The sequence below is a fragment of the Lysinibacillus sp. Bpr_S20 genome (assembly GCF_023337835.1).
Lineage (GTDB): Bacteria > Bacillota > Bacilli > Bacillales_A > Planococcaceae > Lysinibacillus.
Map to the genome: position 1 here is coordinate 1 of NZ_JALNLQ010000008.1, position 115,343 is coordinate 115,343.

Genomic DNA, 115,343 nt, shown 5'->3' on the forward strand with positions numbered 1-115,343 from the left:
CAGGATCAAACTCTCCATAAAAAGAAATTTGATTAGCTCAAATTGTTTTGCTGGCATCATGTTTGATGTCCAAAATTTTGTTTTGTTCACTAACTCAAGGTTAGCTACTAAAAACTTTATTGATTACGTTTTGCTTGTTCAGTTTTCAAGGTTCATTACTTTGTTTTAAGTGTCACCTCTTGGCGACTCATTAATAATATCAAGAATACGAAACTATGTCAACACTTTCTCAAAAAAAATCGATAGTTTTTATAAACTTATTATTCTCCTCCTCATCCATCATATTTAGAGGATTTAGTTAAGTAGTTTTTGTACCTAGCTTATTACATCAATCATTGGACTCTTTGCTAATGCCTTGATTTTGTAACTTAAATTTTTTTCAATTAAAAAAGGCAACTACCAATGTTAATGGGTTGCCTTTTAACTATTATAAATTTGTTATAATACGTGAAATATAGAAGGTACGATTTTTACCTAAATCAAATATCTCCCCTGAGTGGCTTAATTTGATAAGTGGTCGAGTTGGTGCAAACTTATTTACAAACATCACTTCGCCTTGTTCCAGATTAGATAGTTCAACAATTGTCCCTATAGGAAGATCGGCAACAATATCTATCAGAGCACGAACTACTTTAATATCAAACTTACCAAATTCAGATTCATTAATCATCTCTATAACCTTAAAGGAAGATTGTTTTGCTCTATACACTCGCTCACATGTCATAGCATGGAATACATCTGCAACAGCGATAATTTGTGCGAAAGTGGAAATATTCGCTATTCCTTCCCCTTTCGGATAACCACTACCATTTAAACGTTCATGATGCTGGAAAATAGCCTCTTTCATTGTATCCTTTAATATAGTTAAGTCTTTAACCATATTATAGCTATAAATTGGATGCTTATAAATTTCATCAAACTCTAGCTCTGTTAAGGTTGTTTTTTTATCGCGGATACGTGGATGAATTTTCGCCATCCCACAATCAGCTAATAATCCTCCAATTGCAATTTGAATTGTAATTCCTTTGTCATAACCTAATTTTTGTGCAATCACGGAAGAAATCAATGCTGTTGCTACGCAATGATGGTACAAATAGTCTTTAGGATTTGAATACTCATTTAAATCAAAAATTATTGTACGATCTTCTAAAACCATTTCTACTAATGGCAAAATAATTTTACGTGCTTTCGTAATATCTACCTTTGCACCAGCTTCCCAATTTTTAAATTCCTTTTTGAATTGTTCAATAGAATGATCATACATTCTTTTAAAGGTTGGGACAGCCTCTATTGGAACAACTACTCCTGTTTCTTTTATCTCTGGTTGAGCCTCTGTATCATCTTTATAAATTGGGGCTCTCGAAATATTAAAAGCAAAAAAAACTTGTAAGTGCTCATGGGAAATTACCGTATTTTTCAAAATGATTGGATATTGTGTATTAGCAAAAATATCTTCAGAAATTACTTTACCAACGCGTAACTCTGAAATTGGGACATGTATAGTTTCCACGCAATTAACTCCTCTTCACTATTTCACTTGCTAAAATATAAGGCTTAAGTTTATTTTAGCATGGAATTCAAAATAATTACTTATTTTTCATGATTTATGCTAAAAAACCGATGAACGGCAAACTAGCTGTCGTCATCGGTTTTTTATTATTCTTCTACTTGATCATTTTCTTCGTTAGATTCTTCATTAGATTCTTCTTCTTTTTCAACCTTCGCTACAGTTGCAACAAGCTCTTCATCGCCTAAACGAATTAAACGAACTCCCTGTGTACTACGGCCAATTAACGAGATATCATTGACATCCATACGGATTAGCATGCCGTTAATTGTAATAAGCATTAAATCTTCAGAACCATCTACAGTTTTTACAGCTACCATTGGACCGTTTTTATCAGTAATTTGAATTGTTTTTAATCCTACACCACCACGGCTCTGCAAACGATATTCTTCTTCAGAAGTACGTTTACCATAACCTTTTGCTGTAACAACTAAAATTTCCTGTCCTGGTTCTATGATTTCCATACCAACTACTTCATCACCATCACGTAGTTTGATACCTCTTACACCACCTGCAGTACGACCCATTGAACGGATATCGTCCTCTTGGAAACGTACAAGCATTCCATCACGAGTACCGATAATCACTTGTTTATCGCCATCAGTTAAACGAACAGAAATGAGATCGTCATCTTCTCGTAAGCTTATAGCTATTAAGCCGTTTGTGCGGATGTTAGCAAATTGAGATACTGGTGTACGCTTCGAAATACCTGTTTTAGTAGTGAAGATAAAGTATGCATCTTCATCGAATGAACCAACACGGATCATAGCTGTTACTTTCTCACCTTTTTCAATATTGAGTAAGTTAACTATCGGTAAGCCTTTCGCTGTACGACCAAATTCCGGAATCTCATAGCCTTTTGCTCTAAATACTTTCCCTTTTGAAGTGAAGAATAAAATTGTATCGTGTGTAGATGTATTCATAAGATGCTCTACAAAATCATCTTCATTTGTGCCCATACCTTGTACACCACGACCACCACGTTTTTGACTGCGATATGTATTAGCAGCTAAACGTTTGATATAGCCATTGTGCGTTAAAGTTACGACCGAATTTTCAACTGGGATTAAATCCTCATCCTCAATCATTTCTATACCGCCAGAAGTAATTTCAGTACGACGTGTATCATTAAAACGTTCTTTTAGTTCTAATATTTCAGTACGAATAATATCAACAATTTTAGCCTCATCTGCCAAAATTGCTTTTAATTCAGCAATTAAAATTTGAAGCTCTTGATATTCTGCTTCAATTTTTTCACGCTCTAATCCACTTAAACGAACTAAACGCATATCTAAAATCGCTTGCGCTTGACGTTCAGATAAATTGAATCGTTCCATTAATTGAGGCTTCGCTTCATCACCACTACGTGAACCACGAATAATCGCAATAATTTCATCGATATGATCGAGGGCAATACGTAAGCCTTCTAAAATATGTGCACGATCTTCAGCTTTCCTTAAGTCAAATTCCGTACGACGACGGATAATAACTTTTTGGTGCTCTAAATAATGATGCAACATTTCTTTTAAGCCCATTACTTTAGGTTGACCATTTACTAAGGACAGCATATTAATACCGAAACTCGATTGCATTGCTGTTTGTTTATATAAATTATTTAAAACCACATTGGCATTTGCATCTTTACGAACTTCAATAACTACTCGCATACCACGGCGGTCAGATTCATCACGTAGGTTTGTAATACCATCAATTTTTTTATCGCGTACAAGCTCTGCTATTTTTTCAATAAGCTTAGCTTTATTTACTTGGTATGGTAATTCATGAATAAGAATTGTTTCTTTACCATTTGATTTTTGTTCAATCTCTACCTTTGCGCGAATAATGATGGAGCCACGACCTGTTTCATAAGCACGACGAATACCGCTACGTCCTAAAATTAATCCACCTGTTGGGAAATCAGGTCCTGGAATAATTTCCATCAATTCTTCTGTTGTGATAGCAGGATTTTCTGAAAGTGCTATCACTGCATCTATCGTTTCCCCAAGTTGATGTGGCGGAATATTCGTCGCCATACCAACCGCAATTCCTGCCGCTCCATTTACTAATAAGTTTGGATAGCGACTAGGAAGGACAATAGGCTCTTTTTCTGAACCATCATAGTTATCCGTATAGTCAATTGTGTCTTTATTGATATCACGAAGCATTTCCATTGCAATACGAGACATACGTGATTCTGTATAACGCATTGCTGCCGCTCCGTCGCCATCGACAGATCCAAAGTTACCATGACCATCGACTAGCATGTAACGATAGCTGAAATCTTGCGCCATACGTACCATTGCATCATAAATAGATGAGTCACCATGTGGGTGGTATTTACCCATTACGTCCCCAACAATACGTGCTGATTTTTTGTACGCTTTATCTGCTGTATTCCCTAGCTCTTGCATGCCATATAAAATACGGCGATGTACAGGCTTTAATCCATCCCGCACGTCTGGTAATGCACGAGAAACGATTACACTCATCGCATAATCGAGGAAGGATGTTTCAATTTCTTTTGTTATATTAACTCCTTTAACACCGGAGCGTTCTTGTTCTGACAAAGTGTAGACCTCCTCTCAAGAAAAATTAAATATCTAAATTAGCGTATACTGCATTTTCTTCGATAAATTGACGACGAGGTTCAACTTCATCGCCCATTAAACGTTCAAATGCTTGGTTTGCTTTAATTGCATCATCTAATTCTACTTGTAACAATGTGCGGTGCTCAGGATCCATTGTAGTTTCCCAAAGCTGCTCTGCATTCATTTCCCCAAGACCTTTGTATCGTTGTACATTTGGTTTTGGCATTTTCGGTAACCGTTCTAAAATTGCTTGAAGAGTAAGATCATCATAGCAATACTCAACATGTTTACCTTGCTTAACTTGATAAAGAGGCGGCTGGGCAATATAAATATAACCTGCCTCTACAAGTGGTCGAAGGAAACGGAAGAAGAATGTTAATAGTAATGTGCGGATGTGGGCACCATCAACATCGGCATCTGTCATAATAACGATTTTATGATAACGAGCCTTTTCTAAAGTAAACTCTTCACCAATACCTGTACCAAACGCTGTAATCATTGCACGAATTTCTGCATTCGATAAAATTTTATCTAAACGTGCTTTTTCAACGTTAAGGATTTTACCACGTAACGGTAAAATTGCTTGGAAGTGTCGGTCACGACCAGATTTCGCAGATCCTCCGGCAGAGTCACCCTCAACGATATAAATTTCACATTCAGATGGATTTGTTGATGAACAGTCAGCTAATTTACCTGGTAAGCTTGATACCTCAAGTGCGTTTTTACGACGTGTAAATTCACGTGCTTTTTTAGCTGCGACACGTGCACGAGCAGCCATTAAACCTTTTTCAACAATCTTACGAGCGGTAGTTGGATTTTCTAACATAAATCGTTCAAAACCATCTGAGAATAAGGAGTTAGTAATTTGGCTAACTTCAGAGTTACCTAGCTTTGTTTTTGTTTGTCCTTCAAATTGTGGATCAGGATGCTTAACCGAAACAATAGCTGTTAAACCTTCTCGAACATCTTCACCAGTAAGATTTGTATCAGATTCTTTCAATAGCCCATTTTTTCGCGCGTAATCATTAATAACACGTGTTAGAGCCGTTTTAAAACCAGACTCATGTGTACCGCCTTCATACGTATTAATGTTATTAGCAAATGAAAAAATATTTGATGAGAATCCAGCATTATATTGCATAGCAATTTCAACTGAAATACCATCTTTTTCTCCAAGAACATCTATTGGATCATGGATAGGCTCTTTAGATTGATTCAAATGCTCTACGTAAGAACGAATACCACCTTCATAATGATACGTAGTAGAACGTTCCTCACCTTCGCGTTCATCAGCAATTGTAATTCTGATACCACGATTCAAATAGGCTAATTCACGAATACGATGTGCTAAAATATCATATTCATAAACCGTTGTTTCTTTAAATATTTCAGGGTCTGCTTTAAAACGCGTAGTTGTTCCATTATGATCTGAATCGCCGATAACCGTTAGTTCTTGAACAGTTTTTCCACGTTCAAATTTAATTTCATGAATATGACCCTCACGATGAACTTGAACAATCGTCTCAACTGATAGAGCATTTACAACAGATGCCCCTACACCATGAAGACCACCTGAAACTTTGTATCCTCCACCGCCGAACTTACCACCAGCATGGAGCACAGTCATAATAACTTCAACAGCAGGCTTACCCATTTTCTCTTGAATACTTACCGGAATACCACGACCATTATCCTCTACACGAATCCAATTGTCTTTTTCTATCGTTACGTTTATATCTGTACAAAATCCTGCAAGCGCTTCGTCAATACTATTATCAACAATTTCCCATACTAAATGGTGCAGCCCTTTAGAGCTTGTTGAACCGATATACATCCCTGGTCTCTTACGTACTGCTTCTAAACCTTCTAATACCTGTATCTGATCGGCTTCATAAGCTTGATTTTGTAAACCTTCGTTCTCTATAGCCACGGCTTTCATCTACTCCTTCATAACATCATTGTGTGTAAATGAATGAACAGTCAACCGAGCTGACTATTACCATTCTTTTATAATCTAAAAAACTCCCCGGGCTAACTTTCTTCAATCGCACCTTGTTTCACGTGAAACAGCTGTGCATGCTCCATCGTTTCATGGTGAATTCCATCAACACTTGTAGTCGTAACAAAGGTTTGAACTTCACCTTGAATGGTATTTAATAAATGCGATTGGCGATAATCGTCGAGTTCCGACAATACATCATCTAAAAGTAGTATGGGTGTTTCATTTGTTTCTTGTTTAATTAACTCGATTTCAGCAAGTTTTAATGAAAGAGCGGTTGTACGTTGCTGTCCTTGTGAACCGTATGTCTGAACATCATAGCCATTGACTAAAAACTGCAAATCATCACGATGTGGACCAACTAGTGTTACGCCTCGATCAAATTCACGCGCCTTAGCTTCTAATAGCTTTTTATGCAAGAAGCTTTCAATTTCACTGGAAGTATGTTCTTTTTCAATACCAGCTACTGTGCGGTATTTAATAACTAACGTTTCTTTCCCTTGTGAAATACCTGCGTGAATTGGCTCTGCCCACTCCTGCAATAAATCCATAAATTGAAATCTTTTTCGAATAATTTGGGTAGCTGCGTGAATATATTGTTCATTATAAACTTCATACATCACGTCATCTGGCATTGTTTTACCTTGATTCATTTTTAAAAAGTGGTTACGTTGCTTTAATATTTTTTGAAAGGTTAATAAATCATGTAAATAGACAGGCGAAATTTGCCCAATCTCCATATCAATAAAACGTCGCCGTATTTGCGGACTTCCCTTTACAACATTTAAATCTTCGGGTGCAAACATCACGACATTCATTTGGCCAATATAATGACTGAGGCGACTTTGTTCTATGTGATTTATTTTACCTTTTTTACCTTTTTTCGTAATCGAAAGCTCGATTGGTAAAATACCATGCCTTTTTTGAACGGCCCCTTCTATTTTACCATAGTCTGAATCCCAACGTATTAATTCTTTATCGTTCGTTGTGCGGTGAGATTTAGCCATCGCTAATACGTAAATAGATTCCATAACATTTGTTTTTCCTTGAGCATTTTCACCAATGAAAACATTAATTTTTGGAGAGAAGTTTAAAGCTAAGGCATCATAGTTACGGTAATTTGTAAGTTTTAATTGCTCTATATGCATAATCTACTGTCCAGCGGTACCAACGATACGAAATCGACCACACCCAGGAATATTTATAATGTCACCATCACGTAATTTACGACCGCGGCGATCATCTACTTCTCCATTTACATATACATCATTTTCGTGTAAAAACCACTTGGCCATGCCACCAGAGCTAATAGCATCGGTCATTTTTAAAAGCTGCCCTAACGTGACAAACTCTACATCAATTTCAATGTCCTTCATAGCTGAGTTCCCCTCCAAATACAGACTGTCTATCTCTCTATCATACCTAATAATTCACCATAAGTAAAAAAAGATAGCCGCAATTAGCGACTATCAGTATTATTTTGAGTTTAAATTATGGAGTTTGTACTCTCCATCAAAAATTGTTTGTTTTTCAGCCAATTTTTAACGTATTAGGCAGCAGCATAATTGATTTCTTAATACGTACGTACTGGTAATATTAACTGTAAAATAGCATCGTCATGAACAGAACGTAAAATAAACGGTCTCATTGCTCCTGTAAATTGAATGACTACCTCTTGACCATCAATTGCTTTTAATGCTTCCATCATGTATTTCGCACTGAATGAAATTTTCAAGTTCTCCCCTTCTAATGACTCAACAGGAATTTCCTCTTGGACTTTACCGATTTCTGGGGAATTAGAAGAAACTTCGACAGCTTGATTATCTAAAATCTCAAAACGAACAACATTATTTCGATCACCACGAGCAACAAGAGATGCACGATCAATTGCTTGTAATAATGATTTACCATTAATCGTTAGATTTGTTTGGTACTCTTCTGGAATTAAACGTGATGTATCAGGGTAGTTACCTTCCAGTAAACGAGAGAAGAATAATACTTCACCAGTTTTAAATAACACTTGCTGACTTGTAATAACAATTTGCACAAGATTTGTAGAATCCTCTAAAACTTTATTTAACTCATTTAAGCTTTTACCAGGAATGACAACACTATGTTCAACTTCAGGTAAATTTTCCAGTTGAACTTTACGTCTTGCCAAACGATGGCTATCTGTTGCAACACAGATTAAAGTTTCGTTTTTTATCTGCCAGTTTACACCTGTCAACACGGGTCTACTTTCTGAAGTGGCAACAGCAAATACTGTTTCACGGATAATTGACTTTAATAAATCTGCAGGAATAGTAAATTTTTGATCCTCTGTTAATTCAGGTAACAAAGGATATTCAGCAGCATCAGAGCCAATTAAGTGGAATTCAGATTTACCTGAACGGATATGAGTTTGGAAACCAGTTGTTACTTGAATTTCAACCTCATTTGTTGGTAACTTACGTACAATTTCATTAAACATACGAGCTTGTACTACAATTGATCCTGTTTCTGTAATATGAATTATTTGTTGGCCATCTTCTTCAACTGGAATAAATGTTTGGATTGTAATATCAGCATCACTACCTGTTAAGCGAATACCCTCATCTGTTACATCAATTTTAATCCCCGTTAAAATCGGAATAGTTGTTTTTGAACTTACGGCTTTCATGACATCATTTAAACCTTCTAATAAACGGTCACGTAAAATATCAAATTTCATTCGTTTTCCCTCACATATTTATATTATTTATTTATATAAAATAAAAAAGATATAGTAATAGGCCCTGTGGATTTGTGGATAAGTGGTTTTAGGTGAATAAAATCAGTCTATCCACATGTAGATAGACTGTGTATAAGTTTGTGTTTAAATCTTTGTGTTGTCCACAGAGTTATTTCCCTAGCATGCTTCGAATTTGTTTAATATCTTGCTGTAGTTGAACGTCATTTTTCAACATAGAAGATATTTTTTCGTGTGCATGAATAACAGTAGTATGGTCACGTCCACCAAATTCTTCGCCAATTTTCGGCAGCGAAAAATCTGTTAATTCGCGCGATAAAAACATGGCGATTTGACGTGGAAAGGCAATTAACTTAGTACGTTTTTTCGCGGCAAAATCCTCTAAACGAATGTTAAAGTGCTCTCCTACTGCATTTTGAATGTCTAATATCGTGACAGTTCGTGGCTTTGAATTAGGAATAATATCCTTTAATGCTTCAGCAGCCAAAGTCGCATTAATATCCTTGTTAACAAGTGATGAATAGGCTACGACGCGAATAAGCGCACCTTCAAGCTCCCGAATATTGGAGTCAATCTGGTTCGCAATATAGAGCATGACTTCATTTGGCACTTCTAGACCATCAGCCTTTGCTTTTTTTCGAAGAATGGCGATACGAGTTTCCAAATCAGGAGGCGCAATATCTGTAATTAGTCCCCATTCGAATCGAGAACGTAAACGATCTTCCAATGTCGGTATTTCCTTAGGAGGACGGTCACTGGAAATAACAATTTGTTTCGATTCTTCATGCAATGTATTAAAAGTGTGGAAAAATTCTTCCTGAGTTGATTCTTTTCCAGCTAGAAATTGAATATCATCAATTAGCAGTACATCTACATTGCGATATTTATTGCGGAAATCAAGTGCCTTGTTATCTCGAATTGAGTTAATAAATTCATTTGTAAATTTTTCAGATGATAAATAGACCACTTTTGCATTCGGATTATGTTCCAGTACATAATGCCCAATCGCATGCATTAAGTGTGTTTTACCAAGCCCTACTCCCCCATAGATAAAAAATGGGTTATAAGCCTTTGCAGGGGCTTCTGCGACTGCTAGCGAGGCAGCATGTGCAAAGCGGTTACCAGAGCCAATAACAAACGTATCAAAAGTATACTTCGGGTTTAACATACCTGGTGAAATATCATGGTGATCGTTATTTTTTGCTTGGATAATCGGCGCTGGCAAATCAAAATCGTCCGAATCCTGGTTTTTTTGAACAACAAACTTAATAAGCAAGTCTTCGCCTGTAAGCTCCGTTAATATACCTGTAATCAAATGAATATAATGATTTTCAAGCCAGTCTCGAGCAAACGAATTTGGCGCAGCAATTGTCACAGTAGAACCACTACCATTGTAGGAAAGTAGTTTAGTAGACTTTAGCCACGTTTCGAAGCTTGGTTTAGAAATTTTTTGTTCAACTTGAGCCAGGACATTATTCCATAGTTCTTCTAAATGTTCCAAGCTGCTAATCTCCTTTACAGTTCAATACAATAAAAAACAGCGAATTTATAGAAACGGTAAATACGTTCATTTTACAACTAGTCCACAAACTCACAAGTTGTGGATAAAAGTTAACCAAAGGCTGTGATAAAAATTATCCACAGCATATCAACAGTTGTGGATAAAATAAAAGTTCATTTCAGTTTTCAACAAAGTGAAGCACAGATATCGTATCAGAAAAACAACGCTATTTCAATAGTTTATGAAACTTATCCACACACCTTTTATTTATGCACTTCCAAGTTGTCCACAAGGTCTGCTTATGTGAAAAAGGTGTAGATAAATGTTGTGGATAAAAAATAATGCAAAAAATACTATACACAACTCTGTGTAAAAAAAACAAGCATTCTGTGGATAATTTATTTTTATTCAATAGATGATGATAGTAGTAAATAATAGACATAGATTTGCAAGCAGAAAGAAATTTATAAAACTCATTGACAAAATAACTAGTTACTTTATATAATATTCAAGTCTGTATGTTGAAAAATTCAACTCATTCAGGAGGTGTCTATATAAATGAAACGTACTTACCAACCAAAAAAACGTAAGCACAGCAAAGTTCACGGTTTCCGCGCACGTATGAGCACGAAAAACGGTCGCAAAGTTCTTGCTGCTCGTCGTCGTAAAGGAAGAAAAGTATTATCAGCATAAAATAAGTCCACTGAGACACATCAGTGGTCTTTTTTTTCTTTATTTTTGGTAAACCTAGAAATAAGGATCGAATGATAATAATCGAGTAGCAGGTGAAAGTAATGAAAAAACGCCAACGAGTGAAAAAAAACGATGATTTTCAAAAGGTGTTTAAAAAGGGGAAATCTTTCGCTAACCGTCAGTTTGTCGTATATTTTTTGGAAAAAGAGGGACAAACAGAATTTCGTGTAGGATTATCGGTTAGTAAGAAGCTTGGGAATGCGGTAACACGCAACCAGATCAAACGCTATATTCGACAAAGTATTCATGAATTAAAGGATGAACTTAAGCCGAATATGGACTATGTTATTATCGCCAGACAACCGGCGGCCACTATGGATTTTCAAGAAGTAAAACAAAGTTTGCAGCATGTACTACGAATCGCAAAAGTATTGAAGAAAGCGTAATATGGATGGCAACCAAAGTGGTGAAATAGAAGCATTTCTGTGCGAAAATGAAGCAATTTGAAATACGTATAGGGGTATTTTAATTTCTTTCAGCAACTGAAAAAAGTTAAAGCCTCTGGCGGATGTCACGGAATTCGGAGAGGAGTGCGTTGTGCAAGCACAAAGCCAATTCCGGAAGACATTATGATGATGGAGTTTCACTGCAATATATGAATAATTAGTAACATTACTTAGCAAATATGTGCGCAATGTTAGAATATTTAGTAGAGTGAAACGATATATACATGATAAAATAACTCATAACTTTATTCAGTAGCAGGAAACTGTAAATGTATAAAGAAGAGAACGCATATAGTTTTAGAAAAAGTGAATAGTATTTGTAGGGGGAAAAAGGTTGAAGAAACAACTTTGGGTAATTTTGTCGCTAGTATCAGTAGTATTACTACTATCTGGTTGTACAGAATTCAATGAACCAATCTCCAAAGAAAGCACAGGCTTCTGGAATGAATTCATTGTTTGGCCGTTAGTGTCAGCGATTAAATACTTTGCTGATTTACTTGGTTCATATGCATGGGGGATCATTGTTGTAACGATTATTATTCGTTTAGCTATTCTTCCATTGATGATTAAACAAACAAAGAGCTCTAAAAAAATGCAAGAAATTCAGCCGAAATTGAAGGAATTGCAAAAGAAGTATGCTTCTAAGGATGCACAGACACAGCAACAGTATCAAAAAGAGATGATGCAGCTTATGAGTGAGTCTGGTGTTAATCCACTTGCTGGATGTTTACCTGTATTCATTCAAATGCCGATTTTAATGGGTTTCTACCATGCGATTAGTCGTATGAATGCTACACCTGCTTTTGATTTAGGGAATTTCTTTATTTTCCCGTTAGCTGAAGCTGCACCAGCACTAGCAATCACTGCTGGTTTAATGCAATTTATCGTTTTACGTACGGGCCCAGCGATGGATAACCCTCAAATGAAAATAATGATGTACATTATGCCATTTATGATTATTGCTTTCGGTATGGCATTACCAGCAGCACTATCATTATACTGGGTAATCGGTAACATTATTTCGATTATTCAAAACCTGCTTATTTACAAACCTTGGGAAAAAAATAAAACACAACCTGCTCAAAATGGAGGGGCTAAAAAGTGAAACAACTTACGCAAATAGGCGCAACAGAACAAGAAGCGATCTCATTGGCGTTACAGAAACTTGGCAAAACCCGTGAACAAGTAGATGTTGAAGTTTTACAAAAAGGTAAAAAAGGATTTTTAGGTTTTGGGGCACGATCTGCAGAAGTTCGTGTAACAGTAAAGGAAGTACTGGTTCAATCAACAATTGAAGTAGAAAAAGCGGCACAGCAAAATGCGACTCAATTTGTCGAACCAACAGTAATAGATGATGTTGAAACAATAAGTTCACAAGTTTCTGAACAACCAAGTGATATCGAAGCTGTTCAACAAATCGTAGAGGAACAAAAAGAGGAAGAAGAAACCTCGGTAAACCCAATTGAAGATGCAAAGAATTATTTAAACAATATAGCTGAACAATTGGGTATTCAGGATCTTGAGATTGAAACGACACGTGAAGGGAAAAACGTATTATTTCAACTGAAAAGCGAGAAAGCTGCACTGCTTATAGGGAAACGTGGACAAACATTGAATTCCTTGCAGCAATTAACACAACTTGTGTTAAATAAAAGTGCCAAGCAGTTCTTAATGGTGAAATTAGACGTAGAAAACTATCGTGAGCGTCGTCAAGTAGCATTGGAGTTACTGGCAGATCGTATGGCGGATAAAGCACTTCGCTTAAATCAGCGTGTAACATTTGAACCGATGCAGTCCTACGAAAGAAAAGTTATTCATAATCAATTGGCAAATCGCCTTGATATTGAAACATACTCAGAAGGAACGGAGCCTAATCGTTATTTAGTCATTGAACCTGTAAAAAACGACTAAACTTCGTAAAAACATACAGACAAAGCTAAAAGTCATTTTATCGTCATGATAAAATGACTTTTTATGTTGTTGAAAAACTATTATGCTAATGAAATTAAGGTGTCCTATTAAATAAAGTATGGTTCTTCGGCAAAATGAGTGGTTGATTTCCGTTCCGACTGGGCGCTTTCCTAGGGGCGTCCGATGAGCCGCTTCACTCGCGTTGCTCGCTCCAGGGTCTCATCTGTGACGCAAATCCCCAAGGAGTCGCCCAGCCTCCACTCCAATCAACCATTTTACACTTGCATATATCTTCTGGCATGTCACTGAAACTTCAGCAACAATGTTTTATCTATGCGGAAGGAGAGTGCCTGGAACGGAAATCACCCTCATTTAAAGCGCCACAATATTTACAAAGATTTCAATGACCATTTTAATTTTATATATGTTAAAGCAACTAACTATAAGATTTTAACTGTGGACAACAAAGGTATAGTTTTCGTCTACGTCCAAGCATTTGCAACTTTTGTCGAAGTCCGTGCTATAATGTAAAACTTTCTTATTATCCACAATTGGAAATTATCCTTACTTTAGATTTTGCAAAAAATATGTTAGTCTAAGGTGTTAGTAAGTATTGGTCGGTTTTTAATTATCCACATGTGGATAACGTTAAGGAGGTCATTAAATGGAGTTCGATACAATTGCTGCAATATCCACACCTATGGGTGAAGGAGCTATTGCTATTGTTCGTTTAAGTGGGGACGAAGCAGTCGCAATTGCAGATAAAATATTCAGATCGCCTGGTGGGAAAAGTTTAACAACAAAGGCTTCTCATACAATTCATTATGGACATTTGGTCGATCCAAAAACTAATGAGGTTGTAGAGGAAGTAATGCTATCGTTAATGCGCGGACCTAAAACATTCACTCGAGAGGATGTAATAGAAATTAACTGCCACGGGGGACTAGTTTCAGTGAACCGTGTATTAAAGCTAGTATTAACAAATGGCGCAAGACTCGCGGAGCCAGGTGAATTTACAAAACGCGCATTCTTAAATGGACGTATTGATTTATCACAGGCTGAAGCAGTCATGGATTTAATAAGAGCAAAAACTGATAGAGCGATGAATGTTGCGTTGGGACAAATGGATGGGAAATTATCGCGTTTAATTGGTGACTTACGCCAAGCATTACTAGAGACATTAGCGCAAGTAGAGGTTAATATAGATTATCCGGAGTACGATGATGTAGAAGAGATGACGGTACCAGTATTAGTAGAAAAATGTACATGGGTACGAAATGAAATTATTAAACTTCTGCAAACATCTTCTCAGGGAAAAATATTACGAGAGGGTCTATCAACTGTTATTTTAGGCCGTCCAAACGTTGGGAAATCTTCACTTTTAAATAGTTTAGTACAAGAGAATAAGGCTATTGTGACAGATATAGCAGGTACAACTCGTGATATTATAGAAGAGTACGTGAATGTACGTGGCGTTCCGCTTCGTTTAGTCGATACAGCTGGTATTCGAGAGACAGAGGATATCGTTGAACGAATTGGTGTTGAACGTTCACGTGAGGCGTTGCGTGGCGCAGATTTAATTTTATTTGTTTTAAACTACGCAGAGGAATTGACTGCCGAAGATGAGCGTCTATTCGAAACAATTCAAGCGATGGATTACATCGTTATTGTCAATAAAACAGATTTACCGCAAAAAATTGATGTAGCTCGCGTCAAAGAGTTAGCAGGCAATCGTCGTGTTGTGACAACTTCTCTTTTACAGGAAGAGGGTATCACAGAGCTAGAGGAAGCAATTGCAGCGTTATTCTTTGAAGGGCAAATTGAAGCGGGCGATTTAACATATGTTTCAAATGCAAGACATATTGCATTACTTCATCAAGCGCAGGCAACGGTCGAGGATGCATTAGCTGGAGCACAAGCTGGTGTACCTGTTGATATGGTGCAAATTGATGTCACTAGAACTTGGGAAATACTTGGTGAAATTATCGGCGACACAGTACAAGAAAGCCTAATCAATCAGTTATTTTCACAATTCTGCTTAGGAAAATAATTTTACTAAAGAAAGGAAGATACGAGCTATGCCAACAAATTATGAGGCAGGCACGTTTGATGTTATCGTAATTGGCGCAGGTCACGCAGGGTCTGAAGCTGCACATGCTGCTGCCAAAATGGGTGCTAACACACTGATGTTAACAATCAATTTAGATATGATTGCATTTATGCCATGCAATCCTTCCATTGGTGGTCCTGCCAAAGGAATCGTAGTACGAGAAATTGACGCATTAGGTGGCGTCATGGGGAAAGTTATTGATAAAACGCATATTCAAATGCGTATGTTAAATACAGGGAAAGGTCCTGCTGTGCGTGCATTACGTGCACAAGCGGACAAAGTTTTATACCAACAAGAAATGAAACGCGTGTTGGAGGAAACTGAAAATTTAACAATTCACCAAGGAATGGTGGAAGAGCTAATAATTGAAGACGGGGAAGTAAAAGGTGTTATTACACAAATTGGCGCTATTTACCGCGCCAAAACAGTTGTTATCACAACAGGTACATTCCTTCGCGGTGAAATTATTATTGGCGACGTGAAATATTCAAGTGGTCCTAATAACCAACAGCCGTCTATTCGTTTAGCAGATAACTTAAAAGAGCTTGGTTTTGATCTTGTGCGTTTTAAAACAGGTACACCACCACGAGTGAATAACCGTACCATTGATTATGATAAAACAGAGATCCAACCAGGAGATGATGTTCCACGTGCATTCAGCTTTGAAACAACTGAATATATCATGGATCAGCTCCCTTGCTGGTTAACGTATACAAGCCTAGAAACACATGAAATTATCGAGGCAAACCTACATCTTTCACCGATGTACTCAGGGATGATTAAAGGTACAGGTCCACGTTATTGCCCTTCTATTGAAGACAAGGTTGTGCGATTTAACGATAAACCACGCCACCAAATTTTCTTAGAGCCAGAAGGTCGCAATACACGTGAAGTATATGTACAAGGTTTATCAACTAGCTTACCAGAGCATGTTCAAACACGATTACTAAAATCAATCCCAGGCTTAGAAAAAGCAGAAATGATGCGTGCTGGCTATGCCATTGAGTACGATGCGATCGTGCCAACACAATTATGGCCAACTTTAGAAACAAAACGTATTAAAGGCTTATATACAGCTGGTCAAATCAACGGAACATCTGGTTACGAGGAAGCGGCTGCTCAAGGTTTAATGGCAGGGATGAACGCTGCTGCTAACGTGCTTGGTAAACAAGAATTAATCTTAAGTCGTTCAGATGCTTATATTGGTGTATTAATTGATGATTTGGTAACAAAAGGAACAAATGAACCGTATCGCTTACTAACATCTCGTGCGGAATATCGTTTACTACTTCGTCATGATAACGCTGATTTACGTTTGGTAGAGCAAGGTTATAATATGGGAATGATTACTGAAGAAAGATATGCAAAATTCAATGAGAAAAAAGAGCTGATTGATAACGAAATTGCACGTCTTCGTGAAGTTATTATTAAACCAAATGAAGCAACACAAGCTGCGATTCGATCTGTAGGTGGCAGTGAGTTAAAAGATGGTATTCGTGGAGCGGATTTATTAAAACGTCCAGAAATGCATTATGAATTAATTTCTTCGTTAATTCCAGCAGACATAGAGCTTTCAGATGAAGTGAAGGAACAAATTGAAATTCAGCTTAAGTATGAAGGCTATATTGAAAAAGCATTGCAACAAGTTGAAAAGCTTCATAAAATGGAGAATAAAAAAATCCCTGAAAACATTGATTATGATGCTATTTCAGGTCTAGCAACAGAAGCACGACAAAAATTAAAACAAGTTACACCACTTTCTATTGCCCAAGCATCGCGAATCTCTGGTGTTAACCCAGCAGATATTTCAATATTACTTGTTTATATTGAGCAAGGTAAAATCGCACGCGTCAGCGGGGAATAATTAAGGGTAAAGTGAATAAGAGGCGGGCATACCATTGTGCCCGCTTCCTATTTTTAACTTCTTGTCGCTACGCTTTCGCACAAAAAACATCTGTTGGCCTAAAGTTCGGCGGATGGCAAAGAATCGGAAAGGAGTTCTTTGTGCTTGCACAAAGCTGATTCCGGACGCAATTATGCTGAGGTATAATTGGTGGCTATGCTATTTTTACAAAGTTGATTTTAGGAGAGAGTAAATAGTTGCTTACAAATCAATATAGGGATAGTAAAGCCATATAGAAAAAGGAGACTTTACATGAACGAACAACAATTTATAGAGGCTCTAAAGAAAAAGGGCATTGAACTTTCTGAAAAGCAGATTGCTCAATTTAAAAAATACTTTGAGTTACTTGTTGAGTGGAATGAAAAGATGAACTTAACGGCTATTACGGATTTAGAAGGTGTTTATTTAAAGCACTTTTATGATTCGATAAGTGCCTCTTTCTATTTTGATTTTTCAAAAGTGACGACAGTTTGCGATGTTGGAGCAGGTGCTGGTTTCCCAAGTATTCCAATTAAAATCTGCTTCCCGCATTTACATGTAACAATTGTCGATTCATTAAATAAAAGAATTACATTTTTAAATCATTTAAGTAATGAGTTACAATTAGAAAATATGCATTTTGTACATGCTCGTGCAGAGGAATTTGCACAAAATGTGAAATATCGTGAACAGTTTGATGTTGTAACAGCTCGCGCGGTAGCCAGATTATCAGTTTTATCGGAGTTATGTGTACCACTTGCAAAGCAAGGTGGCTATTTTGTTGCTTTAAAAGCAGCAGCTGGCGCGGAAGAATTAAAAGATGCCAAAAAAGCATTAACGACATTAGGGGTTGCACTAAAAGAAGAGTTTTCTTTCCTACTACCAGTTGAAGAAAGTGACCGCATTTTATATATCTTTGATAAAATAAAAGGAACACCAAAAAAATACCCGCGTAAACCAGGTGTACCAAATAAATCACCGATTCAATAATTAGTGTTCCATGTGAAACTTCTCAAAGTAGAAAATATTTTTTCTATTTTGAGCATACATACTAGTTATGGATGGTTCACGCAAATGACATCTACGAACTATATACATTTTAAGAAATATAATAAATAATAATAGAATGAGACAGAGCAAGATAGTTACTTAAAGGTGGTGCCACTTGGATGAAAAGTCCTTTTTCACGTTTTTTTGGAGGCGGAAATAAAACTGTGCCTATTGTGAAAAATGAAGTAGAACAAGCAGAGACGGTTCATGCAGCAGAAGAAGTTATAAAGCTGCCTATTGATCAAATTGTGCCTAACCGTTTTCAGCCACGTACTATTTTTGATGATGAAAAAATTGAAGAATTATCAAGAACCATTCATACGCATGGTGTAATTCAGCCAATTGTTGTACGTAAAACAGCAGAAAATCAATATGAAATCATTGCTGGTGAGCGTCGTTATCGAGCAATGAAAAAGCTACAATGGACAGAAGTTCCGGCAATTATAAGAAATTTAACTGATAAGGAAACAGCCTCTATCGCGTTAATTGAGAACTTACAGCGTGAGGAGTTAACAGCAATTGAAGAAGCTGTTGCCTATCAAAAATTATTGGAGCTTCACGAGCTGACACAAGAAGCTCTGGCCCAACGACTTGGAAAAGGACAATCCACGGTAGCCAATAAATTACGTTTATTAAAGCTTCCTGAAGAAGTGCAGCAAGCTATTTTGAAGCGTGAAATCTCGGAACGACATGCACGTGCATTAATTGCAATTAAAGATCAGCCATTACAGCTAGAAGTTTTACAACAAACGATTGAAAATGATTGGAATGTTCGTCAGTTAGAAGAGCAGATTTATTCTCTATTGCATCCGGAGGCAGAAGCTGAAGAAGAAGCGGAGCCGAAGAAAGCAAAGCCGAAGCGTAAGGCCATTAGTAAAGACGTTCGCATTGCTTTAAATACCATTAAACAATCGTTATCTATGGTAACAAAGAGCGGTATAACAGTTAAGACTGAAGAAGAAGATACAGAGGAATATTATCAAATTACAGTGAAAATACCTAAAAAGAAAAAGTCTTAAGTCATGATTGAAGTTATTTTAGAAAAATAAAAAATGACCTACGTTATGATGATGAGCCACTTTTAAAGCTCTGTACGAAGGAGGCATCTCAGTAATATTTCTGAGATGTCTCCTTTTTTGCATATATTCTAAATATTTTATACAACTATTTTCTGTTTTTTTGATAGAATAAAAGTAAGATAGAGGTATTTAACTTCTTTTAGTAATTATTTTCTGTAGCGAAAGCAAAGTGTCAGCTACAAGTTTTTCAAAGTGAAACGGCAGTTACAAGTGTTTTTTGTACCAAAAGCGTAGCGACAGGTACAGAAGTCTGGTAATGAATGCGGGTTTAAGTTACTTTTCGGCGGGTGTCCAAACATCCGCTGAAATAGAGGAACTCAGTCTAAGAACGCCACGTCCTGTGGTAATGACTGAGTGACCAACATCAGTGCTGTTGCTGACGCTTCGTTAGCATTACGCTTTCGCGCAAAAAACATCTGTTGGCCTAAAGCCTCCGGCGGATGTCACGGATTCGGAAAGGAATTAATAAAAGGATGTTAGTTTAAAATCATCGCATTCATGTGATGACGGCTAACTGACCTGTATCCCACAAAGCCGAATCCGGACACAATTATGCCGAGGCATAATTGATCAGTGATTTTACAAATGATTTGTCAAAGTGAACTTTGGTAGATGAAAGCAGGTGCTTTTAAATGGGTAGAATTATAGCAATCGCCAATCAAAAGGGTGGCGTAGGAAAAACAACGACATCGGTCAATTTGAGCGCTTGTCTAGCATATCTAGGGAAGAAAGTGCTCCTTATCGATACGGATCCGCAAGGAAATACAACAAGTGGACTGGGTGTTAACAAAGGAGATCTTCAGGGCTGTATTTATGATGTGTTAATTGATGATGAAAACGTTGAAAATGTCATTCAACAAACAAATGTTGAAAACCTAGCAATTGTTCCAGCAACCATTTCACTAGCAGGAGCAGAGATTGAATTAGTTTCGACAATTTCCAGAGAAGTACGTTTAAAGCATGCACTTCAAGATGTAAAAGAAGAATATGATTATATTATTATTGATTGCCCACCTTCATTAGGGCTTCTAACAATTAATGCTTTAACTGCTTCGGATGCGCTTATTATTCCTGTGCAATGCGAATATTACGCATTAGAGGGGCTAAGTCAGTTGTTATCAACTGTCCGTTTAGTGCAAAAACATTTAAATCAGCAATTATATATTGATGGAGTATTGTTAACGATGCTTGATGCACGAACAAACCTAGGCCTACAAGTTATTGATGAAGTAAAAAAATATTTTCAAGATAAAGTATACAAAACAATTATTCCTCGTAATGTGCGATTAAGTGAGGCTCCAAGTCATGGGCAGCCAATTATCATTTATGACGCAAAATCAAGAGGTGCGGAAGTGTATTTAGAGATGGCGAGGGAAGTGATCAAAAATGGCTAAAGGTTTAGGAAGAGGCATAAGTGCGTTATTTCCTGGGGAGTCTTTAGAACAAAGTGGGCAAGTGGAAGAAATACAATTAGAACTTATCGTTGCAAACCCATTTCAGCCTCGTAAAATTTTCGATGAAGAAGCGTTGCAGGAATTGGCTGACTCTATACAGGAACATGGTATTTTACAACCAATTGCCGTACGGAAAAAAGGACGTAAATATGAAATCGTTGCTGGGGAACGCCGATATCGTGCAACTCAATTAGCAGGGTTAGAGGTTATTCCAGCTATTATAAAAGAGCTATCAGATGCGCAAATGATGGAACTAGCGATTTTAGAAAATCTACAGCGTGAAGATCTGACAGTTATTGAAGAGGCTGAGGCCTATCAAAGCTTGATGGAAAACTTACATTTAACACAAGAGGAGCTATCCAAAAGATTAGGGAAAAGCAGACCGCATATTGCTAATCATGTTCGTTTACTTGCACTACCTGAGGATGTTCGTGAGTTTATGAACGATGGAACATTATCGATGGGACAAGGACGAGCCTTACTTGGTTTGAAAAATAAAAGAAGAATATCCGAAGTGGCTAATAAGGTCATTCAACAAGGTTTAAATGTGCGGCAAGTCGAAATGTTAGTGCACAACTTAAATGAGGAAGTTTCACGTGAAACAACTCAACCAAAGAAAAAGGATATATATGTTGCAGCTAAGGAATCACAATTACGTGATTATTTCGGTACAAATGTACAAATTAGGAAAACGAATAATAAAGGGAAAATAGAAATTGAATTTTACTCTGAAGATGATTTAGAACGTATTTTAGAAATACTAAATTTGCAGGAAGAGTAAGAGAAATATCGATAATATAATCTGAGCGCCGAATTGCAGGGCGCTCTCTATTTTTATAGAGAGAAGGAAGGTTGGGACGTGGTATTACTAGGAGCATTCATTAACGCCTTGCTTATTATGGCTGGTGCATTGGTAGGACGCATTTTTAAAAATATTCCTGAATCGATGAAGACCACTGTATTATCGATTATCGGTTTAGCAGTTGCACTTTTAGGGATTAAAATGGGCTTTAAAAGTGATAATTTTATTATTTTAATGATAAGTTTAGTCATAGGTACTGTAATTGGTGAGTGGTTAGATTTAGATAAGCAAATGAATAGAGTTGGAAAATGGGTAGAATCTCTATTCAGTAAAAATCGTACTAATAACAATCAAATTGGCATAGCAGAAGGTTTTGTATCAGCTTCTTTAATATTTGTAGTTGGCTCGATGGGCGTCATTGGTGCACTCGATAGTGGTCTGCGTAACGATCATAATGTACTGATTACGAAAGGATTAATCGATGGATTTATATCGATCATATTAGCATCTACCTTAGGGATTGGCGTGCTATTATCTGCATTACCTGTATTCGTCTATCAAGGATTAATTGCACTTTTTGCAGGTGTTATCAGCTCTTTTATACCAGATGACGCATTACAAATGTTTATTCATGAAATGACTGCAGTGGGTGGTGTTATGATTTTTGCTATTGGTTTAAATATAGCAGGCTTAACTAAGATCAAAGCTGCTAACTTGTTGCCAGGTATCATCGTTGTCGGTATTGTGGTTGCTATCTTCTATACTTTTCAGTGAGTAACGATGTGCAGCGAGCAAAAGAGCTCTTGAAAGTTTTTCAGCCATTGCATAGGAAATATGAAGTCTTGTATTTTGTAAAACGAGCATTTCCATAAAGCCTCCAACATTGACGATCCCCTTAATGGAAATGTCACCGATTGGGGGTAATTGTTTTTTTACAGCTTTTCCTGGAAAAATAGGTCCATTCTGTACAGAAATATGTCCAACATTTTGTTCACTACCAAGACATGCATCAATCGCAATAATGAAAGGTTTTATAGTATGATTGTGTAGCTGTTGCATTGTAGTGTCTAAATTAAGAGCATGCAAAGGATTGTCTAAAGAGCCTACAATCTCATATGGAAAACTAACTGACTTTTTTAGAAAGCTACCTGTTAACGGCCCAAGCGTATCACCTGTACAACGGTCACTTCCAATACAACAGAAAATAAGGCGTTTATGATGAAAGGGTATATGTTCTAAAAATAATGTACTTAATTGCCAAACGGTATTTTTACTTTCATGATGAAGAGAATAAGGAAGTAACAATTTTGGTATAGTATTCATAAAAAAACTCGCTTTCCTTTTTATTTGTAAGAAGTGCTCGATTTTTATGCAGTATACGCAAATTTTTAGCAAGTTATTCAAGAGGTGGTAATAATGGATTGGTTTAGTGAAAGAGTATTAAAAAACAGTTGGAACAAGCTAATGTCAGAGGAGCTTTGGATAAATGTAACAATAGTTTCTGTTAAGATTATTATTATCTTGATTGCATCGTGGCTAGCTGTACGATTAGGAAAAAAGTTTATAAAAAAAGTGTTTTTAATGCGTATGCGTTCACCTTTAGACCATTCGGAACGTCGACAAAAAACAATTTCGAAATTATTACAAAGCGTCATTACCTATGTGGTTTATTTTTCAGCAATTGTTGCTATTCTCTCGCTCTTAGAGATTAGGATAGCAGGGTTATTAGCTGGAGCAGGGATTGTTGGTTTAGCAATTGGTTTTGGTGCACAAAGCTTAGTGAAGGATGTCATTACTGGATTCTTTATTATTTTTGAAGATCAATTTGGTGTTGGCGATTATATAAAAATAAATGCAGCTGAAGGAACGGTTGTAGAAATTGGTTTACGTACGACAAAGATTAATGGTTCTACAGGAGAGCAGTTTATTATTCCGAATGGTTCGATTGGTGATGTTGTCAATTACTCTGTTAACAACTCTAAAATTTATATAGATTTACAAATGACGACGGATGCCAATTTTGAAAGAGCTGAATCTATTATTAAAAAGTATTTAGAAACTTTACCTGATATTCATAAGGAACTTGTAGCAGTACCTGTCTTTTTAGGTGTACAAAATGTTAAGGGTACAGAGGTAACGATTCGTATAGCCGCAGAAACATTACCACAACAACAACATGGAGTGGGCCGTACTATTCGTCGTGATGTTACAAAACTCTTTGAAGAAAATAATATACCAATGGCTCAGCCGAAAATGATGTTCTACGGTGTTAATGGAAAAGACGAGGGGAATGGTGAATAAAATGGAAGCGAAGCAATTTGGTCTAAATGATATTGTTGAAATGAAAAAGCAACATCCATGTGGCACAAATAAGTGGAAAATTATTCGAATGGGTGCAGATGTGCGTATTAAATGTGAAGGCTGTCAGCATAGCGTCATGATTCCACGCCGAGAATTTGAGAAAAAAATGAAAAAGGTTTTAATGTCGGCTAGTGAAGACTAGTTTCATGTGTATTAGACTTTTTATGAGTGAATCAATATAATAGATAGGGTTATACAGTGATTCATCAGTGAGGGCGTTCTGAAACCTCACAGTATCCGTTAGTACGGGAAATAAGAGCAAATTTGAACAGATCATAGAAAGGTTGTGTCCATTCATGGCATTAACAGCTGGAATCGTTGGTTTACCTAACGTCGGAAAATCAACATTATTTAACGCAATTACAAAAGCGGGCGCATTGGCTGCAAACTATCCATTCGCAACAATCGATCCGAACGTCGGTATTGTTGAAGTACCAGATGCACGTTTAGATAAATTAACAGAATTAGTAACACCTAAAAAAACAGTACCTACAGCATTTGAGTTCACAGATATTGCTGGGATCGTAAAAGGCGCTTCAAAGGGTGAAGGGTTAGGGAACAAATTCCTTGCGCATATTCGTGAAGTAGATGCAATTTGCCAAGTTGTACGTTGTTTTGTTGATGAAAACATTACGCACGTATCAGGTGGAGTGGATCCGATTGATGATATTGAGGTTATTAACTTAGAGCTTGCACTAGCCGATTTAGAATCTGTTGATAAGCGATTACAACGTGTCGGCAAAATGGCAAAGCAAAAAGACAAAGAAGCAATGATTGAAGAACCAATTCTTTTAAAAGTTAAAGAACAATTAGAAAACGGTCGACCAGCACGTGCTGCAGAGCTTTCTGATGACGAGCTAAAGGTTATTAAAGGACTTCATCTTTTAACAATTAAACCTATGCTTTATGTGGCAAACGTTTCAGAAGATGAAGTAGCTGACGCAGATAATAACGAATTTGTGCAAAAGGTACGTGAGTATGCAGCTGCTGAAGGAGCTCAAGTTATCACAATTTGTGCAAAAATCGAAGAAGAAATTTCTGAGCTTGATGATGAAGAAAAAGCAATGTTCTTAGAAGAACTAGGCATTAAAGAATCTGGTTTAGATCAATTAATCCGTACGTCATATGATTTACTAGGACTAGCAACTTATTTCACTGCTGGAGTACAAGAGGTACGTGCATGGACGTTCCGTAAAGGTATGAAGGCACCACAATGTGCTGGAGTTATTCATACAGACTTTGAACGTGGATTTATTCGTGCAGAAACAGTTGCTTTCGATGATTTAGTTGAAGCTGGTTCTCAACCTGCTGCTAAAGAAGCTGGTAAAGTACGTCTTGAAGGTAAAGAGTATGTTGTACAAGACGGCGATATTATGTTATTCCGTTTTAATGTGTAAAATACAAAAAGGCAATCTTTAATGGGATTGCCTTTTTTGTATATATACTTATCTGAATTTTCGATCAGGAGGTTAGTATGAGCATATTACAAATAAAAGAGCGTGGTTTAGAAATTGAGCAGCTAGGTAGACTACCGGAAGATATATTAGAGCTTATTTATGAGCATCAATTGTTTAAGTTATTCACAGCCAAGGAATTAGGCGGCCAAGATTTAGATTTACTAAAGGGCATGAAAGTATTCCAAGAGATGTCTGCACTTGATGGTAACTTTGGTTGGCTTGTCACAATAGGGACAGGGGGGAACGCGTTTATTCCAACATTGAACAAAGAGGTTTGTGAAAAAATATTTTCACCAAGAAATGCAGTCATAGCAGGTAGTGGATATCCTACAGGTATAGCCATACAAATAGATGAGGGATATAGCGTAACAGGTCAATGGAAGTATTGTAGTGGGGCAGATTATGCTACAACTTTTACGATGAATTGCTTTGTTGAGAAAGAGGGTATTAGAACAGATGAAATAATTAGTTGCTCCGTAAATAGTGATCATGTAGAAGTTTTAAATGATTGGCGAGCAATGGGTTTAAAAGCGACTGCTAGTCATACGATCCGAGTGCAAAATGTTTGGGTGCCTCAAGAGGATACGTTCCAATTGGGTACAATGAAAAACACGTATGGGAATGCGGTACATAGTTTTCCGTTTGGCGCATTTGCAGAAGCTTCTTTTTTAAGTGTTTGCCTTGGAATAACAGAAAATTTCTTAGAAGAGGCGTCTATTTTAGTGAAGCAAAGAAGCCTTGATTCAAGTCGTGCCGAACATATGGGGGCAATACAATTTTTATTGATGCAGCAACAAAAGAACTTTAGACAGCTTGAAGAGCGGTTTTATGCAATGTTGCATGAATACTGGCAAAAACATCAAGAAGGTCATGAGTTGGCGAATGAAGAACTACAGCAATTTTCACTCATGAGTAAAGACGTTGCAGCAGCTTGTGTAGATATTGCTAATAGCTTAATCCGTAGGCTTGGTATGGATGCAATTACAGAGACCTCTTCGATAAATCGTATTTGGAGAAATTTATATACAGCTGCACAGCATGGTTTTATAACACCTTAAAATTGTATAAAAATTAGAATCTGCTTGGAGCTAAGCAGATTCTATATGTATGTGACTCAAAGCTTTTTCTTTTCCTCGGGCATATATACATAAAGCTTAGGTAAATGAGGATCATCCTGTATGAACGCATTCTTTGGATATTTGCGCAATTCTTTATACATGGAGAAATCCCCTACTGCCCCAGCTATTAAAAAAGCTCCCACCAATATTAAAACAGTACTATTAAAGTAGAAACCAGCCAGTGTCGGAAGAACTCCAGTTGTCCAGAATGGCAGTAATAAAGCCTTTTTCATGGCATGATTCGGTAAACGTTGGTCGGTTGTTGCGTACGCAATGCCAAGCTCTAAATTCAAGCCATATTTTAACGATTTAGCGGGCACGCCTCCAAAGACCATAAAGCCAATTAAATGAAAGGCCTCATGTAAGACAATGAAAACAATATACAGAATGGCAAAAAGAATGGACCCAACAATCATATTCCAAAATGAATAATCAAAATCTTTAAAGCAAATATATTGGATAGCCACAAATAATATGACAAGACCACTTGTGATAACAATATTGTCCATCATTAGTTTTTTTATATCTAACTCTATGACGATTGGTTCTTGATCAGGTAGCATGGAGATCCTCCTTTCATGAATTAAGTTCATTATATAGAATGAATTGTTAGTTTGCGACTTGAAAGACATGTATCTATATGTTACAATTCATTGATGTGAGTAATAATTATTACTTGCTCCTTGCTCCCTATTATAGGAGAGCCTAAGTCCATAAGGAGGTGTAAACAGATGAGAAAATACGAATTAATGTACATCGTACGTCCGAACATTGAAGACGAAGCGAAGAAAGCTTTAGTTGAACGTTTCAACGAAATCTTAACTTCTAACGGTGCAGAAGTCATCGAATCAAAAGAGTGGGGCAAACGCCGCTTAGCTTATGAAATTCAAGACTTCCGCGAAGGTTTCTACCAAATCGTGAAAGTAAACGCTCCTTCAGAAGCAATCAACGAATACACTCGTCTTGCTAACATTAGCGAAGATATCATTCGTCACATTGCAGTTCGCGAAGAAGCATAATCATTTATTTTTAACAAAATGCTGAAAAAGGAGGTTGCATTTCTGATGATAAACCGTGTCGTATTAGTTGGAAGACTAACAAAGGATCCTGAGCTACGCTATACGCCTAATGGTATTGCGTCTACAAGATTTACAGTTGCTGTGAATCGAACATTCTCAAACCAACAAGGTGATCGCGAAGCTGATTTCATTAGCTGTGTTGCTTGGCGCAAACAGGCTGAAAACTTAGCGAACTTCATGCGAAAAGGAAGTTTGATTGGAGTGGAAGGTCGCATCCAAACAGGTAGCTATGAAGGACAAGATGGTAAACGAGTATACACAACAGATGTAGTGGCAGATAGCGTACAGTTTTTAGAGCCTCGTAATTCTAGCGGTGCTCCTGCTCCTCAATATGGTGGGCAGAATACTTACGGTAATAATCAACCGTCATATGGCGGTGGACAACCACAGCAACAGTTTGGTGGTGCTATGCCAGGGCAGGGTTCATTTGGCGGCGATGCTTATCAGCAAAATCAACCACCTATGAATCAGCCGAATTATACACGTGTAGATGAGGATCCATTTGCTAATAGCAAAGGACCAATAGAAGTATCTGAGGATGATTTACCATTCTAATACTTCTAAAATAAAAAATGATAAGGAGGAGACATACTATGGCACCACGTCGCGGAGGCCGCAAACGCCGTAAAGTTTGCTACTTCACTTCAAACAACATTACGCATATCGATTATAAAGATGTGGATTTATTAAAAAAATTCATCTCTGAGCGCGGTAAAATCTTACCACGTCGCGTAACTGGCACAAGTGCAAAGTACCAACGTAAATTAACTTCTGCTATCAAAGTATCTCGTATCATGGGATTACTTCCATTCGTTGCAGAAGATAAATAAGATATAAATAAAGGCACAACAAGGTTTAATCGCTTTGGTTGTGCTTTTCTTATTTGTAAAAATGGAATTACTAATCTTGTAACCGCAATATGGAGATTTTATAAGGGGGACTCTTGTAAATAACATAGGTAGGGGAATCGAGAGTGGATATCCCAACTATGGTAATATTGTTTGTTTTATAGCTCACATCACAAAAGATGAGTATGGTTAAAATACATGTCAGGTTGATTGGAGTGCGAGACCAGATGCCCCATGGTGAGCTTGGTTGATCTCAGTAATTGCTCTATAAATTACCGTTTGCTATTATGATGAGAATTTATTACACTCTAGATAGACATGAATAAAGAAAAGATGAAATGTTAGAGATTGAGAAACAATCGACTATGGACATTTTTAAAAACAAAACGGCTTATAATCATTTGGATTAAAAGCCTTTTTTCATGTATTAGTAACTGTTGTAAGTTGCTTTTTTTATTGTTGGAAAAATTTTAAAAAAATATATAGAAGAACATAATTAATGATGAATTTGTTATGATTTTTCGGTAAAAAATCTCCTATATAGTAATGTATTTTACGCCTTTAGTCATTGGATCTACAAAATTAATGGCAAAGCATTTCAGTTGTTCTAGCGTTTTTTGTTCAATAACCTGAAAAAATGGTACAATAAAGGTCAGTAAGTTTGACTGAAAAAAAGGAAGGTTTTCAATGCCGAATAATCAAACAAAGGCGCTTGTACAAGGCTCAATGATGGTCGCAATCTTTACGATTCTAATGCTTATTTCTGCATATATACCATTCATATTTATAGTAAGTCTAATATTTGCTCCACTACCGATTGCTTGGTATAGCGCAAATTACAAGCGTGCATCATCAATATTTGTAGCAATAGTAGGGTGTATCTTAACCACTTTAACGAGTGGCATAACTATGTTACCATTTGCCTTTATTTTGGCATTACTTGGTGTCGTTATAGGAAGTGCAATTAATCAAAAGAAGAGCAAACTTTACCTATTCATGTCATCTGGGATTGCTGTTCTTCTGTCAATGGCGGTTGTCTATGTAGCCTATGTTCAATTTGCTGGTATCAATATCATTAACATGAGCACAGAGCTTTTACGCGATAGTTATGAGCAATCAAATGAACTTGCAAAAACGATGACAGGTCAAGAAGCGTTTCAGCCAGAGCTAATTGAGGCTCTGTTAAAAACAGTTGAGCTGACAATACCTGCAACAGTAACACTTTCTGCATTTATGACAGCATTTATTATCATAACGTTAAATTTACCTGTATTAAAACGTCTTGGTTTAGACGTACCGAGATTTGCATCATTCCAAAATATGCGTCTACCCCGATCTATTTTATGGTATTACATGATTGTTTTATGCGTAAATTTATTTATGCGTCCAGAATCTGGATCTACAGTAGATATGATTGTGTTAAATGTTTCTTATATTTTATGGATGTTATTAATCCTGCAGGGTATTTCCTTTTTACATTACTTTATTTCTAAAAAGGAGCTGCCTAATGGTGTCAAATGGATCGCTACTTTGTTAGCCTTACCACTATCATCCTTTATGATATTGCTAGGTATCGTAGATTTAGGTTTCGACGTACGTTCACTTGTGAAGGGGAAAACTAAAGAATAAGGGGCTGATGTAATGGGGACTTTTAGAAAACGACCAATCCGCTATCCGCTTTTTGTTCTTTCCATTTTTGGCATTGTAACGTTCGTGCTTCTATGTATTTGGAATATCGGGATAGGTATTGGTTATGGAATAGGTTTTGTTCTATTAATGGCCTATACGTGGAAGGTAGAAAAGATTACCTTTGATGAGACAGAAAAACATATTGAATCTATCTCTTTCCGTATGAAAAAAGTGGGGGAAGAGGCATTACTAGAAATGCCAATTGGGATTTTACTTGTCAATGATCAATATGAAATAGAATGGTCGAATCCATATATGCAGGGCGTTTTAAATATGGAGAATTTAGTAGGTGAAGGAATCGTTAATATATCTGATGACATTTACGTGCTAATGAAGACCGAGGAGACAAACGAAGATACGATTACGCTTCGTGATCGTAAATATCGAGTTTATTATAAAAAAGAAGAGAATTTACTATATTTCTTTGATATCACTGAGCAGATAGCTATTGAAAAACAATACTATGCAGATCGTACAGTTATTGCAATTTTATTTGTTGATAATTATGACGAAATTACGCAAGCAATGGATGACCAACCACGTAGTTTAACGAATACGATGGTGACCTCAATTGTCAATGATTGGGCTGCTGAGCAAGGGATATTTGTGAAACGAATATCATCCGACCGTTTTTTAGCTGTCTTAAACGAATCCATTTTAATGGAGCTTGAGAAGAAGAAATTTGCCATTTTAGATACAATTCGAGAAAAAACAGCGCAAAAAAATATGTCATTAACATTAAGTATTGGTGTTGGCGCAGGATCATCTTCATTAATGGAGCTTGGTGAACTAGCACAATCAAGTCTAGATCTTGTTTTAGGTCGTGGCGGTGATCAGGTAGCCATCAAGCAACCTACAGGAAAACTAAAATTCTATGGCGGGAAAACGAATCCTGTCGAGAAACGTACACGCGTTAGAGCACGTGTTATTTCCCACGCTCTACGAGACCTAATTCAGGATAGTGACCAAGTATTTGTTATGGGACATAAAAATCCTGATATGGACTCAATTGGTGCCTCTGTTGGTGTACGTAAAATGGCACAAATGAATGATGTGAAGGGCTATGTGATCATAAATTATGACGAATTAAACGGAAGTGTAACACGTTTAATGAACGAAATTGAGAGTAAATCGGATTTCTATGAAAATTTCCTAACACCAGAGGAAGCTGCGGCAAGAATGACAGAAAAATCATTGCTTGTTATAGTCGATACGCATAAACCAGATTTAGTCATTGAGTCACAGCTTTTGAAGTTGGCTGAAAAAGTTGTGGTAATTGATCACCATCGTCGAAGTGAGGATTTTATAGAAAATCCAACGCTTGTTTATATGGAGCCATATGCATCATCTACAGCAGAGCTTGTAACAGAGTTACTCGAGTATCAACCAAAACGTGCGAAGATTAATATGCTAGAGGCTACGGCATTGCTGGCAGGAATTATTGTTGATACGAAGAGTTTTACTTTGCGGACAGGAGCCCGTACGTTTGAAGCGGCGTCTTATTTACGGACAAATGGTGCCGATACAGTGTTAGTACAACGATTATTAAAAGAAGATGTCGATACGTATATCGAGCGTTCTAAAATAGTGCAAACTGTTAAGTTCGTGAAGCCTGGTATTGCTATTGCTGTAGGTGAGGAAGCGAAAGTGTATGACTCGGTACTTATTGCGCAAACAGCAGACATTTTACTAACAATGAAGGATGTTGGTGCTTCCTTTGTCATTGCACATCGTTCAGATGGCAAAATCGGCATAAGTGCAAGATCACTTGGTGAGGTAAACGTGCAGCTTGTGATGGAAAAGCTAGGCGGCGGCGGGCATTTAACGAATGCAGCTTGCCAAGTCGAATCAAATTCCATTGCTGGAGTAAAAAAATATTTAGAAGAGGCCATAAATGAGGTACTCGAGGGGAGTTCTGAATCATGAAAGTAGTATTTTTAAAAGATGTTAAAGGAAAAGGGAAAAAAGGAGAAATAAAAAATGTAGCGGACGGCTACGCACAAAACTTCTTAATTAAAAATGGCTATGCTGCTGAAGCAAATGCACAAGCATTAAGTCAATTAGAAGGTCAAAAGAAATTAGAAGCTAAAAATGCTGCTGCAGAATTAGCTGAAGCGAAAGCATTAAAAGAAAAATTAGAAGCTTTAACAGTAGAACTAAAAGCAAAATCAGGTGAAGGTGGTCGCCTATTTGGTTCAGTATCTTCAAAGCAAGTTGCCGATGCACTTCAAAAAACGCATGGCATAAAAATTGATAAACGTAAAATGACTTTAAGTGATGGAATTCGTGCGCTAGGCTTTACAAATGTACCTGTAAAACTACATCATGAAGTATCTGCAACATTAAAAGTTCATGTAACGGAAGAATAAGGGGCGACGATCCATGAACGAACCGATGATGGACCGCGTTCCACCGCATAACCGGGAAGCGGAGCAATCGGTTATCGGTGCAATTTTTCTTGATCCTCAATCGTTAATCACTGCGTCTGAAATTTTACTAGCAGATGATTTTTATCATAATGCACATAAGCAAATTTTCGAAACGATGCTACGTTTGAGTGATCAAGGAAAAGCGATAGATGTCGTAACAGTTACTGAAGAATTATCAGCTAAAAAAGAAATTGAGGATGTTGGCGGGCTATCGTATTTACTAGAGCTCGCCAATGCTGTCCCTACAGCTGCTAACGTCGCACACTATGCGAAAATTGTCGAAGAAAAGGCCTTATTGCGTCGTTTAATTCGCGTCGCTACTAAAATAGTAGAAGATGGCTATACTCGTGAAGATGAGGTAGAGGCATTACTAGGTGAAGCAGAGAAGAAAATGATGGAGGTAGCCAATCGTAAAAATGCGGGTGACTTTAAGCATGTAAAAGACGTATTGGTGGAAACCTTTGATAACATCGAAAAGCTTCAATCCCAAAAGGGTGATGTTACAGGTATTCCGACAGGCTTCCGTGACTTAGACAATATAACAGCTGGCTTCCAGCGTAACGATTTGATTATTGTTGCTGCACGTCCATCTGTAGGGAAAACAGCCTTTGCATTGAATGTTGCACAAAGTGTTGCCGTTCAAGCAAGGGAAAATGTTGCAATCTTCTCCTTAGAGATGGGTGCTGAGCAGCTAGTTATGCGTATGCTTTGTGCCGAGGGAAATATAGATGCACAAGTTTTACGTACAGGTGCTTTAACAACGGAAGATTGGGGTAAACTAACTATGGCAATGGGGAGTTTATCGAATTCAGGGATTTTCATTGATGATACACCAGGTGTACGTATCAATGAAATTCGCGCAAAATGCCGACGTTTAGCACAGGAGCACGGGCTCGGTATGATTTTGATTGACTATTTACAGCTTATTCAGGGTAGTGGTAAGCCAGGGGAGAACCGTCAGCAAGAAGTATCTGAGATTTCACGTTCATTAAAAGGATTAGCGCGTGAATTAAAGGTCCCAGTCATTGCATTATCACAGCTATCTCGTGGTGTTGAGCAACGTCAAGATAAACGACCTATGATGAGTGACTTGCGTGAATCGGGAAGTATTGAGCAAGATGCTGATATTGTTGCCTTCTTATATCGTGATGATTATTACGATAAAGAGTCCGAGAGTAAAAATATGATTGAAATTATTATTGCTAAACAACGTAACGGTCCAACAGGTACAGTTACACTCGCTTTTAAAAAAGAATTCAATAAATTCATTAATGTGGACTGGTCGCAAATGCCACCACCGCCTCCACGTGATTAAATATGTATTTGGTTCATCATCAATAGTGAGAGATGACATTAGTTAAAACGTATGCCATGTAGGAGTGCCTAGTTTGAACGGAAATCGACCTCACGCTATGTTGACCAAAATACTGATTAAAAAAGAGGAACATAACGTTTGCGAGTATACCAAGACAGAATAAATCTGAATGTTAGATAATATTCATACCATTCTGTTATTAAACACGAACGTTGAATCATATTTTTTGATTTTACGTTCGTGTTTTTAAGTATTTTTGTTGACTAGGCGTTTCTATCATTGTTACAATAATTAACGGCTTAAAAATTGAGATACAAATCGTATCTAACGGAGGTGCTGACTATGACATCAGTTGTAGTTGTAGGAACACAGTGGGGAGACGAAGGAAAAGGTAAAATTACGGATTTCCTTTCACAAAAAGCCGATGCAATCGCTCGTTTTGCAGGCGGTGATAATGCTGGACATACTATTAAATTTGATGGCGAAACTTATAAGTTACATTTAATTCCATCAGGTATTTTCTATAAAGAAAAAACTTCAGTAATCGGAAATGGCCTAGTTGTTAATCCAAAGTCATTAGTGACTGAACTTAGAGGTTTACAAGAGCGTGGCATTGATACAGATAATTTACGAATTTCTAATCGTGCACATGTTATTTTGCCATATCATATAAAACAAGATATCGCTGATGAGGAAAGCCGTGGCGATCAAAAAATTGGTACGACTTGTAAAGGGATTGGACCATGTTATCAGGATAAAGTAGCACGTATCGGTATCCGTATGGCTGATTTACTAGACAAGGATGTATTTGAAGAAAAACTACGTCAAAATTTAGCAATTAAAAATAAGTTATTTGAGAAATTTTACGAAGTTGAAGGCGTAACATTCGAAGAAATTTTCGAAGAATATTACAACTATGGACAAGAAATCGCAAAATATGTAACAGACACATCGAAAATCCTAAATGATGTATTAGATGAAGGCGGCAAAGTGTTATTTGAAGGAGCACAAGGTATTTTACTTGATGTCGATCAAGGTACGTACCCATTTGTAACATCTTCAAATCCTGTTGCAGGTGGAGTAGCAATCGGCGCTGGCGTTGGTCCATCACGAGTTACAAGTGTTATTGGTGTCTCTAAAGCCTATACATCTCGTGTTGGTGATGGTCCGTTCCCAACTGAATTATTCGATGAAGTGGGCCAACAAATTCGCGAAGTTGGTCGTGAATACGGTACAACAACTGGCCGTCCACGTCGTGTAGGTTGGTTTGATACGGTAGTAGTACGTCACTCACGCCGAGTAAGTGGTATTACGCATCTTGCGCTTAACTCAATTGATGTTTTATCTGGCTTAGAAACAGTTAAAATTTGTACAGCGTATAAATATAAAGATGAAACGATTACTGAATATCCAGCAAATCTTCATATTATTGAACAATGTGAACCAATCTATGAAGAGCTTCCAGGCTGGTCAGAAGATGTTACAGGCTGCAAAACATTAGAAGAGCTACCTGAGAATGCACGTCGCTATGTAGAACGCGTGAGTGAATTAACTGGTATTGAAATTGCTACTTTCTCTGTTGGTCCTGCACGTGAACAAACGAACGTTTTAGTGGACGTTTGGGAAGCATAATAATTGAAATTAAAAAAGGACGTGCCATACGGTACGTCCTTTTTTTATACCAAATCTCTTTGCTGTTGCTGAATTTTTAGGTGAGAGATGACTTATTGCCCGTTAATGCAGGATATATTTTATGTATTCGAAAGTGGATGTTATGTTACATTTGAAGAAGCTATACTTTGCAAAGACATCTGTTACTGTCGCTTCGCTTTCGTACAAAGACAACTGTTACAACCTCTATTATTTCGCATATTAGAGTGATATGCAGAAGATACACTAAGTGAAATAGGTGATAGGAGTGAAGACTGAGCGACTCCTTGGGGATCAGCGATATAGAGGAACGAAGGCTAAAAGCATCACGTCCTGTGATAACGCCTTCGTGACCAACATCCTATTGGCCCGAGACCCTGCAGCGAGCAACGCGAGTGAAGTGGTTCATCGGACGCCCCCAGGAAGCTTTGCTCTGTGCGAAAGCGAAGCGGCAGCAACAATGTTTTATCTGTAGCGAAAGCGAAGCGCCAGCTACAAAGCGCTCAGTCGGAACGGAGATCACCCCCATTTTGTGCAAAAAAGCCAAATTTAATGTCGTAGAGGTTATAGTTTTTTATTTTTAGTAATATTAAAGAGGCGTGCCATATGCGGTACGCCTCTTTTGTCATTAGTGAATATCTCTCTTCTTGAAGCGACCACCTTTAACCTCTGCTATATTACCGATTGCTAGGAATGCATGATCATCAATTTCAGCGACAATTGTTTTAAGCTTGGATTCCTCTAATCGGGTAATGACGGTAAAAATAACTTTTTTATCGTTACCTGTATAAGCACCCTCACCATATAGGAAGGTTACGCCACGACCAAGTCTATCCATAATGGTCTGCCCAATTTCATCAATTTCATCACTAATGATATAAACGGATTTTGATTCCTCCATCCCTTGAATAACAATGTCAATGGTTTTATAGGCGATATAGTATGCCAAGATAGAGTACATGGCTTGTTCCCATGTGAATACAAACCCCGCTACCGCAAAGATGAGTAAATTAAAGAACATAATAATTTCACCAACGGAGAACGGTGTTTTTCTATTAAATAAAATAGCTAAAATTTCTGTCCCATCTAATGAACCACCATAACGAATGACGATACCGACACCAATACCTAAAATCATGCCTCCAAAAACTGTGGCCAATAGCGTATCTTGAGTAAATGAGTTTAGATTATGTAAAAAAAGCGTTGTTAATGAGAGAACTGTAATTCCGAGTCCTGTGGAAAGTGCAAAGGTTTTACCGATTTGTTTATAACCTAAAAAGATAAAAGGTAAGTTTAAAATGAAGATGAAAATACCAAGAGGTAAATTTAATAAATGAGAAGTGATAATGGAAACACCTACGATTCCACCATCCATAATGTGGTTTGGTACTAAAAATAGCTCTAGCCCCAGTGCCATAATAACAGCACCTAATGCTACCATAATGGTCCTAATTATAAGTTTACGAACGGTATTCTTACTTTGGGGTTTCCTTCCTTTAGGGGTTATTTCAGAGGTTTGCTTTTGCAAATCATTCAAATTAATCACTCCATTCAACTAGTACTTCTTACCTCTATTTTATCAGAATATTAAAAAAGCAAAAAGTCTAAAATTATATTGTCCAATATTTTATTTATAGCCTCGAAAATGGGAAATATGTAACAATCAGTAGAGAATTAATACATTTACATTACAAAAAGGTGAAAAAAGTCGAACCTTATTTTCTTTATGGTACAGTATAGAAGTGAAAAAATTCTATGCGTGTAAATATACTACCATGGATTAAAATTGGAATGGGATTTACGGTAAGCGTATGAGGATTAATCATACCATCGATTTATGGACGCCTATCATCAATTAATGTGCAAGTAGTGAAAAGGGTTCTGTAATAGATATAATGGGCTCTACTGGAGATTCAACAGAACTTTGAAGTGTATAAAAATAGTTCATTAGAAAATCCATGATCATATGTAGGGCATTAATTAGTTCAAGTAGAAGGCAGTCCAAAATAGGGCTGTCTTTTTGTATATTTTGTATATACAACTATGTTATTTCCCGAGAAATATTTGTCGAAATGTAGTTTAATATAATATCTATAATGTCATAGGATTTAGAATAATGCATAGAAGCTAAAAGCATGGTAGAGTTAGAGTAGTAACTTTAACTAATTTCAGCAAGTGTTTTAGTAGCGAAAGGAAGAGCCTGCTACAAATGTTTTATGTAGCGAAAGTGCAACGGCAGTTACAAAAGCCTCCCACCTCTAAAGATGGGAGTTGAATGCGAATTGAAGTTATTTTTCAGCAGGTGTCTGCTGAAATAGAGGAACTTAGTTTAAGAACGTCACGTTGGCCCAAAGCTGAATCTGGACGAAATTATGCTAAGGCAAAATGGATAAATACACAATCGTTTAAAAATAGATAAATAGCGAAAGGGAGAGAAAATATGGACAAAACCATTTTAGTTGTTGACGATGAAAAACCAATCGCAGATATTTTACAGTTTAATTTAATAAAAGAAGGTTACAAAGTTATTTGTGCTTATGATGGAGATGAAGCACTAGAGAAGGTTGAGGAAGAGCAACCAGATTTAATGCTTTTAGATATAATGTTACCTAAGCGTGATGGGATGGAAGTTTGTAGAGAAATACGGAAAAAATATGACTTTCCTATCATTATGTTAACCGCAAAAGGCTCTGAGATTGATAAAGTATTAGGATTAGAAATGGGCGCAGATGATTATGTGACAAAGCCATTTAGTACACGTGAGCTTATTGCGCGTGTAAAGGCAAATATGCGTCGCTTACAGGTAGTAGCTCCTACTGCTGAAGAGGTTGAAGAAGAATCCAATGAAATTGTAGTAGGATCCCTTGTTATTCAGCCAGATGCTTACTTAGTATTGAAGCGTGATGAGGCAATTGAATTAACACATAGGGAGTTTGAGCTGTTACATTACTTAGGTAAGCATATTGGTCAAGTAATGACGCGTGAACATTTATTACAAACTGTGTGGGGCTATGACTATTTCGGAGATGTACGAACAGTAGATGTAACAATTCGACGTTTACGGGAAAAAATAGAGGACAATCCTAGTCATCCAGCTTGGATTGTAACACGCCGTGGTGTAGGGTATTATTTACGAAATCCTGAACAGGAGTAAAAAGGAATGCAGAAAGTTAGCTTCTTTAAATCAATTCATGTCAAGCTGGTACTAATTTACATTTTACTAATCCTACTTGCTTTGCAAATAATAGGAATCTATTTCGCGCGTGAATTAGAACAAAATTTAAAAGACAACTTCCGACAATCCATTTTTCAACGTGTTGATTTAATGCAATATAGCATTCGTGAAGAAATGTTAAAAGAGCGCGATGAAAGTATGCCATCTCTTGAAGAGAGCTTGAAAACGATTGTCATGGAATTTTCCACAGGGTTGAAGGAACTTTCTAAAGGAGATATTTTAGAAATTCGTGTCATCGATAATAGGCAGCGTATTCGTGCCACATCTGAGATAGACAATCAAAGTTTGATTGGACAGCGCTCGAATAATGACCTCGTACGCCGTGCTATCTCTGCAGAAACATTATTTGAAAACATTAAACTTGATAATAAAACAAGAAATCGAGTTTGGGTGTTAGCTTCGCCAATTCGAGATGGCGCAGGACCTGATGATGAAATCATAGGGGTACTCTATATTGAGGCAAATATTGAATCTGTTTTTGAACAAGTGAATGACATTAATCGTATTTTCCTCGGTGGTACAGCCGTGTCCTTAGTGATTACGATCTTTTTAGGAATCTTAGTGGCACGAACAATTACACAGCCAATTTCAGATATGCGTAAGCAAGCTCAGGCGATGGCAAAGGGTAACTATTCTCGAAAAGTGCGGGTTTATGGTACAGATGAGATAGGGCAGCTTGCTATAACCTTTAATCATTTAACGAATCGCTTACAAGAGGCACAGTCTACTACAGAGGCAGAGCGGCGAAAGCTCGATTCGGTCCTTAGTAATATGACGGATGGTGTTATTGCAACAGATCGAAAAGGCCGTATCATTCTTATTAATGATCCTGCACTAGAGCTGCTGCATATTTCGAGGGATATTACATTAGGTCGTCCGATTGCATCTGTTTTAGGTATTGACCAAGAGTATAGTTTTGAGGATTTAATTCACATGAATGATGCGGTGAATTTAAATTTCAGTACAGCAGACGCACCGTATATTTTACGTGCGAATTTCTCTGTTATTCAAAAAGAAACAGGCTTTATTAATGGTCTAATTACCGTACTGCATGATATTACGGAGCAGGAAAAAATAGAGATGGATCGTAGGGAGTTTGTTTCAAATGTATCACATGAGTTACGGACACCTTTAACGACGATGCGTAGTTATTTAGAGGCGTTAGCAGATGGTGCATGGAAAGATGAAAATATTGCTCCAACATTTTTGAATGTCACTCAAACAGAGACCGAGCGTATGATCCGCTTAGTGAATGACTTATTACAGTTATCACGAATGGATAGTTCAGATTATGAGTTGAATCAAGATATTGTTCTATTCAATTCATTCTTTAACCGTATTATCGATCGTTTTGAAATGTCTAAGTCTGACAAAGTGATGTTTGAACGTTTATTCCCAGAGGCATCTTATTATGTAGAAATTGATACAGATAAGGTGACACAAGTCATCGATAATATCATTTCCAATGCTATTAAGTATTCACCAGATGGAGGTAATATTCGCTTTGGATTTACAGCACAAGGGGATATGCTGAAGGTTATGATTTCTGATGATGGTATGGGTATTCCTAAGGAAAATGTAGGACGTATTTTTGAGCGTTTCTATCGTGTAGATCGTGCTCGGGCCCGCTCTATGGGAGGCACTGGTCTAGGACTAGCTATTGCCAGGGAAATGATTGAAGCTCATGGCGGTAAAATATGGGCTGAAAGTGAAGAAGGACATGGAACAACGGTTTTCTTCACATTACCACTTAATTTAGATGATTTTGACGAGGCAGGTGAGTGGGAATGAAATATATAGAGCCAGTTAAATCAGTTGTTTTATTCCTACTCGTTATTCTAAGTGTAGTTTTAACGTTTATCATTTGGACATACACGCCAGATTATAAATTTATTGAACAGACTGAAGGAAAAGAAGTTCTCATTGGACCACAAAAAAGAATGGAAGATGTTATTCGTCCTTATAAAGCTATTTACCGTTTTGATAAGGAATTTACCGGAACAGTATCTAATGGTGCAATGGTAGATCTTATGGAGGCATTTCAGGGGTGGAATGTCCTAGATTTAGAGCCTATTGACAATAATCTTAAGGCCGACACTGTAAACGAGATGATTCGTACTAATAAATACATGACTGTCTTTTTCCCTGGTGAGATTCCTTACTCTGCCTTTAACTCCATTTTTCAGTTCGCTGATAAGGAGCTACCTGAAACGACCTTTAACCGTATGATTATAGATTGGAGTAATTTTAACAATAAAGTGTTACAGGTGTTTTTCATTAGTGGCAATAATGAATTATTAATGCGTTCACGTGTAAGTCTAGAAAATGCTAATCAATTTGTAAGAACTATTATTGAGCCAGCGAAAACATACGGCACATTTAAAGAAGTAGAGCGAGATGGCTTTACCTCACTATATATTGCAAATGATAAAATTGAATCGGCAAAATATACGTATTTTAACGAAGAAAAGCCTGAAGTATTTAAAAATGTGTTATTTACAAATCCAAATAATGTCCTGCGTACTGATGAAAGTGAAACTACTGAAAAATATCAGGATGGTATGTCGCGGATGCTCATTGATTCGAATGTGAAATCATTGGCCTATGTAAATCCGGCTGCAGAAAGTAGTGTAAGAATAGAGCCTTCCAAGCTCTTGACGGATAGCTTTGAATTTATCAATGAACACGGAGGTTTTACAGATGATTATCGCTTAGTATCAACAAGTACAAGTAATAATCAATTAGAGTATCAGCTCTATTTACATGGATTACCGATTTATAGTGATCAGGCTATAAATCGAATTACAACTGTTTGGGGAGATAATCGAATTTTCCGCTACAAACGTCCATACTTTTCTTTTGAGAAAGATATTGAACAAGAGATGAAAGAACTTCCGTCAGGACCGGAAATCATCGAAAAGATTAAAAAGCTAAATAACATTGATTTATCAGATGTAGATGACATTGTTGAGGGTTTCTATTTAACTCATAATAATCAAAGTACAATAGTGACATTAGAGCCATGCTGGTTCGTTATTCGTAACGGTGTATCGACGAAACTGACACCTGACTTATTAGGGGGTGTCAACAATGGATTGGAATAGAACAAAATCTATTTTTATATTCGTTTTTTTAATCTTAGATATCTTCTTATATTCAATGTATGTAAATCGCTATAAAGAAGCCCAGAGTGTAGAAATACTAGGTGAAAAAACAATAGAAGCCCGTTTAAAAGATGATAATATTACGTATGGACCACTGCCGAATAGTAATGAAACAGCTACTTACATTATAGGCAAAGCGCATCATTTTAAAAATAATGCTATCAATGACAATCAGCGAGTAAGTTTTCTTGATGATAAACAAGCGCATTTAAAAGCTATTTTTATCAATCCTGTAAAATTACGAAATATTAATGATGATGCAAGCCTTACCGATTTTGTCCATACAAACGTTAAAGATGGAGATTCTTATGCATTATGGAAGGTAGATCGTGAGGAACGAGTCGCAATCTTCTTCCAAAGGAAAAATAATCGAATTTTTTATTACAATGAAAGTGCTCTATTAAAAGTACAGTGGAATTTAGATAATGAAGTGGTCATGTATGAGCAGACAATGATTGATAATATCGAAGAAATGGAACAACAGGAAACGGTCATACCACCACTTCAAATTTTCCAGACACTTTATAATAAAGGGCTATTAAAATCAGAATCACGTATTAAGCAAGTAAAGTTAGGTTACTCGACATTTAGTAATTTAACACAAACACAAGTGTTGATACCAACATGGGAAGTACAAGTGGAGTTACCGGACGAAGAAATAGAAGAGTATTTCGTTGATGCTATCGATGGAAAAATCATTGAAATCCAAGGAGACAATCAACTAGGTGAAGAGGAAGACTGGGGAGTTGAATAATGCAATTTAGTGTTTTAGCAAGTGGCAGTACAGGAAATTCGATTTATGTAGAGAATGATGATCATGCATTTATTGTTGATGCAGGTCTTAGTGGTAAAAAAATGGAGCAACTATTTACAAAAATCGATCGCGATATGAAACAGCTAAGTGGCATTTTCGTTACACATGAGCATAGTGATCATATTAAGGGAATAGGTGTATTGGCACGAAAATATAATGTACCTGTTTATGCTAACGCCAAAACCTGGCAGGCGATGGATGGGCTAGTAGGGGATATACCTTTAGAACAACGATTTGAATTTGAGATGGATAGTGTTAAGCACTTTGGTTCATTAGCGGTTGAATCCTTTGCCGTATCACATGATGCAGTAGATCCAATGTTTTATAGCTTTCATGAAAATGGGCGAAAGCTTGTTGTAATTACAGATACAGGCTATGTTAGCGACCGTATGAAGGGAATCATTCGAGGTGCTGATTCCTTTGTATTTGAAAGTAACCACGATGTGAATATGCTACAAATGGGGCGTTACCCATGGTCTATAAAACGTCGTATTTTAAGTGATGTAGGGCACGTTTCAAATGAGGATGCAGCTATAGCAATGAGTGACGTAGTATTTGAAAAACCAACAAATATTTATTTATCGCATTTAAGTATGGATAATAATATGAAAGAGCTTGCGCGCATGAGTGTTACACAAACTTTGCAATCCTGCGGCATAATTGTCGGTGAGTATTTAAATTTATTTGATACAGATGCAGAAGAGCCGACAAAATTAGTTACCGTTTAAAAGCATTGTTTTCTGTAGCGAAAGCGAAGCATCAGCACCAAACCTATTACGAACGTGATTACGCCGAGGCACGTATACAATAAAAAAATAAAGCTTTAATGAGGCTGTTCAATCACATTTTATAGAAAATGCGTTGAGCAGCCATTTTTATGTCCATTTTATTTATTTTTCATCTGATTTTAATGTTTGAATTGTAATATTAGGGTAACAACTAACAAATACTAATAAGGGAAAGGATGAGGAAAATGGGCTATTTTCAAGATGATGATAAAAACGATGATCGTATAAACAATGATGAAGTACAGAAGTCACCTCTTCAGGAGCGACTCGAACAAGAGGAGCGAGAAACGCAGGAGAAGCGTCATAAAAAGAGAGGCGGTGGCGGAGGAAAAGGTGGCTATTTATTTACCGGTCTTATCGGCGTTATCATAGGTGCTTTACTCGTCTGGCTCATGCTACCTGGACTTGTCAATCAAATGCCAGGTACAACGACAAGTAGCGCAGGTCATAAAAATGAAACAACCATTAATCAAGTTGCAACTGAAGTGACAACTGATGTAACGAAAGCAGTAGATAAAGCTTCAGGGGCAGTTGTAGGAATTACGAATATTCAAGAAGTGACAAGTGGAGGATTCTGGAGTCCACCATCTTCATCAGAACAGCCTGCAGGAAGCGGTTCAGGTGTTATTTATAAAGTTCAAGGTGATAAAGCCTTTATCGTGACAAATAACCATGTTATTGAAGGGGCAAAACAGTTAGAAGTAACAATGCCAGATGGAACAAAAGAAGTAGCACAATTAGTTGGTCGCGATGTTTGGACAGACCTAGCTGTTATTTCAATCAGCTCTAAAGATGTTAAGACAGTAGCGAAATTTGGTAGCTCAGATGTATTAAAACAAGGTGAAACAGTAATTGCGATTGGTAACCCACTGGGCTTAGAATTCTATGGCTCTGTTACTACAGGTGTTGTTTCTGGTAAGGATCGTTCTGTACCAGTTGACATAAATGGTGATGGCAATATAGATTGGCAGCAAGAAGTATTACAAACAGACGCAGCCATCAACCCAGGTAACAGTGGTGGTGCACTTGTAAACCTTGCTGGTGAATTAGTCGGCATTAACTCCATGAAAATTGCACAATCTTCTGTTGAAGGTTTAGGCTTCTCGATTCCAATTAACTCAGCAATCCCAATTATTGAGGAATTAGAGAAAAATGGTGAAATGAAACGTCCAACAATGGGTATTTCATTATTAGACTTAACAGATGTTCCGTCATTCTATCAACAACAAACGTTAAGATTGCCAAAAGACTTAACAACAGGTGTAGTAATTACAGATGTTGTGACGAACTCTCCGGCTTCAAAAGCAGGCGTTAAACAATACGATGTAATTGTTGAAATGGATGGGCAAAAAATCGAAACAGCAATCGATTTACGTAAACATCTATATAACGACAAAAAAATTGGTGATAAATTAACGATGAAAGTATATCGTCAAGGGAAATTAGTGGATCTATCACTAACATTAACAAATAGCGATTCTTTATAAATAAAAAATCAGTGGGGATGATATGATCTCCACTGATTTTTTTTTGGGGAATCTAAGTTTGAGCTAATGTTAATTAGTTTATACTGGGTGACTCTTTAGGGATCAGCGGATATCCCTTATCAGAACGTAAATTAATCCTACGATGATTGAATTATTAAGAATGATTTAGAAAACATTGTGGATAACTAGAAAATTGTGAATAATAACATTAACATAGCGAGTGGCGGTAGGAAGCCTATTCTTCCATACTCGCTTGTCCTTTGTTACAATAGATTGTGGATAACATAGACTGAATTGTGAATAAGTTTGTGGAAATTTCGGAAAATAAAAAGAGGTGCAAAAATGGAAAAATACAGCTGTGAAAACCATATAGAACACGCTTTAGACATGTTTGTGGCAGAGCAAAAAGAGTTCCCAATTATGGATAAAATAGAAGAGGGTAAAAAGTTATCCACAAAATGTAGCTACTGTGAACTACCTGCGGAATATCTTGTATCAAGTAAATAACTTTACACAAGATATAGGAAACGCCTGTGGATATGTTGATAACTTTTGTGGATAATTTGTTTGTAAATGAATTGTAAAGGTGGATAACGTGTGAATATAACGATTGTATCAGTCGGAAAACTAAAAGAAAAGTACTTAAAAATGGGAATAGATGAATACGTAAAACGTCTCGGTGGCTATGCAAAAATGGATTTAATGGAAGTACCAGATGAAAAAGCACCCGAGCAGCTAAGCGAAGCAGAAATGGAAATCGTAAAGAAAAAAGAGGGTGAACGTATTCTATCTAAAATTAATCCAGATACATACGTTATCGCCTTAGCTATTAACGGCAAAATGAAAACCTCTGAACAAATGTCGGCAGATCTTGAATCCCTTATGACTTACGGTAAAAGTAAAATCGCGTTTGTCATTGGTGGCTCCCTTGGTTTACACGATGACGTGTTGAACCGAGCTGATGAGCTACAATCCTTTGGAAAGATGACATTACCACATCAGCTAATGAAGCTTGTTTTGGTAGAGCAAATTTATAGAAGTTTTAGGATTATGAAGGGTGAACCGTACCATAAGTAAGTGCTTTATCTATTAATAATAGCGTAAACTTTTTTGTCAATATCTTTGATTAGTACGTAAAAACAGCTATAGTAAACTGATTCATAAGGAAGTCCTTTTTTCTGCGAATTGTGTGTAGTAACTTAATTCCATAAAAAGGGCTTTTTTTTTATGTTTTCTATTTACAATAAAAATTAGTAGGAGGAAAAATGTGATGAAATCCCTTAAACGGATGCTTTATGAACTTACGATGGATAAAGATTTTGTTGCGTTAAAATTTTTAATTGATCGGCCGAATGTGTTTCATGTTGTCGGAGCGACTCATCTTGAAACTTGGCATTCGAGGTTTTTATCGTGGCTTTTAAATCCGACAGAGAGACATATGTTAGGCTATTATCCTTTTCAAAGATTTTTAATGGTCGTAGCAGAGTCGGCTGATGATAATATTGATGATATTACCGATATTGCTATGCTAAATGTAAATAAATTTCGTAGTCCTGAGGTAATTGCAGAAAAGGATATAAATAAACTAGATATATATGAAGCAGAGGAAGAATCGGAGAAAAATGATGAAAAAGGAAGGCTTGATGTCTTTTTCAAAGTAAATATCGTTGATGAAAAAGAGAAAAATACTGAACAAAAATTAATCCTCGCTGTAGAACAAAAGGTATATGCAAGAGTGGACGTAAATCAATGCGATAAATACTTACGAAAATTTGAGGAGACTTTTAAAGATGATAAGTTTCTACTTGTGGGGTTAGTCCCAAAAAGCCAAATGAAAGAATCGAATGAAGCGACTTTTGGGAGTTCTAGATGGATTGGAATTGATTATCAGCAACTAGTAGACATTGTTCTAATGCCTTGTTTGGATAATCCAGACTTAAATATATATGCCAAACCTATTATTCAACAGTATGTAGACGCGTTACGGATGCCATATAAAAATAAACGTGAAAAACTAGCTACCATAGAAGAAGAAAGAATTTTGGTTCGCTCTATCAACAACCGATTTGAAGATGTTATTAAAGCAATTACGAAAATATCCAACGATAAAGACAGTGATGAAAGAGACTATGTAAAGATGGTCGTAACAGAAACATATGGTGATGTGTTTAGAACGATTCGATGGATCCTAGATGAAGAAAATGATGTAGATGAATTATGGAATTTCTCCTCTCCATTCCAAAGAACTATCCATAAAAGATGGGATGAGCTAACCATTACCATTACGCATGAAGGAAATGAAATAGCCATAAATGGCGAAAATGTTCCGGAACTTTGGAATAAGACATTACGATGGATTGAGGAACAAGGTCTCCCATTAAGACAACTAGTTGATGAAGGTATTATTCTTGGGAGCGGTGACCGTGGAAAACGGTATGCAATAGCGATGAAACCAGTCCATTTGGATAGAAGGGCATTTACTACCATTCGTGAGTATCAATCTATTTTAACAGGTGAAGTCTATTATATAGAAGCGAAAATCAACTCTAAAAGTGCTATGCAAACCATTACTAAACTATTAAAAAAGCTGGGTGTTGAGGTTGAAACACCGCTGTTAGAGAGCAGTGGGATGTTCGTCAATATTTAAGTGAACAAAGAACCACCTAGAACGTTGGAGTGTCAGCGTTTTAGGTGGTTTTCATTTATCCAAATTCAATAATGTCAGTTTTAATAAATGAGGGTAGTAACTTTTGTACATCTTCTAATGTTGAAAAGCGATTTTCGTTTGAAAAAATATCTGTACCTTTGAAGTCATGACTAAATAAAAAAGCAGTTGTTGGTTCGTTAAAATGAATGCAAATGGTCTCCTCTATCGAAGCATCTATCCCATCTGTACATTTCGCGTCCCAAATTTTGCTCTCTATTATAAACGTGTCTTTTCGATTTGACCAAATAGAGCTCATATTATAATTATGCTGCCAAATCATGATAGGAATTAGGCGTATTAGTTCTTGATGATTTATGACAGTAATCATTAAATACGTGCTCTTTTTTGATTGATAAAATACTTCAAATGGTAGCTGTGCATCATGTAATTCTTGTTTTATCTCTTCAATAATTTTTCTATCACTCTGCTCGAATAAATAATAAAGTGGAAATGGGGCTAAGCTTTCTGTAAATAGAGCAAGTTGTTCGTCTGTATAGTCTGGATAATACATCTCGCCAATATTAATGGCATATTGAATGCCTTCATTTATAAAAAAGTGATAGCCGCCAGTTGAAGGTTCATTTTCATAATACTTTTTGGGTAAAAAGCCAATCTTTAAATTCATTACAATCACATCCTTAGATTATAGTATAAATCTGATTGAAAAAAACCGCATTTATCCATGTTACGGAGAACCGTGTCACAAGAGATAGTAAAGCAGAAATTTGAACCTATTGTTTGAAAGAATGAATAAACACAATAAAAGTCGCCTTTTGGGTGACTTTTTGTTTAGGTCTAAAGATGGGAAATAATATGTATTTCATAGAAATATTGACATTCATTTTTCGGACAACTAAGCTTAATTGAAAATAGAGCTGGGGAGGGACTGCCAGTGGAATTCATTAAATTAAATTGTCCGAATTGTAATGGGAAAATTGACTATAAAGAGGATCAATCAATGAAATGTCCTTTTTGTGGAACTGAAATCATGTTGAAAGAGAACAAAGTCTATTATGTTGATCAGACGATAAATAATTATTATGGTACAACTTCTTCGAATAAGGCTACACAACCAAAACCGAATTTAAAAGCGCTTTTAGTGATACCGATTGTTTTCCTTTGCGCAGTCCTCGGTTATTTTCTTTTGAGTGGCAATCATACAGAATACGGTAACAATGAGAATGTACCTGTTCGGAAAATGCCTGAAAGTGAAGTTCTTTTATTCTTTTTAAAAGATATTTTTGATAAAGGTGAAGCAATGCCGACTAAAGAAGAACTCGCAAGTATCCGTTATTTGAAGGCTTACTTTTCTGAAGATCAATGGCATTTTGATTACAGTCTTGAGGATCCGTTTACGAATAAGCAAGCCGAAATTTCTAACTATATCATTAAGGATAAGTTATTAAATACACAAAAAATCGAACAAAAGGATTTTGAGGCCTTTACTGGTCTGACGGTGTTGAATTTGATGGGTGATTATGAAATATCACAAAGTGAAGAAGTAAGCTTCCGACATCTGGAAGGTTTAAAAAGCTATACAGGTAGATTTAATGAATCATTTAGTAAAATTGCTGAATATTTTAGCGATAAGTCTAATGTTTTAGAGCTCTCTGTCCAAATTCGAAGTAATGATGAATTGGCTTTATTATTATCGTTTCCTAATCTCCAATCTCTTGAAATCTCGTATCACACGGAGACGGTTACAGACTTCCCTCTTCTGAACAAGCTGCCATTAAAATCATTGACTTTAAGATCTGCCAATGATTTGAAGTGGTTATCTTCATTAACTGATTTAGAGTCGTTAACACTAGATATGAGTGAAGCGACAGATTTTAGCTCGTTCTATTCATTGAATCAATTACAAGAATTGAAGCTTACAGCGGTAAAAAATTTAAAAACGCTTGATTTTATACAAAACATGCCCAACCTGCAATCACTTGATCTTGAAAATATGGCTATTACGAATTTAGAACGCCTTAGAGATAAGTCTTCGTTAACAAAGCTGCGTTTATCTTTTCTTTCTAAATTAGAATTGCTTGATATTGTGAACAGCCTAACTTCACTGACCGATTTATCGATAACTGGTTATCATGGCGAAATATCATCGATTGTAGCACCCCATTTAAAAAAAGCAGAAATAACAAGTTCTTTCATTCCTAAGTTAGAGGCACCTGCTTTAAAAGGTTTGACTGTTTATATAAGTGGGGCGAAGTCGTATTTGAATGGCGCAGAATTGTTAAAATACCCGCAGCTAGAACAACTTACAGTGATGGAGTCCGGCGATTTTACAGGTATTCGTTCTTTAAATCGTTTACCAAAACTACAAACGATAAATTTAAATGAAACAGATTTTTATGAAGAGACGAGTGAAATATTTAATTTACAGCATGTAAAAATATTAAATTGTAATAAGTGTAAGTTTCAAATGAATAGCAAAAATTCGTTGAACAACAATATACTGGAACATTTAACGTTGAATGATGCATACTTCCGAATAGATAATGGTGACTGGGTGCATGAAGTTGATAAGATTATGCCTTACTTTGCTGGCTTTTCAGCTCTGCGTTCATTCACATTACAGGACAGTTCACTACAGTCATTAAGTTTTATGGAAAAATGGCAACAAATCGAGGTACTTCATTTAGAAAATAACGCTATTTCCAATGTAGAGCCTTTAGTGAATTTGCCCAATTTGAAAAAGCTCTATATTTTAGGGAATCAGGTGCAAAATAAATCGGTTCTAGACAAAGGAATTGTGATTTATTGAGAATGATTTTTGCGAAGTAAATATAAATTAAAATAAGCTGTATAGAAGTTATTCATACCTTCTATACAGCTTATTATTTTTATTCTTTATAACCAAAAACCGATTGTATGGGGCATAAACATGGCCGAGGTGCATAGAAAGAGCTATTATCGTTAACTTTTAATAGCTAGGCCACTAAAAGAAACTGGTCCAACAATGTTTGCTTGTGTATTGGGTGTAATATTTTCAGCGAAAACCTGATAGAAGTTAGCGCCAGCTGTTAAATTGGAATCAATAGCTTGGAATGTAAAGACGTAATTTTGCTCTGAACCAGCTGATTCTACTCCATCTTGAGTATTAAAAATTTCCTTCCCGTTACGGAAGACTCTAAATACAATTTGTGAAATACTTGTAACTCCTGACACACCAATGCTTGAAAGTAGCTCAACGCTGTTATTCCTTGAAGCCGTGCCTGGGATGTTTATTTGAATCGAAGCTAAAAGAACTCTAAATGGAGCCTGCGGAATGGGAAAAGAATTATTTGGGTTAAAACTACTTAGAGGTTCAGTTGCCTGGTAATCAAGAATTTGCACCATTTGATCACCTCCTTTTGCTTTAGGATACTATAAGATATTTTCTTTATGAGTACTTGATTGTGTAGTAAACTAAGCTGTTTTATTTTTAAACTTTGCTTCATTAAACGATTCTAGCTATTCCTTCAAACTAAAATTATTTAGATATGTGAAAAGGTATGTAAACATAGTTGTTTTACATACCTTTTTATATAATAGCTATTCATTTTTCATCGAAATGAGCCACATAAAATCATCTTCAATAATAATTTGAATATCTTGGCCGAGGCTAATCAATTTCTCAGCTTTTAATTGTTTCGAACTTATGCCGCGACGTTTGTCCCCAAGAATAAGGAAATCTGTATCCTGTGTAATGGCCCCTTGCAAAATCCCTCCACAAGCTCGTACTCTCTTCACAGCTTCCGAACGTGTCATAGTAGAAAGGGCTCCTGTAAAGACGATTTGTTTATGATAAAACGGATGCATCAAGCATTCGGATGGGTCAGAAAGTAAGATGATTTCTGTGTTGTCCTTATTGTTGTTCATGTTGATTCTCCTTGATAGTATGGAAAGATTTCTACCTATACACATTATAGAAGGATATTCTTCTACATTAAACTAGTTATGGTGAATCGTATCATAGGTGAAGGTGTATTTTAGATGAAAGTTAGTTAAAAAATAGATCCTCACGAATACGTTTCGAACTAAAGAAGGATTTTATAAATATTGCTCGAACTATGCAATAGAGGGGACACACCAAAAATCAGGGGGAAGGATGGTTCACGTTGATTCAATTCCAAAAAAATAATATTACAGTTTTTCAAAGTGCATTATATATGACTACCTCGGCAATCATTCAAGCTAATGAAACAGTAATTATGACAGATCCGAATTGGTTACCTACTGAAATTGAAGAAATTAAGGGCTATATAAACAAGATTAAAGGTGATAAACAACTTTATATTATTTATACACATAGCGATTTTGATCATATTATTGGGTCTGGGGCATTCCCAGAAGCTAAGGTAATTGCATCTAAACAATTCGCTGACAATCCAAACAAAGAAGAAAGCATTCAAAAAATTAAACAATTTGACCAAGGATATTATTTGAAAAGAAGTTATGCACCGATATATCCAACTGTCGATATTGTTGTTTCAGAGGATGGGTATAAATTAGAATTAGACTCCCTAACCATGACATTTTATCAAGCGCCTGGTCATACGAATGATGGTTTATTTACAGTTATTGAGCCATACGGTCTGTTTCTTTCTGGTGATTATCTGTCAGATATTGAGTTTCCGTTTATTTTTAGCAGCTATAAAGATTATGTAAATACTATTCATACGGCTGAAAATATTTTGCTAAATCATCAAATAACGACCCACATACCTGGACATGGTACGACAACGCAAAATCAACAGGAAATTCGAAAAAGGGTAGATGGTTCAAAATATTACTTAGAGCAGCTTCTTCATGATAATGGAGAGTTAGAAAGATATTTAAGTGAAGAATATTCATTTTTTGAAGGGATGAAAAGCATCCACAATGACAATAAGAAGATAGCTAAAGAAAATTTGTAATGGTGCTCCTTTTTTACGTTTTTGAGTCGTAAGTGTTTGGATTCAAATGAATGAATATCTTGATTATGTGTTTAAAGTCAAAGCTGTATACAAGAATGCATTCTTAAGATTATAGATATTCTCTACTTTATCCGTACATATTTTCTGCACATTTTCCAATACTATATCTAGGTTTATTATCAAATTGGCAGGAAGGGAAGAGGAGCAAGATTGGCTAAGCACTCAGATATGAGCTGGAAACAAGATCATCCAAGCACTTTGTTTGGGAACTCTGTTCAGAAGGCAGAGCGTTTGTTAAAGCATGCCAAGTCACATCCGGAGGAGATAGCGCTTGAGCATGCTTTCAATCAAATCGAACATGCAGAAAATGCATTTATGAATGCAAAGGAATATGGTGAGCATTTGGATACAGTCCAACAAAATAAAGAATACTTAGAGCAGATCAAGCAGCAATTGCACGAAATGCAAGGCAAACAGTAGACTTGAAGAAATAAAAGGCGGCTTAAGACCTAGTTTAAAGGACTTAAGCCGCTTAATTTTATCGATTTTTTATGTGAAATATCTCGAAGATAAACGTAATAATCGATTACCTTTCCTGGGAAATATCCCTACTTTGTGATGGCGAGCCTATTTTTTTGTTAACACCAAACAATTATTTTATACGGTGTGGTTTGAGCAGGGATTCTTCTTGTAGTAGGGCCATAGATCACAATTAAGTTTCGATTGGATGGGCTTTTTGAAAAAGGCTGCCCATTTTTGAGCAAGATTAATGTATATGGAGAAAGATTTAGTTGTAATTGGCCATCACTACTCACTAATTGATTATTAAAAAAGTCGACTTTAACATTTTGATTGTAATTGTCCTTTACAACAACAAGTGCTCGATATTGAGGTGGATATATTAAAGGTACAGGTGCATTCCCATCATAATATCCGGTAACCTGATCGCCGGGATTCACAATTTCTTGATTTACAAAGTAAGTAGAAGGTGAAACGACAAAATTGACGATACCTTGAGTACGATCTTCTACCGTCATCAGTTTATAACAACCTTCCTTGTCTCCGTTTTGCCCGATTGGAAAATCATCAATTTGAGTAACGACTCCACGAAATGATTGAAAGTTTACCATGGCTATTCCTTTCCAATGTAGTATGGTTTACCCGAAGGAACTGATTTAAATTCAATTGCTAAAAGAAAACCAATCTTATAATCAGTACTTTTTTAATGTATGTAACATCTCCAATATGAGTGACAGGGAATGATTGTATATTCAAAAGGACAGTTTATATATATACTTAATTAGCAAACTATAAACGTTATTTTTCTAGGAGGGGAGCCTATTGAAGTGGATTTCTAAAAATAAGAAACCCCTTTTATTCATTATCATTATGATTATTTTGATCGCTGGGATACTCGATATTAAGTATGAAGGATTGTTCTTTCAACTATTGCCAGAGTCTATTCAAAATCGTTTAGCTGATATGTTCTAATAACTTGTCAATTCATAGTTGGAATTGGCTTTATGACCGTTAGACCGCAGTATATTTCTTGAATTGTTCTCTTAGGGTTTAAAATCTGTTGACATGGAGTTAACTCCATCTTTTAAAGTGAAAGTATTAAAAGAATGGAGTGATGTGAATGGATATTATTGCTTATGTATTGATAGGGGTATACGCATTACTAACGGGGATTGCCAGTTTGCATCAATTGAAGGAGAACGGATTTCAAGTACGAACATTCTTATTTATGGTCGTAGCTATCAGTATTCTTGTCACGATATTGATACCAAACAAAGCTCTGGTTCTGTTGTTGCTAATTTTTGAATTTGTTCTGTTACATGTATTAGCGATTGCTGAAGGGCTATTAACGAATAAACAGCTTAGATATAGTCACCATATCGTTCGCTTCATATTCCATTGTATATTGCTATTAATTGTTTATAAATTTATATAATAGTAGGTGATGATTATAAAAATCGGTGAATTCGCTACATGTACTAATCTTAGTAAAGACACTATCCGTTATTACGAAAAAATGGGTCTATTACATCCGGAAATAAAAAACAAACATCGCGAGTATAACGAAAATCATATCGAAATCATTAGTACAATTCTTAAACTAAAGCAATGTGGTTTTTCGCTTCAAGAGATAAAACTGCTTTTTGAATGGTCGCAAAATATGGATGAAAATGATGAATTGACAGAAGCAGAAATCCAAAACGTTCAACAGCTGAAAATATTATTTCAAAATAAGTATAAGCAGATGGTTCAAAGAGAAAAAGAGATTAAACAAATAAAACAAGTTTTACAACGTGCTGATTATAAAATGGAGCAATTACTAGAAAAAAATAAAGATTAGATAATAACGGCATCATTTTAGAGACAATTGAGATAATCATCTAATTCATTTCCCTATAACCAAAGGGAACATCAATAAAAAAGATAATATTTTTCATTTAACACAGCGAATGGGCTGTGTTTTTTCATTTATAAAGTGAAAGGATTTTTTTTTTACATATTGAATATATTGAGATACTCCAAAGCCCAATTTTTAAGAAAAGGTGATGATAAATTTTATGAAAGAATGGGAGAGAGCACTTGAAGAGTTTTTAAAAGATTGGAAGAACCGAAATGATGTTATCGGGGCGCTTGTATGTGGGAGCTATGTAACGGGAGATCCTTCAACGCGTTCCGATATAGATGTACATATTATTTTATCTGAAGATGTTGATTGGCGGGAGAGAGGGAATAGAATTGTTAATGGCTTTCTTATAGAGTATTTTGCGAATCCGCCAAAACAAATTCGGCAATACTTTCAAGAAGATTTTCAAATCCAAAGAATAATGTCCATGGTTCAATTTATGACAGGAAAGATTTTATTTGATAATACAGGAATACTTAATGAATTAAAAATTGAAGCGGAACATTGGCTAAACAATGAATATGATGAATTGAATAAAACAATATTAGAAATAAAAAAATATACACTATGGGATTCATTAGATAATTTAAAGGATTGCTTTGAACAACAAAGAGTGGATTTCCCCTTTGTGTATTTCAATTCATTAGCTAAGTTATTTTCTGAATACTGTCAGTTTTTAAGATTAGAAAGCATTCCATACCATCAAGTACATGCTTATCTTATAGACCCTGCATATATGAAAAAATATCTAAAAGATGTTTTTCCGGATTTAATCTTTAAGGAAATGTTTTTAAAAGCATTGCTAGAGGCGGACAAACAAAGGATGATGGATGCATATGAAGAGTTAGTAAACCATGTATTTAATCAGATGGGCGGTTTTAAGATAGATGGATGGAAACTAAAAAGTCCTGTCGAAGAGTGGGATGAGATGTGACTTCTTTGGTTAAACTGAAAAAAATAATTTTAAAATATCACTAGAAAATAGTTAGAAAATTCGATATATTTTTATATGGAGTGGAGCTGGTGTAAAAACAAGACTGGTTCCATGTTTTTATGTTATTATATAGATATAATAATTAAAAGAACCTCATTATTATATGAAAATGCTAGCCATTTTTAGGTCAATTATTCCATAAAACTTAAATGAAGGTTAGTTTTCTTAATGAGGGAATAGGAGGTTTTTCTCTTGATTTATTAAGAGGAAGACTCGAATAATGCACATAACTCTCATATAGATAGTTGATATTTTAATCTTTATGTAATTATGATACACTGCAATAAGGTAATAATTGATACAGAAAAGGTGTACTCATCTAAGCAGGAGAGCTTTACATCCTTTCTGCAAATCTTAATATATAAGGAAGGTAAAAATGAGTAACAGACAAATTAAATCAGATGTTATCTTAATTGGTGCCGGAATCATGAGTGCTACTTTGGGGACAATGCTCAAAGAATTAGCGCCAGATTGGAAAATTACAGTGTTTGAGCAGCTTGATAAAGCTGGTGAAGAAAGTTCTCACGAATTAAATAATGCGGGAACTGGACATGCTGCACTTTGTGAGCTTAACTACACTTCAGAGAAAAAAGACGGAACAATCGATATCAAGAAAGCGATTAACGTTAATGAACAGTTCCATGTTTCAAGACAATTTTGGTCTTATCTTGTGAACAATAAACTAATCAGCAATCCGCAAGACTTTATTATGCCTTTACCTCATATGAGTTTAGTACAAGGGAAAGACAATGTAGAGTTTCTAAAAAAACGTCATGAAACGATGACAAAAAACCCTTTATTCCAAGGTATGGAATTTTCTGATGACCCAGAAAAACTAAAGGAATGGATTCCTCTAATTATGCAAGATCGTCCAGCTGATGAAGCTATTGCTGCGACGAAAATTGACACTGGTACAGACGTTAACTTTGGTGCATTAACACGTATGTTATTCGACCATTTAAAAAATAAAGACGTTGATATCAACTACAATCATAGTGTTCAAAGCATGAAACGTACTAGCGATGGTTCATGGGAAGTACGAGTGCATGACAAAAACGGCTGTAAAATGGAATACCATACAGCAAAATTTGTCTTCCTTGGAGCTGGTGGAGGAAGCCTAGAATTACTACAAAAATCAGGTATTCCTGAAGGAAAACACATTGGTGGATTCCCAATCAGTGGATTATTCTTAGTATGTAAAAACCAAGAAGTTGCTGAACAACATCATGCGAAAGTATACGGAAAAGCTAAAGTTGGTGCTCCACCAATGTCTGTTCCGCATCTTGATACACGCTATATTGATAACAAAAAATCGTTACTTTTCGGACCGTTCGCAGGTTTCTCACCTAAGTTCTTAAAAACAGGTTCAAATATGGATTTATTTGCTTCTGTAAAACCGCATAATATTACAACGTTATTAGCGGCAGGAGTTAAAGAGATGGGATTAACAAAATATTTAATCCAACAACTTATGCTATCTAAAGAACAACGTATGGAAGAGCTACGTGAGTTCATCCCGAATGCTAAGAGCGATGATTGGGATATTATCGTAGCTGGTCAACGTGTACAAGTTATTAAAGATACTGAAGCTGGTGGTAAAGGAACACTTCAATTTGGTACGGAAGTTGTAAGTGCTTCTGATGGCTCAATCGCTGCATTACTTGGAGCTTCTCCAGGCGCATCCACTGCTGTACATGTTATGCTTGAGGTAATCAATAAATGCTTCCCTCAACATGTTAACGAATGGGAGTCAAAAATTAAAGAAATGATCCCATCTTACGGCAAGTCATTAGCAGAAAACCCAGAGCTTCTTAAAGAAATTAATGAATCGACAGACAAAGCGCTTCGTTTAAAATAACATTAAATGAAACTAGAACCTTTCGGATGGAAGGTTCTAGTTTTTTGGCTGCTTTTCCAAAGATTAAAACTAAAAGGCAGATTTAATCTACAATGTGTAGAATAAATCTGCCTTTTTTCTGTTGGATTTTCGTGAATTGAAATTAGTTCAGCATTTATTTTAAAAGCTAAGCTTCGAAAGACAGAATCGGATAGAGCGTTTAACATATATTGAACAAAAGAACAGGAATAAGGATACAAGGAGAGCTAGGGGAATGCTGTAGATGACTGGAAGCTCAACGCCATACCAAATACCCATCTTCAATTGCTCAAGACCTAATGTTCGTAAAATACCTGCTAGTATTGACAATAATGCACATAAGACCAAACTAACATAGAGGATAGATAACACAAAGAGAGCCAGCGAGCAAACAAAGGTCTGAATGAATTTTCTAAATATCATTCCTTCTCCCTCCGTACAATTTGTTGCACTTTAGCAGTGGGAGCGATTGAATAGCTATCCGTATAATAAAGTGTTTTTACTCTACAATTACTTCCCACGATGACAACATCCCCTTTGACAACCTCTACATTTGTATCGGAAAGACGTACATTTTTCCCTTTTATACAATGACAAATTAATTTTCTCTTTAATAAAGGAAGAACAGAAATCTTATCCTTTTCTATGCATATTTCATCTGCAATAAGCTCCCCAATTTTACTTTGACCAGACATTTTTAAATGAAAAAGCTTGGCTAGTATTTCTGTTGCTTTCACAATACCAATTGCATCTACAGTTTCAGCCTCTAAATTTTGTTCAATGGTCAACTTCCCAGAACTATTCAATTTTGTTACTTGCCCATTTCGCATATTTAAGCTCCCGGCACTTTTAATTTCATTAATTTCACAAAAATCTTTTAGAGTACAGGATCCTGTACTATTTAAAATCTGTGCTTCAACGCGGGAATGAAAAGAACTATGGCCATGAGTAGAGATTTTTTTTACGCGTACCTTTTGATGGAAAGTAACAAATCCACGGATATTTACTTGCTCACAATCTGCTGCCAAATCTTTAATATTGCCATTTGTAAGCGTTACAGTGTGTAGTTTTTGAATCAACATAATCACCTCATATACTTTAATTAATAAATATTTTAATTATTAAAACATATATTAATTAAAATATATGTAACTGCATTTTGTCAAGAACCTTTGTGTTAAATTAGTTCTCGCATATTTTTTGGACAATAAAAAAAGGATTTCAATTTTATGAAATCCTAAAAAATTTTTTTCATTAACTGATTAACCTCACGCAATATTTTTGCCATGTCTATCAGTCTTTCTTGTGGAAACTTTAAAAATAAATCTTGAACCTTCAATTCACCGATATTAGTTAAAATCATTTTTACAACACGACGATCTTCTTTCTCTCTAATCCGCTCTACTAATTCCAACTTTTCTAGTTTATCGCACATCGATGTAACGGCTCCTGGTGTCACACTAAAGAACTCAGCAATTTCTGTTGCTTTCATCCCACCATTAATCTTTAGCTGAAGTAGGAGGATTAGTTGGTTTTGAGATAATGATTCTCCCTCAGATAGGAGGTTTACAAACATTCGCGATGTATGCTGTATTTCAAACATCTCACTCATAATGATTTCTACATTGTGCAATTGATCATTTTTTGACATAATATCACAGCCCGTTAAAATATTTAATAACTAAATTATATAGTAAATAAATAATGTGAGCTACAGCAATCGTTGCTTTTAACTATATCGATAACTTCGATTGCTGTTGATTAATTTCATAATCTTGAGGTTCTTTAAGAAATTAATATGCCCTATTTATTTAATAAGAGCATGTTTTGATTAATCCATTTTTTTAGATGCCCTGGCTAAAAGTTGATTGGAGTGGAGACTGGGCGACTCCTTGGGGATTAGCGTCACAGATGAGACCCTGGAGCGAGCCTTGCGAGTGAAGCGGCTCATCGGACGCCCCCAGGAAAGCGCCCAGTCGGAACGGAAATCAACCACACGTTATGGTGGTGAGCCACTCATCTAGTTAATATCATTAATATAATTTTATTACCACAATTGCATTTATTTTATAAAAGTATCGCACATCCATTCATAAAATTTTTCCTTCTCTTCAAATGAATATGTGAAGTCCATGTAGGGAATAAAAGCGCTGTTATGACTAATACGATTGTCATTATTACAGTATATTTTATAAATTTCATTTTCTTTTTCATCTAATTCCCCCTGCGGACATGAGGTATAATCGGAATTTTTAGACTCTTTTAGATAGCGTTGTTGAATTGTACATTTTTCTTTTATAAACATAAAAGTACATGCTTAAGGGCCACCATAGAACGACAAATATTGGATAAAACGCCCATATTACGCCTGGTGAAGAGACAATATTTACGGTAATAAAAAAGATACTGATAAGAACGGTAGCTGTTACAGAGAAAGCTACAAATGTTTTTCTTTGTGCGTGGTATAAAGCTAAGGGCCACCAAATTACTAAAAATGCTGGATAGATCGCCCAAGGGTATGGATGGGATAAAATAATATTTAAAATGGAGTAATAGATAATGGTACTTGCACAGCCAATCAGTGCAATTTTTAATGTTTTGGCTTTTTCCTCTAAATGCATAAGGATTGGCCACCAGATGATTGGATAAATCGCATAAATGAACCATATATACTCGGGTGAGTATAAATAATTTTCAATGATAAGGAAAGCGATAATCATAGCACTACAAACAAGAGAGTATTGCTTATACATTCTTTTAGACATAAAGAATAACGTTATCGGCCATAGCAAAACTAGAAAGCACGGGTAAATAAACCAAATTTCCTGGGGGGTCGTCGTATAATTGACGATTCCTAAAAAAATCATTGTCATCAAACTACCAACAATCGAAAAGCTAATCAAATTCTTCATGTTTTATTCACTCCATTTCTTACGTGACCAAACGAAGTACATAGATAATGGCCACCATAGTATTGCGAAGATCGGATAGATTGCCCATATTGTATGTGGCGTATAGTAAAGATTAATAAAAACAAAAAATACAATAATTAAGCCACTACCCCATATAGAGAATTCCAAATTTAATTTAGACATATTTTTCTTTTCGGGCTCCTTAACACCTAATTCCTTTTTTAAATCCTCGATATCCCCAAACTCTACGATGGCTTTGTTGATGGCATCCTCTTGTTCTTTCCCTTGATCCATCAAATAAAATACTTTTTCTTCAAGGTTTTGAATGATTTCTTGTTTCACCATCTCTGTTTCTTTATTACGAGGAATATCTTTAAAAAGCTCATCAATATGATTTTTTATTTTTTTCATTCTAAGCCCTCCATAAATAAGTCGATAATTTCTTTTACTTCCGACCACTCTTTAACTAGCTCATTTAAATAAGCTTTACCTAATGGGGTAATACGGTAATACTTTCTTTTGCCTCCGTGTGAAACATCACCATAATAGGCTTCAATAATTTCCTTCTTCTCAAGACGTTGAAAAACTGCATATAAAGTTGCTTCTTTAATTTGAAAACGATTATTTGTGCGGATACTTATTTCCTGAGAAATTTCATAACCATAACGATCTTTCTCTAAAATTAACCTTAAAATAATGGAATCTAAGTGTCCGCGGATGATGTCACTTCGAACCATAAGTCACCTACTTATTTTTATTGCTCTATCTGTCAGAGTAATAGTAACAAACATTACTCTATCTGTCAAAGTAATTTTTCCAAATACGTCCATATTCCTACTAAGAAGGATCGTCATCAAACGAGGGGGTGATTTCCGTTCGACTGGGCCCGCTGACGCTTCGCTTTCGCGCAGAGCAGAGCTTCCTGGGGGCGTCCGATGAGCCGCTTGGGGCAATAGGATGTTGGTCACGAAGGCGTTATCACAGGATGTGATGATTTTAGCCTTCGTTCCTATATTGCTAATCCACAAGGAGTCGCCCAGTCTCCACTCCAATCAACTTATTTACATAGTGGACGTTTTAACAAAATTCATAAACGATTTATGCGATGAACTATCAAGAAGCAATCAATCAGAGGTAAAAAAACCCCCATTCACTTAGAAGTAAAAGGGGATTGGGGCTATTTATTTAGAATTGAATGATGATCAAATCCTTCGTTTTTTATTACATATACAATGCTGCAAGGAATATACCTAATGTCTCTTCATAAATATCGCCGAATTGGCTCAGTGGAAGTGGATTTGTACCACTACCTAACTCAACAGTAAAGCCAGGTCTGCGCCAATCTTGAATAAACCAATCTTTATAGCCTGCATAACTGCCCGCCGAATTGATAGGCTCATAGCCACTAACTCGGCTAAACTCATTAACAAGGATTTCTGACTCTGGTGGTTCGAGATTTTCAAAACCCCAATAAATCACTCTACCTTGTGTATGAAACGCAAGAACTCTGGCAAAGTCTCGCTTCTTTGTTAAATCAGCCATAGCAATAGCCTCTGGCTCGGACAAAGGCCGTTGTCCGCCAAAATCTCTTGGTCCAGGTGTTTTCGGGTTTCGTGCGTTTTCAAGCTCCCATTTTGCAGGAAACTGATCGTTCAAATCAACACCGTGTATATTTGCCTTCCAACCAGAGAAATCAGTGCTGCCATTATTCCAAGCAATAAGTTGATTTTTTAATGCTTCGTCATTAGGTGGTCCTTGAACTACTAAATCGACACCATCTGGATTGACCATTGGAACTATAGAAAGGGTTGATTGCTGATAAAGTGGTAATGGAGATAAACCGCGAATGGTACTTTGATTGGTGAGTGAGAGTAGATAGTCGTTTATAAAAGTTAAAATAATTGGAGTTGTAATCCATTCATTTGCATGAAAGGAGCCGTTATAATGGACACGCTTAGCTCCGTTCCCGATTAGAAGCTCTGGGATTTCATGCTGCAAAACAGAATGTCCAATCGCTGAGCTTTGTAGAAATGGATAAGCATCGAGTAGTTTTTTGATATCGTTCATCATGATGGTGTAAGTATAATTTTGTTGACCATTGATGAGCCGCCATGTGATTCGTTGGGGAATGCGAATGGACTGCCCAATGGGTAATTGATTTGGATTAAGACCAGGGTTAACAAGCAAGATGGCTACTAATGGGAGATTTCTGCTTTGGGCTATTTGCCAAAAAGTATCTCCTCGTTTGATTTGATAATTGACTGTCACAAACCCTGGAATTCGAATGCGTTGTCCGACCCTTAAAAATTGAGGATTAATCGTTCGGTTAGAATCTATAATGAGTTGAAGAGGGATTTTAAAAACTTCACTAAAATGCCAAAGTGAATCTCCTGGTCTTACGTAAATATCCACAATTGTTCCCTCCTTATTATCAATTATACCTCGGCAAAAGCGGCCAATATAATATATATGTATGAAAAGAATACGGTACTTATTAATGTCACCAAAAGTTATTGATGACATTTTTGTAGGCCATTTATATTGGAGGGCCTCTAGGAAAGCATATAGTCACCACAGAAATCAACTACATGTGATGGTATTTCTCGAAAAGAGGTTATTCTCTTAATCTAAGAGGAAGAAACTTTGTTACTCTATGATGTACAATGATAATAGTTATAGAGTTTAGGACAGATAAAGGTAGGGGGAACAAATGCTAAATAAATTAAAGATAGGTATACGAACTAAAATTACGTTAGGCTATATTGTTATCATACTTTGTTTACTCGTATCAGGCATCATCTTAAATAATCAAATTACTTTTCTACAAAAAGAAAGAAATTATATTATCACAAATGATACAAAAACACTTGAACTAACCAATCGTATAGAAAGAAACATTTTAGATATGGAATCGAGCCAAAGGGGCTTTATTATTACTGGTGAATCAAGCTATTTAAAGCCTTATAATAAAGCCAGTGAAAATTGGGAATACGCCTATGATGAACTTTATCGTGTTTTAGAAAATAAACCAACACAACAACAGAAGTTAGTTGAGATAAAAACAGCGATGGAGCATTGGATTACAACATCAGGTGAACCTTCCATTAAGCTTAAAAAAGAAAACAATACAGAAGCGTTAAAGGAAATCTATAAAGTAGATGTAGGTCGTAAAGACATGGACGCTGTGCGAGATCAGTTTGAGTCACTGCGTTCAGTGATATATGCAAATATGCAAGCTCAAGTAAACGACTTGGACAAGAGGAATAGTATTGTAACACTTACACTGCTTGGCATACTTGTATTTATTTCGGTTATTGCGATTTTCATTGCAAATGGTATTTCTCGTTCAATCGTAAACATGTTAACAAAGGTTACTCAAACGATTCAAGAAATCGCAGCTTCCAAAAGTAGAAAAAAAGGAAGGATTCATGTTAAGACAAATGATGAAATCAATGCTCTTGTAGCTGCTACGAATGAGTTGCTGGATGTACTTGAGAGAAGAGAATGGCTACAAGTGAATATCGCAGAAATTGTCACAAAACATCAAGGCATTTCTGCCGTCACCAAATTAGCGGAAACGTTTCTTTCAGAATTAGCGCAAAAAACTCAGTCTTCCCTAGGTGCATTTTATGTTCGTGAAACTAATGATAATAATGTACTGTTTGTAAAAAAAGCTGCTTTTGCAGAGGCAGGGGATGACGTTGGAATTGAGAGCTTTAAATTTGGGGAAGGCTTAATTGGACAATGTGCTTTAGAAAAAAAGGTTTTAATGTATAACGATATTCCAGAGGATTTCCGTTTAATCGCCACTGGCTTAGGGGTGGTATCGCCAAAAAGTATCTTTATCGTTCCTATTATATTTGAAAATGATGTGATAGCTATCGTTGAATTAGCTACAATGACTAGCTTTAGTGAGCTGCAGCAGGAATTAGTGAAGCAAGTGATCGAAACCTTTGGACTAACTGTCAATAGTGTTCTAGGGCGTATGGAAATTGTCCGTTTACTAAATGAATCAAGAGCTATGACAGAGGAATTACAGATGCAATCAGAAGAACTTCAGGCACAATCAGAAGAATTGCAGATGCAAACAGAGGAACTGACAATGATTAATGAGCAATTGGAAGAAAGAACAAAAGAGGCAGAGTTAAAATCCAGAGAATTAGAACAAGCTAAAAAAGAATTAGAAGAAAGTGCGGAACAGCTGTTACTAAATTCAAAGTATAAATCTGAGTTTTTAGCCAATATGTCACATGAATTGCGAACACCACTGAATAGCATTTTAATTTTATCTGAAATGTTAGCTGAAAATAGTCAGCATAAACTATTAGAAGAGGAAGCTGAATTTGCAAAGGTTATCCATTCTTCAGGTGAAGATTTGCTTGTGTTAATTAACGATATTTTAGATTTATCAAAAGTTGAGGCAGGCAAGCTAGATATTAGTTTTGATGAAATGAATATGAGTGAGGTTCCTGTACAAATTGAGCAAATCTTCGCACCTGTAGCAGCGAAAAAAAATCTACAATTCCATATTTCGAAAGACAAAAATGTAGCAGATGTTTTCTATACAGACGAAAATAGATTCCAGCAAATATTGAAAAATTTATTATCAAATGCTTTTAAATTTACAGAACATGGCGCAGTTAATCTTAAAATCAAACAGCTAGGTCAAGAGCATTTAACAAGTAATATGCAGAATGTCAGTGCTGACTGGTTAGAAATTAAAGTTTCAGATACAGGTATAGGGATTCCAAAGGACAAGCACCAACTAATTTTTGAATCATTCCAACAGGCTGATGGGGCGACTGTACGTAAATACGGTGGAACAGGTCTAGGTTTGTCTATTTGTAAAGAGCTTTCAAGATTACTCGGTGGCTGGATTTCTTTACAAAGTGAAGAGGGGCAAGGTAGTACATTTACACTGACAATCCCAAGCTTGCCAAATGGAATCGAAGAACAAAAATACTTTGAACTTGCTGTTCATGAGGTCGTAGCTACAAATGAAGTACGTGAGTTAGAAGAGCTAACGGAAGAGCAGCCATCTGAAATCCAGGAATTTTCTCAACATGAGGTAGAAATTTTTCAAGGGAAAAATATTTTAATTGTAGATGATGATTATCGTAATATCTATGCATTAAAAAATGCACTCGAAAAACGAGGCATGAATATCTTAGTTGCAAAAGATGGAATAGAGTGTTTAGATATTTTGCAAACGAATGATGAAATTGACCTTATTCTGATGGATATTATGATGCCGAATTTGGATGGCTATGAAACGATGTCGATTATACGAAAACAAATGAAGATTACAGATTTACCGATTATCGCTTTAACAGCAAAGGCCATGAAAACGGATCGAGATAAATCAATAGAGGCTGGTGCTTCAGATTATATAAGTAAGCCATTAAATTTAGAGCAATTAGTATCTGTTTTAAGAGTATGGCTAGTTTCTAAAGGGAGTTAATAAGATGGAACGATTTCCTTTGCAGCAAAAAATGTATACAGATTTAGAAATAGACTTGTTACTTGAGGCTATTTATCGTTTATCTGGATTTGATTTTCGACAATATAATCGTTCTTCTATATCACGAAGAATTAATAATAGGATGAGGATGAATAATATCCCAACGATTTCTCGTGTCATTGAAAATGTCATACACGAAGATGGTTTTTTAGAGCAATTATTGAATGATTTTTCTATAAATGTCACTGAAATGTTTCGCAACCCTAGTTTTTTTAAGGCTTTCCGCCAAGAGGTTGTACCGTATTTAAGAGATTATCCTGAAATTCGGATATGGCACGCAGGATGTGCCACGGGTGAGGAAGTATACTCCATGGCTATTTTGCTACAGGAAGAAGGGTTAATGGATAAAGCAGTTATTTACGCTACGGATATGAACGAACAAGTATTGGAAAAAGCAAAAAGAGGGATGTTCCCGATTAACAAAATGCAGGCATATACAAAAAACTATATGCTTGCGGGGGGCATTCAGGCTTTTTCCGAATACTATAAAACAGATTATCAATATGCTTATTTCCATCCATCACTATTAAAAAACATTATATTTGCGCAGCATAATTTAGTAACAGATCAATCGTTTAATGAATTTCATGTCATTATGTGCCGAAATGTTTTAATATATTTTTTACCAGAGTTACAAAACAAGGTTCATTATTTGTTTGCAGAAAGTCTAAGTAAAAATGGTTTTTTATGCCTAGGAGATAAAGAAACAATAGGATTTGAAGATATTATTTCGAAATATAAAGAAATCGTAGGCAATGAAAAAATATTTCAGAAGGTAGAGTAAGAAAAAATGGGCTGTTACCTAAGTTCCCCACAATAGTGGCTTAGGCAACGGCCCTATTTATGTAGCCTGTGCTTGAATCATTAATACGCACATATCATCTGTTTGATTCGCTTGTTTCTCCTTAGACAGTAGATTGTCGATTATACGTTGAGAATAATCCCATTCCGTAGATATTAATGTTTGTAAATGCTTCTCGGATTCCATTTCACATGGTCCCATTGCCTCTAACACACCATCCGTATATAAAATGATTTGCACATCTTCATTGTATTGAATAAATTGCCTTTGTACGTCGATCTCGTCGAAAAAGCCAACAGCACAGCTTCCTCGTTTTAATGGTACAAGCGTTTTTTCGTCAACTAGAGCATAGCCAGAAGGATGACCAGCGTTCACATATTCAATTGTTTTTTGTTTGGTATCTATCACTAAATAAATAGCTGTGAAGTAAAAAAGATTATCCTCTTTTCCGTTTCGCAAAAGTGTCATATAACGGTTTAACTCTTTTATAACTAATTCAGGATCTACTAATTGTTTAACAGCTTCTCTTAGGACAGAGGAAATAAACATACAAACAAGGGCTGCAGAGATCCCATGCCCCATCATATCAAGCAAAATGATGGCGTATCGGTGATCGTCTATTTTATGCCAATAATACATATCCCCTGCTAAATTAGAAGAAGGTAGATAAGATACTTCTATTTGAATATTAGCCTCATTTAAAGGAGCGCTCAAAAGGCTTCTTTGTACGTGTGTTGCTAGATCTAATTCGTATTGTATTTTCTTTTCTTGCTGAGTATGCCAATCTAATTCAGCCTTCAATCGTAAAGCAACTCGAATTCTAGCAAGAAGCTCGGTTTTATTAATCGGCTTTGTAATATAATCTACTCCGCCGATATCAAGTGCTTCTGCGAGCTTATTTTTATCTTCTAGAGCTGTGACAAAGATAATTTGAATATCTTTTAATTGTTCATTTTGTTTAATACGTTTACAAGCTTCAATGCCGTCAATTTCAGGCATCATAATATCTAATAAAATCAAATCCACTGAATTTCCTGTTGGATTTGGTGCATCTAACTGTAAATAATCAAAAAGCCCATAAGCAGATGTTAGAGAAACACAGTTATCATAACCTGCATTTTTTAATACTTTTTCAATTACAAATAGATTGACCTGATTGTCATCTACAAGAAGAATGGTCATAATGATTTCCCCTTATTCCGTTTGAGATTATTTCTGTATGCAGGTTTAAGTTACTTTTTAGCGGATGTCCAACCATCCACTGAACTATAGGAACTTAGTATAAGAACGCCCAGTCCTGTGGCATTGCCGAAATGACCGACATCGTGCCAGCCCTCATGTGGTCGCTTCGCTACGTTAGCACTGCGCTTTCGCACAAAAAAACATGTGCAATTATGCCGAGAGATATAATTGATTAACGCTCAACTTTATTATACAAAATAATAGGGGAATAACGATATTTTTGAAGGCGTATATAAATAAGTAAAGAGCCAACAAGAAGAGTCAGCTCTAAGAACGTATATTACTTTTTAAATTCTAGCCTTTTTAAAGCCACTATAAATATCAAATGCATTTGCGATGATGGCAATAGCAATGCTTACGAATAATATCCGGTCTATAGCAAACAAAATCTTAGCAGAAGTCGTATCAGTAATTGCGGCGATATAAGGAATAGCGGGACTGTGTATGAGATCAGGGTGAATAGCCAGGAGGATAAAAACAATGACTCCTGTACATTGAAGAAGTGCATTAGCTACGGCAATTAACAGTGTCCATTGGCCAGACCTCCATTTCCATAATGTTAAAGCTACGCTTAAAACGATACAACATAAAACGATTGGAGCAAAGGAAAGTAGGACATTCTGATTGAATATTGGCATAATAAATTTCAACCCGCCTTTATTATGAGAGGTATAGATGCCTAAAAGATGATTAGCATTGAAATAGACAAAGGAGAAAATAGCAATACCTATGAGACTGAAAATATTATCATGAAGTGAAATCGTTTTTTCTTTAGTGATTATTTTAACTTTTGCTAAATCATCGGGTGTCCATTCTGAATGATTTTTTATAAGGGGGATTCGAATGTTTTTTCCTCCAAATCGTTCGATGACAATGAAAGCAATTGTAATCCAGAACAGTACGTAGATGATTACTGAAATAATATGTGAGATCGTGATAGAAATAGTTTTAATCATAGCAGTCAGGAGTGCACCTTCTCCGTTATAGAGCACAATACTTTCTATCATTTGTACAATAATTGTTATAATAATTGCCCAGGGAATGACTAATTTTATTGTTCTAATATAAGTATCAAACACTTCTGGACCAATTATAAATCGTGATGTTTTTTGATAGTTTGCTGCAACTTCTACAGGATTTCCAAGCTTTTTAAGCACTTCCTTTATATCTGATTCTGAATAATCTTCAGGTAACATATTTTCAATAGTAGATTTAAGTTCTAGACTAGTTTTATCACGCTTTTCTTTGCTTATCCTTTTAGTTACTTCATGAATATATACATCAATCAGAGTCACTCTTTTCGTCTCCCTTCAATATTTCATGCAGTCCAAAGTTCATTTCTTTATGAATGGAGCCATATGTACTCAACACAACATCATAGCTTTACCTACTGTCAACATACAGCCCTATTCACACGTGGTAATACATGTTATTACTAAGAGCTGAAATTAATGTGAAAAAAATGATGAAAAGAGCGTACGTCTTAAAATAAATTTAGTGTAGGATGGGGATGTACATGAGCATCGCTGAGAAATTATTGAAGGAAGAGGATTTTTGATATCCAGCCACAAAAGGGCAGAGAAAGGCACACATCCATGCCATAATCGAAAGCGCTATTGTTCTTTATTCATAAAGAGTGATGAGCGTACAGGTCGTTCCAGTGGCGTAATATTAATAATAAAATAGCTTATAATTAATATTAAAATAATAAGTGAATAAATTAAGGTGTTGATCGGATGATCATGCTCTACGATAATTAATCGAATCATAGCCGTAATTCCTATATATATAAAGTACCTTAGCGGAAAATGATAATTCTCTTTAAAATATTTAATAATCATCGTGATAAATTCAAAATACAAAAAGAAAATAAGAATATTAGCGAGGAAAAGCTTATAGTCTCCACCATCGTTGTTAAAAATTAATATGTTAAGAAATTGGATAAGTTCTTTGCAAAGTAGTGAGGACAAAATAAGCGCTAGAAGTACAAGGCAAACATTTAGAAACAATTGTAAAGATTTCGGTATAGCTTTGATTAATTGTAAATAAGTCGATTTCTTTGGGTTCACAGAATTCCTCCAATCATGTAATTGTCCTTAGTGAATGTAAAACTAATAGGGAACACATAATCATATGGTACAGTGTCATCATTTTATGATTTGAATATAACATTTTATCGTAAATGTAAATGCGCTTATTTGTAAAGTTTTGGTATATATTCATGAAAGAAAGTTTTCAAAATAAATTAGCTGTATGCTAAAATAGATGTGCATGAATATAAAATGTAAAAGGGGTTTTTAAAATGGCTAAAGCAGCAAAAGAAGGAAAAATTACACCAGAGCGTTTAGAAGAAGCATTAAACGTTCGTGATCGTCTTATTATCGAGTTACTAGTACAAGTACTTGATGAAAAACTTGTAATTGAACGTCCAGTATTACGTGAGCGTGTAGCAAACCTTGTAGACCTTTCTGATCATGATGAAGAATTAAAAGAAACGATCCACGCTGTTATTAACAAACTATAATCTTTAGGAAAATGCTACGCTTAATTGGTAGCATTTTTTCTTTTGTTGGAAAGGTCCACGATAATTTCCTTATAAGGTGGACTGTAAAACCTTTAGTTAATCATTGGGTATCTCCATAAAACTGTTATATATTAAACCCATTTCTTCTGGACTTTCCGTACAGTCATCCTCTATCCACTTACAAAGAATCTTCCAAAACCCACCGGATGAATAAGCTATGCTATATTTAAGCATCGTGTCATTCACTTTATTTTGTTGTTTACATGGAAATAGATGTTGGATAAACGGTAAATACTCATCATATTTTTTTAGTATATAAATTAATAAACTGTTTCTCTCTAAAAGTTTAAGAAATGATACATGCTCTTGCCAAAACTCAAAATAACATTGGGTTACTGAAACATTTGTTAAATTATCTAAATTAGCTAGTTTATGAATATATTCATTAAATAAATAGTCTACATACTCATTTAGTACGTCATCTTTTGACTTAAAATTACGATAAAATGTTTTGCGAGCGAGTTGAGCTTTAATTACTATTTCTGTAATAGTAATTTCACTATATTCTTTCACTTTCATTAGTTCTAATAAAGTATTAATAATTATTTTTCTTGAGCGAATAGATATTGGATTTTTACTTTTTTCCATAACTTCCTCCTGTATGACACGAATAGCCTTGATTTGTATCACTTGCTTGGATTATATTGACTTCAAATTTTTGCTCAATTATACTTCAAATCATGAAAATTACACAAATGTGTATTTTAACCAATGTGAGGTGGGAGTATGTTTAGGCTAATTAATAAATTATCAAATATGAAAAGTGTTAGCATCCTACTTATAATTTTTTTATTTTCCATGTTTATGATGCGTAATGCAATTGCTACTTTAAAAGAAATTACAGGCGGAATAGGCATATTAGATTTACATTTTAGCTACACCATACAAGAGATTTACGAAACTTTATTTTTACAAGGGGTAGAAGGAAGATCCTATTATTTATCAACTTTTTTTATAATTGATTTTATTTATCCTCTTACTTATGCTCTTTTTTATTCGGTAGTGATTTCGTACTTTTTTAAAGTTCTAAAAATCAAAAATAAAATAGTAAACTTTTTTATTATCCTTCCGTTTATAGGTATGGCATTTGATTATTTAGAAAATCTTTTCTTAAGTATCATCCTCATGAAATATCCAACTAAACTTTATTATTTAGGGTTACTTTCTAGCTATAGTACAAAATTAAAATTCCTATGTGTTTATTTAAGCCTTCTTATAGCTATTCTTTTATTTTTAGTAATTTTATTTAAAAAAATAAAAATATCACATAAATTTTAATGGGTTAACTTTATGAATAGAATACGAGGGGGTGAAAAGATAGGGGATTTGTATATTTGCGAATAAAGAAAAGTAAATGAAGCTAGCAGAAATTTCCCGCTAGCTTCATGCTGGTTAGTTAGTATACTTTATCTCCATTAAAAATAGAGTTTTTCACAATTACATAATCTACATTTCGAATGGCATCTAGTTTATTGCCACCTGCATAGGAAATAGATGATTGAAGGTCTTGTTGCATTTCAATTAATGTATCTTTGATGCTGCCTTTATGTTCAACAAACATCTTCTTACCTTCAACATTTTTACGTTCGCCTTTTTGGAATTCAGAAGCAGATCCGAAGTATTCCTTCACAGTTTTACCGTCGATTTCGATTGTTTCGCCAGGTGACTCTTCATGACCTGCAAATAATGATCCGATCATTACCATTGAAGCACCAAAGCGAACCGATTTTGCAATATCACCATGTGTACGAATACCACCATCAGCGATAATTGGCTTCGTTGCAGCTTTTGCACACCAGCGTAATGCAGCTAGCTGCCAACCACCTGTACCAAAACCAGTTTTAATTTTAGTAATACATACTTTACCTGGTCCAATACCAACTTTTGTAGCATCTGCACCAGCGTTTTCAAGCTCACGTACTGCTTCAGGTGTACCCACATTACCAGCAATCACAAAGCTATTTGGTAGATGCTTTTTGATATGTTGAATCATACGAATGACAGCATTTGAATGACCGTGTGCAATATCGATTGTAATAAATTCAGGCACTAAATTAGCAGCTGCTAATTCTTCGATAAAAGGATATTCCTCATTTTTTACACCAACACTAATAGATGCAATTAATCCACGACTTTGCATATCTTTGATGAAATGGATACGTGCCTCTGGATTAAAACGGTGCATGATATAAAAGTAACCGTTTTCAGCAAGCTTCATAGCAAGACTTTCGTCGATAATTGTTTGCATGTTTGCCGGTACAACGGGAAGTTTGAATGTATGACCGCCTAAAGTAACAGAAGTATCACATTCTGAGCGACTTTCTACTATACATTTTGCGGGAATTAGTTGAATATCTTCATAGTCAAATACGTTATCCATTATAAACACTCCTAAAATACGAATATTTTTTAACTTTTATTTTAAATCGTTCGTCATTTGGTAATTTACATTATTTTCGAGTAAATGTCAAAGCTTTTATCTAAATAAATAAAAAATTGGCAGGAAAGAAAGCAGAATTTACAAATATAGCCGTGGATTAGTTTAGGGCGATAAATTTTCCCAAGGGAGTAAAAGTAGTTTGTAAATCAGTTTTATCTAAAATTTGTATTATTATTTACTATCCAGGTAAAATAGAATTGTTTCAAAAAATGATAAAGGGAGTGTTGGAAATGGCAGTAGAGGTTTACTTAATTTTTAATGGGAATTGTCGAGAGGCTGTATCTTTTTATGAGAAGGTTTTTAGCACGAACAAACCTGAAATTATGACATTTGGAGACTCACCACAGAATCCAAGTTATCCATTACCAGAGGAAGCTAAGGATCTTGTCATGCATACGCGACTTTCGATTTTTGGTAGCACTGTAATGTTCTCAGATACATTTCCAGGGCACCCATTCACGATTGGAAACAATATAACGCTAGCAGTTGTCTCAGACGATGAGGCTCAAATGCGAAAAGCTTTTGACGGTCTTAAAGATGGCGGCCAGGTTAAAATGGAGCTGCAAGAAACGTTTTGGAGTAAATGTTACGGCTCCCTTACTGATAAATTTGGTGTCGAATGGCAATTTAGTTATGAGGAAAATAAATAAAGTTCCATTATGCCTCGGCATAATTCTGTGACAGAAGTTAAAATTAAAAAGCACGATGTATGGAATTATCCATTCACATCGTGCTTTTCTTTTTAGTATTTAAAACGATTTACATAGCTTTGTAATTCATCTGCCATGTCGAGAAGTGCTTTTGAGGCTGCGGCCATTTCTTGCATCGAAGATAATGTTTGTTCAGTCGAAGCGGCAACTTCCTCTGACGCAGCTGCATTTAATTTTGCATGATCTGTTAGCTCAATAGCAGTTGCAGAAACTTCCTCGACTACTGCTGACATCTCTTGAGCAGATGCAGATATATCCTCCATTTTCGGAGCAATATCGCGTAGACTCTTAATAATGCTTGCAAATTTTGTACTTGTATCTTCTGTTAGTTGTAAACCATCCTGGACATCCGCGGAAGCCTTAATCATTGTTTGAACAGATTTAGCCGTTTCTTGCTGAATGCCAGCAATGAGTGCAGAAATCTGCTCAGCTGATTGATGGGATTGCTCTGCTAGCTTCCGCACTTCATCGGCGACTACTGCAAAGCCTTTTCCGTGCTCTCCAGCTCGAGCTGCCTCAATAGCAGCATTAAGGGCAAGCAGATTGGTTTGATCTGAAATAGTGCTAATAATTTCCAATATAGAACCAATTTCCTTCGTTCGATCATAGAGAGATTTAATCATCGTATCTGATTGTGTCACAGATTCATGAATAGAAATCATTTGATTCACAGTTTGTTCTACTGCTTGACCACCTTCATCGGCCAATTTTATAGCGTAGCTAGATAAATCTGAAACCTGCATGGAGCTATCAGCAATCTCGACGACACCTTTAGCGATTTCTTCAATAGAAACTGCATTTTGGTCAATGCTGGTTGTTTGTTTTTCTGTACTAATAGCAACTTGTTGCATAGCGTTAGTAACTTGTTCTGAAGCAGCTATATTTTGTTCGGCATTCGCAGATAATCCATGTGCCGAAGTCTGTACGTGTTGGGAGCTTTGATCAAGGTTTTGAATAAGTCTTTTTAAGTTAACCTTCATTGCGATAAAGGCTTCCCCTAGCTGTCCAATCTCGTCTTTAGAATGAATGTCAATAAACTCTGTTAAATCGCCTTCACTAATTTTGATAGCACTTTGTTTAAGTCGATTGATCGGATTAACGATCGATTTTATCATGAATAGCATAAAAATAATGCCAATAATAATAGAAATAGCGATGATTATTAAGTTGATATTAAAGGTCGAAGCAGCGGCTTTTGCAGCCTCGGCTGTAAACATTGTACCAACAACTTTCCAACCTGTTAGCTTATTTGTAACAAATTGTAACTGACGATCTTTTTCTATAATGCGACCACTATCTTGTTCATAGATTTTAGTAATATAGCTTTCTGTTGCTTCGGAGCCACTTTTTTTATCTGGCTGGGCAATATAAATTTTATTGCTATCTAAAAGTGAAGCAAAGCCAGTTTCTCCGATGCGTATATCATTCGTGATAGTACTTAGTGTAGATATATTTAAATCTAACCCTATTACCCCAGAACCATCTGGTAATGCCTGAGTAATCGTAAGAACGATATCACCTGTAGTCTGTGTAATGTATGGAGCTGTAATCGATACTTGGTTGTTGTTATCTAAAGCTTGTTTATACCAAGGTCTCGTACGAGGATCAAACCCACTAGGGTATTTTTGGGCAGGCTCATCTAGTAGTCTGCCATCAGAGGTTCCAATATAAATCAGCTCCACCTCTGGATGCATATTGATATATTCGTGGAAAAGAGATTTAAGTTCTGTAATGTTACCTTTTTGTAAATAAGATTGATTGAGCTTTTTTGAAAAATATTGAACGTCCTTTACTTTTGGTTCAATTGTGTTGGTAATATTCGCATTAAGCATGCGAACACTTTCGGTTGCGCTTGCTTGTTGTTCTTCTGAAATCTGCCTTCCAGCACTTTGGTAAGACACAATTCCAATTAACAGTGTTGGGATGATAAGCATTGCTAAAAATGAAAAAATGAGCTTTTTCCTTAAACTTAGTTGTTTCACTTGAATTATCCTCACTATAATATTTGTATTTTAAACTTATGTAATAACGCCCTTCGTGACCAACTTCCTATATCCTAGGAGGCGCATCGGATAATGACACCCCATATTATGGTGAAAAGTGTGTGCTTTACCGATTGAGGGAACTAATAGATGACTAGGCTTATTTTATCAAAAATAAAATAAAAGTTAAGTATTTTGTAATAACTGTTCGTTAATTGTAAATATAAATAAACTGATATTTTGAAATTCCCCTGAAAACCATAACCTTTAGATGACATATAAAGCTACTTTTTGATGTATACTAATGCTCAAAAGAGGAGGGAATTGTTCATGATTCGACAAATTGGACAAGTAATGTTGTATGTAAATGATCAAGATACTGCCGTGAAGTTTTGGACGGAGAAAATTGGATTTGTTGTACTTGCTGACCAGGAAGAGGGAGGCGTACGTTGGATTGAAATTGCTCCAACGAAAGAAGCCCAAACTACCTTTGTTTTACACAATAAAGAAGTCATTGCAAAAATGCAGCCTGATTTAAATTTAGGGACACCTTCTATTATGTTTTATGCCGATCATATAGAAGATCTCTATCAGGATTTTCAAGCAAAGGGCGTTAAAGTAGGAGATTTAGTCATGATGCCAATGGGTAGGGTATTTAATTTTGCTGATCACGAAAATAATTACTTTGCCTTAGTAGAAAAATAAATCTTTAAAAGCAAGAATCTGTTTCTTTTCAATTGTTCTGCGGAAATCTTACAGATCCTTGCTTTTTCTCTATATAAGTGCACAGTAACTTATTTTAAATCTTCTCCAAAAATCCCTACAGTTTGACGGTCAACGATAAATTCATTGCCATCCCATTTCAAAATATTTTCTACATAGCCTAATCCATCGGCATGAAATCTACCGGCTATAGCCTGATAAGCTAAAATCTCATATATTCCATCTCGTTCATAGTCCACTGGATACAATCCACTGATTGGATCTACCCATCCCTCAATTGGCTGCTTCAGTGTACCATCTTGATTATAAATTTCCGCTAAATAATCCGGACCTTTGTATTGTAAATCGATAATATATTGCTTTTTTGGATTCATACTACGAACAGCTACTTTGTATTGATTTTGATAATTGACCGTGTACTTTAGCTTATTATTAAATGATTCTGCATCAAAAATTGAGCGTATGTTGCCGTTTATAGAGGCAAATAGTTCACCGTTAATAATGCCTCCGCTACCTCCTGTATCAGAAATAGCTAAAATATCTTCAAGATGATTTCCGGTAAAGTCACCTAAAAAAATAGTTGGGTTATAGCCGACGCTTTGTTTTAGCATTATTTTTTCGAATTGGTGCGTCTGTCCGTAAAAGATAGCAAGCGTTAGGTTTTTCCACAAAGGGCTATCTGGTGTTTTAGTCCCCATCAAAAGAACTGTTTCAAGTAAGCCATCTCCATTAATATCTCCAAATTTCGTCTGAATAACCTGAGGGGCCATAGTTGAAATAGGCATATTATTTAAGGATGGATTAATATTATTCGTCATACATGCACCTCTTTCTTTAGTTTTAGCATATGTTGTAAATATTACTTGGTGAAAAAAGACGTGTTCATAATATGTATAAAACTTATAAAAAAACTTGTTATTAACCCATTGACATTTTTAAAAGTGAAAAGTATCATAAATGTCAACGAATCAGAAAATTCAGTACCACTCATCCTCTCGCTACTAATACGTAGTTAGAGATTTTTTTACAATTTTAATTCTTAGTAAGTATATATGTTTTATATATTTTAGGAAGAAGGAGATTTTTTGAAGAATTTATTTGTTAAAACAAAGCAACAGCAGTATTGGCTCAATCAGCTAGCATCTATTTCTGAACCAATCAAGGCTGAAGCCAAAGAAGTAGATGAACAATCTCGTTTTCCATTCGAAGCACATAAGCTACTTCTGCAAATTGGTTATCCAAAACTAACTTTACCGAAAGCGTATGGAGGAGAAGGATTATCAGTCTATGATATGGTACTCGTTCAAGAAACGTTAGCAAGCTATGACGAAAATGCTTCGCTCTCACTAGGGTGGACATTAGGTGTTGTAGGTGAACTATATGAGAAAAAGCTATGGTCAGACGATTTACTTAGTTCATTTGCTCAGGAAATAATGAACGGTGCCATTATCAATAGGGCTGCGAGTGAAGCGGCAACTGGTAGTCCAACACGAGGAGGACGACCAGGGACAAATGCTGTATCAAAAGAGGCAGGGTGGCTCTTAAATGGACGTAAAATCTTTACGACAGCCTCTCCGGTACTAGATTACTTCTTAACATCAGCGTGGATTGAGGAGGAAAATCAGATTGGTTACTTCCTTATTCATAAAGATGCCCAAGGGCTTTCAATTGAAGAAAACTGGGAAATGTCTGCAATGCGAGGCACAAGTAGCCATGATCTAGTTTTAAAAGATGTAATAGTCCCTTCAAATCATTTAGTAGAGTTACCAGGTCACCCAAGTGGTGGCAAGATAAATGGTTGGATTCTACATATACCGGCAACATACTTAGGAATTGCGCAGGCAGCACGCGATTATGCACTGCATTTTGCCAATCATTATCAACCTAATAGTTTAAATGCTCCAATTAGTACATTACCAAATGTGCAGCAACTTCTAGGTGATATTGAATTGAAGCTATATCAAGCACGCTTTGTGCTGTATGGAGTTGCTGAGGCTTATGATGACCCTGCTAGACGTGAACTTTTAGCAAATGAAATGGCAGTTGCTAAACATACAGTAACAAATTTGGCGATTGAAATCGTCGATAAGGCAATGCGTGTAGTAGGTGCGAAAAGCTTACAATTAACCAATCCATTGCAGCGCTATTATCGAAATGTTCGTGCAGGACTTCATAATCCACCGATGGATGATATGACTATTATTAAATTGGCAAATGCCGCAATCGAACAGCAGAAATCGACTGAAAACCAATGACAAAAACCATATAAGGGGACATGATATATGTTTAAACATAAGAAAAAGATTTTTCAATTGGCAGCAATAGGGTTTGCTTCACTTGCTATTTTAGCGGGCTGTAATTCAGGTGAAGCATCAGATAAAGACTCAGAGGATGGCGCGAAAGTACGTACAGTGAAGGTTGCATATGATCAGGCATCTAAGCCTATTAGTTATATCGATGATAACGGAAATCCAACAGGCTACGATGTGGAAGTCATGAAGCTAGTGGATGAAATGTTACCTGATTATAAGTTTGAATTTGTAGGGACGACTAGTGACGATCTACTAATTGGCGTTGAGCAAGGGAAATATCAAGTAGGGGTAAAAAATGCCTTCTTTACGCAAGAACGTACAGAAAAGTTTATTTTCCCTAAAGAATTTTTAGGTTTAAGTAGTGCGGGTTTAGTCTTACGTAAAGAAGATGAAGGTGTTAAAACATTAGCCGACTTTGCGAAAAAAGGTTATTCATTAGCACCAATTGCTGCGAATAATGCTCAATACACAATTATTGATGAATATAATAAAGCCAACCCTGACAATAAAGTGAAATTACAGGCTGGAGATGCGTTCACTGTCGATGTTGTGCAATGGGTAAATGAAAAACGTGTCGATGGCGGTATTATGATTGAAGGTCCATTTAAACAACAAGTTTTAGCAGAAGATGGCCCTTATCATAATTTAAAGGATGACGTAGTTTACAACGAATTTGCCGTTATTAAAACATGGCCGCTGTTCAATAAAAAGGAACAAGAATTTGCAGATGCTTACGATAAAGCTATAGCGAAAATTAAAGAGCAAAAGAAAACAAATGAATTAAGCACTAAGTTTTACGGTCGAGATTTATTTGAAGTGTTAGATTCTGTGAAGCGCTAATAGCGGTAGCTGATCAAAGAAGACTTCTCTTAGGAAGAGAAAGTGTTCTACCAAATAAAAGGCTGTTGAGTCAGTATACTCAGCAGTCTTTATTCATACAAAGGAAATTATAGAAATATAGAAGTTGGTGAGGAAATGGAGAAGTATTTTGATGCATCATACATTTGGAACTCGATTCCTGTATTATTGCCGTTTTTAAAAGTTACCTTCTTAGTCGCAGGGTCTTCCATTGTACTAGGCACTATATTTGGTTTACTATTAGCGGCTGCCAAGCTAAGTTCAATAAAATTGCTACAAAGATTAGCAAACCTATATACTACGATTATGCGTTGTACACCATCTATCGTCTTATTATTCCTCGTATATTATGGTGTTCCAGCGTTAGCCGAAAACTTCGGCATAAATCTCCATTCAATTGAAACGGCCATTTTCGTAGTCGTAACGTTCACTTTGCAGTTTGCGGCGATTATGTCAGAAGTTATTCGTTCCGCTTATTTAGCAATTGATAAAGGGCAATTTGAAGCGGCTGTTAGTGTTGGATTAACGCCACTTCAGGCCTATCGCCGTATTGTTTTCCCACAGGCGCTCGTTATTGCTTTACCGAACTTCGGAAACGGTATGATTGCCTTATTACAGGAAGGGGCACTTGCTTATACAATCGGCTTAATTGATATTGTTGGAAAGGCAAATTTAATTATCGCAAGTAATATTAATGCACATGCATTAGAAATATTTATTGCTTTAGCGATTGTTTATTGGGTACTGTCGATTATTATCGAAAAATTCTTTGCTATGCTGGAGAAGTTCTTTGGTAAGGGGAAAAAGACATTAGAAACAACGTAAGGAGGCATAATCGTGAATTATCAATTTTTAGTTGAAACATTTTTCGTTGCATTATCAGGTGTACCTATCGCACTCCTTGTGACAATTGTTGCTATGTTTGTCGCTCTGCCACTAGGCTTTCTACTAGCACTAACACGGATCAATAAAATACCAGTGATCCATCATATAGCGAAAATTTATGTCTCCTTTGTCCGAGGTACACCGATAATCATTCAAATCTTTATTATTTATAGTAGTATCCCATTACTACTAAAAATTATTTTTGAAAAATATAATATTGCCTATGATATTTATAAAATCAATCCGATTTGGTATGCATTTATCGTCTTCGCATTTAGTACAACCGCCATTTTAATAGAGGTATTTCGTTCGGCTTTAAGCACGATTGAAAAAGGTCAGCTAGAGGCTGCCCAGGCAGTAGGCTTAACAACATTTCAAGCCTATCGCCATATTATTATTCCGCAGGCTTTAGTAGTAGCTATGCCAAATATTTGTACGGCTACAGTCAATCTCATTAAAGCGACGTCTTTAGGCTATGCAATGTCCTTACCCGAAATTACATTAAAAGCTAAGGTAGCTGCAAACGTTGGCTACAATTACGTAGAAGCATATATTGATATTTTCATTGTGTACTTAATTTTATGTAGTACAGTTGAATACATTTTTAAACGCTATGAAAAACATTTAAGTAAATTCAAAGTGGCAAAAGCCTAAGGGGTGAACGAGTATGTTAGAAATTAAAAATATCCATAAATCGTTTGGTGACAATGAAATTTTAAAGGGTGTCGATTTAGCCATTGATAAAGGCGATGTTGTTGTTATTTTAGGCCCTAGCGGCTCAGGGAAAACAACATTATTACGTTGCATTAACTTTTTAGAGAAAGCAGACCAAGGGCATGCGACATTTGGCGATATCCAAGTAGACTTTCAAAATGTGAAGAAGAAGGACGTACATTCTATTCGTCAACGTGTGGCCTTTGTATTTCAAAACTATAATCTTTTCACGAATAAAACAGCGCTAGAAAATGTGACAGAAGGGCTTATTATAGGACGTAAAGTTCCAAAGGTAGAGGCCATTGAAATTGGCAAAAAGGCGCTCGATAAAGTAGGCTTATCAGAAAAATATGATGCCTATCCAAGTCAATTGTCTGGGGGTCAACAGCAGCGAGTTGGTATTGCAAGAGCAGTAGCGTTAAATCCTGATATTATTTTATTTGATGAACCGACTTCTGCACTTGATCCAGAGTTAGTAGGAGAGGTCCTTCAGGTTATGAAAAACATTGCAGCTGAAGGAACAACGATGCTTGTTGTCACACATGAAATGGGTTTTGCGAAAGATGTAGCAAACCGGGTGATTTTTATGGACGGTGGTGTCGTAATAGAAGAAGGAAGTCCTCATGATATCTTTGTGAATCCAAAAGAGGAGCGCACGAAGAAATTCTTAAAGCGTGTTATTCCAGAGGATTATACGTACTACATTTAAAGATAATGAAAGAAAAAGAAGAGAACCTGCAAGCATGCAGATTCTCTTTTTTTAAAGCTTTAAAAAATGTGTTAACTCGTTCAGTGAATAAATGTGCAGTTCATGCATAGCTCGTGTACAAGCTGTATAGAAATAATTACGTTCTGTTTCTCTAGAATAATTAGCTGCGGAGGCATTGTAGATCAAGACAGCATCGAATTCAATTCCTTTTGCCATATAAGCAGGTAACAGTAGAATACCTTTTTTAAATTGTTTTGTATGACGCGTAATGAGTTGAATATCTACGTGGTCTTTCATTTGATCATAAACCATCGTACACTCTTGCTCTGTTTTACAGATGACTGCGATCGTTTCGAAACTTAGGGACAAGCTGTTTATCTTTTCGACAAGCTGTTCAGTTAAGTCTCGTTCATTCGGAACAATCGTGATCGTCGGTTCGGGACCAGTTCGATTAAAGGCTTCTACTTTGGCGTCCCCATGTAAAATTTTCGAGGTAAGGTGAATAATTTGCTTTGTTGAGCGATAACTTTTCGTTAATATCATTTTTTCTGCTTGTTCACCATACAATTGTGGTGTTAGCAGTGAAGGGTTTTTAAAGGTATGAGGATGGATGGTTTGATGTCCATCGCCCAATATAGTCATACGTGCACGTGGGAATAATTGTTGTAATACAAATAGCTGAAATGGAGAATAGTCTTGTGCTTCGTCAATTAAGACATGACGAATCATCGTATTTGTTCGTTGACCTTCTATTTTGTCCTGTAAGTATAAAAATGGAGCGGCGTCTTCATATGAAATTATGCGTTTTGCTAAATTAGGTAGTGTATGTTGACAGATGTCTTCCCATTGCTCGGGTAAAAGATTCTGTAATTGCTGATGAATAGAGTTGTTCATATCAAATAATTGTCGATAAATGCCTAACATATGAACGAACTTTAATTGTTTTACAGATTGACGAAGTGGCTTGAACTTTTTTTGGACAATTTGGATGGCTATTTTCTTACGCTCTTGCTCAAAATCATCAAAGGAGTTTTCTGAAAACCGACCTTCATGTAAAAGCTCGCTATAGGTTTTTGTATACTCTTCAATGTCTAAAAGCTCACTAGCTTCTTCTACCCATTCTTTCGCCCGTTCTGCTTTTTCAATTGTCGATAAACGTTGTAACAACCATTCTTTCACTAATTGCAGTCGATTTGGGATGGGCATTGTGGCATTGAACGAATAAAAGTACTCAGCAATTTCTTGAGCTCTAATTATTCTTTCTCCGCGGAAAACAATATTTTTAAATAGCAAACCTTCGCGTGCAAGGTACTCAATATATTTGTCCATTAATTCTCGATATTGGAGGCTAGCTTTAAACGAAATAATCGTAAGCTTCGTTTGATAAAGCGAGTCATCCTTCTCTGTTAAAAGTGACTCCAATTGCTCATAAGGATATTCCAATTGGAACTGTCGACCTAAACGTTTTGTTGCATATTCGGAGAAGGTTAATTGCTGCATATTATCTTCACCTAAATCAGGTAAAACCGTATGAACATATTGATTAAAGAGTTGATTAGGTGTAATCAATAGTATTTGATCAGCAGTAATTTGGTCTCGATAATGATACAACAAATAAGCAACACGTTGGAGTGCAACTGCCGTTTTTCCACTACCCGCGACACCTTCTACAATTAGATAAGGAGTGCTGACATGTCGAATTATTTGATTTTGCTCAGCTTGAATCGTTGCTACGATACTTCGGATATGTTCGTTTGCATTTTGGGCAAGTATATCAAGTAATAAATCATCACCAATCGTTAAACCTGTATTAAACATCGATTGTAATTGTCCATTTTTAATAATAAATTGCCGTTTTAAAAGCATTTCACCTTCGATTTCTTCAGTCGCTGTTTCATAAGTAGCTGGACCAGGCGTGAAGTCATAATACATACTTGATATAGGGGCTCGCCAATCATAAATTAATATGTTTTCATTCTCTTCATCCATTAAGGTCGCTACACCGATATAAATCTTTAACGGTTCATTATGACCATCCTGTAAAAAATCAATGCGGGCAAAGTAAGGTGATTGCAGTAAACGGTCATAAATTTTGATATCTTTGATGGCACGCTGCTGAGCATGCTGGGAATCGGATAAAAGCTCTGCCTGTTGTTTAATAGCATAATAGGTCTCGTCTATGTCCTCTGGCGTATCTAAATTCACTCTGACGTCATCCCAAAAGGTTTTCTTTAACGTTAAAGCAGTGTCTCTAACATCCTTTTCCTTTTGAAGTAACTCCTCTTTTTTGTGACCAACTGTGTTTAAACAAAGAACAAGATTCTGCTTTTCTTCTGTCCATTCATATTGCTTTTCCAACGCTCCTCACATTCCTCTCCATATAATTATTTGTATGGCTTTTTAATCGGGAAATTTATCATACAGCTAGTTCAGAAAGAAGTATAGTCTAGTAATTTTGGCAAATTTATGATATAATAAAATCACAAAAGAAAATCAATTTTTTAATAAAAAGGGCGGTTCTGCGAAAGCAGGAACAGTCCTTTTTCTGTAGCTTGATTTCTGATTTTTTACCTCTTAGCATGTGATTTTTTTATCATAACGTAAGGTTGATTTCCGTTCCGACTGCACACTTTGCATGATGTTGATCACAAAGGTGTTATCCTATTTGCTCACTCTAAAGGTCTCGTCTGTTGACGCTGATTCCCAAGCATTCGCCCCGCCTTCACTCCAATCAGCTTATATTCACGTTCTAACAAATGTTATACATAATTTACATCATTTTAACCCTCAAACCCCGAAATTTAATCTCGATACTTTAAAACTAAGGCGGTGGTTAATTTTCGATAAGTAAAAAGAATGGAAGTTAATCTTTAGTTGAAGAATATATTTTTATAAGGAAGAAATGAAGGATATAGCGATTAGAGCGTGTTTTTTAAAGGGTTAGCAAAAAGCGGAAGTTCGCTTATTCTTCAAGTGATGCCATTCGTCAAGAAATTATTTGGTGATGCTGCAAGGTAGGATCGCAAATGGTATTTTGTTTTTTGTGTGAGTGTTTTAATGTGGCTGATGATCAATTTGTTATTGTTGATGCGACAAATATTGGGTAGGGATGTGGGTATTTTTTTAGGTAAATTGTTGTGTTGTGCGAAAGTTGTATATTATTATTTTGATATTATATTTTTGTTTTGTATATCGTAAAATTAATAAATAAAGAGGGGTTTCCGATAGTGATGATGGAAAAAATGAGAGGGGATTATAGATTTTCTGATATTGGGGGAGGGGTAGAAGAGGTTCATAATGTACATGAAGGAGCCTGTATTAAATCTCAAAAGAGCAATTTCTTTCACAAATCCAGAGCCTGCCCAAATATGAGGAGCTTTTTATAAATATATGAAAGAAAACAGTGCATTATGCAACTAAACTAGGAATTAAAAAGGTGCCAGTATTATATCGGGGTATTTTTGATGAAGAGAAAATAAAGAAGATGTTACAGGAAAATTACTTCTTTGAGGTGAGCAGGGAGGGTATGTTATTAGAAACGCAGCTGCCTTCCATTATGATTTTCAATTAAACCTAGGGAAATTGGTGAGACAGAATCATGTTCAAATAACCGAACATTGGTTAAATGAAGAAGTAAAACCTAATAATTGAAATAAGTGTGATTTGAAAGGATTTAATCTAATAGAAAACAAAAGGACTGAGGAAATTGTAATTCTTTAACGTGAAATTAGTACTATATAATGAATATGAGTAAGCATGCAGTGGTAGCATATCCCTTTACAGAATAGGGAACTTACAGTTTCGATTCCTGTCTTCCTCACTTAATGAAATAATAGATAAAATTAGTTTTGTCTTTTGACAAGTTTCACGGGTCTATGAGTCCTCTTTTTGTGAATGTTATAATGAACCCCATAAATAAAATTGAGATTGATTTGATCCCCTCTAAGTAGACAGTGTAAAAAGGATACTTAGGGGATTTTTCTGTGAACGGGGTTACAATCGTCTTCTTAATTGGAATATTTGCTTTAAAACTAAACCTACTCCCATTTTTCTCTTTTATCTTTGATTTTTTAATAACAAAAACGGAAATAGCAAAATCGTACTATGCTTCATGGGAAATATGATATAAGATAAAATATGTAAATTATTATAATTAGGAGGAATAAATGGTGAGAGTTGGTTATTTGTCGAAAATTAGTGTTTTAGTATGCGGTTTTTTACTACTACTATTACCGTTTACAGCAAGTGCCCATCCAGGTAGAACGGATAGTAATGGAGGACATACTTGTCGAACTAACTGTGAAAAATGGGGATTAGAATACGGAGAATATCATTATCATAATGGTGGTAGTACATCTAATAGTAGTAGTAATATATCAAAACCAGTTCCTTCAACACCGGAGCCCAAAATAGATGAGGATCAAGTGAAGGCGGAAAACTATTATACAGTGGCAACGAATCTATATAACAGTAAAAATTATAAGGAAGCTATTGGTGAACTTGAAAAGATTTACGAATTAAATAAAGATAGTAGTAAAACAGATAGTCTTATACAAAAGTCTGTGTATGCTATATATGAATTAGCTGAATCTAAGGCTAATACTGGGGAATATTCGATAGCTAAAGATTATGCAGTTTATATCAAAGAAAATCGACATTCTAATGATGTGATTAAGCAAAAAGCTAATGGTTTATTAAAACAAATGGAAGACAATGAAAAAATAGATGAATTACTTTATAAAGCAACAAATGCTAGGGATGAAAAAGATTACGAAGAAACCTTCGGCATTATCCAAGAGGCTCAGAAGATAAAAGAGTTGGATAAGATTAAATCTTTTTATAATGAAACGGTAGAGTCTTTAACGAGCGATGCAGAAGAAGCATTTCACCAAAAGCAATATAAGGATGCTAAAAAGCTCTATAAATTATTGGTCAAAAAAACAGACACACCAACAGTAATCTCACAATATCAAAAGAAACTTCAAAGATTAGAAGGGGAACAATTACTACAAAAAAGCTTTGATATTAAGACGGCTGATATTGAAGGGAGGTCTCTTTTTAATCATTTAATGGAAGATGAAAACAATACACAGTATGATAAAAATATTGTAAATATATTAAAAGACTCCTTACATGTAGGTACAGATAACGCTAGGAAATTTATATTTAATATTAAAATTGAAGAATTGTTAAAAGGGGGAAAGAAAGATGATGCATAAACCAGAGTCAAAACTTAGAACCCCGTTTTTTAAAACAGCTTGGTTTATGTGGTTTTGGTTAATTATTTTTCCTCCTTTGGGCGTATTTCTTATGTGGAAACAGGGGAGGCTTACTAAGAAGAAACGTACTATAGCTACCGGCATAGCGGGTATCTACTTTGTCTCTCCAATGATAATTGGAATGGCAATGACGCTGCCTCTTTATAATAATCAAGAAGAATTTATAGAGGCATTCAATAAAGAAGTAAAAAAACTAGACTTCTCATATTCCCTTGAAAATACAAAGAAAGATGCAGAAACAATTACTTCGAAGTTGGGTAAGGATATTACTTTAATTGAGAGCGTTGATGAAAAAGGCGCAGTACATGAGTTGGTTATGGTGGGGCAAGGTGAAGGGGTGGATATCATACTTTCTATGGGATTGTTAATCGGTATGACAAACCCGGACTTAAACCAAAACGAGATTGGCGATGTTTTGAAGGATTTACGTTTGTTTGACGAAAGTTATGAATATCAAAAGAATGAAACAACTGTCGAGAAAGATACGATTCGCTATAACCTAAAATATGATGAAGCTACTGGTGTAATATTTAGTGCTTCCAAAGTAAATTAGTATATAAAAATATGAATATGTTAATAGAAAAAGTGCGAGCAATCAGCTCGCACTTTTTTTGAAAGTTACTTGGTATAGTTATCGAAATAACCTTGAATATAAATCATCGGTGTCCCTTTATCGCCTGAACCAGAAGTTAGGTCAGATAGTGAACCAATAAGGTCTGTTAAACGACGAGGTGTTGTACCTTGGGCAGCCATTTTTCCAGTTAAATCTTCATCTTTATTTTGGATATACGCAGAAATGGCTTCTTTTAATTCGTCACCACGAAGATCAGCAAAATCGTTATCTGCTAAGTATTTTAGTTTTACTTCGTTTGGCGTGCCATCTAATCCAGCGGTGAAAGCCGGTGAAACAACTGGGTCAGCTAACTCCCAAATCTTACCTACAGGATCTTTGAATGCACCATCACCATAAACCATGACTTCAACTGTTTTACCTGTAGCTTCTTTAATTTTTGCTTGAATGCCATCAACAATAGGTTGGCAAGTATGAGGGAATAATTTCACGCTATCTTCGGTAGCTTTATTAGAACCAAGAAGACCATACTCTGCATTAAAGCCAGAACCGTTATTAGATTCAGATAAAATATTATCAAGACTGTATACTTTTTCAGCACCATTTGCCGTAAGAATACGTTTTGTACGTAAGCGTGTATGAATATCACAAGTTAATACACTCTTCGTATAGTCTAAAATTGTTTTTGGGTTATTTGAAAAGATTACTTCACAAGAAGCGCCTTCAGCTTCGATTAGTTCTTTATAATATTCGATATAATCTACGCCTGTAAATGTATGTTTTTTATAGCCGAAATGCTCACGGAATTCAACTTCAGTTAACGTATCTGTCCAAGGGTTAATGCCTTTAACATCTAGTTCATCAATATCAACTAGGTGATTCCCAACCTCATCGGATGGATAGCTAAGCATAAGAACAACTTTTTTTACACCCTTTGCAATACCACGTAAGCAGTTAGCGAAACGATTACGGCTTAGAATTGGAAAAATAACACCAACAGTATCATCACCAAATTTAGCTGCTACGTCAGCCGCGATATCATCAATAGATGCATAGTTACCTTGTGCACGCGCTACGACAGACTCTGTTACTGTGACAATGTCACGATCTTCAATGGAATAGCCTTCAGCCTTTGCTGCATTTAATACTGTATCAACAACGATTTGTTCAATGTTATCGCCTTCGTTAATAATTGGACCACGAAGACCTCTTACTACTGTACCAACTACACGTTCCAAAATAATCTCTCCTTATTAAACAGGTAAATGTATGTTAAATAAAACCAATATAGTTTTACTATACGCCCCTTTAATGATATAAGTAAAATTAATAGTTCGTATAATAGCTATAAGAGGTGCTTATATGATAGGGAAATTAGATTTATATCGTGTTTTTAGTATTGTTGCAAAAAATAGTAGCTTTTCAAGAGCGGCTAAAGATTTATATATGACTCAACCAGCTATTAGTCAAGCTATGATGCAATTAGAAAAGGAACTCGGTACACGCCTCTTTAATCGCACACCTAAAGGGGTGACGTTAACAACTGAGGGTAGACTTCTATATGAGTATACAAATTCAGCGTTAGGCCTTTTAGATGCTGGTGAGGAGAAGTTGCTCGAATTTAAAAATTTAACAACAGGCCAGTTGAAAATTGGGGTTGGGGACACCATTTCGCGTTTCTTTTTAATGCCTTATCTAGAGGCGTTTCATACAATGTATCCAAATATAAAACTACAAATGTTAAATGGAACAACTTCGGAAATTTGTAACTTTATTAAATCAGGTGAGGTTGATATAGGGCTTTGTAATTTTCCGATAGAAGATGCGACATTACAGTTAACTGCTTGCACAGAAGTTCAAGATATTTTTGTATGTGGTGAGAAGTACAAAACGTTGGCCTCAAAAAGCATAAGCTTTGAGGATTTGTTAAAGTTTCCACTAATTTTTTTAGAGAAAAAATCAAATTCAAGAAAGTATGTAGAAGATTATTTATTTGCAAAGGGAATCCGTATTGAGCCTGAGTTTGAGCTTGGATCACATGATCTAGTGCTTGAATTTGCACGTAGTAATTTAGGGATTGCCTGTGTAACGAAAGAATTTTCTAAGGATTATTTGCAGCGAGGACTTTTATATGAACTAACCTTAACAGAGAGTATTCCAACAAGAAGCATTGGCATGTGTTATTTGAAAAGTGTACCTTTATCCCGAGCAGCGTTGAAATTCGTCGAAATTATTGAGCATAAGCAGGAGCGCAAACGTTTAAATCCAAGAATTATAAAGTGAGCTTAGCGGGTAGTGTTGAAAAACAAAATTGTGAAGGGAATCTATAGGTGTCCCATTAAATAAAGTATGGCTCTTCCGCAAAACGAGAGGTTGATTTCCGTTCCGACTGGGCGCTTTGCCGCTGACGCTTCGCTTTCGCGCAGAGCAGAGCTTCCTGGGGGCGTCCGATGAGCCGCTTCGCTTCGCTGCAGGGTCTCATCTGTGACGCTGATCCCCAAGGAGTCGCCCAGTCTCCACTCCAATCAACCACTTCATATAGTATGGATCTTCTGACATATAATAGCTTTTCAACAACATGAAGCTTAGCGAGTAGTAAACGCTAAGCTTTTTTTAATAGTGCCTCTAAAAGAATGTCAACATTGCGTTTGTTTTTCATTGTAGGTGAGTACAAATAAGAAAATGTTCGTGTAAAATGTTGATCCTCGAGAGGTATGATTTTTATATCATTGTTTTTTAATTCACGTTCAATGACACTAGCAGATAGTAATGAAAGTCCAAGCCCTTGAATAACGCTTTCTTTCACACCTTGATTGCTACTAATAGTAAGAAGTGAACGTACTTGGAGCCCGTTTGCTCTAAATAAGTGATCTAAATAATAACGTGTACCAGAGCCTTCTTCACGTGCAACCCAATTTTGCTGCTGCAGGTCCGCAATCGTAATCGTTGACTCCTTTGCAAGGGGGTGATTACTCGCACTGACAATAAATAACTCATCTTGCATAAACGGTTTAATAAGAAGTTCGTGGTCGTGTGCCTGTCCTTCGATAAGACCGATATCGACTTGTAATAATTTTGTATATTGAATGATTTCTTTTGTATTGCCAATAATAACTTGAAGCTCTAGCTGTGGGAATTGCTGTTGCAAGCTCGCTATGATCGGAGGCAATATATATTCGCCAATTGTAAAGCTAGCGCCAATCACAAGTGTACCTTGAATTTCTTGATGATAGGTTAAAATATCTTCCTTAGCTGCCTCGGCAAAGGCCATCATTTGCTTTGCTCGTTTATATAAAATTTCTCCAGTTGGTGTGATTTGTACAGATTTTGGCGAACGTATAAATAAAGTCGTTTGAAATTCTTGCTCTAAATTTTTAATGTGTAAACTGACACTTGGCTGTGAAATATGAAGTATTTCAGAGGCTTTCGTAAAATTATTGACCTCCACCAGTGTGATGAACGTTCGTAAAGCATCAAATTGCATATCATCACTCCTATCATTAGAAATATTAATAATTACGATTATATATATGTATTTTACTGATGATTAACTTTCTAATAAAGTAATAATCATCAAGGATGAAAGAAGTGAACAACATGGATAATGGCCAGCATAGGTTAAAAAGTTTCCTGTCCCCAGCGTTTATGAAGGGGATATTGTTGACACTCATTATTGCCTTAGTAGCAAAGTATATTTCGACATTTCCGTTCTTCTCCATATTAGGGCAACTTGTCATTGCCATTATATTAGGTATGGCTTGGAGAGCAACCTTTAAGGTGCAGGAAGCTTGGCAAACAGGCATAACGTTTTCAAGTAAAAAATTATTACGTCTCGGTATTATTTTATTAGGTATGCGTTTAAATTTAATGGATATTTACAATGCCGGAGCGAGTGTCTTCCTTATAGCTTTTATTAACCTGGTATTTGCTTTAGTGGTTGTATATGGCTTAACGAAGGTATTTCATGTTGATAAGAAGCTAGGCATATTAACAGCTTGTGGTACAGCAATTTGTGGGGCTGCTGCTGTTGTTGCTATTGCTCCTCAAATTAAAGCAAATGAAAAAGAAACGGCAGTGGGCGCAGCAATAGTCGCATTGTTAGGGACTGTATTCACATTAGTCTATACGGTGTTATATTCACTATTTCACTTAACGCCTACTGAATATGGTATTTTTGCGGGAGGCACCCTACATGAAATTGCTCATGTTATTGCAGCAGCCTCAGCTGGTGGAAATGAAGCCATTGATATGGCAGTTATCGTGAAGCTAACACGTGTCGCATTGCTCGTACCGGTAGCCATCGTCATCGGTATTTTATATCGAAGAATTGATAAGGGGCAGGATAATGGAGGATTTTCACTATCGATTATTCCATGGTTTATTCTTGGGTTTTTAGCGATGAGTGCTATTAATTCATTAGGGATTGTACCGGCTAATGTAGCACAAGCATTTGTTAATATCGCCTATGTTTTAATTGGCATGGCGATGGCTGGATTAGGCTTAAATGTAGAGATAAAAACCTTTAAGCAATTAGGCGTAAAAGCGTTTATTGCAGGATTTATCGGTTCAATTTGCTTATCAATACTTGGCTATGTTTTAGTTGTTTTCATGCAATAATTCAAAAAGATCCTGCATTTTCAAAAATGCAGGATCTTTTTTAGATAGAATCAGAAGATATTTTAGTTGTAACTTCTTTCAGCCTGCAAAAAAAAGTTACAACTTAGCGTAATGCTTCAATCGAAGAAGCTAATTCAGCAATAACTATTTTGCTACCGATAAGTGGACTGTTTTCAGGTTTTCCTCCCTCAGAGCTTTGTCCAGGACGGTGATGAGCTGCAGCGAAAGCATCGCTATTACGCCAAGCTTGGAAATGCTCCTTAGACTCCCAATACATATTGACGCTCATTTCGTCATAAGTCGGGTCATCAGTTGAAACTAATACCTCCACTTTATGGAAGCCTTCAAACTGCTGTAGAGGTCCTGGTTTTGTAAAGTTCGGTGCCATTTTTGCAGCAAAGCCTGGTTTGACTTGAATTCGATTTGTAACAATAATCATACTTTCCCCCCTAATCATTTTTTAATTAACTATATGAATGAATTATCAATGATTATCATTCGCAATCAATGATAATTCGCATAGGAAGACATTGTCAATAGAAGACCAATGTAAATTGCACATAGCTTGATATTTGATACGCCACTACAAGAATGAATAGACTCACTAGGCCCTGACATTTAACTGACATAATCCGATGATATAATGAAAACACGAATGAACTGGTGACGAGGTGAAAGGGCATGGCTAAAATATTAGTAGTAGAAGACGAATATGCAATAAGCCAGGTTTTAAAGGCATATTTGAAAAAAGTAGGCTATGATGTTATGCAATGTTTTAATGGGAGTCAGGCATTGGATATATTTCAAGAGGTTCAACCTGATTTAGTATTACTTGATATCATGTTACCAGAAAAAAACGGTTGGTTAATTTTAAAGGAAATTAGAGAAGTTAGCCCTTGTCCAGTTATCATGCTAACAGCATTAGGCGATGTAAATTATCGATTAGAGGGCTTCGATCAAGGAGCAGACGATTATATTGCAAAGCCATTTATAGCAGATGAGGTAGTGGCAAGAGTAAAGGCGGTTTTAAGGCGCGCTAAAGGAAGCCATGAATCTTCAGAAATAAAACGTTTTGGCGGGCTAGAGATTGATATGAAAGCCCATCGAGTGCTACTTAAGGGAGAAGAAATCATCTTAACGCCTAGAGATTTATCTGTACTTTTATTTTTGGCCGAGCATCCAAACCAAACATTTACACGTGACCAACTTATAGATCAAGTTTGGGGCTGGGAGTATGAAGGTAGTGATAGAGCAGTGGATTTAGCGGTGAAGCGACTACGAAAGGTACTTAAGGAATGGGATGAAGAAGAGGGAGAAATAAAGACACTACGTGGATTGGGGTATCAGCTAAGTGTTCAAAAAAAATAAGCGAATATCTTTACGCAACTATTGGACAAGCCGCTACTTATTAACTCTCTTTGTAGGTCTAGCTATTATCTCTTTTATTTCTGCGACATGGATTCGGCATACGACGCTTCAAAATCGACTAGAGATGATGGAATTTATAGCAGACGAGACTGTATTTCGCCTAACGGATACTTCTGGCCCAAATAATGGGCCTATGAGCAATATTGCAAGGTTTATTGGTAATCGTGAGCGATCTACTATGCGAGAAATTGATCCTGTTTTATACGTTGTAGATACAGCAGGCAATATAGTAAGTAGCAATCGGCCGATGCCTCCAGGGAGTGAAAAAAATGTTGCTAACTTACTGGACGGTGAAGAAGGGACAAAGAAAATAACTGTAACGAGTGAGGGACAAGAGTTAGTTCAATATGTCGTAAAAAGAAAACTTCAAAGGGACAATAAGGACGTTGGTTGGGTGCTTGTCTTAGAGAAAAAGGAAAATTTAACGAAGGTTAACCAAGCATACGGGTTACTGGCATTACTTATTGGGGCACTAGCTGTATTGGGGTGGGGTGCTATTTATTTTTTATCAAAACGATTAGCACATCCAATAAAACAAGTTGCCGAAGCCGCAAAGCAAGTACAAGAAGGAAACTATACAGTTGATTTGCCTCAAAATAGTAAGGAAGAAGAAATTTATGAGCTCGTTACTTCTTTTAAGGAAATGGCGAATAAGCTAGAACAATTGGAAAAGACTCGAACAGAATTATTAGCAGGTGTCACCCACGAGCTAAAAACACCGGTTACGTCAATTAGTGGATTATTGCAGGCGGTGAAAGATGGAGTCGTTACAGGTCAGGATGCTAGCGAATTTATTCAAATGGCATTAGTAGAAACGACGAAAATGAAAACGATGGTCGGTGATTTGCTAGCTTATAATCATTTTGCGGTAGATGCCATTCCGGTAAAGCTTGAAACAATGAATGTTAATCAGTTAATACGTGATGCTGTAGCACAATGGGAAATAATGCAGGATGACGAAAATGTAAAAATACAAATGGATTATCTTACACAATCCGTTGATGTTCAGGTAGATGTTGTACGTATACAGCAAATAGTTACTAATTTATTGACGAATGCAAAGCAGGCAATGCAGGAAGGGATCGTTATCATTACGCTGGTGGAAAAAGAGGGTGCTATCTTCATTACTGTAAAGGACACAGGACATGGTATTCCTCAGGAAGATCAGGCATTTATCTTTGAACGTTTTTATAGAGGAGAAAATAAAAAATATGCGGTCCGTGGCTTAGGCTTAGGATTATCACTTAGTAAAATCATGGCGCAATCTATAGGCGGTGATTTACGACTACTTGACAGTAATTCATCAGGAACATGCTTTGAAATAACACTAAAGAAGGCTACTACGCTCTAAGGGCGTAGTAGCTTTTTTGTAAAGATTTTTTGAAGGAAATGTAAAGCTGACATCTGACTGACACATTAGGCCTTTATAGTAAGCATTGTAAACGAGAAACCAAAAGGAAAGGACGGGATTAAGGATGACCGGAAACAACAGATTTTTCCGAAAGATGGCCTTACCCGCTGCATTATTAATACTACTAGCCGGTTGTGGTGATAGTAGCGATTATGTAGCGAAGGTTGATGGTGAAAAGATTTTACAAACAGAACTAGATGACGCATTGCGTGAACAATATGGTACAGAGGTGCTGAATACATTAATTACCAATAAAATAGTTGAGCTAGAGGCGAAGAAAGTGGGTGTTTCTGTATCCGAGGACTCTATTCAGGAAGAGTATAAGGAGTTAGCCGAGTCGTATGGTGGGGAGGAATCATTACAAGCGGCATTAAAGGAGAATGGACTGACAGAGCAGAGTGTGAAGGATAATATTCGCATATATCAACTTACCAAAAATGTCATTGCTGAAAGCATCGACATATCAGATGAAGAAGTAGCTCAATATTTTGAAAACAATAAGGATAGCTATGGACAAAAGGAAGAGGTGGTAGCTAGCCATATTTTATTGGAGGATGAGGCAACAGCAAAGGATGTGCTAGCAAAAGTAAAAGCAGGGGAGGATTTTGCAGAGCTAGCAAAAACATATTCAATCGATTCATCAACGAATGAGGCTGGCGGGGAAATAGGCTATATTAGTCGAGGACAAATGGATGAGAAATTTGAAGAAGCTGCATTTGACCTTGCAAAAGGTAGCGTCAGTGATATTGTGCAAACGTCAGAAGGTTATCACATCATTAAAGTAACCGAAAAAGTACCTGCAGAAGAGGCAGTATTCGAGGATGTAAAAGATGAAGTTTATGAGACTGTGCTGGAGGATCGCATAAATGAGGAATACGAAACTTGGTTAGCAGAAAAACAAGAGCAATACAAAATAGAAAAAATGTAAGGAGTGAACTGTATGCCTACTCTTACTTCGTTTAATCCTAACGGTCGAAAGGAGATTAAACAGGCTATCTCCTATCCGGACTATGCATTATTAAAAACTAAGATACAACATGTAATGCAGCTAGACAAGCATGCTGGGATAAATGGTAAGTATTTAATTCGCAGCACATACTTCGATAATTTTGAAAACAAAGTTCTAAATGAAAAAAAAGAGGGTTATATCAATCGAGATAAATATCGAGTACGAATTTACGGTAAATCCACTACGACTATAAATTTGGAGAGAAAAAGTAAACGAAATAATTTAACCTTTAAAACGAAGTGTGCTATATCCCAAAAGGAATATGAAAAAATGCGTGGTGGGGATATCGCTTGGATGGAGGAAGACAAACGAGCGTTAATTCAAGATTTATATAAGGACATGAAGTATAACCAATTGAAACCAATGACAGTTGTCGATTATGAGCGTGAGGCTTACATCTATCCCTTTGGAAATGTGCGTGTCACATTTGATAGTAAAGTACAGTCGAGCCTACGTAATACAGATATGTTTAATCCGAAGCTGCCGATGGTTGATGTACTCGAGCCAAACTTAGTTATTTTAGAAGTGAAATATGATGAGTACTTGCCGGATATTATTAAGTACTTATTACAATCAGTAGATACACGTGCTGAGGCATATTCGAAATATCAGCTTAGTCGTATGTACGTATAAAGGAGAATTGAACAATGAATACTACAAAATTTAGCGATATTTTTAAATCTAGCTTTTTAGAGAAAACAACATCATTTTCATTAATAGATTCACTTTTAGGGTTAGTTGTAGCGTTCTTTGTAGGGCTGTTTATTTACACTGTTTACAAGAAAACCTTTAATGGAGTGATTTACTCTCATTCCTTCAATATTTCGCTGCTCATTATGACAATGGCAACTGCACTAGTGATTATGGGAATAAGTTCAAATGTGCTGTTGTCGCTAGGTATGGTTGGTGCGCTATCAATCGTGCGTTTCCGTACACCTATTAAAGATCCTATGGATTTAGTATATATTTTCTGGGCAATAGTTTCGGGGATTCTTTGTGGTGCAGGATTTATTCCGCTTGTTATTATTGGCGCAGTTTTAATTGGTCTTGTATTACTAGTGTTTGTAAACAAAATTACTGTGGAAAATCCATATCTTTTAATTGTGAAATTTGAAGAAGATTTTGCTTGTGAGGAAGTGGAGCATATTATTGCGGCACAGTCTAAAAAATTCGCTTTAAAATCAAAATCTATTATGTCGGATGTTGAAATTGAAACAACCTATGAAATTCGTGTTAAACAAAATGATACAAAATTGATGGACAATCTTACAAAAGTACCTGGAGTAAAATCAGCAGTAATGCTTAGCTATGATGGTAATTTCACTGCTTAGTAACCACTCTAGAGGAGTTTTCTAACTATGAAGAGAGGTGCAGATAATGATTAAAACACGGGTTGTCTATATTAGTATGGCAATTCTGCTACTCCTCTTTGTTGTTGTATTTGCTGTTCTTCCAAACGCAGGCATTGAAACAAAAAATACCGAGTTTTCCTATGAGTCTATTGTGTTTAACGAAAATAAAGTAACAACGGTAGATATTGAAATAGCCGAGGAAGATTGGGCTGACATGCTAGAAAGTGCAGCAGATAAGGAGTTGAAGCAAGCTAATATCACGGTAAATGGCAAGAGAATAGAGAATGTAGCTATTCGTACAAAAGGAAGTTCATCACTGAACTCGGTTGTAAATAGCGACTCGGATCGATATAGCTTAAAATTAGATTTCGATTATTACGATGATACACAAAGCCTATATGGCCTGAAAAAATTAAATTTAAACAATAATTTCAGTGATACAACATTAATGCGAGAATATATTTCTTATGAGCTCATGGAACAAATGGGATTACCTACACCTGCTCATTCATATATGTATGTCACAGTGAATGGTAAGGATCGAGGTTTATTTTTAGGGGTAGAAGCAGTGGATGAAACATTCCTGGCAAATAACTATGGCTCTAATGATGGATTTTTGTTTAAGCCAGATGGGACAGGCAGTGATTTAAAATATATTAGTGATGATATTGCTGATTATACGGGAATTGGCTTAAAAACGAACGAAGGCAATGTTGATCAATCAAAATTCATTGACATGATTGAAGCAATCAATAATGGCGGTAATATCGAAAAATATATTGATGTCGATGAAATGCTACGTTACTTTGCTATGAATACAGCGCTCGTAAATCTTGATAGTTATCAGGGAACTATGAAACACAATTACTATTTGTATGAGGAAAATGGTATGTTTTCGATCATACCATGGGATTTTAATATGTCGTTTGGCGGCTTTGGTGTTGGTGGTAGAATGGGTGGCAACAATGCCGATATAAAAGCACCTAATGATGCACTGATAAATGAAAAATCCGAAATGAAGCCTCCGAATAATGGTAACCAGCAACGGCCAAATGCTGACCGGAAACAGGGTGGACTCGATATGGGATTTGGATTGTCTGGGGATCTGATGGAAGATAGCTCTATTAACTTTAGTGTGACTACACCTGTATCTGGCACAACTTTTGAAGAGCGGCCGCTATTAAACGCCTTACTTTTAAATGAAGAGTATCGTGCTAAATATGAAGGCTATTTAGAAGAGATAGCGACTAATTTCTTAACAGAAGATAACATACAAAACATTACCAAAAAATTAGCATTGTTATTAACAACATATGTGGAAGCAGACCCTACGAAATTCTCTACAACAGAACAGTTTATAGAAGCGGTAGAAGGAGAAAAAAGTCTCCCTGAATTTGCAAAGCAACGCTCCGAATCTATTTTAAAGCAGCTGTCTGGAGAACTTGTTGTGGAAGCAACAACACAGGGGAATATGGCAATGCCTAATCCAGACGAAATGGGTGACATGAACATTCCGATGCAAAGACCAGATGACTTTGATCCTTCGCAAGCTCCTCCATTTAATCAAAATGGTGATAAGCAGGGAGAAAAACCAAATGGTGGTGGCCCAATGCAACGACCTGACCAAAACGGAGGAGCCATGTGGCCTAACCAAGGCGATGAGCAACTAAAGCAAGGAAGTGTTATTGATAAAAATACAATTCTTACAGCGGTTGTTTGCTTTGCCTTATTAATAGTTGCACTGCTCTTTGTTTTAAAATTTAACCGAAGAGGTCGTTAAAAAAATAACCATATCCAAAACTTTTGGGTATGGTTTTTCCTATTTATCGTGCTAAAATTAATCATTCTTTTTTTAGGAGCAATAGTATGAATGAACATCAATTTGATAAATATTTACATATTAATACAGTCGGTGATCAATACGGCTTTCCTAAACTAGCTCATTATCATCGTTATGAGCCTACACCGTATATTGGTTTAGAACAATTATTCTCGGAGTATGAAATGCCTGATAATCCAGTGTTTATCGATATGGGATGTGGAAAAGGGAGAGTCCCTATTTATGTACATCATAAATTTCATATTCCGACAATTGGGGTAGAAATGGATGCAGGTTTTTATGGAGAGGCTGAGAATAATAAAAGGAGCTATCTTCAAAAGAAGAGTGCGCAAGTGCCGATTTCCTTTATTCATTCAATAGCGGAGGACTATGCTATTCAGCCGAGCGACACGGTTTTCTTTTTTTTCAATCCGTTTTCAATTCATATTTTCCGTACAGTCATTCATAATATATGGAAATCTTATGAACAGCATATGCGTGAAATTCATATTATTTTATATTACCCACCGTATGATTATTTACAATTTTTACTTCATGGGACACCGTTTGAATTAATCCATGAGGTTCATCTTAAAAATGAAACAAATATTAACGAACGCCTTTGTGTGTTTGCATTGAAAAAAGCTTAGAGCTGTGGAAATAATTCAGCTCTAAGTTTTTTTAATAAAATGTAGCAGCAAAGAAAAAACTTACTATAGATTATTTCTTTTTATGGTTTTATTTTCTAGGAAATAAATAGTTATTAGCAATTCCAATTGAATACTTCCTGAGAACGTTGTTGCCTTATATCTTAAATCTTGCAATCTTAAAAGGTCTTTTTTAAAGAGTTTTTAGCGTAAAAATAATAGTTTTAATAGTAATATCTATTGACAATTAATAGAAAATTCTTAAATTACTAATTATACTGAAAAATCACTCTAGACTAAATATAAAGAATGTTTTACAATGTAAAAGGCTTAGACGAATAATATGTTGATTCACGTATAGATAGTTATAAATTATAATTTTGGCTATTTTTGTTATTGAGGAAATGCTATGAATTGTTTATAATTATCAGAAATATCTAACATTTGAAAAAACTTAGGGGGAATAAAATTATGAGAGAGAACAAAAAGCTTAAAAAGTTTGGCTCACTTTTAGTGGCATCTTCACTACTTGCAGGCGTTCTTGCTGGTTGTGGTAACGGAGATAGTTCAAGTTCAGGGGGAGGATCATCATCAGGCGGTGGCGGTTCTTCTGACGGTGATACGATTAAAATCGGTGCAAACTTAGAGCTTTCAGGTGGCGTAGCTTCCTATGGTTCTTCGATTGCTCTAGGAGCAGAACTTGCAAAGAAAGAAATTAATGATAAAGGCGGAATTAACGGAAAAAAAATTGAACTGATTAAAGTAGATAACAAGTCTGAAAACTCAGAGTCTACTGCAGCAGCTATTAAACTAATAACACAGGATAAGGTAGTAGCAATGCTAGCTCCTGCAACTTCTGGTAATACAGTTGCAACAGTGCAAATTGCTAACGACAAAAAAATTCCAATCGTTACTGGATCAGGGACAGCCCCAAATATTACAGTAAATGATGATGGTAGCGTTAATGACTATGCATTCCGTACTTGTTTCATCGATCCATTCCAAGGGATTGTGGCTGCAAACTTCGCTTCTAATGAATTGAAGGCAAAAAATGTAGCTATTTTTGCGGACAACGCATCTGATTATGCAAAAGGTTTAGCGAAATCATTTAAAGAAACCATTACAAAAAACGGCGGGAAAGTTGTAAAGGAAGAAGCGTATGTAGCGAAGGATACTGATTTCCGTACGCAATTAACAACTATTAAAGCAGAAAAGCCCGACTTCATTTTTATCCCGGGATACTATGAAGAGGTTGGTTTAATTGTAAAACAAGCGCGTGATATGGGTATTGATGTTCCACTGATGGGAGCTGACGGTTGGGATTCACCGACATTAGTAGAGCTAGCTGGTAAGAAAGCGCTGAATAACACGTACATTACAAACCACTACTCTGCGGAAGACCCAGATCAAAAAATTCAAGACTTCGTAAAGGCGTTTAAAGCAGCGAACGACGATAAAGCACCAGATGCTTTCAATGCACTCGGCTATGACACAATTTACTACATCGCTGATGCTATTGAGCGTGCAGGCTCTACGGATGGGGAAGCTATTAAAGATGCATTAGCTGACACGAAAGATCTTTCTTTAGTAACAGGTACTTTTACAGTTGACAAAAATCATAACCCAATTAAAACAGCAACAGTTCTTGAATTTAAAGACGGTAAACAAGTGTTCAACTCTAAAGTTAATCCTTAATGTTTTCTAGGCAAGGGGAGGCGGGTAAACACGCCTTCCCTTTTATGTGTAAAGACCCCCACAATTCAAAATCCGGAAGCATTGTTTATCTGTAGCGACAGCTACAATTACGCCAAGGCGAAATCGATAGAACATAGAAAAAATTTTTAAGAGGACACAATTTACGCTATTTTCAATAATAACATATAGAAGTAAGTTGTATTTTTGCATTTTTCAAAAAATAAAAAGGAGTGAACGCTCATGGAATGGATACAGCAGCTTGTGAATGGTATTTCACTAGGTAGTATCTACGCATTAATAGCGCTAGGGTATACGATGGTATACGGGATTATTAAGCTGATTAACTTTGCCCACGGCGATGTCTTCATGATTGGGTCATTTATTGGCTTTTATGCAATTGCTAAATGGGAGCTTGGCTTCTTTCCGGCACTGTTATTGGCGATGGCGGTCTGTGCAATCTTTGGTGTTTTAATTGAACGTATTGCGTATAAGCGTTTGCGAAATGCCACACGTATTGCAGCTTTAATTACGGCAATCGGTGTATCACTTTTAATCGAATATACGACTATTTTCTTCAGAGGTGCGCAACCGGCAGCATATCCTGAAGTCATTACAAATAAATCATTTGATGTTTTTGGCGTTCAAATCAGTAGTACATCCATATTAATTTTATCTGTCACAATTGTACTGATGATTCTTTTACAATTCATCGTACATAAAACGAAAATCGGAAAGGCCATGCGAGCGGTTTCTCATGATGCAGATGCAGCACGTTTAATGGGTATTAATGTAGATAATACAATTTCTGCAACATTCGCAATTGGTTCAGCTTTAGCGGGTGCAGCGGGTGTAATCTTCGGCGTATATTACACAAAGATCGATCCATTAATGGGGGTTATTCCAGGGGTTAAAGCATTTATCGCGGCAGTACTTGGTGGTATTGGTATTATTCCTGGTGCCATGGTTGGCGGTATGTTGCTTGGTGTTGTGGAATCATTTGTAAGTGCACTTGGTTTCTCTTTATGGCGCGATGCAGCGGCATTCGTTATTTTAATTTTAATTTTAATCTTCAGACCATCGGGTATCTTTGGTAAAAACGCCCGAGAGAAAGTGTAGGTGAGCGGTAATTATGAAAAAGTCTAAAGTTTTCTGGGGCTATGCCGTATTAGCGCTAGTCATCTATGCAGTTGTGCAGGTGCTTATTTCAACGAACGTGCTCGATATTTACTATCAAAATATGTTGATCACAATGTGTATTAACATTATGCTTGCGGTTAGTTTGCACATTGTCATTGGTATTACGGGTCAATTCTCGATTGGGCATGCAGGCTTCCTAGCAGTAGGGGCATATATTTCCGCCATTATTACAACTAAATTAATGCTTCCGTTCCCATTAGCAATTTTCTTAGGAGCACTGGCAGCTGCAATAGCAGGTTTAATCGTAGGCATTCCGACATTACGTTTAAAGGGTGACTACTTAGCAATTGCAACGCTTGGTTTTGCGGAAATTATCCGTATTATCTTTTTAAATACCGACTATGTTGGTGGAGCAGCAGGGATGCAGGTTCTATATTTATCAAACTGGACTTATGCATTCGTGGGTGTTGTTCTAACAATTCTAGTCATCTCAAACTTTACTAATTCTCGTCATGGACGTGCATGTATTTCGATTCGTGAGGACGAAATTGCAGCAGATGCAATGGGTATTAATACAACCTACTATAAAGTTGTCGCTTTCGCGATTGGTTCCTTCTTTGCCGGTCTTGCAGGGGCCATCTTTGCACATAACTTTTACATTATTCAACCGACGACTTTTGGTTTCTTAAAATCATTTGACATTTTAATCTATGTAGTTCTTGGTGGCTTAGGAAGTCTTTCAGGATCGGTCCTAGCTGCGATTTTTTTAACAATAGTTTCAGCATATCTAGCAAACTTCCCAGAAACACGTATGATTATTTACAGTTTAGTATTAATAGTCGTAATGTTGTACCGACCAACAGGGTTGATGGGAACAAAAGAAGTTACGGATTTATTTAAGTTTGGTAAAAAAGGAGGTACAAAATAATGACTGGAAACCTTCTTATCAATGTTGAAAACATGGGCATACAATTCGGTGGTTTAAAGGCGGTACAGGGCGTTAATATGTACCTAAATCAAGGAGAGCTAATAGGTCTTATTGGGCCAAATGGTGCTGGTAAAACAACGAGCTTTAACATGCTTACCGGGGTGTATAAGCCAACTGAAGGCACGATTACATTTGACGGTATAAAGTTGAACGGGCTCGCGCCATATCAAGTAACACAAAAAGGCATTAGCCGTACGTTTCAAAATATTCGTCTATTTAAAGAGTTATCCGTTCTAGATAATGTTAAGGTAGCAAACCATTCGCTTGCAAAGCATTCCATGTGGTCTTCCATTTTCCGCTTGCCGAATCATTTTAAAGGTGAGGCAGAAATGGAGCATCAATCTATTGAGTTTCTAAAAATCTTTGGCTTAGATGTTTATAAGGATGAGCTTGCGAAAAATTTACCTTATGGGATGCAGCGCCGATTAGAAATTGCTCGTGCCCTAGCTGCGAAACCTAAGTTACTTCTATTGGATGAACCAGCGGCGGGAATGAACCCACAGGAAACGCACGATTTAATGGAATTAATAGCATTTATTCGTAAAGAATTTGGCCTAACAATTCTTCTAATTGAGCATGATATGAGCTTAGTTATGGGGATATGTGAACGTATATATGTGCTTGATCACGGTCAATTAATCGCTGAGGGGACACCAGAAGAAATTCGCAACAATCCAAAGGTAATCGAGGCTTACCTTGGTGAGGAGGTTATCAGCTAATGCTAAAAGTACAAAATATAGATGTATTCTACGGTAATATTCAAGCATTAAAGAGCCTTTCTTTAGAAGTAAATGAGGGTGAAATTGTCACGCTAATTGGCGCCAATGGGGCTGGTAAAAGTACTTTATTAAAAACATTGTCAGGTTTATTAAAACCAAAAGGTGGCATCATTGAATATGAAGGCTTCTCTATCGCAGGGAAGGCTGCACAGACAATTGTAAAATCGGGCATTTCACATGTTCCAGAGGGGCGTCGTGTTTTTGCCAATATGTCTGTTGAAGAAAACCTAGAGCTTGGAGCCTATCTTCGTAACGATAAAGCGGGCATTAAAAAAGATTTAGATCATGTGTATGAATTATTCCCACGTCTTTTGGAGCGTCGGAAACAGCAATCAGGTACATTATCTGGTGGTGAACAACAGATGCTAGCGATGGGGCGAGCATTAATGGCAAAACCGAAATTGTTATTAATGGATGAACCGTCAATGGGACTTGCACCACTCATGGTAAAAAATATTTTTAATATTATTGAGCAAGTCAACAAAGAGGGTACAACCGTATTGCTTGTTGAGCAAAATGCGAATATGGCCTTATCAGTAGCAAATCGTGCTTACGTACTTGAAACGGGTCGTATAGTATTATCAGGTACAGCCAAAGAGCTTCAAGAGAGCGAACAAGTAAAGGCTGCTTATTTAGGTGGTTTATAGAGGGAGAAGGCGTCTCGATGTTGAGGCGTCTTTTTTTGTGAGAGAAAGGAGTGAGCAGACGGATAGAAAGACTAGAGCGACGGAAAGAACAGTCAAGGTGACGGAAAGAAAGGGCTAAACGACGGATGGAATGATCAAAGTGAAGGAAAGAAGTCAAAGCGACGGATAGAATGATCGAAGTGACGGAAAGAAGTCAAAGCAAAGGAAAGAAAGACTAAAGCAACAGAAAGAACGGCCAAAACGAAGTAGAATGATCAGATCGACGAAATTATAGTAGCATTCGTCTTTTATTATTTGGTAATGTGGACGAAAGGAGTGAAGTTTTATGAAGTATTCAGCACAATATTTTATTGAGAAATTAAACTTGGCAGAGCATCCAGAGGGCGGGTATTATATATCCTCGTTTCGAGCAGCTGAGGATATAGCTGTCAGGGATGTACAGAGACCTGTTTATACGAGTATTTATTTCTTATTACGTTCACAGGATATATCTCATTTGCATCGTTTGAAATCGGACGAGCTTTGGTATTATCATGCAGGCAGTCCACTAACAGTTCATATGATTTTCCCTGATGGTACATATGAGGCGAGGAAGCTTGGATTAAATATTGAGGCAGGAGAAGTACCTCAAATAGCAGTGCCGAAAAATACTATATTTGGCTCATCTGTGGAGGATGAAGAAACATTTAGTTTAGTAGGCTGTATGGTTGCCCCAGGTTTTGATTTTGAAGACTTCGAATTATTTACACAAGATGAGCTTTTAGCTGACTATCCACAGCACGAGGAAGTTATTCGGAAAATGGCTTATAAGAAGATTTAATAGAAGAAAAGTAGTTGCCTTATAAAGGTGATATTTATTAATTGGAATGATGGTGATTTCTGTTTCAGCTACTTAGCGCTCAGTCGCAACAGAAATCAATTCCTCGTTTTGCTTAGGGGCTATACTTTATTTACAAGAGCCGTCTCGACTAATTTTGAGACGGCTCTTTTTATTTACCAAAAAATTGTTTCGGGGTATTTAGCTTTAATTTCAATTTCATGTAATGATTTTTTGGTAGTAATCGCAGCCTCCATAAGTTGCGATTTAAGCGTTATATATTCATCGTCTTCTAACATTAATCGGAGTGCAAACGCTGCTAAATGAGTTTTACGTTCCTCCAAGCTAAGTTGAATGTACTCTAGGTTCAAAACATCTACGTACTGCGTTGCATAACGGAATGTTAATGGACTTTTAGTGTGTAGCATTCTTAAAAATACTAAGTATTGTTCTTCATTCATCTCCTGCTCTAAGCAATCAGCAACCGCTGCCTGGAATTTACGAATTGTCGCAACGTCAATATTCCAATCAGAAGAATCAATGAGTTCTTGATGTAGGCGAATGAAATCGTTTAATGCAATAGCGGTAAAGATCAGCTCTGGCCAAAGAACCTCTGCTGCGAAATAAACATTTTTGTTTGGGAAAATTAGTTCATGCTGTGTCAGAACACTTTTGTTGATACCATTGCTAACAAACTCAAGCTGATGTGTCCCCTTGGAAGCTTGACGTAGATTATAACAAACACTAAGAATGCGAAGGCGCGCTCCTTGATAATCATAATACTTGTTTTCATCACCAGTTATTTTGTAAATGGCATTAATCAGCTCATCTATATCCCAAAAATCACCACTTATACGTGCCCCGGTTAACTGCTCAGTACTTTGAATTGACAGCATCGTTCCATCCCCTTAAATTACTTTATTTTGGTGTGTATTTAAGTAGTCTGAATAGTTCTGTTCGTTCTTTATCTGTTAAATCGCGCCACTGTCCAACCTTTAAGTTGCCAAGCTTAATATTCATAATACGAATGCGTTGTAGACGCTTAACGGAGTAGCCAAGTGCCGAACACATACGACGTATTTGACGGTTTAAGCCTTGCTCTAAAATGATTTTAAAGACTTTATCAGATATTTTTTCAACATGACAAGGTAGGGTTGTCGTATCTAAAATATCTACACCAGCTCCCATTTTTTTGATGAATTGCTCCGTAATAGGTTTATCGACTTGCACGATATATTCTTTTTCGTGATGATTTTCTGCACGTAAAATTTTATTGACGATGTCACCATCATTTGTCAGTAATAATAGCCCTTCTGACTCTTTGTCTAGCCGTCCAATATGAAAAATGCGAAGCGGGTGATTGACAAAATCAACGACATTTCCTTTTATATGTCGTTCAGTTGTGCTTGTAATTCCTACTGGTTTGTTTAAGGCAATATATACGAGCTGTTCTTCTTTCTTTACCTCTTTTCCATCAACGCAAACCATATCACCAGCCTCAACCTGACTTCCTACTGTTGCAAGCTCACCATTAATCGTTACTTTACCTTCTGCTATCCATTTATCAGCACCTCGACGAGATACGATACCTGTTTCACTCAAATATTTATTAATGCGCATACTGTTCTCCTATACATGTATATTATTTTTAAGTATACATTATTGTTGGTCACACCGTGAATCCTAGAAGCTTTTCTAGCAAAAATAGCCTTTCGCCACAGCTTATATAGTCCACTCCGAACAATGGTTTTCATGAGTCTCCTCTTCGCTCTATGTGCTTTCATATCAACTGTTTCAAAAAAATTTAAAAAAGTTGAAATTTTTTCTCGTTTCTGACAATATATTGGGTAAGAGGGTTTCTATGAAAATATCGTTTTTTCGATGAAAATGATGATTTTTGTAGAGTATGTTCTCATTATTTTGTGTAAAGGGGAGAAGTAAAATGGTTTATGCATTTCCAAACACTGAAGGATCGGTAGTTCAATTCAAGGAGAAATATGAAAATTACATTGGTGGGGAATGGACACCTCCAGTGAAAGGACAATACTTTGATAATGTTACACCTGTTACTGGACAAGTTTTTACACAATTAGCTCGATCTACTGCTGAAGATATTGAACTTGCAATTGATGCAGCTCATGCCGCAAAAGAAGAATGGGGCAAAACATCCCCAACAGAGCGTGCGAACATTTTACTTAAAATTGCGGACCGCATAGAACAAAACTTAGAAAAGCTAGCCGTTGCCGAAACATGGGATAACGGGAAAGCGGTACGTGAGACATTAAATGCAGATATCCCTCTTGCGATTGATCATTTCCGTTATTTTGCGGGGGCTTTACGTGCACAAGAAGGCGCAGTAAGCCAAATCGATAATGATACAGTTGCTTATCATTTCCATGAGCCAATTGGGGTAGTAGGTCAAATTATCCCTTGGAATTTCCCATTATTAATGGCTGTTTGGAAGCTAGCACCGGCACTTGCAGCTGGAAACTGTGTAGTGTTGAAACCTGCAGAGCAAACGCCAGCTTCGATTATGGTGCTCGTTGAATTAATAGAAGATTTATTGCCATCAGGTGTACTAAATGTTGTCAATGGCTTTGGTTTAGAGGCAGGGAAGCCGCTAGCATCAAATCCACGAATTGGTAAAATTGCTTTTACTGGTGAAACAACAACTGGTCGCTTAATTATGCAATATGCTTCACAAAACCTTATTCCGGTTACATTAGAATTGGGTGGCAAGTCGCCAAACATATTCTTTGAGGATATTATGGATGAAGATGATGCCTTTTTAGATAAAGCAGTTGAGGGCTTTGTATTATTCGCTCTAAACCAAGGTGAAGTATGTACATGTCCTTCTCGTGCACTAATCCAAGAATCTATTTACGATAAATTTATGGAACGCGTACTGCAGCGTGTTGAAGCGATTAAATTTGGGAATCCACTTGATCCGAATACGATGATGGGAGCGCAGGCTTCGAGTGAGCAAATGGAAAAAATCCTTTCTTACTTAGATATTGGTAAGCAAGAAGGTGCAGAATGTCTAATTGGAGGAGAGAAAAACAGTGTAGGGGCAGGCTTCGAAAATGGCTACTACATTAAACCGACTGTCTTCAAGGGACATAATAAAATGCGTATTTTCCAAGAAGAAATTTTCGGGCCAGTTGTTGCTGTAACGACATTTAAAACAAAAGAAGAAGCATTAGAAATTGCTAATGACACATTATACGGTTTAGGTGCGGGTGTATGGACACGTGATATGAATACAGCTTATCGCTTCGGTCGTGGTATTGAAGCAGGGCGTGTTTGGACAAACTGCTACCATGCTTATCCTGCACATGCAGCGTTCGGTGGCTATAAAATGTCGGGTGTTGGTCGTGAAAACCATAAGATGATGTTAGCGCATTATCAGCAAACGAAAAACTTATTAGTTAGCTACAGCGAAAACAAACTTGGTTTCTTCTAATTAGTAGGGAGGTGCATGAGCGTGGTCGTGCGTGTTTTAGCAACAGAAGGAGCGCTAGCACTAATCGAATTATTAAAGGAAAAGCATGGACCTATTATGTTCCATCAATCAGGTGGTTGCTGTGATGGCTCCTCGCCGATGTGTTATCCAGAGGGAGACTTACTATTAGGTGATCAGGATGTTTGCCTTGGAGAGATTGGTGGTGCTTCCTTCTACATGCATAAAAATCAATATGACTATTGGAAGCATACACAAATAATCTTGGATGTTGTCGATGGTAGAGGCGGTATGTTTTCGTTGGAAGGCGTTGAAGGTAAGAGATTTTTAACAAGATCAAGAGCCTTTTCCGCAGAGGAATTAAAAGAATTAAGGTTAATTTAAGTGCACCGAATAAGCAATATAAGGATAATTAAGGTGTAATGTAGTATACATTTATGGACAGCGGCAAAAATAATGCCGCTGTTTTTTTTATGTTCATTGTTAAAAAACAGTTGAATCTTTTCGACGATATATTACGTAAATATGGAAAAAGGAGTGTGTTAAACATGGACTTTGTTATGATCGAAAATCAGTTTACAAATACGGTAGAGGATGTCTCGAAGGCTGCAGGTAGGACGGTAGATCGTAAAATCGTGTTAGCCATTGCTAGTAAATATGTGGCATCAGGGAAATCTTTTGATGCCGTTAAATATAAAGAAGTATTACAAGAAATGAAAAAGCAAACGTCATGGACATCTCCGCTAAGAACAGCGGTAGGGTATAGTATTGCTGCAAATTTAATGGAGCAAGAGGATACAGAACAAGCAGTGGAAAATTTACTAACTAACGCTAATATAATGAAGGAAGTAAAATTTAGAAGTGGGAACTTTAGTTTTATTGGTGCACAGTTTTTAACGGAAGAGAAAAGTGAGAAACGTGCACATGCACAGAAAGCACGTGCATTATTTGATGCAATCCGCAAACATCATCGTTTTTTAACATCATACGATGACATTCCTTATGCTGTACTGTTAAGTAGCCCATCTGATGACGTAGAGCTACGCGCGGAAACAATGAATCGTTATTATAAAGAATTACGTACATATAATTTTAATGCAGGCAATGAGCTTCAATGGCTGTCGCAAGTACTGACTTTATTATCACCTCAATATGATAATAATTTAGTGTCAAATGTTGTGACAATCCGTGACGCATTAAAAAATCAGGATGTAAAGGTCAAAACGATGCACTATCCATTACTGGGCTTTTTAGCAATCCTTGAAATGAATCAAGCACAGCTTCAACAGATTATTGATTTATATCATGAGTTAAAGGGGATGAAACTTTTAAAATGGCATCGTGAATTCGTGTTATTTATGGCTATACAAATTGCTGTTTATGATATGGCGCAGGTGCAACAATCTTTATCGATGTCAATTATGTCATCGATTGAATTATTAATTCAGGCACAGCAAGCAGCAATGTTCGCAGCAGTAAGCGCAGCAGCTGTAGCATCAAGTTCTTCGTGATAAAATAAAGAAGAACTTGATTTTTGGAGGTGCATTGGAAGCATGAAAGAAACAAAGCTATGGATTAATGGACAGTGGCAGAACGCGAAGGCAACATATGAATTGAAATCACCCTATAGCGGGGAGGTTATTGCGAAGGTAGCTAAGGCGTCAGTTTCTGACGTTGAGCAAGCGATAGAAGGTGCACACGAGGCATTCCAAACGTTTAAAAAGACAACGGCTTACGAACGTGCCGAAATATTATATAAAGTGGTCGACATCATGCGCCAGCGTAAAGAGGAATTAGCTGAAATTTTAGCCTTAGAGGCAGGTAAACCAATATCAGCTGGTTTAACCGAAATAGAGCGCACAATAGCAACCTATCAATTTGCTGCTGAGGGGGCTAAGCAAGCAAAGGGTGAAACGGTACCGATGGATGCTGCACCTGGAGCTGGGGATCGTATTGGCTGGACTAAACGAGAACCTCTAGGTGTAATTTCAGCCATTTCCCCATTTAATTTCCCATTTAATTTAGTGGCACATAAATTAGGCCCTGCCTTTGCAGTAGGAAACACGGTTGTCTTAAAGCCAGCAACGCAAACGCCATTAAGCTCTATCGTGATGGCGGAAATTTTCCAACAAGCGGGCCTACCTAATGGTGCACTTCAAATTATTACAGGTAGCGGTGGTGAGTTAAGTGATACACTTGTGACCCATCCACTTGTGAAAAAGGTGACATTCACGGGAAGTGGTAAGGTTGGATTGGGCATTAAAGAAAAAGTTGGTTTACGAAAGGTTACTTTAGAACTTGGTTCCAATGCAGCGGTAATTGTCGAGCCTTCGACACCGATTGATAAAATTATTTCGCGTTGTGTTGGAGGAGCCTTTAATTTTGCTGGACAAGTTTGTATCTCTTTACAACGTATTTATGTACATGCATCGATTATTGATGATTTTACAAAAGCGTTTGTAGCTGAGACAGAGAAATTAGTGGTAGGTGATCCACTAGATATAAATACTGATGTGAGTGCAATGATTAATCCAAAAGAAGTTGAACGTATTCGTCAATGGATTGAGGAAGCAAAGTCACAAGGTGCGGTAGTTGCAACAGGAGGTACATTTACGGAACGTACTTTAACGCCAACTGTTATGACGAATGTGACGGCGGATATGAGAATTGTTTGTCAGGAAACATTCGCACCAATCGTCTCAATTGTTTCATATGAAACATTAGACGACGCTATTCGACTAGTGAATGAGTCAGAACTTGGCTTAAATGCAGGAATTTATACGAATGTGTTACCAGATGCATTACGGGCAGCGGACGAATTACAAGCAGGCGCTGTTATTATTAATGATATTCCGACATTCCGAGTTGATAATATGCCGTATGGTGGCGTGAAAATGAGTGGCTATGGACGCGAAGGCATTAAGTGGGCAATCGAGGAAATGACAGATATGAAATTTATTACGATGAAAAAATCGTTCTAATTTGCATCAGCTCTTTTTCTGCGATACGATGACGAAAGAACATTCATGAAGGGAAGTTGCAAGAACTATGACAAACAACGCAATACCGATGGGCCAGTCACGTACTGTTCAAACGCGTCTTGTATTACCGCCAGATACAAATAATCACAACTCCATTTTCGGTGGAAGAGTGTTAGCTTATATTGATGAAATTGCTGCTATTACAGCAATGAAGCATGCAAAAGGGCACGTAGTCACAGCCTCTATAGATTCAGTTGATTTTTTATCGGCAGCACATGTAGGGGATATTTTAGAAATAGAAAGTATTGTTTCGTCAACTGGACGTTCTTCAATGGAAGTTTACGTTCGAGTTATTTCACGAAACATTGAAACTCGTGAGGAACGATTAACGACGGAATCCTTTGTAACGATGGTTGCAGTTGATGATGAAGGTAAACCTAAGCCAGTTCCTGCAATTTATCCTGAAACAGATGCAGAAAAACGTCTGTTTGAAACGGGGCCAGCAAGACGAGAACATCGCAAACAAAAACGCGAATTACCACATTGAAAATGGACAAAACCCATCTCTAAACTAAAAAAGCCGGTGTAATTTTACGATCAGTAAAATTACACTGGCTTTAAATTTTATTTCATAAAAAAATAAGGATCACTTCTGATAAAATTAAGTCACCACAACAAAATTATACAGAAAGAAGGATCCTTATGTTTAAAGATTATAACATGAATCAATTCACTTCATCTACTTTTTCGACCATTTAAGCGGGGTCTTCCGATGCTAATTCCTTTTCATTTTTCCGTTCAATTTCTGGCATGATTTCTTTTTCAAGCAGCTTATCGTATAGATGGTTTGACTTTTCCCACTAATTGAAGCTAGTTATTCCTAGGCTCTTATTCGTGCTTACATTTTTAACTCATTTACCACATTAATAAGTGAATCGGAAGAAGAAGAAACTAAGGTAGCCCCTTGTGACAGTTCGGTAATCAAGTTAGAGATCGCTGAAATATCTCTTGATGTATTTACATACTGCTGTTGAATTCCAGAAACAGCATCGGCGATATCATTAAATGATTTAGATAAATTGTTTTGTGTATCTACGCTAAGTTGAATCTTTTCATCAACATTTATCACTGAATTCGACATTGTTGTAATATTACTTTCTGTTTCTTTAATGAGATGAGAAACATTTTGTACAGCATTTTTTGTTTCTTCTGCAAGCTTACGGACTTCCTCTGCAACAACAGCAAAACCTTTACCATGCTCACCTGCACGAGCTGCCTCGATAGAAGCATTCAATGCTAATAAGTTAGTTTGATCGGCAATTCCTGTAACTAGCCCTACAATCTCTGATATTTTTTGAGAAGATGTACGCAACTGGTTCATCGTCACTTCGAGACTGTTTACACTTTGTAAAATAACCTGTATTAAATCATTTTGACCTTGTAGCTGCTGCTGTCCACGTCGAGATTTTTCCTGTGTATCGGCAACGAAGTTTAAACCTTGTTTAGTAGCTACTGCGATATCATCTGTTTGAGAAGATATGACTAATAAAGAAGCTGCTGTTTCTTCACTAATCCCATTGAGTTCCTCTGCCGTTTTTTGAATGGTCGTAACAAGTGCATTTTTTGTGTCATCAGCTGCTGCACGAATGCGTTCTTCTTCTTTTTCATAGGCTTCAATTACAAGTTGCTGCTCGAAGTTAATGATTTTGCAGAAAGCATTGATAGCACGTATTGCATCATGTTTTGATATATCTAACTCATTTGTAAAGCGTGTAAATGTTGTTGTTAATGATTGGAATGAGGCGATATACCACTTCGATTGTAGACCAATTCGGACATGGGTTTCGGCAATTGCCTTCCGTTCAATAATATAAGCGTTATTAATATGACTTTCAAAAATATCACTCAAATGCTTATGTAAAGTAATTTTTAAACGATCGATTTGTGACGTTCTGTTGATAATGTCTAATAAACCTTGGCTCAAACTAATGGCTGCATAAAACTGATCCACCATTTCAGGAACTAAATCCTTAGCGAAAGGCTGTAGTTGTTTAATGATGGCTAAATCCTCAATTGTTAAATCCAAAAGCTGTAACTGTTTTTCAAGT

107 protein-coding genes and 1 tRNA gene (1 of these 108 running past the window's edge) are annotated in these 115,343 nt (G+C 36.4%); 74 read left to right on the forward strand and 34 right to left on the reverse strand.

The window, feature by feature from the left end; genetic code table 11:
• Window positions 1-427 precede the first annotated feature (427 nt).
• From MWJ95_RS17660 to dnaA, 7 genes are all read right to left on the reverse strand, one after another.
• Window positions 428-1,510 (reverse strand): HD-GYP domain-containing protein, encoded by a 1,083-nt coding sequence (locus MWJ95_RS17660; RefSeq protein ID WP_249075294.1) that lies wholly within the window; start codon window positions 1,508-1,510, stop codon window positions 428-430.
• A 146-nt stretch (window positions 1,511-1,656) separates the two neighbouring features.
• Window positions 1,657-4,134 (reverse strand): DNA gyrase subunit A, encoded by a 2,478-nt coding sequence (gene gyrA / locus MWJ95_RS17665; protein WP_249075295.1) that lies wholly within the window; start codon window positions 4,132-4,134, stop codon window positions 1,657-1,659.
• Between the two features lie 25 nt (window positions 4,135-4,159).
• Window positions 4,160-6,094: a DNA topoisomerase (ATP-hydrolyzing) subunit B gene (gene gyrB / locus MWJ95_RS17670; protein WP_249075296.1), complete on the reverse strand. Its 1,935-nt coding sequence runs from the start codon at window positions 6,092-6,094 to the stop codon at window positions 4,160-4,162.
• Window positions 6,095-6,186: 92 nt separating this feature from the next.
• Window positions 6,187-7,302 (reverse strand): DNA replication/repair protein RecF, encoded by a 1,116-nt coding sequence (recF, locus tag MWJ95_RS17675; protein ID WP_249106861.1) that lies wholly within the window; start codon window positions 7,300-7,302, stop codon window positions 6,187-6,189.
• 3 nt (window positions 7,303-7,305) lie between these two features.
• Entirely contained in the window at window positions 7,306-7,530 is a 225-nt protein-coding gene (yaaA, locus tag MWJ95_RS17680) for a S4 domain-containing protein YaaA (RefSeq protein ID WP_249075298.1), read from the reverse strand.
• A 197-nt stretch (window positions 7,531-7,727) separates the two neighbouring features.
• Window positions 7,728-8,864, reverse strand: a complete 1,137-nt coding sequence (gene dnaN / locus MWJ95_RS17685) for a DNA polymerase III subunit beta (RefSeq protein ID WP_249075299.1) — start codon at window positions 8,862-8,864, stop codon at window positions 7,728-7,730.
• A gap of 169 nt (window positions 8,865-9,033) precedes the next feature.
• Entirely contained in the window at window positions 9,034-10,383 is a 1,350-nt protein-coding gene (dnaA, locus tag MWJ95_RS17690; RefSeq protein WP_068985823.1) for a chromosomal replication initiator protein DnaA, read from the reverse strand.
• Window positions 10,384-10,941: 558 nt separating this feature from the next.
• Between dnaA and rpmH the strand changes: the two genes are divergently transcribed.
• The 11 genes from rpmH (at window position 10,942) to MWJ95_RS17745 (ending at window position 22,644) form a co-directional block, all read left to right on the forward strand.
• A complete protein-coding gene (gene rpmH / locus MWJ95_RS17695; protein ID WP_004233310.1) occupies window positions 10,942-11,076 on the forward strand; it encodes a 50S ribosomal protein L34 in 135 nt (44 codons plus the stop codon).
• A 101-nt stretch (window positions 11,077-11,177) separates the two neighbouring features.
• Complete coding sequence (rnpA, locus tag MWJ95_RS17700) at window positions 11,178-11,522, forward strand: ribonuclease P protein component (RefSeq protein WP_249075300.1); 345 nt, start codon at window positions 11,178-11,180, stop codon at window positions 11,520-11,522.
• Window positions 11,523-11,916: 394 nt separating this feature from the next.
• Entirely contained in the window at window positions 11,917-12,687 is a 771-nt protein-coding gene (gene yidC, locus MWJ95_RS17705; protein WP_249106862.1) for a membrane protein insertase YidC, read from the forward strand.
• Window positions 12,684-13,493, forward strand: coding sequence for an RNA-binding cell elongation regulator Jag/EloR (gene jag / locus MWJ95_RS17710; RefSeq protein ID WP_249075302.1), 810 nt, complete (start codon window positions 12,684-12,686; stop codon window positions 13,491-13,493). The genes yidC and jag overlap by 4 nt, the downstream gene beginning before the upstream one ends.
• A 664-nt stretch (window positions 13,494-14,157) precedes the next feature.
• Window positions 14,158-15,543 carry a tRNA uridine-5-carboxymethylaminomethyl(34) synthesis GTPase MnmE gene (mnmE, locus tag MWJ95_RS17715; RefSeq protein WP_249106863.1) on the forward strand — a complete coding sequence of 462 codons (1,386 nt, stop codon included), beginning with the start codon at window positions 14,158-14,160 and terminating at the stop codon, window positions 15,541-15,543.
• A 28-nt stretch (window positions 15,544-15,571) separates the two neighbouring features.
• Window positions 15,572-17,467 (forward strand): tRNA uridine-5-carboxymethylaminomethyl(34) synthesis enzyme MnmG, encoded by a 1,896-nt coding sequence (mnmG, locus tag MWJ95_RS17720; RefSeq protein ID WP_249106864.1) that lies wholly within the window; start codon window positions 15,572-15,574, stop codon window positions 17,465-17,467.
• A gap of 291 nt (window positions 17,468-17,758) precedes the next feature.
• Window positions 17,759-18,475, forward strand: a complete 717-nt coding sequence (rsmG, locus tag MWJ95_RS17725; protein ID WP_249075305.1) for a 16S rRNA (guanine(527)-N(7))-methyltransferase RsmG — start codon at window positions 17,759-17,761, stop codon at window positions 18,473-18,475.
• A 179-nt stretch (window positions 18,476-18,654) separates the two neighbouring features.
• Window positions 18,655-19,554: a nucleoid occlusion protein gene (gene noc / locus MWJ95_RS17730; protein ID WP_249075306.1), complete on the forward strand. Its 900-nt coding sequence runs from the start codon at window positions 18,655-18,657 to the stop codon at window positions 19,552-19,554.
• A gap of 692 nt (window positions 19,555-20,246) precedes the next feature.
• Window positions 20,247-21,008 carry a ParA family protein gene (locus MWJ95_RS17735; protein ID WP_249075307.1) on the forward strand — a complete coding sequence of 254 codons (762 nt, stop codon included), beginning with the start codon at window positions 20,247-20,249 and terminating at the stop codon, window positions 21,006-21,008.
• Window positions 21,001-21,849 carry a ParB/RepB/Spo0J family partition protein gene (locus tag MWJ95_RS17740; protein WP_249075308.1) on the forward strand — a complete coding sequence of 283 codons (849 nt, stop codon included), beginning with the start codon at window positions 21,001-21,003 and terminating at the stop codon, window positions 21,847-21,849. Before MWJ95_RS17735 ends, MWJ95_RS17740 begins: the two co-directional genes overlap by 8 nt.
• Window positions 21,850-21,927: 78 nt before the next feature.
• Window positions 21,928-22,644, forward strand: a complete 717-nt coding sequence (locus MWJ95_RS17745; protein ID WP_249106865.1) for a DUF554 domain-containing protein — start codon at window positions 21,928-21,930, stop codon at window positions 22,642-22,644.
• On the opposite strand, the gene yyaC is transcribed toward MWJ95_RS17745, so the two are convergent.
• Window positions 22,561-23,193: a spore protease YyaC gene (gene yyaC, locus MWJ95_RS17750; RefSeq protein ID WP_249075310.1), complete on the reverse strand. Its 633-nt coding sequence runs from the start codon at window positions 23,191-23,193 to the stop codon at window positions 22,561-22,563. The two genes, MWJ95_RS17745 and yyaC, sit on opposite strands and share 84 nt — an antisense overlap.
• A 93-nt stretch (window positions 23,194-23,286) precedes the next feature.
• On the opposite strand from yyaC, the gene MWJ95_RS17755 reads away from it, so the two are divergent.
• From MWJ95_RS17755 to MWJ95_RS17770, 4 genes are all read left to right on the forward strand, one after another.
• On the forward strand, window positions 23,287-24,171 hold the full coding sequence (locus MWJ95_RS17755; RefSeq protein ID WP_249075311.1) for a mechanosensitive ion channel family protein: 885 nt from the start codon (window positions 23,287-23,289) through the stop codon (window positions 24,169-24,171).
• Window position 24,172: 1 nt separating this feature from the next.
• The gene (locus tag MWJ95_RS17760; RefSeq protein WP_249075436.1) at window positions 24,173-24,373 is read left to right on the forward strand and encodes a DUF951 domain-containing protein; all 201 of its coding nucleotides are present in this window, start codon (window positions 24,173-24,175) and stop codon (window positions 24,371-24,373) included.
• A gap of 154 nt (window positions 24,374-24,527) precedes the next feature.
• The gene (gene ychF / locus MWJ95_RS17765; protein WP_249106866.1) at window positions 24,528-25,628 is read left to right on the forward strand and encodes a redox-regulated ATPase YchF; all 1,101 of its coding nucleotides are present in this window, start codon (window positions 24,528-24,530) and stop codon (window positions 25,626-25,628) included.
• A 77-nt stretch (window positions 25,629-25,705) separates the two neighbouring features.
• A complete protein-coding gene (locus tag MWJ95_RS17770; RefSeq protein ID WP_249106867.1) occupies window positions 25,706-26,746 on the forward strand; it encodes an acyl-CoA dehydrogenase family protein in 1,041 nt (346 codons plus the stop codon).
• A gap of 56 nt (window positions 26,747-26,802) precedes the next feature.
• Here MWJ95_RS17770 and MWJ95_RS17775 read toward each other — a convergent pair whose 3' ends face one another.
• Window positions 26,803-27,369 (reverse strand): DUF3267 domain-containing protein, encoded by a 567-nt coding sequence (locus tag MWJ95_RS17775; RefSeq protein ID WP_249075314.1) that lies wholly within the window; start codon window positions 27,367-27,369, stop codon window positions 26,803-26,805.
• Between the two features lie 168 nt (window positions 27,370-27,537).
• Here MWJ95_RS17775 and rpsF point away from each other — a divergent pair, with 168 nt between their 5' ends.
• From rpsF to MWJ95_RS17815, 8 genes are all read left to right on the forward strand, one after another.
• Entirely contained in the window at window positions 27,538-27,825 is a 288-nt protein-coding gene (gene rpsF / locus MWJ95_RS17780; protein ID WP_249075315.1) for a 30S ribosomal protein S6, read from the forward strand.
• 45 nt (window positions 27,826-27,870) lie between these two features.
• Entirely contained in the window at window positions 27,871-28,440 is a 570-nt protein-coding gene (gene ssb, locus MWJ95_RS17785; protein ID WP_249075316.1) for a single-stranded DNA-binding protein, read from the forward strand.
• 38 nt (window positions 28,441-28,478) lie between these two features.
• The gene (rpsR, locus tag MWJ95_RS17790; protein ID WP_004233359.1) at window positions 28,479-28,715 is read left to right on the forward strand and encodes a 30S ribosomal protein S18; all 237 of its coding nucleotides are present in this window, start codon (window positions 28,479-28,481) and stop codon (window positions 28,713-28,715) included.
• A gap of 705 nt (window positions 28,716-29,420) precedes the next feature.
• Window positions 29,421-30,362, forward strand: coding sequence for a YybS family protein (locus MWJ95_RS17795; protein ID WP_249075317.1), 942 nt, complete (start codon window positions 29,421-29,423; stop codon window positions 30,360-30,362).
• A 12-nt stretch (window positions 30,363-30,374) separates the two neighbouring features.
• A complete protein-coding gene (locus MWJ95_RS17800; protein WP_249075318.1) occupies window positions 30,375-32,348 on the forward strand; it encodes a DHH family phosphoesterase in 1,974 nt (657 codons plus the stop codon).
• A complete protein-coding gene (rplI, locus tag MWJ95_RS17805) occupies window positions 32,345-32,791 on the forward strand; it encodes a 50S ribosomal protein L9 (protein WP_249075319.1) in 447 nt (148 codons plus the stop codon). Before MWJ95_RS17800 ends, rplI begins: the two co-directional genes overlap by 4 nt.
• Window positions 32,792-32,804: 13 nt before the next feature.
• Complete coding sequence (dnaB, locus tag MWJ95_RS17810; protein ID WP_249075320.1) at window positions 32,805-34,166, forward strand: replicative DNA helicase; 1,362 nt, start codon at window positions 32,805-32,807, stop codon at window positions 34,164-34,166.
• Between the two features lie 342 nt (window positions 34,167-34,508).
• On the forward strand, window positions 34,509-35,798 hold the full coding sequence (locus tag MWJ95_RS17815; RefSeq protein ID WP_249075321.1) for an adenylosuccinate synthase: 1,290 nt from the start codon (window positions 34,509-34,511) through the stop codon (window positions 35,796-35,798).
• 646 nt (window positions 35,799-36,444) lie between these two features.
• Here MWJ95_RS17815 and MWJ95_RS17820 read toward each other — a convergent pair.
• Window positions 36,445-37,257 (reverse strand): YitT family protein, encoded by an 813-nt coding sequence (locus MWJ95_RS17820; protein WP_249075437.1) that lies wholly within the window; start codon window positions 37,255-37,257, stop codon window positions 36,445-36,447.
• Between the two features lie 999 nt (window positions 37,258-38,256).
• Here MWJ95_RS17820 and yycF point away from each other — a divergent pair.
• The 9 genes from yycF to MWJ95_RS17865 all read left to right on the forward strand — a co-directional run bounded on the left by yycF (window position 38,257) and on the right by MWJ95_RS17865 (window position 47,951).
• Window positions 38,257-38,970 carry a response regulator YycF gene (yycF, locus tag MWJ95_RS17825; protein ID WP_053482923.1) on the forward strand — a complete coding sequence of 238 codons (714 nt, stop codon included), beginning with the start codon at window positions 38,257-38,259 and terminating at the stop codon, window positions 38,968-38,970.
• A gap of 6 nt (window positions 38,971-38,976) precedes the next feature.
• Entirely contained in the window at window positions 38,977-40,842 is a 1,866-nt protein-coding gene (walK, locus tag MWJ95_RS17830) for a cell wall metabolism sensor histidine kinase WalK (protein WP_249075322.1), read from the forward strand.
• Window positions 40,839-42,155, forward strand: coding sequence for a YycH family regulatory protein (locus MWJ95_RS17835; protein WP_249075323.1), 1,317 nt, complete (start codon window positions 40,839-40,841; stop codon window positions 42,153-42,155). The genes walK and MWJ95_RS17835 overlap by 4 nt, the downstream gene beginning before the upstream one ends.
• Window positions 42,142-42,969 carry a two-component system regulatory protein YycI gene (locus tag MWJ95_RS17840; protein WP_249106868.1) on the forward strand — a complete coding sequence of 276 codons (828 nt, stop codon included), beginning with the start codon at window positions 42,142-42,144 and terminating at the stop codon, window positions 42,967-42,969. Before MWJ95_RS17835 ends, MWJ95_RS17840 begins: the two co-directional genes overlap by 14 nt.
• Complete coding sequence (locus MWJ95_RS17845; RefSeq protein ID WP_249075325.1) at window positions 42,969-43,757, forward strand: MBL fold metallo-hydrolase; 789 nt, start codon at window positions 42,969-42,971, stop codon at window positions 43,755-43,757. The genes MWJ95_RS17840 and MWJ95_RS17845 overlap by 1 nt, the downstream gene beginning before the upstream one ends.
• Before the next feature lie 245 nt (window positions 43,758-44,002).
• Entirely contained in the window at window positions 44,003-45,304 is a 1,302-nt protein-coding gene (locus MWJ95_RS17850) for a S1C family serine protease (protein ID WP_249106869.1), read from the forward strand.
• A gap of 342 nt (window positions 45,305-45,646) precedes the next feature.
• A complete protein-coding gene (locus MWJ95_RS17855; RefSeq protein WP_249075327.1) occupies window positions 45,647-45,811 on the forward strand; it encodes a CxxH/CxxC protein in 165 nt (54 codons plus the stop codon).
• Between the two features lie 90 nt (window positions 45,812-45,901).
• Window positions 45,902-46,381 carry a 23S rRNA (pseudouridine(1915)-N(3))-methyltransferase RlmH gene (gene rlmH, locus MWJ95_RS17860; protein WP_249075328.1) on the forward strand — a complete coding sequence of 160 codons (480 nt, stop codon included), beginning with the start codon at window positions 45,902-45,904 and terminating at the stop codon, window positions 46,379-46,381.
• Between the two features lie 193 nt (window positions 46,382-46,574).
• Window positions 46,575-47,951 (forward strand): PD-(D/E)XK nuclease family protein, encoded by a 1,377-nt coding sequence (locus MWJ95_RS17865; RefSeq protein WP_249106870.1) that lies wholly within the window; start codon window positions 46,575-46,577, stop codon window positions 47,949-47,951.
• Window positions 47,952-48,006: 55 nt separating this feature from the next.
• Here MWJ95_RS17865 and MWJ95_RS17870 read toward each other — a convergent pair whose 3' ends face one another.
• On the reverse strand, window positions 48,007-48,636 hold the full coding sequence (locus MWJ95_RS17870; RefSeq protein ID WP_249106871.1) for a hypothetical protein: 630 nt from the start codon (window positions 48,634-48,636) through the stop codon (window positions 48,007-48,009).
• A 267-nt stretch (window positions 48,637-48,903) separates the two neighbouring features.
• On the opposite strand from MWJ95_RS17870, the gene MWJ95_RS17875 reads away from it, so the two are divergent.
• On the forward strand, window positions 48,904-50,778 hold the full coding sequence (locus MWJ95_RS17875; RefSeq protein ID WP_249075331.1) for a leucine-rich repeat domain-containing protein: 1,875 nt from the start codon (window positions 48,904-48,906) through the stop codon (window positions 50,776-50,778).
• Window positions 50,779-50,930: 152 nt separating this feature from the next.
• Here the strand turns inward: MWJ95_RS17875 and MWJ95_RS17880 are convergent, their stop codons facing one another.
• Both MWJ95_RS17880 and MWJ95_RS17885 read right to left on the reverse strand, forming a co-directional pair.
• Complete coding sequence (locus MWJ95_RS17880) at window positions 50,931-51,353, reverse strand: exosporium protein C (RefSeq protein ID WP_249075332.1); 423 nt, start codon at window positions 51,351-51,353, stop codon at window positions 50,931-50,933.
• A 195-nt stretch (window positions 51,354-51,548) separates the two neighbouring features.
• A complete protein-coding gene (locus MWJ95_RS17885; protein ID WP_249106872.1) occupies window positions 51,549-51,875 on the reverse strand; it encodes a BRCT domain-containing protein in 327 nt (108 codons plus the stop codon).
• Between the two features lie 239 nt (window positions 51,876-52,114).
• Here MWJ95_RS17885 and MWJ95_RS17890 point away from each other — a divergent pair, with 239 nt between their 5' ends.
• On the forward strand, window positions 52,115-52,912 hold the full coding sequence (locus tag MWJ95_RS17890) for an MBL fold metallo-hydrolase (protein ID WP_249075334.1): 798 nt from the start codon (window positions 52,115-52,117) through the stop codon (window positions 52,910-52,912).
• A 210-nt stretch (window positions 52,913-53,122) separates the two neighbouring features.
• A complete protein-coding gene (locus MWJ95_RS17895) occupies window positions 53,123-53,392 on the forward strand; it encodes a hypothetical protein (protein WP_249075335.1) in 270 nt (89 codons plus the stop codon).
• A gap of 158 nt (window positions 53,393-53,550) precedes the next feature.
• Here the strand turns inward: MWJ95_RS17895 and MWJ95_RS17900 are convergent, their stop codons facing one another.
• Window positions 53,551-54,042, reverse strand: a complete 492-nt coding sequence (locus tag MWJ95_RS17900; RefSeq protein ID WP_249106873.1) for a hypothetical protein — start codon at window positions 54,040-54,042, stop codon at window positions 53,551-53,553.
• Window positions 54,043-54,253: 211 nt separating this feature from the next.
• Between MWJ95_RS17900 and MWJ95_RS17905 the strand changes: the two genes are divergently transcribed.
• The 5 genes from MWJ95_RS17905 (at window position 54,254) to MWJ95_RS17925 (ending at window position 58,186) form a co-directional block, all read left to right on the forward strand.
• Window positions 54,254-54,403 carry a hypothetical protein gene (locus tag MWJ95_RS17905; RefSeq protein ID WP_249106874.1) on the forward strand — a complete coding sequence of 50 codons (150 nt, stop codon included), beginning with the start codon at window positions 54,254-54,256 and terminating at the stop codon, window positions 54,401-54,403.
• Between the two features lie 148 nt (window positions 54,404-54,551).
• Window positions 54,552-54,866 (forward strand): hypothetical protein, encoded by a 315-nt coding sequence (locus MWJ95_RS17910; RefSeq protein ID WP_249075338.1) that lies wholly within the window; start codon window positions 54,552-54,554, stop codon window positions 54,864-54,866.
• A gap of 9 nt (window positions 54,867-54,875) precedes the next feature.
• On the forward strand, window positions 54,876-55,271 hold the full coding sequence (locus tag MWJ95_RS17915) for a MerR family transcriptional regulator (protein WP_249106875.1): 396 nt from the start codon (window positions 54,876-54,878) through the stop codon (window positions 55,269-55,271).
• 217 nt (window positions 55,272-55,488) lie between these two features.
• Complete coding sequence (locus tag MWJ95_RS17920; protein ID WP_249106876.1) at window positions 55,489-56,268, forward strand: nucleotidyltransferase domain-containing protein; 780 nt, start codon at window positions 55,489-55,491, stop codon at window positions 56,266-56,268.
• A gap of 436 nt (window positions 56,269-56,704) precedes the next feature.
• A complete protein-coding gene (locus tag MWJ95_RS17925; protein ID WP_249075341.1) occupies window positions 56,705-58,186 on the forward strand; it encodes a malate:quinone oxidoreductase in 1,482 nt (493 codons plus the stop codon).
• 437 nt (window positions 58,187-58,623) lie between these two features.
• Here MWJ95_RS17925 and MWJ95_RS17930 read toward each other — a convergent pair whose 3' ends face one another.
• The 6 genes from MWJ95_RS17930 to MWJ95_RS17955 all read right to left on the reverse strand — a co-directional run bounded on the left by MWJ95_RS17930 (window position 58,624) and on the right by MWJ95_RS17955 (window position 63,528).
• Window positions 58,624-59,286 carry a hypothetical protein gene (locus MWJ95_RS17930; RefSeq protein WP_249106877.1) on the reverse strand — a complete coding sequence of 221 codons (663 nt, stop codon included), beginning with the start codon at window positions 59,284-59,286 and terminating at the stop codon, window positions 58,624-58,626.
• Window positions 59,287-59,441: 155 nt separating this feature from the next.
• The gene (locus MWJ95_RS17935; RefSeq protein WP_249075343.1) at window positions 59,442-59,855 is read right to left on the reverse strand and encodes a MarR family transcriptional regulator; all 414 of its coding nucleotides are present in this window, start codon (window positions 59,853-59,855) and stop codon (window positions 59,442-59,444) included.
• 601 nt (window positions 59,856-60,456) lie between these two features.
• Window positions 60,457-61,116, reverse strand: coding sequence for a hypothetical protein (locus tag MWJ95_RS17940; RefSeq protein WP_249106878.1), 660 nt, complete (start codon window positions 61,114-61,116; stop codon window positions 60,457-60,459).
• Between the two features lie 3 nt (window positions 61,117-61,119).
• Window positions 61,120-61,527, reverse strand: coding sequence for a permease prefix domain 1-containing protein (locus MWJ95_RS17945; protein ID WP_249075345.1), 408 nt, complete (start codon window positions 61,525-61,527; stop codon window positions 61,120-61,122).
• Window positions 61,524-61,853: a PadR family transcriptional regulator gene (locus MWJ95_RS17950; protein WP_053482886.1), complete on the reverse strand. Its 330-nt coding sequence runs from the start codon at window positions 61,851-61,853 to the stop codon at window positions 61,524-61,526. Before MWJ95_RS17950 ends, MWJ95_RS17945 begins: the two co-directional genes overlap by 4 nt.
• A 484-nt stretch (window positions 61,854-62,337) precedes the next feature.
• Window positions 62,338-63,528 (reverse strand): M14 family metallopeptidase, encoded by a 1,191-nt coding sequence (locus tag MWJ95_RS17955; protein ID WP_249106879.1) that lies wholly within the window; start codon window positions 63,526-63,528, stop codon window positions 62,338-62,340.
• 298 nt (window positions 63,529-63,826) lie between these two features.
• On the opposite strand from MWJ95_RS17955, the gene MWJ95_RS17960 reads away from it, so the two are divergent.
• The gene (locus MWJ95_RS17960) at window positions 63,827-66,577 is read left to right on the forward strand and encodes an ATP-binding protein (RefSeq protein ID WP_249106880.1); all 2,751 of its coding nucleotides are present in this window, start codon (window positions 63,827-63,829) and stop codon (window positions 66,575-66,577) included.
• A gap of 4 nt (window positions 66,578-66,581) precedes the next feature.
• Window positions 66,582-67,421: a CheR family methyltransferase gene (locus MWJ95_RS17965; protein ID WP_249075348.1), complete on the forward strand. Its 840-nt coding sequence runs from the start codon at window positions 66,582-66,584 to the stop codon at window positions 67,419-67,421.
• Window positions 67,422-67,478: 57 nt separating this feature from the next.
• Here MWJ95_RS17965 and MWJ95_RS17970 read toward each other — a convergent pair whose 3' ends face one another.
• The 3 genes from MWJ95_RS17970 to psiE all read right to left on the reverse strand — a co-directional run bounded on the left by MWJ95_RS17970 (window position 67,479) and on the right by psiE (window position 70,750).
• Window positions 67,479-68,621 carry a fused response regulator/phosphatase gene (locus MWJ95_RS17970; protein ID WP_249106881.1) on the reverse strand — a complete coding sequence of 381 codons (1,143 nt, stop codon included), beginning with the start codon at window positions 68,619-68,621 and terminating at the stop codon, window positions 67,479-67,481.
• Between the two features lie 347 nt (window positions 68,622-68,968).
• On the reverse strand, window positions 68,969-69,976 hold the full coding sequence (locus MWJ95_RS17975) for an RNA-binding protein (protein WP_249106882.1): 1,008 nt from the start codon (window positions 69,974-69,976) through the stop codon (window positions 68,969-68,971).
• A 318-nt stretch (window positions 69,977-70,294) separates the two neighbouring features.
• On the reverse strand, window positions 70,295-70,750 hold the full coding sequence (gene psiE, locus MWJ95_RS17980; protein WP_249106883.1) for a phosphate-starvation-inducible protein PsiE: 456 nt from the start codon (window positions 70,748-70,750) through the stop codon (window positions 70,295-70,297).
• Between the two features lie 233 nt (window positions 70,751-70,983).
• Between psiE and MWJ95_RS17985 the strand changes: the two genes are divergently transcribed.
• Window positions 70,984-71,205, forward strand: coding sequence for a phosphate-starvation-inducible protein PsiE (locus MWJ95_RS17985; RefSeq protein WP_249075352.1), 222 nt, complete (start codon window positions 70,984-70,986; stop codon window positions 71,203-71,205).
• A 96-nt stretch (window positions 71,206-71,301) separates the two neighbouring features.
• Here MWJ95_RS17985 and MWJ95_RS17990 read toward each other — a convergent pair whose 3' ends face one another.
• The gene (locus MWJ95_RS17990; protein ID WP_249106884.1) at window positions 71,302-71,853 is read right to left on the reverse strand and encodes a TetR/AcrR family transcriptional regulator; all 552 of its coding nucleotides are present in this window, start codon (window positions 71,851-71,853) and stop codon (window positions 71,302-71,304) included.
• Window positions 71,854-71,991: 138 nt separating this feature from the next.
• On the opposite strand from MWJ95_RS17990, the gene MWJ95_RS17995 reads away from it, so the two are divergent.
• Window positions 71,992-72,543 carry a hypothetical protein gene (locus MWJ95_RS17995; RefSeq protein ID WP_249106885.1) on the forward strand — a complete coding sequence of 184 codons (552 nt, stop codon included), beginning with the start codon at window positions 71,992-71,994 and terminating at the stop codon, window positions 72,541-72,543.
• A 118-nt stretch (window positions 72,544-72,661) separates the two neighbouring features.
• On the opposite strand, the gene guaC is transcribed toward MWJ95_RS17995, so the two are convergent.
• Entirely contained in the window at window positions 72,662-73,645 is a 984-nt protein-coding gene (guaC, locus tag MWJ95_RS18000) for a GMP reductase (RefSeq protein ID WP_249075353.1), read from the reverse strand.
• 290 nt (window positions 73,646-73,935) lie between these two features.
• Between guaC and MWJ95_RS18005 the strand changes: the two genes are divergently transcribed.
• A complete protein-coding gene (locus MWJ95_RS18005; protein WP_249075354.1) occupies window positions 73,936-74,355 on the forward strand; it encodes a VOC family protein in 420 nt (139 codons plus the stop codon).
• A 92-nt stretch (window positions 74,356-74,447) separates the two neighbouring features.
• On the opposite strand, the gene MWJ95_RS18010 is transcribed toward MWJ95_RS18005, so the two are convergent.
• Window positions 74,448-76,397 (reverse strand): methyl-accepting chemotaxis protein, encoded by a 1,950-nt coding sequence (locus tag MWJ95_RS18010; RefSeq protein ID WP_249106886.1) that lies wholly within the window; start codon window positions 76,395-76,397, stop codon window positions 74,448-74,450.
• Between the two features lie 330 nt (window positions 76,398-76,727).
• Between MWJ95_RS18010 and MWJ95_RS18015 the strand changes: the two genes are divergently transcribed.
• On the forward strand, window positions 76,728-77,102 hold the full coding sequence (locus tag MWJ95_RS18015) for a VOC family protein (RefSeq protein WP_249075356.1): 375 nt from the start codon (window positions 76,728-76,730) through the stop codon (window positions 77,100-77,102).
• Window positions 77,103-77,191: 89 nt separating this feature from the next.
• Here the strand turns inward: MWJ95_RS18015 and MWJ95_RS18020 are convergent, their stop codons facing one another.
• Window positions 77,192-77,938, reverse strand: coding sequence for a hypothetical protein (locus MWJ95_RS18020; protein ID WP_249106887.1), 747 nt, complete (start codon window positions 77,936-77,938; stop codon window positions 77,192-77,194).
• 267 nt (window positions 77,939-78,205) lie between these two features.
• Here MWJ95_RS18020 and MWJ95_RS18025 point away from each other — a divergent pair, with 267 nt between their 5' ends.
• The 5 genes from MWJ95_RS18025 to MWJ95_RS18045 all read left to right on the forward strand — a co-directional run bounded on the left by MWJ95_RS18025 (window position 78,206) and on the right by MWJ95_RS18045 (window position 82,598).
• The gene (locus MWJ95_RS18025) at window positions 78,206-79,375 is read left to right on the forward strand and encodes an acyl-CoA dehydrogenase family protein (protein ID WP_249075358.1); all 1,170 of its coding nucleotides are present in this window, start codon (window positions 78,206-78,208) and stop codon (window positions 79,373-79,375) included.
• A gap of 27 nt (window positions 79,376-79,402) precedes the next feature.
• On the forward strand, window positions 79,403-80,272 hold the full coding sequence (locus MWJ95_RS18030) for a transporter substrate-binding domain-containing protein (protein ID WP_249075359.1): 870 nt from the start codon (window positions 79,403-79,405) through the stop codon (window positions 80,270-80,272).
• Between the two features lie 135 nt (window positions 80,273-80,407).
• Window positions 80,408-81,115, forward strand: a complete 708-nt coding sequence (locus MWJ95_RS18035) for an amino acid ABC transporter permease (protein ID WP_249106888.1) — start codon at window positions 80,408-80,410, stop codon at window positions 81,113-81,115.
• Between the two features lie 12 nt (window positions 81,116-81,127).
• Window positions 81,128-81,829, forward strand: coding sequence for an amino acid ABC transporter permease (locus tag MWJ95_RS18040; RefSeq protein WP_249106889.1), 702 nt, complete (start codon window positions 81,128-81,130; stop codon window positions 81,827-81,829).
• 13 nt (window positions 81,830-81,842) lie between these two features.
• Complete coding sequence (locus MWJ95_RS18045; protein ID WP_249106890.1) at window positions 81,843-82,598, forward strand: amino acid ABC transporter ATP-binding protein; 756 nt, start codon at window positions 81,843-81,845, stop codon at window positions 82,596-82,598.
• 51 nt (window positions 82,599-82,649) lie between these two features.
• On the opposite strand, the gene helD is transcribed toward MWJ95_RS18045, so the two are convergent.
• Complete coding sequence (gene helD, locus MWJ95_RS18050) at window positions 82,650-84,956, reverse strand: RNA polymerase recycling motor HelD (protein WP_249075363.1); 2,307 nt, start codon at window positions 84,954-84,956, stop codon at window positions 82,650-82,652.
• A 1,390-nt stretch (window positions 84,957-86,346) separates the two neighbouring features.
• Here helD and MWJ95_RS18055 point away from each other — a divergent pair.
• The 3 genes from MWJ95_RS18055 (at window position 86,347) to MWJ95_RS18065 (ending at window position 88,430) form a co-directional block, all read left to right on the forward strand.
• A tRNA-Cys gene (locus MWJ95_RS18055) sits at window positions 86,347-86,418 on the forward strand.
• Window positions 86,419-86,764: 346 nt separating this feature from the next.
• The gene (locus MWJ95_RS18060) at window positions 86,765-87,817 is read left to right on the forward strand and encodes a YHYH domain-containing protein (RefSeq protein ID WP_249075364.1); all 1,053 of its coding nucleotides are present in this window, start codon (window positions 86,765-86,767) and stop codon (window positions 87,815-87,817) included.
• Window positions 87,807-88,430: a hypothetical protein gene (locus tag MWJ95_RS18065; protein ID WP_249075365.1), complete on the forward strand. Its 624-nt coding sequence runs from the start codon at window positions 87,807-87,809 to the stop codon at window positions 88,428-88,430. Before MWJ95_RS18060 ends, MWJ95_RS18065 begins: the two co-directional genes overlap by 11 nt.
• 65 nt (window positions 88,431-88,495) lie before the next feature.
• On the opposite strand, the gene MWJ95_RS18070 is transcribed toward MWJ95_RS18065, so the two are convergent.
• Window positions 88,496-89,686 carry a coenzyme F420-0:L-glutamate ligase gene (locus MWJ95_RS18070; protein WP_249075366.1) on the reverse strand — a complete coding sequence of 397 codons (1,191 nt, stop codon included), beginning with the start codon at window positions 89,684-89,686 and terminating at the stop codon, window positions 88,496-88,498.
• Window positions 89,687-89,810: 124 nt separating this feature from the next.
• On the opposite strand from MWJ95_RS18070, the gene MWJ95_RS18075 reads away from it, so the two are divergent.
• Window positions 89,811-90,731 carry a LysR family transcriptional regulator gene (locus MWJ95_RS18075; RefSeq protein ID WP_249075367.1) on the forward strand — a complete coding sequence of 307 codons (921 nt, stop codon included), beginning with the start codon at window positions 89,811-89,813 and terminating at the stop codon, window positions 90,729-90,731.
• Between the two features lie 319 nt (window positions 90,732-91,050).
• Here MWJ95_RS18075 and MWJ95_RS18080 read toward each other — a convergent pair whose 3' ends face one another.
• Window positions 91,051-91,932 carry a LysR family transcriptional regulator gene (locus MWJ95_RS18080; protein ID WP_249075368.1) on the reverse strand — a complete coding sequence of 294 codons (882 nt, stop codon included), beginning with the start codon at window positions 91,930-91,932 and terminating at the stop codon, window positions 91,051-91,053.
• Window positions 91,933-92,045: 113 nt separating this feature from the next.
• Here MWJ95_RS18080 and MWJ95_RS18085 point away from each other — a divergent pair, with 113 nt between their 5' ends.
• Entirely contained in the window at window positions 92,046-93,065 is a 1,020-nt protein-coding gene (locus MWJ95_RS18085; protein ID WP_249075369.1) for a YeiH family protein, read from the forward strand.
• A gap of 103 nt (window positions 93,066-93,168) precedes the next feature.
• Here the strand turns inward: MWJ95_RS18085 and MWJ95_RS18090 are convergent, their stop codons facing one another.
• Window positions 93,169-93,504 carry a heme oxygenase gene (locus MWJ95_RS18090; RefSeq protein WP_249075370.1) on the reverse strand — a complete coding sequence of 112 codons (336 nt, stop codon included), beginning with the start codon at window positions 93,502-93,504 and terminating at the stop codon, window positions 93,169-93,171.
• 242 nt (window positions 93,505-93,746) lie between these two features.
• Between MWJ95_RS18090 and MWJ95_RS18095 the strand changes: the two genes are divergently transcribed.
• The 13 genes from MWJ95_RS18095 to MWJ95_RS18155 all read left to right on the forward strand — a co-directional run bounded on the left by MWJ95_RS18095 (window position 93,747) and on the right by MWJ95_RS18155 (window position 106,797).
• On the forward strand, window positions 93,747-94,433 hold the full coding sequence (locus tag MWJ95_RS18095; RefSeq protein ID WP_249075371.1) for a response regulator transcription factor: 687 nt from the start codon (window positions 93,747-93,749) through the stop codon (window positions 94,431-94,433).
• The gene (locus MWJ95_RS18100; RefSeq protein WP_249075372.1) at window positions 94,417-95,844 is read left to right on the forward strand and encodes a sensor histidine kinase; all 1,428 of its coding nucleotides are present in this window, start codon (window positions 94,417-94,419) and stop codon (window positions 95,842-95,844) included. Before MWJ95_RS18095 ends, MWJ95_RS18100 begins: the two co-directional genes overlap by 17 nt.
• 124 nt (window positions 95,845-95,968) lie before the next feature.
• Window positions 95,969-96,832: a peptidylprolyl isomerase gene (locus tag MWJ95_RS18105; protein ID WP_249075373.1), complete on the forward strand. Its 864-nt coding sequence runs from the start codon at window positions 95,969-95,971 to the stop codon at window positions 96,830-96,832.
• A gap of 12 nt (window positions 96,833-96,844) precedes the next feature.
• A complete protein-coding gene (locus MWJ95_RS18110; RefSeq protein ID WP_249106891.1) occupies window positions 96,845-97,546 on the forward strand; it encodes a polyphosphate polymerase domain-containing protein in 702 nt (233 codons plus the stop codon).
• Between the two features lie 14 nt (window positions 97,547-97,560).
• Window positions 97,561-98,244 carry a DUF4956 domain-containing protein gene (locus MWJ95_RS18115; RefSeq protein WP_249075375.1) on the forward strand — a complete coding sequence of 228 codons (684 nt, stop codon included), beginning with the start codon at window positions 97,561-97,563 and terminating at the stop codon, window positions 98,242-98,244.
• 46 nt (window positions 98,245-98,290) lie between these two features.
• Window positions 98,291-100,045: a CotH kinase family protein gene (locus tag MWJ95_RS18120; protein ID WP_249106892.1), complete on the forward strand. Its 1,755-nt coding sequence runs from the start codon at window positions 98,291-98,293 to the stop codon at window positions 100,043-100,045.
• Window positions 100,046-100,131: 86 nt separating this feature from the next.
• On the forward strand, window positions 100,132-100,734 hold the full coding sequence (locus MWJ95_RS18125; protein ID WP_249106893.1) for a class I SAM-dependent methyltransferase: 603 nt from the start codon (window positions 100,132-100,134) through the stop codon (window positions 100,732-100,734).
• Between the two features lie 468 nt (window positions 100,735-101,202).
• Window positions 101,203-102,426, forward strand: coding sequence for an ABC transporter substrate-binding protein (locus tag MWJ95_RS18130; RefSeq protein ID WP_249075378.1), 1,224 nt, complete (start codon window positions 101,203-101,205; stop codon window positions 102,424-102,426).
• A gap of 240 nt (window positions 102,427-102,666) precedes the next feature.
• Window positions 102,667-103,542, forward strand: a complete 876-nt coding sequence (locus MWJ95_RS18135; RefSeq protein ID WP_249075379.1) for a branched-chain amino acid ABC transporter permease — start codon at window positions 102,667-102,669, stop codon at window positions 103,540-103,542.
• A gap of 13 nt (window positions 103,543-103,555) precedes the next feature.
• Window positions 103,556-104,491 carry a branched-chain amino acid ABC transporter permease gene (locus tag MWJ95_RS18140; protein WP_249075380.1) on the forward strand — a complete coding sequence of 312 codons (936 nt, stop codon included), beginning with the start codon at window positions 103,556-103,558 and terminating at the stop codon, window positions 104,489-104,491.
• A complete protein-coding gene (locus MWJ95_RS18145) occupies window positions 104,491-105,270 on the forward strand; it encodes an ABC transporter ATP-binding protein (RefSeq protein ID WP_249075381.1) in 780 nt (259 codons plus the stop codon). The genes MWJ95_RS18140 and MWJ95_RS18145 overlap by 1 nt, the downstream gene beginning before the upstream one ends.
• The gene (locus MWJ95_RS18150; protein WP_249075382.1) at window positions 105,270-105,977 is read left to right on the forward strand and encodes an ABC transporter ATP-binding protein; all 708 of its coding nucleotides are present in this window, start codon (window positions 105,270-105,272) and stop codon (window positions 105,975-105,977) included. The genes MWJ95_RS18145 and MWJ95_RS18150 overlap by 1 nt, the downstream gene beginning before the upstream one ends.
• Before the next feature lie 325 nt (window positions 105,978-106,302).
• A complete protein-coding gene (locus MWJ95_RS18155; protein ID WP_249075383.1) occupies window positions 106,303-106,797 on the forward strand; it encodes a cupin domain-containing protein in 495 nt (164 codons plus the stop codon).
• 173 nt (window positions 106,798-106,970) lie between these two features.
• Here MWJ95_RS18155 and MWJ95_RS18160 read toward each other — a convergent pair whose 3' ends face one another.
• Window positions 106,971-107,690, reverse strand: a complete 720-nt coding sequence (locus MWJ95_RS18160; protein ID WP_249075384.1) for a DUF6904 family protein — start codon at window positions 107,688-107,690, stop codon at window positions 106,971-106,973.
• A 22-nt stretch (window positions 107,691-107,712) separates the two neighbouring features.
• Entirely contained in the window at window positions 107,713-108,414 is a 702-nt protein-coding gene (rluF, locus tag MWJ95_RS18165) for a 23S rRNA pseudouridine(2604) synthase RluF (RefSeq protein ID WP_249075385.1), read from the reverse strand.
• A 322-nt stretch (window positions 108,415-108,736) separates the two neighbouring features.
• On the opposite strand from rluF, the gene adh reads away from it, so the two are divergent.
• The 5 genes from adh to MWJ95_RS18190 all read left to right on the forward strand — a co-directional run bounded on the left by adh (window position 108,737) and on the right by MWJ95_RS18190 (window position 113,782).
• Entirely contained in the window at window positions 108,737-110,257 is a 1,521-nt protein-coding gene (adh, locus tag MWJ95_RS18170) for an aldehyde dehydrogenase (protein ID WP_249075386.1), read from the forward strand.
• Between the two features lie 21 nt (window positions 110,258-110,278).
• The gene (locus MWJ95_RS18175) at window positions 110,279-110,638 is read left to right on the forward strand and encodes a DUF779 domain-containing protein (RefSeq protein ID WP_249075438.1); all 360 of its coding nucleotides are present in this window, start codon (window positions 110,279-110,281) and stop codon (window positions 110,636-110,638) included.
• 164 nt (window positions 110,639-110,802) lie between these two features.
• Window positions 110,803-111,765 carry a DUF4003 family protein gene (locus tag MWJ95_RS18180; protein ID WP_249075387.1) on the forward strand — a complete coding sequence of 321 codons (963 nt, stop codon included), beginning with the start codon at window positions 110,803-110,805 and terminating at the stop codon, window positions 111,763-111,765.
• A gap of 42 nt (window positions 111,766-111,807) precedes the next feature.
• Window positions 111,808-113,235, forward strand: a complete 1,428-nt coding sequence (locus MWJ95_RS18185) for an aldehyde dehydrogenase family protein (protein ID WP_249075388.1) — start codon at window positions 111,808-111,810, stop codon at window positions 113,233-113,235.
• Between the two features lie 67 nt (window positions 113,236-113,302).
• Window positions 113,303-113,782 carry an acyl-CoA thioesterase gene (locus MWJ95_RS18190; RefSeq protein ID WP_249075389.1) on the forward strand — a complete coding sequence of 160 codons (480 nt, stop codon included), beginning with the start codon at window positions 113,303-113,305 and terminating at the stop codon, window positions 113,780-113,782.
• Window positions 113,783-114,133: 351 nt separating this feature from the next.
• On the opposite strand, the gene MWJ95_RS18195 is transcribed toward MWJ95_RS18190, so the two are convergent.
• Window positions 114,134-115,343: the 3' portion of a globin-coupled sensor protein gene (locus MWJ95_RS18195; RefSeq protein WP_249106894.1), read on the reverse strand. Its footprint extends 101 nt past the window's final position; 1,210 of the gene's 1,311 nt are visible here — the last part of the coding sequence; its start codon lies off the right edge, out of view; it ends in the stop codon at window positions 114,134-114,136.

Excerpts from the sequence above, each read along its gene's own strand:
- gyrB (WP_249075296.1), bottom strand. The coding sequence starts at position 6,094 with ATGAAAGCCGTGGCTATAGAGAACGAAGGTTTACAAAATCAAGCTTAT.
- recF (WP_249106861.1), bottom strand. The coding sequence starts at position 7,302 with ATGCATATAGAGCAATTAAAACTTACAAATTACCGTAACTATGATGCC.
- yaaA (WP_249075298.1), bottom strand. The coding sequence starts at position 7,530 with ATGAAGGACATTGAAATTGATGTAGAGTTTGTCACGTTAGGGCAGCTT.
- dnaN (WP_249075299.1), bottom strand. The coding sequence starts at position 8,864 with ATGAAATTTGATATTTTACGTGACCGTTTATTAGAAGGTTTAAATGAT.
- rpmH (WP_004233310.1), top strand. The coding sequence starts at position 10,942 with ATGAAACGTACTTACCAACCAAAAAAACGTAAGCACAGCAAAGTTCAC.
- rnpA (WP_249075300.1), top strand. The coding sequence starts at position 11,178 with ATGAAAAAACGCCAACGAGTGAAAAAAAACGATGATTTTCAAAAGGTG.
- mnmE (WP_249106863.1), top strand. The coding sequence starts at position 14,158 with ATGGAGTTCGATACAATTGCTGCAATATCCACACCTATGGGTGAAGGA.
- mnmG (WP_249106864.1), top strand. The coding sequence starts at position 15,572 with ATGCCAACAAATTATGAGGCAGGCACGTTTGATGTTATCGTAATTGGC.
- rsmG (WP_249075305.1), top strand. The coding sequence starts at position 17,759 with ATGAACGAACAACAATTTATAGAGGCTCTAAAGAAAAAGGGCATTGAA.
- noc (WP_249075306.1), top strand. The coding sequence starts at position 18,655 with ATGAAAAGTCCTTTTTCACGTTTTTTTGGAGGCGGAAATAAAACTGTG.
- MWJ95_RS17735 (WP_249075307.1), top strand. The coding sequence starts at position 20,247 with ATGGGTAGAATTATAGCAATCGCCAATCAAAAGGGTGGCGTAGGAAAA.
- MWJ95_RS17740 (WP_249075308.1), top strand. The coding sequence starts at position 21,001 with ATGGCTAAAGGTTTAGGAAGAGGCATAAGTGCGTTATTTCCTGGGGAG.
- yyaC (WP_249075310.1), bottom strand. The coding sequence starts at position 23,193 with ATGAATACTATACCAAAATTGTTACTTCCTTATTCTCTTCATCATGAA.
- MWJ95_RS17755 (WP_249075311.1), top strand. The coding sequence starts at position 23,287 with ATGGATTGGTTTAGTGAAAGAGTATTAAAAAACAGTTGGAACAAGCTA.
- MWJ95_RS17760 (WP_249075436.1), top strand. The coding sequence starts at position 24,173 with ATGGAAGCGAAGCAATTTGGTCTAAATGATATTGTTGAAATGAAAAAG.
- ychF (WP_249106866.1), top strand. The coding sequence starts at position 24,528 with ATGGCATTAACAGCTGGAATCGTTGGTTTACCTAACGTCGGAAAATCA.
- MWJ95_RS17770 (WP_249106867.1), top strand. The coding sequence starts at position 25,706 with ATGAGCATATTACAAATAAAAGAGCGTGGTTTAGAAATTGAGCAGCTA.
- MWJ95_RS17775 (WP_249075314.1), bottom strand. The coding sequence starts at position 27,369 with ATGCTACCTGATCAAGAACCAATCGTCATAGAGTTAGATATAAAAAAA.
- rpsF (WP_249075315.1), top strand. The coding sequence starts at position 27,538 with ATGAGAAAATACGAATTAATGTACATCGTACGTCCGAACATTGAAGAC.
- ssb (WP_249075316.1), top strand. The coding sequence starts at position 27,871 with ATGATAAACCGTGTCGTATTAGTTGGAAGACTAACAAAGGATCCTGAG.
- rpsR (WP_004233359.1), top strand. The coding sequence starts at position 28,479 with ATGGCACCACGTCGCGGAGGCCGCAAACGCCGTAAAGTTTGCTACTTC.
- MWJ95_RS17795 (WP_249075317.1), top strand. The coding sequence starts at position 29,421 with ATGCCGAATAATCAAACAAAGGCGCTTGTACAAGGCTCAATGATGGTC.
- MWJ95_RS17800 (WP_249075318.1), top strand. The coding sequence starts at position 30,375 with ATGGGGACTTTTAGAAAACGACCAATCCGCTATCCGCTTTTTGTTCTT.
- rplI (WP_249075319.1), top strand. The coding sequence starts at position 32,345 with ATGAAAGTAGTATTTTTAAAAGATGTTAAAGGAAAAGGGAAAAAAGGA.
- dnaB (WP_249075320.1), top strand. The coding sequence starts at position 32,805 with ATGAACGAACCGATGATGGACCGCGTTCCACCGCATAACCGGGAAGCG.
- MWJ95_RS17815 (WP_249075321.1), top strand. The coding sequence starts at position 34,509 with ATGACATCAGTTGTAGTTGTAGGAACACAGTGGGGAGACGAAGGAAAA.
- MWJ95_RS17820 (WP_249075437.1), bottom strand. The coding sequence starts at position 37,257 with ATGGTAGCATTAGGTGCTGTTATTATGGCACTGGGGCTAGAGCTATTT.
- yycF (WP_053482923.1), top strand. The coding sequence starts at position 38,257 with ATGGACAAAACCATTTTAGTTGTTGACGATGAAAAACCAATCGCAGAT.
- walK (WP_249075322.1), top strand. The coding sequence starts at position 38,977 with ATGCAGAAAGTTAGCTTCTTTAAATCAATTCATGTCAAGCTGGTACTA.
- MWJ95_RS17835 (WP_249075323.1), top strand. The coding sequence starts at position 40,839 with ATGAAATATATAGAGCCAGTTAAATCAGTTGTTTTATTCCTACTCGTT.
- MWJ95_RS17840 (WP_249106868.1), top strand. The coding sequence starts at position 42,142 with ATGGATTGGAATAGAACAAAATCTATTTTTATATTCGTTTTTTTAATC.
- MWJ95_RS17845 (WP_249075325.1), top strand. The coding sequence starts at position 42,969 with ATGCAATTTAGTGTTTTAGCAAGTGGCAGTACAGGAAATTCGATTTAT.
- MWJ95_RS17850 (WP_249106869.1), top strand. The coding sequence starts at position 44,003 with ATGGGCTATTTTCAAGATGATGATAAAAACGATGATCGTATAAACAAT.
- MWJ95_RS17855 (WP_249075327.1), top strand. The coding sequence starts at position 45,647 with ATGGAAAAATACAGCTGTGAAAACCATATAGAACACGCTTTAGACATG.
- MWJ95_RS17865 (WP_249106870.1), top strand. The coding sequence starts at position 46,575 with ATGAAATCCCTTAAACGGATGCTTTATGAACTTACGATGGATAAAGAT.
- MWJ95_RS17870 (WP_249106871.1), bottom strand. The coding sequence starts at position 48,636 with ATGAATTTAAAGATTGGCTTTTTACCCAAAAAGTATTATGAAAATGAA.
- MWJ95_RS17880 (WP_249075332.1), bottom strand. The coding sequence starts at position 51,353 with ATGGTGCAAATTCTTGATTACCAGGCAACTGAACCTCTAAGTAGTTTT.
- MWJ95_RS17885 (WP_249106872.1), bottom strand. The coding sequence starts at position 51,875 with ATGAACAACAATAAGGACAACACAGAAATCATCTTACTTTCTGACCCA.
- MWJ95_RS17900 (WP_249106873.1), bottom strand. The coding sequence starts at position 54,042 with ATGGTAAACTTTCAATCATTTCGTGGAGTCGTTACTCAAATTGATGAT.
- MWJ95_RS17910 (WP_249075338.1), top strand. The coding sequence starts at position 54,552 with ATGGATATTATTGCTTATGTATTGATAGGGGTATACGCATTACTAACG.
- MWJ95_RS17915 (WP_249106875.1), top strand. The coding sequence starts at position 54,876 with ATGATTATAAAAATCGGTGAATTCGCTACATGTACTAATCTTAGTAAA.
- MWJ95_RS17920 (WP_249106876.1), top strand. The coding sequence starts at position 55,489 with ATGAAAGAATGGGAGAGAGCACTTGAAGAGTTTTTAAAAGATTGGAAG.
- MWJ95_RS17925 (WP_249075341.1), top strand. The coding sequence starts at position 56,705 with ATGAGTAACAGACAAATTAAATCAGATGTTATCTTAATTGGTGCCGGA.
- MWJ95_RS17930 (WP_249106877.1), bottom strand. The coding sequence starts at position 59,286 with ATGTTGATTCAAAAACTACACACTGTAACGCTTACAAATGGCAATATT.
- MWJ95_RS17935 (WP_249075343.1), bottom strand. The coding sequence starts at position 59,855 with ATGTCAAAAAATGATCAATTGCACAATGTAGAAATCATTATGAGTGAG.
- MWJ95_RS17940 (WP_249106878.1), bottom strand. The coding sequence starts at position 61,116 with ATGAAGAATTTGATTAGCTTTTCGATTGTTGGTAGTTTGATGACAATG.
- MWJ95_RS17945 (WP_249075345.1), bottom strand. The coding sequence starts at position 61,527 with ATGAAAAAAATAAAAAATCATATTGATGAGCTTTTTAAAGATATTCCT.
- MWJ95_RS17950 (WP_053482886.1), bottom strand. The coding sequence starts at position 61,853 with ATGGTTCGAAGTGACATCATCCGCGGACACTTAGATTCCATTATTTTA.
- MWJ95_RS17960 (WP_249106880.1), top strand. The coding sequence starts at position 63,827 with ATGCTAAATAAATTAAAGATAGGTATACGAACTAAAATTACGTTAGGC.
- MWJ95_RS17965 (WP_249075348.1), top strand. The coding sequence starts at position 66,582 with ATGGAACGATTTCCTTTGCAGCAAAAAATGTATACAGATTTAGAAATA.
- MWJ95_RS17970 (WP_249106881.1), bottom strand. The coding sequence starts at position 68,621 with ATGACCATTCTTCTTGTAGATGACAATCAGGTCAATCTATTTGTAATT.
- MWJ95_RS17985 (WP_249075352.1), top strand. The coding sequence starts at position 70,984 with ATGGCTAAAGCAGCAAAAGAAGGAAAAATTACACCAGAGCGTTTAGAA.
- MWJ95_RS17990 (WP_249106884.1), bottom strand. The coding sequence starts at position 71,853 with ATGGAAAAAAGTAAAAATCCAATATCTATTCGCTCAAGAAAAATAATT.
- MWJ95_RS17995 (WP_249106885.1), top strand. The coding sequence starts at position 71,992 with ATGTTTAGGCTAATTAATAAATTATCAAATATGAAAAGTGTTAGCATC.
- guaC (WP_249075353.1), bottom strand. The coding sequence starts at position 73,645 with ATGGATAACGTATTTGACTATGAAGATATTCAACTAATTCCCGCAAAA.
- MWJ95_RS18005 (WP_249075354.1), top strand. The coding sequence starts at position 73,936 with ATGGCAGTAGAGGTTTACTTAATTTTTAATGGGAATTGTCGAGAGGCT.
- MWJ95_RS18015 (WP_249075356.1), top strand. The coding sequence starts at position 76,728 with ATGATTCGACAAATTGGACAAGTAATGTTGTATGTAAATGATCAAGAT.
- MWJ95_RS18020 (WP_249106887.1), bottom strand. The coding sequence starts at position 77,938 with ATGACGAATAATATTAATCCATCCTTAAATAATATGCCTATTTCAACT.
- MWJ95_RS18030 (WP_249075359.1), top strand. The coding sequence starts at position 79,403 with ATGTTTAAACATAAGAAAAAGATTTTTCAATTGGCAGCAATAGGGTTT.
- MWJ95_RS18035 (WP_249106888.1), top strand. The coding sequence starts at position 80,408 with ATGGAGAAGTATTTTGATGCATCATACATTTGGAACTCGATTCCTGTA.
- MWJ95_RS18045 (WP_249106890.1), top strand. The coding sequence starts at position 81,843 with ATGTTAGAAATTAAAAATATCCATAAATCGTTTGGTGACAATGAAATT.
- MWJ95_RS18060 (WP_249075364.1), top strand. The coding sequence starts at position 86,765 with ATGGTGAGAGTTGGTTATTTGTCGAAAATTAGTGTTTTAGTATGCGGT.
- MWJ95_RS18065 (WP_249075365.1), top strand. The coding sequence starts at position 87,807 with ATGATGCATAAACCAGAGTCAAAACTTAGAACCCCGTTTTTTAAAACA.
- MWJ95_RS18075 (WP_249075367.1), top strand. The coding sequence starts at position 89,811 with ATGATAGGGAAATTAGATTTATATCGTGTTTTTAGTATTGTTGCAAAA.
- MWJ95_RS18080 (WP_249075368.1), bottom strand. The coding sequence starts at position 91,932 with ATGCAATTTGATGCTTTACGAACGTTCATCACACTGGTGGAGGTCAAT.
- MWJ95_RS18085 (WP_249075369.1), top strand. The coding sequence starts at position 92,046 with ATGGATAATGGCCAGCATAGGTTAAAAAGTTTCCTGTCCCCAGCGTTT.
- MWJ95_RS18090 (WP_249075370.1), bottom strand. The coding sequence starts at position 93,504 with ATGATTATTGTTACAAATCGAATTCAAGTCAAACCAGGCTTTGCTGCA.
- MWJ95_RS18095 (WP_249075371.1), top strand. The coding sequence starts at position 93,747 with ATGGCTAAAATATTAGTAGTAGAAGACGAATATGCAATAAGCCAGGTT.
- MWJ95_RS18105 (WP_249075373.1), top strand. The coding sequence starts at position 95,969 with ATGACCGGAAACAACAGATTTTTCCGAAAGATGGCCTTACCCGCTGCA.
- MWJ95_RS18110 (WP_249106891.1), top strand. The coding sequence starts at position 96,845 with ATGCCTACTCTTACTTCGTTTAATCCTAACGGTCGAAAGGAGATTAAA.
- MWJ95_RS18115 (WP_249075375.1), top strand. The coding sequence starts at position 97,561 with ATGAATACTACAAAATTTAGCGATATTTTTAAATCTAGCTTTTTAGAG.
- MWJ95_RS18120 (WP_249106892.1), top strand. The coding sequence starts at position 98,291 with ATGATTAAAACACGGGTTGTCTATATTAGTATGGCAATTCTGCTACTC.
- MWJ95_RS18125 (WP_249106893.1), top strand. The coding sequence starts at position 100,132 with ATGAATGAACATCAATTTGATAAATATTTACATATTAATACAGTCGGT.
- MWJ95_RS18130 (WP_249075378.1), top strand. The coding sequence starts at position 101,203 with ATGAGAGAGAACAAAAAGCTTAAAAAGTTTGGCTCACTTTTAGTGGCA.
- MWJ95_RS18135 (WP_249075379.1), top strand. The coding sequence starts at position 102,667 with ATGGAATGGATACAGCAGCTTGTGAATGGTATTTCACTAGGTAGTATC.
- MWJ95_RS18140 (WP_249075380.1), top strand. The coding sequence starts at position 103,556 with ATGAAAAAGTCTAAAGTTTTCTGGGGCTATGCCGTATTAGCGCTAGTC.
- MWJ95_RS18145 (WP_249075381.1), top strand. The coding sequence starts at position 104,491 with ATGACTGGAAACCTTCTTATCAATGTTGAAAACATGGGCATACAATTC.
- MWJ95_RS18150 (WP_249075382.1), top strand. The coding sequence starts at position 105,270 with ATGCTAAAAGTACAAAATATAGATGTATTCTACGGTAATATTCAAGCA.
- MWJ95_RS18155 (WP_249075383.1), top strand. The coding sequence starts at position 106,303 with ATGAAGTATTCAGCACAATATTTTATTGAGAAATTAAACTTGGCAGAG.
- MWJ95_RS18160 (WP_249075384.1), bottom strand. The coding sequence starts at position 107,690 with ATGCTGTCAATTCAAAGTACTGAGCAGTTAACCGGGGCACGTATAAGT.
- rluF (WP_249075385.1), bottom strand. The coding sequence starts at position 108,414 with ATGCGCATTAATAAATATTTGAGTGAAACAGGTATCGTATCTCGTCGA.
- adh (WP_249075386.1), top strand. The coding sequence starts at position 108,737 with ATGGTTTATGCATTTCCAAACACTGAAGGATCGGTAGTTCAATTCAAG.
- MWJ95_RS18180 (WP_249075387.1), top strand. The coding sequence starts at position 110,803 with ATGGACTTTGTTATGATCGAAAATCAGTTTACAAATACGGTAGAGGAT.
- MWJ95_RS18185 (WP_249075388.1), top strand. The coding sequence starts at position 111,808 with ATGAAAGAAACAAAGCTATGGATTAATGGACAGTGGCAGAACGCGAAG.
- MWJ95_RS18190 (WP_249075389.1), top strand. The coding sequence starts at position 113,303 with ATGACAAACAACGCAATACCGATGGGCCAGTCACGTACTGTTCAAACG.